Raw genomic sequence first — 115,343 nt, 5'->3', positions numbered from 1 at the left:
AGCACCTCAGTGCAGCCACTCACCATCACCCGGTCGTCCTGACTCACCATCTGCACAATATGCTTGCTTACCCGGCTTCCTCCCTGGTAAAACCGCCCTATCAGCAGCAGCAGCCCTTCCCTGCCCCTGTAAGTTCCCCCCAGTGGTTTATCCAGCATAAACAGTGTATCCTCTTCGATAAGGGTCATAATCTTCCCGATATTCCCCTGCTCCAGTGCCAGATAAATATCCTGGATCGACTTCCAAACATTGGACATAGTAAAATCATTTTCCTCTCTTATTCAACCGCTGTACCATAAATGATTCGGGCATCAAAGTATTGACTCTGCCATCTGAAAGCGGTACTTTCTTCCATTTCCATCACAACTCCGAACGCCATGCTCCGAAATTTTCGGAGTTATCCGAAAATTTATACGATTAAAGCCTACTTTTATCCCGGAAATGCAGGAATGACGGGGGATATCGATCCGGACCCTTTTTTGCAGACCCACCCTCACTATCCTCTCTGTAAACTAACTGACTAATATTTATCGGGAAATGGAAAAGAAGATACTAATTGTAGAAGACGAGTTTGTAGTGGCCAACGACCTGCGCAGCATCCTGATCAAAGCAGGATACCAGGTATGCGGCATTGCCGACTCCGTGGATGAAGCGCTGGAAATGATTCATAAATACCAGCCGCACCTGGTGTTGCTGGACATATACCTCAAAGGAAACAAAACAGGTATAGACCTCGCACCTTTACTTACAGAGAAAAACATAGCATTCGTATACCTGTCGGCCAACAACAACGACTCCGTACTGGAAGCCGCCAGGGCTACCCAGCCATACGGCTTCCTGGTAAAGCCTTTCCGGGAAAAAGATGTACTGGTTACGCTCGACATGGCCCACTACCGCCATGCACACAGCATGGAATCCAAACTCCGTAAGGAACAGTCGCTTCAACTGGCCATCACCAATATCATGACGGACGACATCTCCTGGGACGAACGCCTCCTGCAGGTAGCACAAACCCTACAACCAGCAGTGCCATTCGATTTCCTCACCATCGGCCTCCGCCACGATACCGCCGCACAGCTTACCTACGCCGCCTCGTATTTTCGTATAGGCTTCAACGATTACCAGACGATTCCGATTCAAAGCCTGTATAACATCCTCGGCACCGACGCTCCACAGTTTTACCGGATGTGCGTGTCCAAACCCGCCAACCAGAATATATTCAACGGAAAAAACTTCCAGCAGTTATTTTCCATCCAGCCACTTAAACAAATCCTCGCCAAAAAATACCAGCTGCAAAGCAACATGGCTATTCACCTGGACCTCGGCGCCGACAATATCTTCATTTTCTCCTTTTACAGCAAACTGCCGGACGTTTATACGCATGAACACCTGCAGGCAGTTAGCCAGCTGGAAGCCTCGCTGCGATTGGCGGTAGACAGACTCCTCGCGCACGAAGAAATACAGAAGCTCAGCGAGCGACTGAAAAATGAAAAAAATTACCTGCAGGAAGAACTGAAAACTAATTCCAACTTCGAAGAAATTATTGGTACCAGCCCGCTGCTCCTTAAAGTATTTGACCAGGTAACGCGGGTGGCGCCTGTCAATACCTCTGTTTTATTATTGGGAGAAAGCGGAACCGGCAAGGAACTGGTGGCCAGGGCTATCCACGGCCTCTCGCCGAGAAAAGATAAATTACTGGTGAAAGTAAACTGCGCAGCCCTCCCTCCCAACCTCATTGAGAGCGAGCTTTTCGGACATGAAAAAGGCGCATTTACCGGCGCCATGGACCGCCGCATCGGTAAGTTTGAACTGGCCCATGGTGGTACCATTTTCCTGGATGAAATCGGAGAAATGCCACTGGAAATGCAGACAAAGCTGCTCCGCGTTCTCCAGGAAAAAGAAATTGAACGCATAGGCGGCAAACAAACCATAAAAGTGGATGTACGCATTATCGCAGCCACCAACCGAAACCTGGAAAATGAAACTAACGCGGGCAGATTCCGGCTGGACCTCTATTACCGGCTCAACGTATTCCCGGTGATGCTGCCCCCGCTACGCGAAAGAAAGGGAGACATCCCCCTGCTCGCCAACTTTTTCGGACAAAAGTTCGCTAAAAAAACAGGCAAACATTTTCATGGCATCAAACCAGCCGCCATGGAAGAACTGCTTCAATACCACTGGCCAGGCAATATCCGTGAAATGGAAAACATCGTGGAGCAGGCCTTTGTCCTGAACGACGGTAAAAGTCCGCTGGAATGGGGCCGGGAGCTTAGGAATCCCTTCAGCATCCCCGCCACGGCCGATACCCCCGTTCCTGAAGCAGCTCCCAGATCTCTCCATGATGTAAAGGAATTACAGCAGGCTACCGAGCGGGAATACATCCTGTCCGTACTCAAAAAAACCAACGGCCGTATACGCGGCGCCGGTGGTGCTGCAGAAATCCTGCACCTCAAGCCTACCACCCTCGAATCAAGGATGGAAAAACTGGGCATTAAAAAAACATTCATCACCCATTCCGATAACCAGGCCTAGTTTCCAGTTCCATAAAGCATTCGTATGTCTGCCAGATACACACTTATTTTATTATCCCTGCTACTACCGTGCATGGCATTGGGCCAAAAGCCGACAGCAGTAAAACCCTACCTCGACTCCGTCAAACACTACCGCTACCTCGCACCGGAAAAAGCCAGGGTATTCGCCAGCCAGGGTATGGACATTGCCCTGAAAGTGAAAGACAGCAACGGTATTGGCCAACTGCTTTTGCAACAGGGCATGATCGATGACAACGATGGTAACTTTGAACAGTCCAAACAAAAGTATGAGCATGCCCTGGAAATATTCCGCAGCCTCGACTCCGCCAAAGGACAGGCCAGCACAGAAATTCGTATAGGCGTAGTGTATCTACGCAATGGCAACTATGATAAAGCCATCGCCGAATTCCTGAAGGCGCTGAAAATTTCCGAAGGGGTTAAAGACAAATTCGGTATCATGGAGGCTTATTACAATATCTCCTGGGTATACCTCGACCAGCTGAAAAATGAACAGGCACTCGAATACCTGAAGCTGGCAGAATCTTATAATGAACAACTCCCGTTCTCCAACATCTCACTCAATATTTACAACCATTTCGGTGTTGTATACAATCGATTGAACAAATACCAGGAAGGAAAATTTTACCTGGAAAAAGGATATGAACTGAGTAAAGACCGCCCCGAATACCAGGGCCTCAACATCAATATTCTCAACAATCTCGGAGGCATATACGCTAAACAGGGCAATAACCAAAAAGCCATCGCACTCAGCGAGGAAGCCCTGCATAGGTCACGCAATATCAACAACTACCTCCGCGAATTACAATCCCTGCTGGCGCTCAGTAAAATCTATGGAAAAGAACAACCACATAAAGCCATCTCTTACCTGAACCAGGCAGTACTCCTTGCCCGCAAACAAAAGGTACCGCGACAGGAAATCCGTTACCTGGAAGCACTTACGGAGCTGTATATAGCGGAGAAAGATTATAAATCCGCGCTGGAAACTAAAACCAGGCAGTATGTAGTAGCCGACAGCTTCTTCTACAAAACCATGTCCCAAAACATTGAAGCACTGAAGGCAGAATACGAACTCACCAAATCCAATGCGCGTATCAAAGAACTGAACCTCATCAACAATAAACATCAGATGGAACTGCGCCATGTGGCGCTGATACGTAACATCACCATAGTGGCTATTTTACTGCTGCTCATAATACTGGGACTATTGTATAATCAATACCGCATCAAACAGCAAAGCAACAAGGAAATCAACCTGAAAAATACTTCACTGCAACACCTGCTGGTAGAAAAAGAATGGCTGATGAAGGAAATTCATCACCGTGTAAAAAACAACCTGCAGATCGTTATCAGCCTGCTGAACACACAGTCCAAGTACCTCGATAACAAAGAAGCTATTGCCTCCATACAGGAAAGTATTCAGCGCATGCAGGCTATCTCGCTGATTCACCTCAAATTGTATCAAAGCAAAAACACCGCGTTTGTGCACATGCCAAATTACATCAATGAACTGATCGCTTACCTCGACACCGGCCTTACCGGTGAAAAACTGATCAGTTTCAACGTGCACTCCGACCCGGTGGACCTTGACATTTCACAAGCCATCCCTATCGGGCTGATATTAAATGAAACCATCACCAATGCCATAAAACATGCCTTTCTTAACAGTACAAACAACACTATCACTATTGAAATGAAAAAGGAAGAAGGAAACAATATTACGCTGGATATAAGCGATAATGGTCGCGGCATCCCTTCCGGTTTTGATATAGAGCATTCCGATACCATGGGCATCCGGCTGATCAGGGGTCTGGCCAAGCAAATCAATGGCAAGATCCGCTTCACCAGCAATGCAGGGCTGCATGTTCATATCCGCTTTGTGGCCGAAAGTAACCTGATGCTCCTCCATACTCACCCGGCTGATCACGCAGCCGCTATCTCCTAGTTATGAAAAAGAAAATTTTAATTGTAGAAGACGAATTTATAGTGGCAGAAGATATACAACTCACTTTGCAAAGAGCAGGTTATGAAGTAACGGATATCGCCATTTCTGTGCCGGCAGCAATACAGAGTATTAACGACCGTTTGCCGGAGCTGGTACTGCTGGACATATTTTTACAGGGCCCGGAAAGTGGCCTTGAGCTGGGCAAAGAGCTGGATTCACGGGCCATACCCTTTATCTACCTCACAGCAAACAACAATCCACAGATCCAGGCAGCAGCCCGGCGTACCAATCCGAAAGCATTTATGGCCAAGCCCTTCCGGGATAAGGATTTGCTTGCCAATGTGCAACGTGCACTATTGGCTCCGTAATTTCCGTAGCTCACTAAAAAACTCCGAAATTATCATAGCTATTCCTTATATCAGAAATACTCAAACCGCTAACAACCAAACAACCAAAACCTTTGCCGACAAGCCTTTCATAACAATCTCCTTCCACTTTAACGGGTTGGCATATTAATAGAACCACCCTCCCTGTCAATTTCCTTTCAGTAACTAACAGAGATAAATATGAATAGCAACCGCGCTGATATGAGCTTCGCCATCACCAATATACAAGCCTGGGAGCATGGCGAGGCGGCTGGTGATATGGGCCATCAGGCCGATTTCCGTATCATTTGGGTTACGGCAGGCCATGGCGTTGTTACGGTAGACCTGCAACAATTCGCCTATGCACCGCAACAGTTGTTTTTCGTACGTGCAGGACAGTTAATTACCTGGAAGCCCGGTGCGGAAGTGCATGGATTTGTGCTGAGCTTTTCGGCAGGTTTCATTCATAACAGTGAGCCTGAGTTCAATGAAACTTTTTATGGCTTCCTGCAACAGTTGCTCAATGAGGTGAAGATGAGTATCAGCGGCGCAGCTGAAACGGTGGAAATGCAGGATATCCTCCTTAAAATGGAAAAGGAATACCGGGCCAACAACTCCTGGAAAACTGAACTATTGAAACGCTATCTGAAAATATTCCTGATTTATTTATCGCGGCTCCTGGAGAGCCGGATGGACCTGCCACAGGTTAACAGGAACGGAGAAATCCTGCAAAAATTTATGGCCTTGCTGGAAAAACATTTCCTGACCGAAAAAATGGTAACCGCCTACGCAGATATGCTGGCAGTCACGCCTAATTATCTTAACATGGTGATCAAGCGCTGCACCGGCTATCCCGCCAGTTATCATATCCGCCAGCGGGTAGTACTGGAAGCCAAACGCAGGGCAGCACATTCGGACTCGAGAATGAAAGAAATTGCCTACTTCCTGGGCTTCTGTGATACCTCCCACTTTAGTAAGTTCTTCAAAAGTGCAACTGGTATGAACTTCACAGACTTTAAAAAAGAATTATTTTACTTCAATGCAACAGCCGTAGCCTAGTAATCAACCGGCTGGCCTCCGGCCAGCCGGTTTTATTATTTGGAGATGCGTACCAGCTTCATCTCAGAAAGGTCGCTGGAAGAAACATCTGCGGAAACACCACTAATGGTTAAAGTCTGATTAACTACCCAGTTGGCAGTAAGTATCAGGGTATCGCCAGAGAAGGCATAATGCTGCATCTTTGTAGCTGGCAAACTGGCGCCGGCTGCACCCAAAGCCTCTCCCACACCTGGCGGCATTACTAAGGCACAGGAAATAGAATCCTTACCTTTCAGTGTATAGGGGGCGCTGCTATTCTGTGCAGGAATGATTTCTGAGTGAGTTCCGGTTTCCGGAGGGCCCACTTCAACCCCACCCATATATTGCATTACCGTATAAGCCAGGTTAAAACTCATTCCCATATCTTTTGCGGTCATTTTCTGGGCATCAATGATTACTGTCCCTGTAAAATTATCACAAGTTACCTGGGTATTCATGACAGATAACATGGCTACGCCCATCATATTGGAACGCGTTTCACCACGACCGTTATCAGTACTGGCCACTACCTTGTAAGTGCCAATCAGCGGATTATCAGTGTTACCAGGATTGGTGCCGGTGGACTCATCCACAGGCCCCCTCATGCGGGGCTCGTTGATTACTTCTTTATTACAGGCGACTAACGCGGCTGCACATACGCCCAGGCACAGTGCTTTAAGGACAGGGTTTTTCATAGGCATTATTTAATGCCCAAATATACATACAAATAAACAATAATTTAAAGGAAGTACTAATTTCCTAAGGTTTTCAATGCCAGGTAAGTCATGAGCCCGGGACCAGTCAGCAGACTAAGCTCGTCTACGTCAAAGGTTGCCGTATGAAGTCCGGAAGTGATTTGGCGCTCTTCATTTCGTACCCCCAGCCGGTAGAAGCAGGAAGGCCCTGCCTGACTGTAATAGGCAAAATCTTCTGCGGCCATCCAGATATCCAGGTCAACTACATTTTCCGCCCCGAGGAATTCGATCGCATGCGCTTTGGAAGCGGCAGTCAGCTCGTCGTCGTTGATCAGCACCGGGTATCCCTGGTGGATTTCCACTACGCAACTGCCTTCCATGCCTTCGGCAATTGCTTCCGCCATTTTACGGATTTTATCATGTGCCTGCCTGCGCCAGGTTTCATCCATGCTGCGAAAAGTACCTTCCACCCGCACTTCATCCGGGATCACGTTGGTAGCGCCGTTTGCCAGCATTTTACCAAAGGAAAGCACAGATGGCAACCCGGGTTCGGCCCTGCGGGAAACAATTTGCTGGAGGCCCGTGATAATATGGCAGGCAATCAGCACCGGATCAATGCCCAGGTGAGGCATAGCGCCATGGCCGCCCCTTCCCTTAATGGTCAGGAATATTTCATCGTTGCTGGCCATATAACGGCCGCCACGGAAACCCACTTTCCCTGCAGGCAGCTCTGGCATGGTATGTTGACCCAGCATATAATCCGGCTTTGGGTGCTGCAGCACGCCTTCCCTGATCATCATGCTGGCGCCACCGGGAATGAGCTCCTCTGCAGGCTGAAAAATAAATTTTACCGTACCGGAAAATTCGTCCTTCAGTCGCATCAGTATCTCCGCGGTGGCAAGTAACGAAGACGTATGCACGTCATGACCGCAGGCATGCATTACACCCGGGTTTTGCGACTTATACGGCACTTCGTTCAGCTCCTGGATGGGCAGCGCATCAATGTCAGCCCGCAAAGCAACCACCGCACTGGATTCTGCCTTCCCGCCTTTCAGCAAAGCCACAATGCCTGTATTGGCCATGCGCTCAAATGGCAGTCCGATGGCTGTTAGTCGCTCTTCAATGAAAACGGCTGTTTCAAATTCTTTATAAGACAACTCAGGGTGAGCATGCAAATGCCTGCGATTCACCACTGTACTGGCATGCAGAGAAGCTGCCAGCTCCCTGATTTTTTCTTTCAACATAATTTTCCGGGTTGGACGACTCCGAAAATACACTATCTATCAGTTACCTGTGTCAATTTTTTTCACGAGCTCCTGGCGCACTTCTGCCGGCACGCGGCTCAGCAGCTTCAGATTGGTTGCCTGCTCTATTTCTTCGATAGAGGTAAGGTAGGCAGACCATTTCGTACTCACATCGTTTTTATTCGGCGTATTCACGGCAATGATGCGGGTATGTTTATTGATTCGCTTCAGGTCATTATTGCCTTCCGGAATTACTACAATCACTTTCCAGATGTGATCCGGCACCGTGATATTGTTGCGGTCGATTTTCTTTTTCAGCCCTTTTTCGCCGTAACCGCCTACCCCGTAGCTGCCCATGATCACGTATACTTCATTGCCGGCTTTCACCAGGTCGCGGGTATAGTTTTCGAGTCCGGACCACAGATGCTGATTATGATTAGGCGCCTGCGGGATCATGTTCGTCATCAGGAAGGTGGCGTCGTTGGCAGCTCTGCTGAAGGTGCGGTCGCCTGATGGGCAGTTATGTCCTCTGTCGAACCCGCTGCCGATGTAACTCGTTTGCGAAACCTGGTACCAGTTGTCCGGCACATCCACATCCGGTCTGAAATCGTTGGAGCGCGACATACTACCCAGGTCTTTAGACGATACATGCCAGCTTACCCAGTTGGGTGTACCACGGTCACGGTTATACGATAATTTGTAAAACCCTTTATCCATTAAATAATTATTGGGAGATACCAAGGCTGCTGTTGCATCACTCGGATTGCCCAGCAGCAGGTTATCGTCATCGCCGGCCACTGCATCAGCGGGAGTTACGGGAGTATTGTCTTTCGGCGTTTCGCTGCTACGCACCACTTTCAGCTCATCAAAATTGAGGCGGCCGTTTTCTTTATCGGCGTTTCGGATTTGGAGTCGCAGTGTTTTTTCTGTGGAGATAGTAAAGGTAGACGTGCGGAGCTCTCTCGCAGTGGTTTTAACTGCACTTCCTGCCCGGGTGAACCGCTGGCCTTTGTTTACGGAATACCAGAGCTCCCAGTCGCCACCAGCATCCGTACCATAGGCCGCATGTTTCAGGGTAACCGTTACCGTGCCTTTTACATTGATATCAAAATCCATGGTGGCACTACCGCCGCCGCGTATACGAAGTGCTTGTTTGCCTTGTTTGTGGTCTTCTGCTTTTCTGCCTACCACAGCGTCTTTCAGGGTCCAGTTACCTGACCTGAGCGTAATAGTTGCTGTGTTATAATTTTCTTTTACAGGAGATGAAGTCTCAAAGTTTTCTTTAAACAAATCAGACTTACTATTTTTCCCGGCAGCAGGAGGTTGCTTCTCCCGGGAAGTAGCCGGTACTTCTTTCCCCTTGTCTGTAGTAAATTTGCGGGTACAATAGGTTACTACAAACGTAATAATGGCCAGGATAATAACGATAGAAAAATTACCGTTTCGCTGCTTTTTTCTTTTTGGCATAGTCGTGGTACGAGCGCGCGAAGATAGAAAATTTTACACTCGGATCACTGCAGTTGTACGAAAAAGTTTTTGTGTAGGAACGAATGCTGCATTTCATGTAGAGACGCCTGGCAGGCGTCTATTCGCGAAAATCTACTACACATCCTACGCTAAAATAAACTCAATATTATCGATAATTTCCAAATAGATTTTGGAGGAGATTATGTTTGATAGACGCCTGCCAGGCGTCTCTACACGAATCATTTTTATCGATAATTTCCAAATAGATTTTGGAGGAGATTATGTTTGATAGACGCCTGCCAGTCTCTACACGAATCATTTTTATCGATAATTTCCAAATAGATTTTGGAGGGGATTATGTTTGATAGACGCCTGCCAGGCGTCTCTACACGAATCATTTTTATCGATAATTTCCAAATAGATTTTATCGGCAATTATGTTTGACAGACGCCTCAATATTGTCGCAAAATGCATGCTGATACAATTGTCCACAACTAAAAAAACAAAATATACAATATCGCCGCTGTTTCCGTAGGTCCCGGCTTTAATCCTAAAAACTTCGTGAATTGACGTATAGTCATGGCCGTTTTCATCTTCCCTAAAAAACTATTGTTGATTACTCCAAATTTTGAGTTGTAACTATCCGGGTTGGACGACTTCAACGAAATGATCCCGTTCCGTTCCAGCAAATAGGCAGAAACCAGTTTGGTGATGTTGGTAGTTTGTTTGGTGGAAAGGGATAATTTGGGCGTGAGCACCTTCATAATTTTAGTAGTGGTGGTAGCAGTGTTCACCACACCGTTTGCTGTAGAAGTTACGGATTGCGCCGATGTTTGCTGCAGGCGACCCAAACAAATCATCAATAAAAAAATAAAGAAATTTTTCATAAGCTTTAAGCATTAAATCGCTTCCTATTTAGTTCAATATCAATAAACACGCGCGATACACAATTGGTTTATATGCCGCTAAACTTAACTGGCCGGTTTAAGCATCATTTTGACCCATTATCACATTTTGGCCATATCAATGCTTCGTAATTTTAGGTGTTCCACAAACCTATCACTAAGATGTACGAAGAGAGAATTAAGAGATCCGGCATGCAGGGATTGATTACCAGTGCGGCCAATGCAGCGTCCTTTATTAAGGATGGCATGGTAGTGGCCAGCAGTGGTTTTACCAAGGCGGGAGATAGCAAAGCGGTGCTGAAGGCATTTGCAGCCCTGGCGACTACCTCTCCCCGCAAAATTACACTGCTTACCGGTGCCTCCTTAGGCCATGGTACCGATGGCACCCTTACCGAAGCAGGAGCAGTGCATAAGCGTATGCCCTTCCAGGTTGATCCCGTACTGCGCCATGCCATCAACGAAGGCAGTGTCTTATTCCTGGATCAGCACCTCGGCGAAAGCGCAGAACTGATCAATGAAAATATCATCCGCCCGGATGTTGCCATCATCGAAGCACTCCTGATCGAAGAAGACGGCAGCATTGTTCCCACCACCTCCGTTGGCAATACCGCTACCTTTGCCGCAAAAGCAGAAAAGATCATTGTAGAAATAAATGTTTCCGTGCCGCTGTCGCTCTACGGTGTACACGATATTTTCTCCACCGGCGTATGGCCCGACAGAAAAATTATTCCTATCACCGCAGCGGGTACGCGCATAGGCACATCCGCTATCCCCGTTGATCCGGAAAAAATTATTGCCATCGTAATCACCGAAACGATCGACAGTCCCGCAGCCATCAACGAACGTGATGACAAAACCCGCTCCATTGCCGGCCACCTGCTGCAGTTTTTCGAACACGAAGTAAAAAAGGGACGACTTACCAATCAGCTGCGCCCACTACAATCCGGTATCGGGAAAGTAGCCAATGCGGTGCTGGAAGGCTTTATCGACGGCGATTTCGAACATCTCACCATGTACTCGGAGGTATTGCAGGACAGCACCTTCAATCTCATTGATGCGGGTAAAATGGATTTCGCTTCTGCCAGCAGCATCACCGTGTCACAGCCCTGCTATACCAGGCTGATGACAAACTTTGAACGCTATAAACCGCACATCGTTTTACGCCCGCAGGATATCAGCAATGCGGCGGAAGTCATCCGACGGCTCGGCGTGATCAGTATAAATACAGCTATCGAATTTGATATTTATGGAAATGTAAACTCTACGCATATCGGCGGCACCAAAATGATGAATGGCATCGGTGGTTCCAACGACTTTGCCCGGAATGCTTACCTGAGCGTATTTGTAACGCAGGCATCGTCTAAAAACGGCGCTATCTCCCACGTAGTGCCAATGGCCTCGCACATTGACAATAGCGAACATGATGTGGACATTGTGGTAACGGATTTTGGCCTGGCCGATCTTCGTGGCCTGGCGCCACGCGAGCGTGCTAAAACAATTATCAGCAATTGCGCTGATCCGCTGTACAAAGACTTACTGAAAGATTATTTTCTTGCTGCCTCTCGCAAGGGTGGTCATACTCCGCACCTGCTGGAAGAAGCACTTAGCTGGCATGCAAGAATGGATATTACCGGCTCTATGCAAAAGGAAACCAATTCCTTTGCGTAATGCATTAGCGCCTTGCTTATGAGAAACAGGTGTGAAAGGCAGGAAGGTCGTTACTGAAAAGTAGCGGCCTTCTTTTTTGTTACAATTTATGGGCCTTCAATTGAGGGAAAACCGAAGGTTTTCCCTCAATCTTTTTCTGGGTCCGCCTTCGGCAGACCCAGAAAAAGATATTATCCAACAAAACACAGACCTTTGCTGCTTACCTGCCTGGCTGCTTAGCGTGCAAAAACGATCGTGCTAAGGGCGCCGAAGGCGCCTCAAGCCCAATAAGTCTTTGCGAGAAACAAAAAACGCCGCACATCGGCGGCGTTTCACAAATTTCTACTGAGGTTAATCAGGAACCCAGGCGCTTACGCATGCAAATGCTGCTGTCCATACCAATATAAGGTCCGTAGTTATCCATTACGGTAAAACCACTTTTTTGGTAAAGACTGATGGCCTCCGGCTGCCGCTTGCCCGTTTCCAGGATCGCATAGCTGTAATGTAATTCTTTCGCCCAGTTTTCCAGTTCATGGAGTATGCCCAACGCAATCCCCTTTCCCCGTAATTCCGGTTTTACAAACATGCGCTTGATTTCAATGGTATGGTCATTGAACTCACGGAAACATGCACATCCTACGGCCTCCTGCCCAATGTAAGCAATCACAACAGTGTTAATTGCTTCAATCACATTGTGTTCATCGTAAATTTCCTGCAATTCCTGGTAACGATCACGCAGGTCCTCGTCCAGCGCGTTGGTAAGCGCTTCAAAATCCTGCTGCTCGTTGTTGGTTCGGAGATAGGTTACCGTATTCATCGCTTTTCTGTTTTATGTGGGCTACGTTTCGCACCCCAATGATATAACCAAAAAAAGTATCTACAAAAAAAATAAAAATAGCTGGTTGAACACAACTTTTCGTTTATCCATTAACGTTAGAATTACAAACTTTATCCCGTTATTCATACGCAATAGAACAAAAAATATTAATTTATGGATAGTTATAACATATACTGATCGTTGTATAACTATTATCGATATCGTCTTTCAATGGTTCTGCGAAAAATACAGCGTAACTTTGGCCACTTCAGTTAAACGAAACCATAAATACGTACCCATTGACAACAACGATAACGCCCTCCCGGTTCTTTTTTTTAATTTTAATTTTAGGTGCCCTCACCGCCCTCGGTCCGTTTTCGATCGACATGTACCTGCCAGGATTCCCTGCCATAGCGAAGGACCTCGGTACAGACGTGACTACCATAGGGTTTTCGCTTACCAGCTTTTTTATTGGCATCTCCGCCGGTCAGCTCCTCTACGGTCCGCTGTTGGATAAATATGGTCGGAAAAAGCCACTTTATGCCGGCTTAGTGTTGTATATCATCGCATCCGTTGGATGCATGTATAGCCACACTATACAAAGTCTCATTATCCTGCGGTTTTTTCAGGCTATCGGCAGTTGCGCCGCCACTGTTGCGGCAGTTGCCATGGTGCGCGATATCTTCCCTGTAAAAGACAACGCCCGCGTATTTGCCCTCCTCATGCTGGTAGTAGGCGCCTCTCCAATGGTTGCACCCGCTGTGGGCGGTTATGTAACAACGGCGTTCGGCTGGAATGCCGTATTTCTCATCCTTACCATCCTGGGAGCCATCATTTTCCTGGCCTGCCTGCTCTGGTTACCGGAAAGTTATCAGCCGGATAAATCCTTATCTCTCAAACCCAAACCCATCATTACCAACTTTCTGGCTGTGCTCACCAACGCACAATTTACCACCTACGCCCTGGCAGGAGCCCTCAGCTTTGCCGGGATATTTACATACGTTTCCGGTTCACCCAAGGTGTTTATGGAAGTATACCAGGTAAGTGGTCAAGTATACGGCTGGATCTTCGCCGGTTTGTCTGTTGGCTTCATCGGCTGCAGCCAGGTAAACAGCATCCTGCTTCGCAGATTTCAGAGCCGGCAGATTATTCCCATAGCGCTGGCATTTCAGTCGGCATTCGGCATTCTCCTGCTCTTCGCTGCTATTACCAACCTATTAACGCTTACCCTCCTCCTGATATTACTTTTTGGATATCTCTGCTGCCTCGGGTTTGTAAACCCCAATACCGCAGCACTTTGCCTGGCGCCATTCTCTAAAAATGCCGGCAGTGCCTCTGCCGTAATGGGTGCATTGCAACTGGGTATCGGCGCCGTCACCTCCGCGGCCGTGAGCGCAGTTAAAACACCGGATGCCACCCCGATGACACTCACCCTCGCCTGCTGCGGCCTCAGTGCACTGGCTGTACTCCTGATCGGTCGCAAATTCATCAAAGAAGAAACACAAATGCACGGCGCACACGCCATACTCCACTAATAGGCCTGTCCGCTTCCGCAACGTCGTTGTCCGGAAGCGGACAATTTCCACAAATTCTCCGCCCCCAAATCCCCTGTTTTCAATACTTTCGTAAGGTGGCACCGTTCTGGCACACCCCCTACAAAGGATTTTTCTTATGATTACGAACTATCTGAAAACGGCACTCCGCAACCTGAATAAAAACAAAACCTATGGCGTTCTGAATATCTTCGGACTGAGCATAGGTATCGTTTGCACCTGCCTCATACTGCTCTGGGTAGAAGATGAAGTAAACTTCAATAGCTATATTCAACAAAAAGACAATACCTGGCTCACCAAAATCCACTGGAACCTCAACAACCAACTGCGTACCTATACTTCCACCTCAGGCCCCGTTGGCCCTGCCACCATGGCGGAAATACCAGGTATTAAATCATACGCGCGCAGCACAGAAGGTTATACCTCCGCACTATTCAACTACCGCAACAATCCTACGTATAGCTATGGCCGTTATGTAGATCCCGATTTCCTCAACATTTTTGAATGCCGGTTCATAGAAGGTTCTGCCGCAGAGGCCTTCACACAGGTACACTCCCTGGTAATCACAGAAAAAACCGCCAAAAAACTGTTTAATACCACCACCGGCATCGTAGGAAAAACAATTACGGTTGATAACACTAACGCCTATACGATAACTGGTGTGGTAAAAGATATTCCGCTCAATGCCTCCGTACGGTTCGACTGGCTCGCCCCATTGGCCGCGGCTTATCAGGGTACCAACGCACTCAACAACTGGGAAGCATTTCAGCTGGAAACCTATTTCCAAACCACTCCCGGTACCAACATTACCGCCATTACCAGCAAAATGAACCAGCTGGCAAAACAAAATATTCCCTCCTATGCTGTCACCTATTCGTTACTTAATATGAACGACTGGCGACTCCGCAGCGAATATGAAAACGGCATCCAGAGTGGCGGTAGGATTATATATGTTCGTCTGTTCCTCATCATTGCTGGTATCATCCTGCTGGTAGCCTGCATCAACTTTATGAACCTTGCCACCGCCCGCAGCGAACAACGCGCTAAAGAAGTAGGCGTGCGAAAGGCGCTCGGCGCCGGGAAAGGAAAACTGATCACCCAGTTTATCGGGGAAGCCATCGTGCAGGCAGTACTTGCAACACTCGTAGCGATACTGCTGCTGGCACTGGTACTACCGGCATTCAATACGTTAGTGAATAAATCATTGTCGCTGCAACTGCTGCAGCCTTCACACCTGCTCGCATTGCTTGCACTCACCTTATGCTGCGGACTCCTTGCAGGCTCCTACCCTGCCCTGTACCTCTCCAATTTCAACCCGGTAGCTATCCTGAAAGGCTTCAAGGTGAAATCCGGCGGCGCAGCATTTATTCGCAAAGGCCTGGTGGTAGCACAATTCAGCATATCGATTGTACTGATCATCGCTACGGTAATTATCTACCAGCAAATACAGCACGTAAAATCAAGGGACCTCGGATTTAATATCGAGCGACTCATTTCTATTGATGCCACCGGCGACGTCGTAAAAAATTTCGCCTCCATCCGCGATGCACTCTATAACACCGGCGCCGTAGAAAAGGCTGCCCTGGCAGATCACAACCCTTTGTATGATGGCAACAGTACCGACCGCATCACCTGGGATGGCAAACCGGCTGATGCCTCCACCATCACCTCCATGCGCTTCATCGGCCCCGGATTTCTGGAAACAACCGGTATGCAGCTGCTGGAAGGACAAAACTTTACCCGTGAAGCGGACGATAGTATCAACGTAATGGTAAACCAGGCATTTGCCAAACAAATAGGCGCCGGGAGCCCGCTGGGAAAAATGCTGTATGCCCGGGTATCCGACAGCGTTACCATGAAATTTCGTATAGCCGGCGTAGTGAAGGATTATGTGTATGGTGATATGTATGGCAGCCCCGACCCGGTGATGTTCCTCGGCATCCCCTCCCGTACCAACACCATCTATGCGCGACTAAACGCCAACATTGCGCCGGAAGTGGCCACCGCACGAATCGGAGAAGTGATGCGCCGGTTTAATCCTGCTTATCCTTTTACGTACGGCTTCACGGATAAGCAATTCAATGATATGTTTCAAAACGAGATGCTGATGCAGCAACTCAGCCGCATCTTCGCCTCCATCGCCATCATCATTAGCTGTCTGGGCCTGTTTGGCTTATCCGCCTACACAGCAGAACGCCGCACCAAAGAAATCGGCATCCGCAAAGTTCTCGGCGCCAGTACACAAAGTATTACTACTCTATTGTCGCTCGACTTCCTTAAACTCGTAGGCATCAGCATGCTGATTGCATTCCCCACCGCCTGGTGGATGATGGTGCAATGGCTGGAACAATACAAATACCATGTAAAGGTGAGTCCTGTTGTATTCGTGCTGGCAGGTATCACCGCCATCCTCATTACGATGCTTACCATAAGCTATCAATCCATAAGGGCCAGCATGGCGGATCCGGTTAAGAGTTTAAAAACAGAATAATTCATATCTCCCCAAAATGCAAAAGAGAGACAGCGCCAATGCCACTGTCTCTCTTTTTACATTAAAGTAGTTTTAATTTCCTTCAGCCACAGCCCACATATACCACGCCGCATGCGGCAGCCATTGCTCCGCCCAGCGCCAGTCATCATCCTTACCCGTGGTTTTATAGGACAAGTTAAAGGCAATGCCATGTTCATCGGTAAAGCCGGATGTGATCCCATTCACAATTCCTCCAGGCGCGTTGGTATATTCAAACGTACCGAAAAATCCATACGCCGGGTTGTTATGCCCTGTTCCCTGCATCATACAGGCATCATATGGATTGAGGCCCAGTATCCAGTTGAGCTGATTGGTGGCATAATTACGCAAACTGGCAGCCAGCTTAGGATCATCGGCAAAAAATCTGGCCGCCATACGCGCCGCTGTAGCAATGGAACCAAGTCGGGCATTCTCTCCCTGCCACCATGGAGCGGCTTCGCTGCCATGCGGAAAAAAGAAACTACTACGTCGCACACCAGCTGTATCCTGTACCAGCTGCCGGCTATAGCCAAATGGATTTACTACCTCCGCGGTAATCCCTGCTTCAAACGCAAAGGAGCGCTGTAAGGCAGCACGAATTTCCTTTTGCTGGGCAGCGGCTGCATATGGATAAAACTTCATTAGGGTTACTGCCGGCAAACCCGCGTCAGACGGATGAAAGAAAGGACGATCCTGGTCATCCGCGCGCCAGAAGTCTTTATATTGCTTCCAGTGTTGCAATCGCGCAGTGAGTTGCTTTGCCCTGGCGGCTGCATACTCCTGGTAATACTTTTCCTTAGTAGCTTCATACAACGCAGTAGCAGCGGCCAGTGCGCAATAATCATCCACGATATTTTCCTTACCATCATTAGTCATGGCAGGATTATTTTTTTCCAGGTAAGCAAATGCACGCTTTGCAGCGTCGAGGTATTGCGCATTCGTATATTCACCACTGGTATCATAGGTGGCAGCTTTTGCCAGCGCAGCAATAGCAATACCACCGCCAGAGCGGAAACTCACCTGATAGCTTTGCCACGCCGTATTATCTTTTCCGGAAGTAAAGCTCTGGTCTTTGTTTTCCTTGATGCGGTAGTTCTTTTCTTCAGGCCTGATCACCCTGTCTACTGCGCGCTTGCCGGGGCCTGGTGCACTTACACTTCTGAAAAACGAACCATCCTTTACCTGTACTCTGGCGAGGTAGTCGGCACCATACATGGCCTCATCCAGTACCCTGCGTTTGAACTGCCTGAAATCACTACCAGGCCTTGCATTCAGCAATTCATAGGTATTGAGTAAGCTCCATACCGTTAGTGAAATTTGTTGCGGGTTAAAATAAGTAGAAAAAGATAAATGAGAGAGATGTTTGCCGTAATCGCCGGTAGCATCGTACCAGCCGCCATGTGCATCCACCGTATCGCGGGTGTTGAGCAGGCCCACGTGGCGGTCAGCTGCATCCAGTAACCCACTGCTGCGCTGTCCCTTGAAATAGTAAATAACGTCTGACAACGTTTGCCGTTCCAGTACATCCGTACCAATTTCAAACAATTCGGAAGTATAATCCTGCTGGTCTAAGCTGGCGCGCAGCCTGTATTTGCCGGGCTTTACGAAAGCGGAGAAATCAATCTCCCGGAAGTAGAGCTGCCAGTTATCAACGGTTTGCGCCTGTGGTGCGAGTTTACCGGAAAAAACGACCTGGTTGTTGACGTCGAGGAGCTGGTAGCCACCGGCTGTGCCCCTTGACTGACTTTGCAGGATAGCTCGCTTGGGACCCTTTACTTCATAACCAACATGATTGATGAGTACCCGTACGGATTGGGAAAAGGCGGTGAAAGGCAATAACAGCCCTATACAAAATAGTAATCGAAAGGATAGAAAAGGCATAAAAAAACGGGAATGTTTCTATTAAGATAAACATTCCCGTTTTTTAAACTAATTATTTTATACTAAAGGAAGCGGCCAGTTTCGATTGCCGGGAATCGCCTCCTACGTGCACGGTATATTTACCCGGATATAGTTTCCACTTACCCTGCTGCAGGTCCCACTTCTGTAATTCAGTAACGGGTATGGCCAGTTGCAGTTCCTGCGCACCGCCTTTGGTGGTATGTACGCGGCCAAAGGCTTTCAGCTCTTTCAGCGGCATACGGTCCACGGCAGGATAGCTGATATAAGCCTGTACTACTTCGTCGGCATCGAAGTTACCGGTATTGCTAACCTTTACGGACATACGAATGGTATCGCCCTGCTTATACTTCTCCTGTGGCTTAGCTGCCCAGTCGTATTGAAAGGTAGTATAGCTCATTCCGAAGCCAAATGGCCATGCGGCCTTACCGGTGAAGTAGCGGTAGGTACGGTCTTTCATGCTATAGTTGTTATAGTCAGGCAGGTCTTTAACGGAATGATAGAAAGTAAGGGGAAGTCTTCCTGATGGGGAGTATTTACCATACACCAGGTCGGCCAGGGCATTACCACCCTGTTCGCCTGGGTACCAGGCCAGGATGATCGCATCGGCATAGGGTTCGATTTCGGTGATATCTACTGCACTGCCTGCGGTTACAACTGCAATGATTGGCTTTTTATGAGCGACCCTTAGCTTCTTCATAAATAAAACCTGTGAACGCGGTAAGCTCAGGGTGTTTTTATCACCACCCGCAGGGGATAGAAATGCATCGCCGTCTTCCCCTTCCAGCAGGGGTGTTAAGCCAATGACGGCCACGGTTACATCACAGTTTTCTGATGCCCAGATGCCACCAAAGTGCAGGGTATCGGTGAAGTCGCACCCCTGATCATATTGCATGGCTACCGCAGGCCCCGCAGCTTTGCTGAGGCCGGCCGCGAAGGTGACCATGTTGCCGGATACGCCGTGATAGTTGCCCATCAGCGCTTCCAGAGATACGGAGTTAGAACCGGTTACCAGCATGGAAGCATATTTATCATGCTGCAATGGCAGCACGCCATTGTTTTTTAACAGTACCATACTTTTTCTGGCGGCTTCCAGTGCCAGTTGCGTGTGCCAGGCGTTGTTCACGCTGTCGGCACCGTAGTTGGCGTAAGCACGATCCGCAGGGTTATCATACAATCCCAGCTTCATTTGCGTACGTAGGGATTTGATCAGCGCGGAATCCACATCTGCGGCACTGAGCCAGCCATTGTCGATCGCTTTCATCACATCATCCTGTAAGATATTGGCGCAGTCGAGGTTTACGCCTGCTTTAATGGCAGCGGCAGCCACTTCTTCCCTGGTGGGAATGGCTTTATGACGTTGCCAGATATCATCGAGTGCCCAGCAGTCGGTCACTACCTGTCCGCTGAATTTCCATTCTTTCCGAAGGATATCCTGGAGCAGGGTATTACCGGTGCAGCAGGGCTGACTATTCACACGGTTGTAGGCACACATGATGGATTCCACTTTTCCATCCACCATTTTTTTGAATGCATAGAGGTACGTTTCGCGCAGGTCCTTTTCATCCACGATCGCATTGAAGTGGTGGCGATCGGCTTCAGGGCCGCTGTGTACCGCAAAGTGTTTGGCACAGGCAGCTGTTTTGAGATGTTCGGGATCATCGCCTTGCAGGCCGTTTACGAAAGCGCCGGCCATGGTAGCAGTCAGATAGGGATCCTCACCGTATGTTTCCTGTCCTCTACCCCACCTTGGATCGCGAAAGATATTAACGTTAGGTGTCCAGAAGTTGAGTCCCATGTATTGCACATGCCTGTTTTTGGCAACAGACAAATTATACTTGGCACGTGCTTCGGTGGAAATGCTGTTGGCCACCGCCTTTGCCAGTTCCGGATCAAAGGTGGACGACAACCCTACAGCCTGTGGATAAACAGTGGCTTCTCCTCCTCTGGCAATGCCGTGCAGGGCTTCATTCCACCAGTTATACGCCGGGATACCCAGGCGTTCAATGGCCGGACTGTTATAGCCGAGGAGTGAGATTTTTTCTTGCAGGGTAAGCGTGTGCATCAGGTCCTGTACTCTGGTTTCTGTTGGCAGGTCGGCCCGTCGGAATGCCGGCTGCTGCTGAGCGTCCAGCTGCTGTACCGCAAAAATTCCGAGGGCGATAGCAAATAGTCTACGTTTCATCCCGTGCAAGATATTAATAAAATTTAAAAAGAGGAAAGTGCAGCCGTAGCTGTTCTTTCCTCTTTTTAAGCAATTACTGATACTATTTTTTTAGAAATTGAAATTAGCCGGATCAGGTCCTACGCGGGTGCCTTTATCCAGTGCATCAATCAGCGCAATATCTTCTGCTGCGATGTTAAAGCCAAATACGTTGGCGTTGTCTTCAATCCTCTTTTGCTGGATACTTTTTGGTATGGTAACAATGCCTTTCTGCAGGTCCCATCTCAGCACCAGTTGCGCCACGGATACGCCGTATTTCTGTGCCAGCTCTTTGAGTTCAGGAATATCGAAAATCTGTCCCTGCATGAGTGGGCTCCAGGCTTCGAACTGAATGTTATGTTGCTTTGCAAACTGCTGCAGGGCGGGCTGTTGCAGGCGTGGATGAAATTCCAGCTGATCAACCATCGGTACTACTTTAGCGGACTGCATCAGGTCTTCCAGCTGGTGTTGCAGGAAGTTACTCACTCCGATGGCTTTCACGCGGCCTTCTGCATACAAAGTTTCCAGTGCGCGCCAGGTTTCTTTGTATTTACCGGCTACCGGCCAGTGGATCAGGTAGAGATCCAGGTAATCGGTTTTCAGTTTTTCCAGGGAGGTCTCAAATGCTTTGATGGTAGTGTCATACCCCTGATCAGCATTCCAGACTTTAGTGGTGATGAATACGTCTTTCCTATCGGTGGCATGGTCAGCGATGGCTGTACCTACCCCTTCTTCGTTACCATATATAGCAGCAGTATCAATATGTCTGTAACCTGCGTCCAGCGCATACTTTACTGCGTCAATCACTTCCTGTCCTTCGTTCGTTCTCCATACGCCAAGTCCGAAATATGGCATCTGTACGCCGTTTGCCAGCTTTACTGTGCCTTTGATGTCTGTAATGTTCATAATTTAATCTTTTGCTTCGTTAATTAAAACCGCTAAGGGATCACAAAATTAGTTCCAATCCAATTAACTGAAACATCTTATAATTCATAACTGCTATCAGAATAATAATAGTTTATTTTTTCAGCAGGGAATCTTCCTGCTCTTTGTAGTAGCGTTCTACAAGGCGACTATCGGGCAATGAGTTTAGCACAGCGATCAGCCATTTGTCGGCTTTCTTCACCAGCTTTCCTTTGTAATAGCCAACGGCCATCAGTTGTATTTCCCCACTGGTGATGTCGGTCCAAACATTGGCGCAGTACATACTTACGCGTACCGTATCGCTGGGCAACATTTCAAACTGCATGTTACTGATCAGGTGGCGTTGCTGAAATTTTGCATTCTTCACGCTTTCTCCTAACTGCACCACCCTGGTGGCAAAGTTTTCCTTACCTCGTAGTTTCACGCCGTCGATTTCGCCACGGATACTGTCATCCATAAACTCCAGGCATTTCTCCAGGTTACCGTTATCAAAATTTTCTGCAAAGCCGTAGATGACTTTTTCGATCTGCTGCTGATCGCGGTAGCGTACGTCGTATTTAAGGGTAGTGTCGGGCAAGGCCGTACTGCTTTCTTTAAGGGGATCCCGTTGCGGTTGATTTTGACTGGTACACGCAAAGAGAGACATTACCATTGCCGCTGCGAATAGAGGTTTTAACATCAGGGGAAAGGAATTTAAAGGGTTATGCAAATCACACATGAACAACCTGCGTTACGAATATCATGAAAAAAATGGAGGGGGCAAAAAAAGAAGGCACGAATCAGGGCTGTCCAAAATCACATTACATGTTATTTTACTATAACACATATTTCACTTATTTGATTCCCTTTTATTGGTTTAAGTAAAATAAATTTACAAATTTGTAAATAGTTTACGAATATGTAAATTTATCTTCGTAATTTCATTGAAATACCAAAGCATGGCATTACCAGTAAAAATCAGGGAAATGGCGACAGGTTTACTTTTGGATGCAGTGATAGAGCCGGTGAAAATAAAGGATTTCAAAATTATAGAGAAAAGTAAGGACCGTTTCAACAAATTCGACTGGACGCTGTATAGAAAAGAAGAAGTATTCAAATTAACACTTAAAGGCAAGGATACAATTCTTGGACTGATTTGCCTGATTGATCATACTAAAGCAGATACGGATGCCATAGAAATAGAGTTAGTGGAAGTTGCTTGTGAAAATATCGGTGGAGCAAAACAATATGATTTTATCGGAGGCTGCCTTTTTGCCTTTGCATGCAGGGAATCTATCCGAAGAGGCCATAATGGATTTGTATTTTTGGTGCCAAAATCCGGCTTGGTAACCCACTATAAGGAGCATTATGGATTTGAACACTTTCCCTTAAAAACACCGCAAAGACCATGTGGACTGATGGTCCTACACGAACATGCATCAAAAGAATTGGTCACAAAATATCTAAGTGAATTTTAATGAAACCATTTATAAGTTGCAAAATAAAATTTGAAGGCATAAAACAGCAAAAATGAAAACGTACAAAGAGATAGAAAAGAAGCACACCAAGAAGGAAATAGCCGAGTCTCTCGTTTTCCCAGGCCCCAAAGACCCTGTAGAACGTGAAAATGTACTGACTGCTTTACGTGAAATCAGAAAGCAAAAAAAGCAGGAACAAACAGAAGAAAGTAAACTTATTTTTCAGCTGCTTCAGTTAAAATATGAAATAGAAGACTACCTGAACGCTGATACGCCTAGTAAGAACTACTATTTCGGCTATTTTTTGAAAGAATATATTATACGCCTTGAAAAAAAATATAAGGAATTTGCCAGTGAAATAGATGTAAATCCTACGGAGCTCAGTCAGATTATTAATCGGCATAGAAATCCAACCGATAAGATAATTTATCGCCTGGAAATTCATTCTAACAGAAATTTTCCCGCATTGCTGTGGTTTAGAATATTAGAAAAACAAAGAGAATATGAATTAATACACGATGCCTCTATCGTAAATAGTGAAAAAGGTCATGTGAAGAAACAATTGTCCTTTTCTCTTTAACCACGCTTGCTTATTGCCCGGGCGCCGAATATCCACAAATCTTTCAATTCTATCAAAAGATATCTTTCAAATAATTTGAAAGATATTTTTGTACGCTCATTTCCTTTTTCCCTGAAAAAAAAGCGACAGCCTTATCGTTAAACATAAAAAAAGCTGGCAACCTGCCAGCTTTTTTCTCTTCTATTCCTACAACGGGCAATTCTGATGATAATCTATCAGCTCAATCGGCGCCGCTGCCAGCTCTATTCCTTTATAATATTTTTCAATCTCATCCAGCACTTCCACTACTTCTTCCTCCGTTTTCAGCGTTACCAGTCGGGCCCTGAACTGCTTAATATCCGGCAGGCCTTTCAGGTAGCTGGCATAACAACCACGCATTTCATTAATCCCCTGCACCGGCCCTTTCCATTTCACGGATTCATGAAGGTGTTTTTTGCTCACGGCAATACGTTCCTCCAGCGTAGGACCGGCCATCAGTTCACCGGTTTCTACATAATGCCTGATTTCACGGAATATCCACGGATGCCCGATGGCCGCACGGCCAATCATAATACCATCCACTCCATAGCGGTTTTTGTATTCCACCGCTTTCTGCGGACTGTTAATATCACCGTTCCCGATAATCGGAATATGAATTCTTGGGTTATTTTTCACTTTCCCGATCAGCGTCCAGTCGGCCTCCCCTTTATACATCTGGCACCGCGTGCGGCCATGGATCGCCAGGGCCTTAATGCCCACATCCTGGAGCCGTTCCGCTACCTCTTCAATGTTTTTGGTATCATCGTCCCAGCCCAGGCGGGTTTTAACCGTAACGGGCAGGTTAGTGGCCTTTACGCAGGCCGCTGTTAAACGCACCATCAGATCCAGATCTTTCAGTACACCTGCACCCGCACCACGGCCAGCCACCTTCTTCACCGGACAACCAAAATTAATGTCCAGCAAATCGGGATTCGTTACGTCCACGATTTTAGCAGCCATTGCCAGACTATCCTCATCTCCCCCAAATATTTGAATCCCAATCGGACGCTCAAATTCAAAGAAATCCAGCTTCTTACGACATTTTATCGCATCCCTGATCAGTCCGTCACTGGAAATAAATTCCGTATACATCAGGTCCGCCCCGTTATCCTTGCAAACTACGCGGAACGGAGGATCACTTACGTCCTCCATAGGCGCCAGCAGCAAAGGAAAGTCAGGCAATGTGATGTTATCAATTTTTACCAATTGTAGTAGATTTTCAGCGGGCAAAGGTACGATTTTTCCATGAAAGCACGGCTCACCCCTGCTAAGCCGTATTTGCCTAAAAAAGGCCTACATTTAATACTGCTTTGCATGGTATAATTATTGGCCCCTCAATGTCAAACCCTTGAATATGGAAAAATTTGATGCTATCATTATCGGATCAGGACAAGGCGGAAACCCATTAGCACGGAAACTGGCAAAAAAAGGCCTTCGCACGGCTATCATCGAGAAACGCCTGATAGGTGGCACCTGCATCAACGATGGCTGCACCCCCACCAAATCCATGATCGCATGCGCTAAAGCGGCACAAACGGTTCGGGAAGCGGCACAATGGGGCATATACCTCGACCAGCACAGCGTTTCCATTGACCTCCCCTTCATCGTAGAAAGGAAAAACAAAATAGTAACGCAATTCAGAAACGGCACCATCCGCTCCCTGGAAAATGAACCTGATATCAGCATCTTTTACGGCACTGCAGCCTTCTCCGGCATCAGGCAGGTAAGCATCACACAGCCGGACGATAAGGTGATCACCATCGAAGCCACTAACATCTTCATCAACACCGGCGCAGCTACGATCATTCCGGAGATCCCCGGATTATCGGAGATCCCCTACCTCACCTCCACCTCCATACTCGATATCAAACAAATACCGCCGGAGCTGATTGTGCTGGGCGGCAGCTATATAGGCCTGGAAATGGGACAACTTTTCCAGCGCCTCGGCAGTCACGTCAGCATCATAGAACCAGGTCCACACCTGATGTCCAGAGAGGATGCCGACGTAGCCGCCGTGGTGAAAAATATGCTGGAAACAGAAGGCATGACCATTCATACTTCTTCTAAACCAGATAAAATTTCCGGTACTGACAATACCCTTTCATTGGATATTGTAAGCGGCACTTCCCGCAAAACTATCACTGGCACACATCTGCTGGTAGCCACCGGTCGCAGGCCGCAATCCGCGGAACTGCAACTGAGCAACACCAACGTCACCACAGATGAAAAAGGATTTATCCAGGTGAATGATCAACTGGAAACCACCTGCCCCGGCATCTATGCCATGGGCGACGTGAAACCCGGCCCCGCATTCACCCACATCTCCTATAATGATCACCTACTCCTTTATAAAAACCTGTTCGAAAACAAACAACTTTCCATAAAATCCAGGCAAGTCCCCTACTGCATGTTCACCGATCCGCAGCTGGGACGTATAGGCCTCTCCGAAAAAGAAGCGGCTGACAAAGGCTATCCGTTTAAAGTGGCCTGCCTCGGTATGGATAAAGTAGCAAGGGCCATCGAAACCGGACAAACCACCGGCTTCATGAAAGCAATCGTGCATGCTGCTACGGATAAAATCCTCGGCGCAGCCATCATCGGTGAACAGGGCGGAGAAATCATGTCGGTTCTGCAAATGGCCATGGCAGGAGATCTTACGGCTACACAGCTGAAAGAGATGGTCTTCGCACATCCGCTATATGCAGAATCTATCAATAACCTGTTTATGACTTTGGAGAAATAGGGCCATAAAATGTGTATATAATTCCTCATCCACATGATTCAACTTAGAAACGTCAGTAAATTTTTCGGGAACGGAAAAAATGCAGTAGATGATATTTCCTTCACCGTTAATGACGGAGAGATAATGGTGTTGCTGGGCACCAGCGGCTGCGGAAAAACCACTACCCTGCGACTCATCAATCGCCTGCTCGACGCCACCTCCGGCACCGTAGAAGTGAATGGAGAAAATGTAAAAAATATACCCGCCACCAGTTTGCGCAAAAGCATCGGCTACGTGCTGCAAAACAACGGATTATTTCCCCACTATACTGTAATGGAAAATATCAGTACCGTACCGCAACTGCTCAACTGGCCGAAAGATAAAACCATCGCACGCTGCCAAACGCTGCTGCATAAACTGAAGCTCGCACCGGAACAAGCCAACAGCTACCCACACCAGCTCAGTGGTGGCCAGCAACAACGCGTTGGGCTTGCACGCGCACTGGCTGCGGACCCACCTGTACTGCTGATGGATGAACCCTTCGGTGCCCTCGATCCGCTTACCCGCTATGCCGTGCGACAGGAATTTAAATCCCTCGATGAACTGCATACAAAAACAGTGGTACTGGTTACCCATGATATAGAAGAGGCCTTCCAGCTGGGCGACCGCATTTGCCTCATGAACGCCGGCCGTATCCAGCAAACAGGACGCCCGGCGGAACTATTGTTCCATCCCGCCAATGATTTTGTACGCAACTTCTTCGACAGCCAACGCACCCAGCTGGAACTCTCCACCCTCCACATCAGCGATATATGGGACAGCATCCCCGATGGGTATAACGACAACGGGCAAACGAAAATAACCGCTGATGCGAGCTGCTGGGAAGCCCTTTCCCTGCTCAGCTCCGGCAGGGTAATCGCCGGCCACAAAGCCAGTACAAAAGAAATTACCGGCACCGCCATTATGAACGGATTACAAACCTATAAAACCCGATAGCCCGTATGGAACCCAAAACAGGATTCTTTGATTTCATACAACAGGAGTCGGGCAAGCTGCTGCAGCAAACGATCACCCATACCGGCCTGACGTTCATCTCCGTGCTGATCGCCATTGCTATAGGACTGCCACTGGGCATCCTCATTACGAGGCGCCACAGGCTGTCCGGCATTGTACTCGGCATCGCCGGCGTATTGCAAACCATCCCCAGCATTGCCCTGCTGGGATTCATGATTCCATTACTCGGCATTGGCATAAAACCCGCCATTGTAGCCCTGTTTCTATATGCCTTGCTCCCCATCATCCGCAATACCTACACGGGTATACGCGGAGTGGACCCCACCATCACAGAAGCCGCTACCGGCATGGGTATGAGCGATCGACAGCTGCTCCTCAAAGTACAGCTGCCACTGGCGATGCCCGTGATACTGGCCGGCATCCGCACCGCTACGGTAATTAATGTAGGCGTGGCTACCCTAGCCGCCTATATCGCCGCCGGCGGTTTAGGGGAGTTTATTTTCGGCGGCATTGCCCTCAATAATACCAGCATGATCCTCGCAGGGGCTATCCCCGCGGCACTGCTGGCTATATTGTTCGACTGGCTGATTTCCCTGTTGCAAAAAAGGAAAACCAATCAGTCACGCCGCCGCTTATACGTACTGCCACTCATTCTCCTGCTGCTCTCCTCCTTTTACTTTTTGCCGATCGGTAACAAAGCGCCCCTGAAAGCCGGCTTCACACCGGAGTTTATGGGTCGCCGTGATGGTAACCTGGGCCTGCGCATAGTATACGGCATCCACGTAAACCCGCTTGTGATCAGTGATATGATCATGTATAAAGCGGCCTATGAAAAAAATATTGATATAATCAGCGGCAGCAGCACCGATGGCCGTGGAAAAGCCTTTGACCTGGTAGTGCTGCAGGACGACAAGCATATTTTTCCGCCCTATTATGCAGCTCCCATCGTCACTAATGCCGCCCTGGAAAAATATCCTGAGCTGGAACCTACCCTAAACCTCCTGGCTGGTACAATTAATGATAGCATTATGACGGCACTGAACTACCAGGTAGATTACCTGAAGTACAGCCCGGAAAAAGTAGCCCGGGAATTCCTGCAGCAACAAGGCCTGCTCAAATCTGACCGAAACGGCTCCAAAGGCACGATACGTATTGGTTGTAAGATATTTGGCGATGGGTACATCCTCGCCAATATGTACAAAATGCTGATCGAAGGACATACTGATCTCTCAGTAAGTACAAAACTGGGACTCGGTGGCACAAAAATTTGTTTCGATGCACTGAACAATAATCAACTTGATGTGTATCCCGAATATACCGGAACCGGATTGCTCGCCATCCTCCAAACACCGGCAAATATTACAGATACACTGATTGCAGACAAAGACAAGGTATACGCCTACGTTAGCCGGGAATTTGAACAACAATACGGCATCAAATGGCTCAAACCAATCGGGTTTAATAATACCTACGCGCTGATGATGCGCCGGCAACAAACAATTGACCTGCAAATTAAAAGCATCTCAGACCTGGCACTATATCTGAAAAATAAATGAGTATGAATATTCTGGAAAAATATAAGACCGTAAGATCCCGTTCTGAATACATTTGCGCACCATTGAAAACGGAAGACTATGTAGTACAACCCGTGGTGGATGTGAGTCCTCCCAAGTGGCACCTCGGCCATACTACCTGGTTTTTTGAAACGTTCATTCTCATGCCTAACGCACCTGGCTACACGGAGTTTGATCCGCAATATAACTTTGTGTTCAACAGCTACTACGAATCCGTAGGAGCCCGTGTGATCCGGACAGACAGAGGCAACCTGAGCCGCCCTTCCGTAGAAGAGGTGATGAAATACCGTCGCCATGTGGATACCGCCATGGAAAAATTCCTGTCCTCCCCAATGGAAGAGGACCTGGAAGCACTCATGATCCTCGGCCTCAACCATGAAGAACAACACCAGGAACTGCTGTATACCGATATCAAATATATTCTTGGTCATAACCCGCTGATGCCGCCTTATGATCCGGGCAGAAAAAGCGCTGTAACAGCAGCCTCCAAAGCACGCTGGGTATCCGTACCGGAAGGCATTTACAGTATTGGGCACCATGGCAAAGGATTTTGTTTTGATAATGAGTTAGGAAGACATCAGGTTTACCTGGCGCCATACGCCATCAGTTCCGCCCCGGTTTCCAACGCGGAATACCTGGAATTTATTAACGCGGGCGGCTATACGGACTTCCGTTACTGGCATGCCGAAGGTTGGGACTGGGTAAAAACAAATCACATAACCGCCCCCATGTACTGGTACCTCATAGACGATAACTGGCAACAATATACCTGGAGTGGCCTGCAGCCACTGGAGCAGGATGCACCGGTTTGCCATGTGAGCTATTACGAAGCGGCAGCATATGCTGCCTGGAAAGGATTGCGACTCCCCACCGAATTTGAATGGGAAGCCGCAGCAGATCATTTTCCATGGGGCCAGCGCTGGGAATGGACCGAAAGCGCCTATCTCCCCTACCCTGGCTTCCAGAAAGCACCAGGAGCCATCGGCGAATACAATGGTAAGTTTATGGTAAACCAGATGGTGCTGCGCGGCGGATCAGAAGTGACCCCGCCGGAGCATAGCCGCAAAACTTACCGAAACTTTTTCCATGCACCACTGCGATGGCAGTTCACCGGCATCAGGCTGGCTAAAAGCTAATCCATTTTTAACTGACGATACAATCATTGAGCTATGGCACATTCCACTGTAATTTCCACACCGGCAACGGTTTCCAGAAGCCGCCATACCAGCACTTTCTACAATGATGTAGTGCAGGGATTGCGGGCACAACAAAAATACCTGGACCCGAAATATTTTTACGACGCACCCGGCGATGTGCTCTTTCAACAGATCATGCAATGCCCGGAATACTACCTCACCGCCTGCGAAATGGAAATCATGCAGGAGCAATCGGCAGCTATCGCCGCCGCTTTTGATGAGCATGCCAGTGACTACGACATCGTAGAGCTGGGCGCCGGTGATGCCTCCAAATCCGTACACCTGCTCAAACAACTGCTGGATAACGGAGTGGACTATACGTATTTTCCGATAGATATATCCGGCAACGTTATACAACTACTGGAAGACTCCCTTCCGGAGTCCTTACCGGGCTTACAGTTTCAGGGTCTGCAGGGAGAATACTTTGAGATGCTCAAGGTCGCCAATGACATCTCCCCGAAAAGAAAAATAATACTGTTTATGGGTGCGAATATTGGCAATTTCACGCCATTTGCCGCCCGCAGCTTTTGCCAGCAGCTCAGGCGCCACATGCATCCCGGCGATCTGCTGCTCACCGGTTTTGACCTTAAAAAACATCCGCAGCTAATCCTCCACGCCTATAACGACGATGCCGGTATTACCCGCGAATTTAACTTCAACCTGCTTCGCAGGATTAATCGTGAACTGGATGGAAACTTTGATATATCACAGTTTGAACACTTCCCTACATACGATCCGCAAACAGGCAGTTGTAAAAGCTACCTGATCAGCTTATGTGACCAGCAGGTGCGTATAGGCGACAACGTAGTGATTAAGTTCAGAGAAAATGAACCGCTGTATATGGAAATTTCCCAGAAGTATGATCCGGTGGAAATCGATCAGCTGGCTTCTTTAGGCGGGTTTGCGCCAGTGGCACGGTTTAGTGATCACCGTAACTGGTTTAGTGATTATTTATGGCAGGCCATTTAATTTTATCGCTCCGTGGTTAAGTGTCGCCTTCGGCGACACTTAACCACGGAGTTTGCCCTCGCCAAAGGCGAGGGACAAACTCCGTGATGATCATTGGCTATGGCCAACAATTCAATATCCTCCTAACCGCCACGATCTCCCCCGTATGATAACTCGTATGATCCGCTATCAGCACGGCCTCGCGAAACAAATGCTGACCATCCCCATGCGGAAACGGCGCAAATAAATCAGCATCCGGCGCTTCCAACAGCTGAATAAATTCGTGCAATTCATCCTTGATCTGCTCCAACGTATCTTTCCATTGTTTTTCATTTTTAGGAGCGGTTTCCTTAGGCCAGTAATCGTGCGGCCAATTCATTTCCTTATAATCAGGATTCCTTGAAAAATCCAGGATATCCCACTGGGCAAGTCGTATATGCTCTACCAGTTGCCAGATACTGTAAGGCATATTCGGCGGCACTTCCCCCAGCTTATCCGCCGGTATATGCTTCACTGCATCCCAGAAGGTAACATGCGCATTGCCCTTTAGGAGTAAGTCTTTGAGCGACTGCACCGTTTGTTTCTTTATATCCATAATATCATCTTTTAGGGTGTTATTGAATGTAAGATTTTTTTCCCTAAGCGATCCGTTAACTTTGCATGTTTTACAAAAGCTATGGAGCAGGATTTCTGGAAAGTATACATCAGGGGAAGAAAATATTATAGTGACATACGCCGCATGCCGGTGGGCAACAGCACACAAACAGTGGCTAATATTTTTTCAATTGGCGGTACACGCGGCTGGTATTATGCCAACTGGCTCTGGAACCTCCGCGGCTGGGCTGATAAACTCGTGGGTGGCCCCGGCATGAGAGGCCGCAAACATCCTACTACGCTGCATCCTGGCGATAACATTGATTTTTGGAAAGTGGTAATTGCCAATCCCCAACAGGGCATATTATTACTGGAAGCAGAAATGAAAATTCCTGGTGAGGCCTGGTTATTATTTGTTTTGAGAGATAATAACCTTACGCAGACAGCTGTTTATGTACCAGACGGCATAGCCGGTGAATTATACTGGTGGAGTGTATGGCCATTTCATGGGTTTATTTTCCCTGGAATGATCCGTAGATTAATTTCGTTCAGCCCACGGCCTGCGGCCGTGGACTGAACGAAAAAGCCCTCGCCGAAGGCGAGGGCTTAAAATATTGCTGCAAAAATACAAATCTTAATTCGCTGGTTTTTCCAACAGCTTAAAGAACTGATCCAGCTGAGGCAGGATCACAATCCTCGTTCTGCGGTTAGCAGACTTACCCTCCGGCGTATCGTTACTAGCCACAGGCACATATTCAGAACGTCCGGCAGCAGTCATCCTTGCTGGAGGAATACCATATTGGTTCTGCAGAATACGAACCACGCTGGTAGCACGTTTCACACTCAGATCCCAGTTATCCAGCAATACGTTCGGACGGTAAGGAACATTATCCGTATGACCCTCCACCATGAACTCGATATCAGGCTGGTTCAGCAATACTTTCGCCACCTTACCCAACACATCTTTTGCTTTGTCCGTTACCTCATAGCTACCACTTTTAAACAGCAGTTTATCGGAAATGTCGATGTATACTACACCTTTCTCTACCTTAATATTGATGTCCTTATCATCCAGGTTGCCGATGGCACCTTTCAGATTGAGCACCAGCTGCATATTTAAGGAGTCCTTGCGGGCAATAGCACCTTGCAGGTCTTTAATATACGCATCTTTTGCACCGATGTTATCCAGCGATTTCTTGATGCTTTCCGCCTGACTGCTCGAGATGACAGACAGCTCTTTCAGATGATCCAGCATCTGCGTATTGTTTGTTTGCAGTTGCTGTTGCTTTTCGGTGAGGCTGGCTACGCGATCTTTATAAGCAGCGGCCGCACGTGCAGCATCCTCATCACAGCGTTGTAATTTGGCAGTAGCGTCTTTGTACAGGCTATCCAGTCGTGCGTTTCTTGCCTCTGATTCCCGCAGCTTACGTGGAGCTGAACAGGAAGCAAGTACGGTTGCTGCTGCAAGTACCGGCAAGACATATCGTTGTATTGTCATAAGATTGAGTATTTAATAATCTTAAAAAAATTTATGATGGGTTAACGGGCTGGACGTTGGCAATTTACTCCCCTAATTGCAAATAACAGGCCGAAGACACCTATTCTTAACAAAATCTTGTAAAAAGGTATTAAAATTTGATTAGTTACAAATAAATAGATATTATTGTACGTATATATCTGTTTATTGCATAATGATTCTAACCCGCCTGTGGCGGCCCCATATCTTTAATATAAACTACATATGTCAAGTTCTCCAAAGTATTATTACATTCGTATAGATTGTGTTCGCTAGCTTTAGATAGTTTTAAACGGGTTTCTAAGTATTAATAATTAACTTACCCGCCAGCTTGTTCACTGTATATATTCCATTAACGTCGAAATAGTATGAGAAAGGTGGTTTCTTCGGGTCAGCCAACAATAAAAGAAATTGCGAAACGACTCAACATATCCGTATCTACCGTATCACGTGCCCTGCATGACCACCATAGCATTGGTCTGAGAACAAAAGCACGTGTACAGCAGCTCGCGGCCGAACTGGGTTATGAACGTAACCAGACCGCCATTTTCTTTCAGCAGGGCAAAACCTTTACCATCGGCATCCTGCTGCCTGAATTATCAGAAGCATTCTTTTCCAGCGCCATCAGTGGTATTGAAGATACTGCCTACAGCAATAATTATACAGTGCTCCTGGGCCAGTCCCACGACGACGAAGCCCGCGAAAAGCAGATCATTCAAAGTATGAAGCAACACCGCGTGGATGGCTGCATTGTATCCATCGGAAAAAATACCCGCAACTACGAGCACTTCGAAATGTTGCGACAGGCAAAAATTCCGGTGGTATTTTTTGATCGTATTCCCGACTTACCAAATATTCATTCCGTATCCTGCAACCTGGAATCAGGTACCGTACAGGCAGTGGATTTCCTCCTCAAAAAAGGACACCGCGTAATCGGCATGATCAATGGCCCCGAACAGCTCGTGGCCAGCAAAGAACGCGCAGCAGGGTATATGCGTGCCCTGCACAAGCATCGCCTTAAATATGATCCTGAACTGATCGTAAGCGCAGACCTCACAGCCGCCGGTACCGCCGAAGCCATGAAACAACTGCTCTCTCTGAAAAGAAAGGTAACCGCCGTGGTCACATTTAATGATTATGTAGCGATGGATGCGGTGCAGTATGCACTCAAACAAAAATTGGAGATAAATAAAGATATTACTTTTGTATCTTACGCCAATACACCGGTCAGCAGCTATACGGCCTATCCGCCCGCTGCCTCGGTAGAGCAGTTTCCGTACGAACAGGGCCAGGCCGCTACCAATATGCTGTTGAGCATATTAAACGGCGATCACGACTTCAACGATTACCAGCAATTAATCATGGAATCGCAGCTGGTGTTACACACCTGATCCCCTGTCGTAAACCTTGCCATAGTTGCTCCCTATGGCAGGTTCCACGACGCTGTTCACTGTTCTTAATTAAAATTATTGTTCACTGTTGGCGTATTTATTACGCTTGCTCACTGTAACTTAAATAACGCATCTAGAAAAATGCGGACGTTGTTCACTGTTTGCTTGTTCACTGTTGTTGTGGCGCGTTAATTGTTCACTGTATTGCGCCTTATCGTTCACTGTCTAAATAAGCTGCTTTTCATGCGGGAAGAAATCTCTTTCTTCTCTTTCATACCACTAGTTTAAGCAAATGTTTTTAGAATTACACTACGCAAACGCTTGCGTTAACCACGCAAGCGTTTGCGTAATTGGCAAATTCCGGTATTTTTTCTTATCCTTACCTTCGGAAACTCTTTTAACAAATATGCCATCAATGAAAAAAAATCTACTCGGATACCTGAAGCCTTTACTGCCAGCTATTCTGCTATCTGCCACCGTGAATGCCCAAACCAAAACCACACCCGCCAAACCCGATCTGGTATACCACGATGCGATGGAATTTCCGGTAATAGATAAGTATCACAACGAACCGAATTATAACCGCATGCCTGAAAAATTCAAAGCCACCGTGCGACCCGTCATCTGGTCGCTCAGCCAGAACTCCGCAGGCATCGCTATCCGCTTCCGCTCTAATGCCAATACCATCGGCGCTAAATGGAAAGCGAAAAATAATGCTGCCCTCAACAACATGTCGCCCATCGGCGTAAAAGGCCTCGACCTGTACGCCCTCGTGGGTAACCAATGGCAGTTCGTCAACAGCGGCGTGCCCGATGGTAACGGCGGCAACTTCCAGCGCAACATCCTCACCAACGGTGAAAACGTTGCCCGCGAATACCTCCTCTTCCTCCCCCTCTACGATGGTGTGGATTCCTTATCTATCGGCGTAAATGCAGGCGCTGAAATCACCAAACCACAATCCACCACACTGCTCGACAAAAAACCGATTGCCTGGTACGGCAGCAGCATCGCACAAGGTGCCAGCGCCTCCCGTCCGGGTATGGCTTTTACCAATATCCTCGTGCGCAAACTGCAACGCCAGATCATCAACTTCGGCTTCAGCGGCAACGGCACCTTCGAAACTACTGTCGGCGAATCACTCTGCGAAATAGATGCAGCGCTCTTCGTGATCGATTGCAACCCTAACACCCAACCGGAAGAAATCTATGATCGCTCCGTAAAACTGGTGCAGCAGATCCGAAAATGCAGACCCAACGCACCTATCCTGCTCCTGGAGAATTTTGTATACGAAAGCGGCTTCTTCAACCCTGTCGTAAAACAAACCTCTCTTAAAAAACAGGCAGAACTGAAAAAGGCGTTCGCTGAACTGCAAAAACAAGGCATCAAAAATCTCTTTTACCAAACCGGCGAAGGCCTCATTGGCAACGACCACGAAGGCACCGTAGATGGCGTACACCCCAACGACGTAGGCATGGAACGCTTTGCCGCAAAAATGTTCCCGGTACTGGATAAACTCATCAAAGGCAAACCTTAAAATCTGTACAATAAATTCTATTGTTTTATGAAAAGCATCTATGCTTCCCTGTTAGTACTGGCCGCATGTTTCAGCACCACAGTCCAGGCTGCACCCGCTGACGACTCTGTACACATTGCCGGAATGCCGTCCGCAGGATACTGGCTCAACAAGCCAGCCTTGTCAGTCGCCTACGGCAACAGCCTTTCTATTACTGCCACTAAAGGCACCGACTTCTTTCATTACGGTGGAGGCGACTTTAAAGCCACCAACGCGCCTATCCTGCTGTTTCAGCCGGATGCCGACTTCACCGTTACCGCCAAAGTAAAAGTAGGGTTCAACGACACCTACGATGGCGGGGCCATCTTCGTGTATGCAGACAGTACACACTACATCAAGTTTCTCTTTGAAAAGAGCCACTATGGCTATCTGTCCGTTTGTTCCGGTGTAACCAACACCTTTACAGACGATGCTACCAACGCCGTATCCAGTACCAACGAAGTACTGATGCGACTGAGCAAAAGAGGCAACTTCTATGGCATGTTTTACTCCCTCGATGCCGGCAAAAGCTGGACTGCCGCCCGCATGGTCAACTTCAACCCGGGTGGAAAAATCAAGTTGGGATTCTCCTCGCAATCGCCTCTGGGCGCTGAATGCGAAAGTATTTTCTCTGATATCAAATACAAGCCCACCGGCTTTAAGGATAATAAAAACGGGGAATAAAAAAAGGGGAGCAATTGCTCCTCTTTTTTTATTCCTGTTGTACCTCCGCTATTTTCTCCAGATTGTAACATACGCTGATATACAAGTCGTCCCGACCGATCGAAGATCTTTACCTCATTATCAGGTATAATCCAGTTCCACTGCGATAAAGCCTTTGCTGTGAAGGTCCGGGTGATGTGCCCTGATTTTCTGGATCAGTTCTACAAAGAAATCCAGCCGCATTTTAGGATGTACGCCACCTACCAATGTGTACTTCTGTTACGGGTTGGTTATCATAACGATGAAGGTTCAAATTTTCCGGTGTCTCGTATTATTTAGTCGTTAAAAATTTCGGGGAGTTTAACTCTTCTATGTTTACGCGGATTGCCTGATCGACCAGGTCTTCCAGTTGCTCCATGGAAAGAGCGCCTGGTTGACAGTATATAATAGTTCTATTTTTGATTATCATGAGGGTGGGAATCTTCTTGACTTCGAATGCACTTGCTAGTTGACCTTCCTTCTCAGTGTCTACCCTACAGACCATTATTGTATCTGCATACTTTTCGGCTAGCTGCTCCATGAGTGGGTGGAATAAGTTGCAGGGGCCACACCATGCTGCCCAGAAGCTAATAAATACAGGTTTGTCTGCCTTTTCTACTTCCTCATCAAAATTTGATGTTGTTAATTCTATAAGCATTTGATCAGGTTTAAATTGTTTGTTAAAATAATAGGATTGTTTGTCAGATGTTAGCGTTTGTAGGGTGTAATGTTATTGTTCCCTTTCGCTGATAAGTTTGTCTGCTATTGGTTGGTAATACCCGATATTTTTGGCCAGTTCTGCTTTAGAGATAATGCCGGCATGTTCGAAGACAACCGAGCCGTTTATAAAAAACAGGACCCTGGGCAAGCTTTTGAAGTCAAAGGTGCTGGCAGTCTCGGGATTTTCATCCAAATTTAAATTACACACCTTTAGTTTACCTGCCTGAATGCTACCCTTATAATCATTTGCCAGCTCTTCAATGACCGAACTGAGTATTCTGCAAGGGCCACATTGTTCTTCCCAGAAGAAAATGATAACAAGTTGATTTGCTAATTCTACTTCACGGTCGTAATTAGCATCAGTGATTTTTAACGTCATAGCATATTTATGTAATGGTTATAAAGGATTATAGTGAATTAATAATCATCATTGGTATTTCTGCGACGTAACAGTAAATACCTAAGTTTTGTTGTTCACTGGATAATTTCTTAATTTTTTAGAATAGGATGCTAAGGGATTTTTGGCGGAAAGGTACCGGATGAGGGCTATTATTGGAGAATTAGTGTAAAAGAAAAGAGGGCGGGATTTTTTCTGACAATTAAAAGAGGCTGCCTCAAATTGCTTTTGAGACAGCCTCCAAATATTATCTACCTAAAAAATGGCTTATTTTAAATATTGATCAAAATAATCCGTAATCTTCTGCATCAGATGCACCCTGTCTTTCCCCAGCACATTATGTAAATGTCCCGGATATACGAAGTAATCCACCTGCGTTTGTGAATCCACACAGGCTCTCAGGAAATTAATGGAATGCTGCCATACCACTACATCATCATTAGTACCGTGAATCAGCATCAGATGCCCTTTCAGGTTCTTCGCTTTGGTAAGCAGGTTGTTATCTGCATATCCTTGCGGATTTTCCTGTGGCGTATCCATATACCTCTCTGTATACATCACCTCATACATACTCCAGTCGATCACCGGCCCGCCGGCTACTGCCGCTTTAAAAACCTCCGGATGACGCAGCATCAGCGAAGTAGTCATGAAACCACCGAAGCTCCAGCCATGTACGCCCATTTTATCGGCATTCACATATGGGAGTGATTTCAGGTAAGCAACTCCCTGCAGCTGATCATTCATTTCCACCGTGCCCAGCTGACGGAAAGTAGCCTGTTCAAAAGCCATTCCCCGGTTGAGGCTACCACGGCCATCCATGGTAAATACCACGTAGCCATGCTGTGCCATGTATTCATACCACAGGTTACCACTGGCAGGATAAGTATTTTTAATCAGCTGCACATTCGGACCATTATACAGGTACACGATGGTAGGATATTTACGGGTAGAGTCGAAGTCAGCAGGCAGGATCAGCTTACCATACAGCGGAGTACCATCGTCTGCTTTCAGCGTTACATTCCTGATTTCAGGGCGTTTGAATGCTTTCAGCGGATCTGCGCTCTGCACCAGCGTTTGCTGGAATTTCGATTTCACACCCAGCACCTGTGATACTGCCGGCACGGTAGCTGAACTATAGGCGTCCAGCACATAGCTACCATTGCTGCTCACCTGGCCTTCGTGCCAGCCTGCTGCATTGTCCAGCCGGCGAAGCGCTGCATTTTTCAGGCTTACCGCATATAAGTGCTTTTCCATCGGACTTTCTTTGGCAGATGTAAAGATCACTTCCGCGGTGTTGGTATTGTAACCGATAATATCGTTCACCACCCAGTTGCCTTTGGTCAGTTGTTTAACCAGTTGGCCATTGGTATTATAGAGATATAAATGCCGGTAACCATCGCGGTCCGAGTACCAGATAAACTGATCGTTTTTGCCGGGCACGAAGGAAAGCGCGTGCTCAGGATGAACATATTTGCTGTCTGTTTCCTCAAACAGGGTTTTCACCAGGTCGCCGGTAGTGGCGCTGTATTGATTGAGCCAGAGGTGATTTTGTTCCCTGTTTAAAATAGCGATATATACGGATTGCTGATCAGGCGCCCAGGTAACGCAGGTCAGGTAATGATCTGCCGGCAGGCCTGTTTTCAGAAATACTGTTTTTTGGGTAGATGGCTGGTATACCCCCAGGGTCACCTCATGGGATTTACCTCCTGCCATCGGGTATTTGATAAGGTTGGATTTTGCAGGTACGACCGACCAGTCGATGATCGGATAATCGTTGACCATCCGTTGATCCATGCGATAAAACGCGAGTTGATTTCCATCCGGGGAGAAGAAAATACCTCCGTTGATCCCAAACTCATCGCGGTGCACGCTTTTACCGTTTACGATATTGACGTCCGCATCGTTGGTGACTGCCTGTGTTTTACCATCGGCCGTGCGCAGGAATAAATTGTTGGCCACCGTCCAGGCAATCTGGCGGCTTTTATTATTTACGGTAATGTTCTCCGCGCCTTCCGGTAGTTCGCACCAGCTGGCGGCAGTCCATTTTCCATTTTCAAGTGTTACCGTATAAAGTTGATTACCGATGGAAAACCATGCACTGCTGTTGTTGATCCAGTGCATCATCGGCAGGCCGCGCAGTGGTTTGGCGGCAAAAAGTTGTGCATTCAGGGAATTGGTGGTGAGCAGGGTATCTGCTTTTGCTTGTGGCAGCGTATACTTTACCCAGGCGATGTTACCGTTTACGGTGACGGCTCTGGTGTAGGCATCTTCACCCGGAATCCATTCAAACATTTTTACGCGCTCAGGAGCGAGTTCCATCCGAAGTCCGTTGGTGGCTTCCGACATAGTGTAGAGGCGTTGCTGTGCATAGGCATGCTGCATGGTGCTCATCACACATCCAGTCAAAAGCACAAGGAACGTTTTTTTCATCCTTATAACTTTTTTAGGATGCGAATGTAACCAAATCAGGTATGCAAACCGCAAATTATCAGCTGATCGCCAGGTTGCGCTGCATCCACTCCCTTTCTTCCGGCAGCAGATATTCGGCTTTCTTTTCGGCAATCCAGGAGAAGGTTTTCTTCACTTCCGATTTGGCAGCCCGGAATTTCCATAAAAACTCCATGCCCAGCATCAGGTCAGTGAAGCCGTTTTTAAAACTTCCGAAATTTAAAGCAGTGCCCTGAGTTCTTTTTCTGGATAGTAACTCGGTGATACGGTTAATGACCGCCTGGACAGCATTTTCATCTGCATATTTATAGATAGCTTCCATGGCCTCAAATTTCAACTGCCCGCGCATGAGGCAACGTGCATAGAACATCACTTCTTTCTCCCTTTCAATATCCGCGATGGTGGCAAAGGCTATACTGCGTACATCCTGGCGGGAATGATCCAGCAAACGCTTTAAAGCCGTAAGGCTCTTGCGGGTGGCAATCTTACTGAGTAAAATAGTGATATAATATATATCTGATTCATTTACAGTGCGTTGCAAAACCTGCAACACCCATTCTTCTACGGCCGGGTTTTTAGTGCCTTTTAACGCCAGCAGTGCGGAGCGGCGGATATTTGAATTGGCGGAAAGGGTATTATTGAGCAGGGGCTGTACGTTGATGTAGGACGGAATAGGTAAGCCTCTTTCCAGGTCCTGCTGGATACCGGTGATCATATCTGCATCCTGTTCAAATTTCAGCCGGTCTATCAGGAAGCGGATTACTTCCGGATCATTTGTATTGCGGGAAAGCTGTGCAATAATGAAGATGGCAGCCCGTCTTTTTTCCTTGTCTGTTTCCTGATCGATGTATTGATACAGGGTGGGAATATAGGCGTGGTTGGCCAGCTGTTCTGCCTCGCGGAGGGCCTGCCAGCTGATCGTTTGCGTATCATGAAGCTGATCTGATCGGTCGCATATCCGGTTGATTAGGTTATTTATATACTCCATTGCTAGTGGTTTTTTGATCTGCTACCCCAGCATTTCCAAGAACCATACCAACATGGCTGTACCAGCTTAAATGTTAGTTAATCCCTCTCCGATTAACAGTTTTATATTACATTTGCGGCTGTATTTTTGGATCGGTTTCGACATATAAGAACAGAACGTACAGATGCACATATTACTCAAAAACGTAAAGATTTCAGCGCCTTCCTCTCCTTTCAACGGGCAGCAAAAAGACATTTCCATTCATAACGGGGTTATCCAGCAGATCGCAGATCACCTGGAAGATGAACATGCCACCGTCATCTCCGGCGAAAACCTCCATGTTTCCACCGGATGGATGGATATCTTCTCTCATTTCTGCGACCCGGGCCAGGAATATAAGGAAGACCTCAGCTCTGGTATCCAGGCGGCCGCCAAAGGTGGTTATACCAGCGTAATGGTAGTACCTAACACCCAGCCGGCACTCCATACCAAAGCGCAAATCGAATATGTGCTCAGCAGGTCCCGGCAGCACGTAGTAAATGTTTTGCCTATCGGTGCTGCCACCAAAAACCTGGAAGGTACCGGCCTCGCAGAAATGTACGAAATGCGACAGGCAGGCGCCATAGCCTTCTCCGATGGCTGGAAACCTGTGCAATCACCCGGTCTCCTGCTCAAAGCCCTCCAATATATCAAAGCATTTGATGGTACCTTCATCCAGCTGCCAGACGATCAGAGCATCTCTGCCCATGGCCTCATGAACGAAGGTATCTACAGCACCCAACTGGGTATGCCGGGCAAACCCGCACTGGCAGAGGAGCTGATTATTCAGCGCGACATAGAGCTGGCCAAATACACGGACTCCCGGCTCCATATCACCGGCATCACCACCCGTAAGTCGGTAGAACTGATCGCGGCCGCAAAAGCTCAGGGCATTAAAGTGACCTGCTCTGTAACGCCATACCACCTCTCCCTCACGGATGCAGCGCTGATCAATTACGACACCAGCCTGAAAGTAAATCCTCCCCTGCGCAGCGCCGACGACGTGAAAGCCCTGCAGCAGGCTGTGAAAGACGGAATTATCGACTGTTTTGCCACCCACCACCTGCCACAGGACTGGGATGCCAAAATACTCGAGTTTGAATATGCAAAAAATGGAATGATAGGCCTGGAAAGTACTTTCGGCGTACTCCGCAAATACCTGCCGGAACTACCACTGGAACAGTTGCTCGCCATGCTGTCGGACAACCCGCGGAAAATCTTCGGGATCAAACAGCCAGCCATAGCCGTGGGCGCCACAGCGGAATTGACCGTTTTCAACCCGGATCAACACTGGACTTTTACAGAAGCCGATATTGCCTCCAAGTCCAAAAATTCGGCGTATATTGGTGCTGCCCTGAAAGGAAAACCTGTAGCAGTTGTTAACAACGGGCAAGTCGCTAAACACTAAGTCTTTTATTCCTACATCTCATAAATTTGTTACTATGTCAAACAAAAACCATATTGCTTACGGTCTTACCGCCGCAATCATTCAGTTTGTAATGAATCTTGGATTCTATTTTGCAAAATTGAATACCGAGAAATGGACTTCCTTTCTGACTACAGGTGTATTAGTAGTGGCAGTTATACTTGCCTGCCTGGACTATGCAAAGAAAAATCCAGGTTCCACCTTCGGCAATATTTTTGCCAACGGTTTCAGAACCACTGCGGTAATAACCGTGATCGGTGTGCTGCTGGCCGTTGTTATGGTGCTCATCTTCCCGGATATTAAGGAAATATCCCTGGAAGCAGCCCGCAAACAAATGGAAGAAGGCGGAAAAGCTACCCCTGATCAGATTGAAACAGCCCTGGACCTGACCAAAAGAATGTACTACGCATTCCTCATCGGCGGCATCCTGGTTGGCAGTATGATCTTCGGTTTAATCGCTTCCCTGATCGGTGCCGCCGTATCACCGAAAGCAAAACAATAGTTACATAAGGAGACAACAATAGATGAGTTTAAACATATCCGTAATCGTTCCTTTAAAAAACGAAGAAGAATCACTTCCGGAGCTCGCCGCCTGGATCGATCGCGTTATGCGCGAAAATAAGTTCACCTACGAAGTGTGGATGATCGATGATGGCAGCACCGACAGCTCCTGGCAGGTAATCCAACAACTCGGCGCTGAAAACCCAGGTATCAAAGGCATCAAATTCCAAAGGAACTACGGTAAATCTGCCGCCCTCAACGAAGGCTTTGCCGCCGCCAAGGGCGATGTAGTCATCACCATGGACGCAGACCTGCAGGATAGCCCGGACGAAATCCCGGAACTATACCGCATGATCGTCGAAGATGGGTATGACCTCGTAAGCGGATGGAAGAAAAAACGCTACGATAACGCGTTTACCAAAAACCTTCCTTCCAAATTATACAACTACACCACCACCCGTATGAGCGGCGTTAAGCTGCACGACATGAACTGCGGCCTTAAATCATACCGCAGGAAAGTGGTGAAATCAATAGAAGTTTATGGCGAAATGCACCGCTACATCCCAGTGATAGCCAAATGGAACGGATTCCGTAACATCGGCGAAAAAGTAGTGGAACACCGCGCACGTAAATACGGTACCAGCAAGTTCGGCCTGGAACGCTTTATCAACGGCTTCCTCGACCTTGCCACCATTATGTTTATCGGAAAATTCGGCAAACGCCCGATGCACTTCTTTGGTGCCCTCGGCACGCTCTTCTTCCTCCTCGGTTTCATCATCGCTGGATACCTGAGCCTTGCCAAAATTTTCTATGATAAATACAATATGACTGACAGACCTATCTTCTTCCTGGCCCTGCTGGCAATGATTATAGGTTCCCAACTCTTCCTCACCGGGTTCATCGGCGAACTGGTTACCAGAAACGCCTCCGAAAGAAATACCTACCTGGTGGAAGCAAGATTGGACAACGCTCAATAATGCCACTGCCCCGCAACGCGGGATACAGCGACAACTACTTATGATGGCTCAAAAAAAGAAAATATTGATCATCGGCACAGCCTACCCCTTCCGGGGTGGGCTGGCTGCTTATAATGAACGACTGGCAGAAGAACTCCAACACGAAAACCATGACGTGGAAATCTTCACCTTTACCGTACAATACCCGGAATTCCTGTTCCCCGGTAAAAGCCAGTATTCCACCGATCCAGCCCCCGCACACCTGCGGATCAAAAGGCTCGTTAACTCAGTGAACCCGCTGAACTGGATCAAAATAGGCCGCACCATCCGCAAAATGAAACCAGATCTGATCCTCATCAAATTCTGGTTACCCATCATGGGCCCTGCCTTCGGCACATTACTGCGACTGGGAAAAAATAAAAATACCAAAGTCATCTCCATCCTCGATAACGTGGTACCACACGAAAAAAGACCCGGAGATGTACCCTTCACCAAATATTTCCTCAAACCCGTGGATGCATTTATCGCCATGAGTCAATCCGTACTCAACGACCTCCGCGTGTTTGAACCCAACAAACCTGCATCACTGATCCCACACCCGATCTACGACAACTACGGGGAGCATATCTCCAAAGAAGCCGCCAGAGCCAACCTGGGACTGCAACCAGGCAAAAAGTATATTCTCTTCTTCGGCTTTATCCGCGCCTATAAAGGGCTGGATCTGCTGCTAAAGGCCATGGCCGATGAACGCATGAAGCAACTGGATGTACATGCCATCGTAGCCGGTGAATTCTATGAAGACGCCACGCCCTACCAGCAACTGCTGCAGGAGCTGCACCTCGGCGACCGGGTACTGATGCACACCGACTTCATCCCCAACGAGGCAGTAAAAAATTATTTCTGCGCCGCCGACCTGGTAGTGCAGCCATATAAAAGCGCCACCCAAAGCGGTATTTCACAGATCGCCTACCACTTCGATAAACCAATGGTTGTCACCAACGTAGGCGGACTCACCGAAATGGTGCCCAATGGCGTTGTGGGCTTCCAGGCTGAACCTGAGCCCGCCAGCATCGCCGCCGCCATAGAAAAATATTTCACGGAAAACCGCGAAGCCGACATGGTGGCTGCACTCCAACAGGAAAAATTAAAGTACTCCTGGCACCGCCTCGCCACAGAAATTCATAAATTAGCGGATAACATTTCCTAAACAACAAACATCTAAACCAGCACAAAGGCGTGATTTACAGAAGTAAAGCTCCTCTACGTATAGGCCTCGCCGGTGGCGGCACCGATGTAAGTCCTTATTCCGACTTATACGGCGGCGCTATCCTCAATGCCACCATCTCTTTATATGCCCGTGCCTCCATAGAGCCACTGACAGAAAATAAAGTCATCTTTGAATCGGCCGACAGAAGAGAAAGCCTCTCCTATGACGCCGTATACCCATTGCCGTTAGACGGGAAATTAGATATCCTTAAAGGCGTGGTAAACCGTATTTTTAAAGATTATGGCGCATTCCCATCGGGTTTCCGCCTCACCACCTACGTGGATGCCCCTCCGGGCTCCGGCCTCGGCACCTCCTCCACCCTCGTGGTAGGCGTAGTAGGCGCCTTCGCCGAATGGCTTAAACTGCCCCTCGGAGAGTACGACCTGGCTCACCTCGCCTACTCTATCGAACGGGAAGACCTCCAACAGGCCGGGGGTAAACAAGACCAGTATGCAGCCACCTTTGGCGGCGTCAACTTCATGGAATTCTACGCCGGCGATAAAGTGATCGTAAACCCACTCCGCATCAAAGACGTATACCTCCATGAACTGGAAAACAACCTGGTATTGTTCTACACCTCTACCAGCCGGTTGTCGTCCAGCATCATCTCCGAACAACAAAAAAATGTGACGGATAAAAACGATGATTCCATCGCTGCCATGCACCACCTGAAAGAACAGGCGGTGATGATGAAAGAAGCTCTGCTCCGCGGTACCATCGATAAAATCGGTGAAATCCTCGACTATGGCTTCGAACAGAAAAAGAAAATGGCTAAAGGCATCTCCAACTCACAACTCGATGAAATCTATGAAGCTGCCCGAAAAGCCGGCGCCAGCGGAGGCAAAATCTCCGGTGCAGGCGGTGGCGGATTCATGATCTTCTATTGCCCTAAAAATACCCGCTTTGCCGTTGTTGACGCGCTCAACAAATTCGGCGGCGATGTAAAACGTTATCATTTTACCAACAACGGGGTTCAAACCTGGAGTATCTAACTTAACTTTATCTGATGAAGGAAGCAATAGCGAACAGACTGCAGGCAAGCATTGCCGTAAAGGAAGCCATCCTCCGGGACGAAACCCTGCTGCAAAAGATCAGCGACGTAGCAACCACTATCACCAACAGCCTCAAAGATGATCATAAGATCCTCTTCTGCGGCAACGGTGGCAGCGCCGCCGATGCACAACACCTGGCCGCCGAATTTTCCGGCCGCTTCTATAAAGACCGTACACCACTGTATGCAGAGGCGCTCCACTGCAACAGCTCTTATATGACTGCCGTAGGTAACGACTATGGCTACGACCAGGTATACGCGCGCATCCTGCGCGGTATCGGTCGCCCGGGCGATGTGCTCATCGGCATATCCACCTCCGGCAACTCCGCTAACATCCTTGAAGCCATGAAAGTGGCTAAAGAACAGGGAATGATCGTAGTTAGCATGACCGGACAAACCGGTGGTAAAATGGCCGCTGGCAGCGATTACCTGCTCAACATGCCTTCCACCGATACACCACGCATCCAGGAAGCACATATCACCGTAGGCCATATCATCTGCGAAATCGTTGAAAACAATCTTTTTCCGGGATGATGACTACTGAATGTATCGTGCTGGCAGGCGGCCTTGGCACCCGCCTGCGCAGCGTAGTAGCCGACAAGCCAAAATGTATGGCCCCCATCGGATCACAGCCCTTCCTGTACTACCTGCTCCACTATCTCCATAAACAAGGCATTACCCATGCCATCCTTTCTCTTGGATACAAATCCGAACAGGTGATCGAATGGTGTGAGCAAAACGAGCTGCCACTGCGTGTATCCTTTACCGTAGAACCGGAACCCCTGGGCACCGGCGGCGGTATCGTGTATGCCCTCAGCAAGGTAGAGAACGACGCTGTATTCATCGTAAACGGAGATACCTATTTTGATGTAGACCTGGCCGGCTTCAACGCCTTTCACCAGCAACACGGCAGTCAGTTGTCGCTCGCACTCAAGCCTATGCAGCGCTTCGACCGTTATGGCACCGTTACTCTCAATAACAACAGCGGCATCACCGCATTCCGGGAAAAACAATTCATGGAATCAGGGCTGATCAATGGTGGGATATACCTTACAGCGGCATCGTACCTCAAAGGTTTACATCTCCCTGAAAAATTCTCCTTTGAAAAAGAAGTACTGGAGCCAATGGCCGCCAATGGCCAACTGTACGGCTTTGTAAGCAATACCTATTTTATTGATATCGGTATTCCGGAAGACTACGAAGCCGCCTCCAACTACTTACCGTATAACCTTTAACGTTAGTATGCAATGACATTGTTCCTGGACAGAGATGGCGTTATCAACGACGAAATAAAAGATGGATATGTGCTCAGCTGGGATATGTTCCGCTTCAGCAATGGCGTACTACAGGCCCTTCCTATCTTCAACAATAAGTTTGACCGCATCGTGATCGTTACCAATCAACGCTGCATCGGTCGCGGCCTCCTCACCAACGAAGGCCTGGATGCCATCCACGCCCGCATGTTGCAGGAAATTACCGCTCACCACGGCCGTATTGATAAAATCTACTACTGCCCGGATGTCGACAACAGCTCCCCTTGCCGCAAACCACAAAACGGTATGGCCATGCAGGCAAAAAGCGACTTCCCGGAAATCGACTTTCAACAGGCAGTAATGGTAGGTAACACGCTGAGCGACATGCAATTTGGACGCAACCTGGGCATGAAAACCATTTTCATTACCAGCACCCATCCGGAAATTACGCTGCCTCATCCGCTGATCGATGAGCGTTACGCCAGTTTGATGGATTATGCTGCCACAATACAATAATTCGACGGTACAACCGTATTATAGATATGGTAAAAAAAATATTAATATCCATATTGCTCCTTTGCGCCGGCATTGCTGCCCACGCACAGCAACCTGATGCCGCTTCCAAAGCCAGCCTGGTCAAATACCAGGACACGCTGCAGCAACTCAGCAAGGATATTTTCGCCGGCCGCGGCGACGATGGCCGCCAGCAGGCATGCGATGCCTTCATACCCACCCTCGTGAAAGCGCTGAAAAACAAGTACTCTTTCAAATTCCCGTTCGATTCACTCAAAACGGTTTCTATTCAATATCCGAAAGACAGTACCTTCCGCATTTTTACCTGGGCCCTGGAACATGAAAATGGCTTCTACCGGCATTTCGGCGCCATACAGATGAATACCCCGGACGGCTCTCTGAAACTCTTTCCCCTGTTTGATGCCAGCGATTACATGGCCAATACCGATACCATTACGGATAATAAATACTGGTACGGTTGCCTCTACTACAACATCGAACATCGCCACTATTTTAACCAGGAATACTATACTCTCTTCGGCTGGGACGCTAACAATCCACGTAGCCAGAAGAAAATAGCTGAAATGCTCACCTTCAAAAACGGCCAGCCGGTATTTGGCGGACCGTTCTTCAGCTTCAGCGCCGACAGCGTGAAAAAGCCCACCCGCAACCGTTTTATCATGGAGTATAAAAAGGAAAGCAGCATCAGCCTCAATTACAATAAGGATGCGGACATGATTATCTTCGATCACCTCATCTCCGAAAGTAATGAGCCGGAAAAAAAGCATACCCTCGTATCCGATATGGATTATGAAGGTTTTAAATGGACCGCCGGCAAGTGGCTGCACGTCGAAAAAATCTTTAACGATGCCATACCACTGGGTAAAGGCGCCCCGGTGCCCCAGCCACTGGATGTGAAGAAGAAGAGTATGACCAATCCGAAGAGTGCGGAAGATTATATAAATGAGCAATCAGGCAAAAATCATAAATAAAAAAACCGTCGCTTTCGGCGACGGTTTTTTTATTTACAGCCGGCCAAAGGCCGGCTATAAATAAACGCTTTAAAATAACTCACCCTGGGTACCAGCATCCTCTTCTGGGCTCGGATCTTCATCCTCAGACAATAACTCCGCACTAATCAGGTCATCGCCTGCAATGCGCGTACCTACTGCCTTCCAGCCGGTCACTTCAATAAACTCAGCCAGGTTGATCTCTTCTTCTTCCGGATTGCGTTTCTTACCCGTTTTCAGTAGTACTACCGGTTGTGTATGGGTAGTAACCATTTCCAGGTAGTTGCCGTTGCCCTCTTTGATAAACAGAAACTTGTTATTCAGCGTCTGCGTTTCTACACGGAAACGTTTTACGTTAAACTGCTTCTTGTCGGCATCAAAGTAGATGGCAGTGACCACCTTATCAGGATTGAATTTTTCGATGTATACGATATCGTTGGACTCATAACGGTTGGTGAGGTCGTAGTTGGTGAGCTCGTAAGTACCATTTTTAAAGGCCGCGAAAATTTTATCTTCCCCTTCAAAGCTACCGATGTACACCCCTCTTTCTTCCGTATTGAGTCGGCCTGTTTCCGGATCAAACCAGATCTTCTGGCCTGCCAGGGTAGATACACCTTTCTCCTTGAACTTCACACTACGGATAGGATATTTCGTTACCTGGTTACCCATCGAAATACGTCCTTTAATAGCAATGGTTTCGAAGAACAGGTCGAACTCCTTGTTCCTGGCGGAGCAGTTCGGACTCAGCTTGATGGTTACCACTTCTGCTTCTCCATTAGGGTTAGCGCTGAAGTAGTGCACTTTAGAGTTTTTCTCTCCCTTGTGCGCGAGGTCGTACTCTTTATCCCTGGTAACACCCGTTACGTTAAAGCGTTTTGCATAGCTTACGCCGGTTTTTCCTTCTACATAAATCATGTTGTAGGTAGTACGCTCATCATTTTTGCGGAATACGTCCACATGTATAATGTCCTTACCTACAAAGGTTTTGTCCGCTACTTTGGTTACCAGCATTTTACCGTCGCGACGGAAAACAATGATATTATCAAGGTCGGAACAATCGGCTACAAATTCATCTTTCTTCAGGGAAGTACCAATGAAGCCATCTGCGCGGTTTACGTACAGTTTGGTGTTGGCAATAGCCACCTGCTGCACCTGGATGGTGTCGAAGGTTTTAATTTCGGTGTTACGTTCCCTGCCTTTACCATACTTCTTCAGCAGGTTTTCGTAGTAGGCGATCGTGAAATCAGTGAGGTTAGCGAGGTCGTGTTTTACCTGTTTGATATCTCCTTCAATGCCTTTGATCTGTTCGTTGAGCTCATTGATATCGAGGCGGTAAATTCTACGTACAGGCTTTTCCGTGAGTTTCACAATATCTTCACGGAGAATGGCACGTTTCAGGTTTTTCTTGTACGGAGCAAAAGCCTTGTCGATAGCTGTCAGCACCGCTTCCCAGTCCTTATGCTTCTGTTCAAGTTCCTTATAGATTCCCTTTTCGAAGAAGATTTTTTCGAGAGAGGTATAATGCCATTTATCTTCGAGTTCGCTTAGTTTGATTTCCAGTTCCTGGCGGAGCAGGTCTTTGGTATAATCAACGGACGACTTCAGTAAGTCGGACGCAGATATGAACTGTGGTTTGTCGGATACAATTACGCAGGCATTCGGGGAGATGGAAATTTCGCAATCGGTAAATGCGTACAGGGCATCGATAGTGATATCCGGGGAGATGCCGGGTGCCAGGTGCACCTCAATTTCCACGTTCGCAGCGGTGTTATCCACTACTTTACGGATTTTGATCTTGCCGCTGTCGTTTGCTTTTACGATGGATTCCATCAGCTGGGTGGTAGTAATACCATATGGTACGTCCTTGATCACCAGCGTTTTCTTGTCGCGCTCCTCAATATGTGCGCGTACCCTTACTTTACCACCACGTTTACCATCATTATAGTTGGCCACATCCACCATACCACCGGTAGCGAAATCCGGATACAATTCGAATTTCTTTCCTTTCAGGGATTTGATGGCGGCGTCTATGAGTTCACAGAAGTTGTGCGGTAATATTTTTGTGGAGAGACCTACGGCGATACCTTCGGCACCTTGCGCGAGCAGCAACGGGAACTTCATGGGCAGTGCCAGTGGTTCGTTTTTGCGACCATCGTAACTCAGCTGCCAGGTGGTTGTTTTAGCGTTGAAGGCAACTTCCAGTGCAAATTTAGAGAGGCGGGCCTCGATATACCTGGCTGCCGCTGCATCGTCGCCTGTTCTTACGTCACCCCAGTTACCCTGGGTTTCGATGAGCAGGTCTTTCTGACCGAGATTCACAATGGCATCGCTGATAGAGGCATCACCATGCGGGTGATACTGCATCGTTTGCCCGATCACGTTAGCAACTTTGTTGAAGCGACCGTCATCCATTTCTTTCATGGCATGCAGGATACGGCGCTGAACGGGCTTTAACCCGTCTTCTATGCTGGGAACCGCACGTTCCAGGATTACGTAAGAAGCATAATCCAGAAACCAGCTCTCATACATGCCGCCTACATGCGTGACATTATGCAGAGATTCGTCTGATGTTTGATTTTCCATGTCCATGTATAAACACTTACGATTTTACGTTTATCATTTTTTCAAAATCTTCTCTCCAGATGCGTACGCTGTCTTTCCGTACATCATCCACAGAGTTGAGCTCGATATAACAGCAATCCGTAATGGCTATCATCTGATGCCATATCATTGCTGGTATTTCCACCCTTACAGGTGCACTGATTTCGGTGACAATAATTTCATTTCCGTCCAGGGGACACCAGTGTAATTCAGCCTTTCCTGAAAACAACAATAATATCTCCGGATTTTTATTTGCACTATGACCTTCATGATAATGCTGTCCTCCACTGCTGCCTGCATTTCGATAGCACAACATAAAGTCACCTGTACGCTGGCAATTCCACAAATAGTTACTACCTCTTTCATCCTCCCCATGCAGGGATATAGGCGTTACCGTGATCATAATCGTTGTGTCTTTATAATTTGGTTATCAGCTTTCTGGCGCTGTTTCAGCAGCTGCTGGCTCACCACCCGGCTGTTTTACTTCAAAATCACGAAGCGTTTTCAGTTCTCCCCTGCTTTCCAGTTTACCTTCTTTTACCAGCTCTTTCAATCGCCAGGTAAGGAACTGATCCATTACCGGGTATTTCAGTTTTCCGGTAACCTGACCGGCTACACGCCATGCTTTGATAAAGTCCTTCCCTGTTTGTTGCAGCAGGTCTTTATCATAGAAAGTGGCAGGTTCTCCTTTCAGTTTCTTACCTCCTTCCAGTAGTCGCAGGCCAGCATTCTCATTCATCATGCGATGCCATTCATCCCCATCCAGCTCATACTCTGCCAGCGATATCGGCCTGGCCAGTTTCTTCGCTTTCAGGAATTCTTTAGGGAGAATCTGGTGCAGGTGGGTGGGATAAAATACCGCCCCCTTTTCATTCAGGAAAGGAAGATTGTTGAGATAGATGATATGTATACGACCTGCATAGTCATACAACTTACTCACCAGCCAGTAATAACCGGCTACATCTCTCGCATTTTGCCCTGCCCATATCCAGATTTCCAGTTCAGGATCTTCTTTCAGCATGGCTTTCAGCGCCAGAAAACGTTCCTCGTCAGCAGAGTGTTCCAATTCCGGCTCCGGTGCAGGTTCCTGATTTTCCGTTTCTTCGAACATATCCGGCGTTACGGGCGCGGGAGCGGGCGTAACCCCCTGCATCTGCTGCCACCATTGCTGGCGGCCGGCCTGGCCTTCTTTGGTGTCCAGTATGAACAGCGGGCCTACGGACAAGTCATCTTCGAAGGAAAGTACTTCCCCTTCCATTTTCTCGTCCATCCCGATGGCTTCCTTCAGTACAGCTACTGCAGGCTCGCCAAAAACAATATGCTTTAAGCTCATACAGTTGCGATATTACTTAACAGACTCTTGTACCTCTTCAATAACATCCTTTTCATGGCGCAGGTTGTTGATGATAAACTCCTGGCGTGCCTGTGTATTCTTACCCATATAGTATTCCAGCAGTTTCTGGATATGGATATCTTTGGACAGAATGATCGGATCGATACGCATATCTTCTCCGATGAAGCGGCCAAATTCATCCGGTGAAATTTCACCCAATCCTTTAAATCGGGTAATCTCCGGTTTACCGCCCAGTTTCTTCACTGCTTTCTGTTTCTCTTCCTCGCTGTAGCAGTAGATGGTTTCCTGTTTGTTACGCACGCGGAACAGCGGCGTTTCCAGGATATACACGTGCCCGTTTTTCACCAGGTCAGGGAAAAATTGCAGGAAGAAAGTCAGAATCAGCAAACGGATGTGCATACCGTCCACGTCGGCATCGGTGGCTACCACAATATTATTATAGCGTAAGCCTTCCAGTCCGTCTTCAATATTGAGTGCATGTTGCAGGAGGTTAAACTCCTCATTTTCGTACACAATCTTTTTGGTAAGACCAAAGCTGTTCAGCGGTTTACCACGTAAGCTAAACACCGCCTGTGTTTCCACGTTGCGGGATTTAGTGATGGAACCACTCGCGGAGTCACCCTCCGTGATAAAGATGGTGGTATCGAGTTTGCGGGCTTCGTTCTCTGCTTTTTCCTTACCGGTGTATTCCTCATTCATGTGAATGCGGCAATCACGCAGCTTCCGGTTATGGAGGTTCGCTTTTTTCGCCCGCTCGTTGGCCAGCTTTTTTACACCTGCCAGCTCCTTACGTTCGCGCTCACTCTGTTCGATACGTTTCTTCATCGCGTCGGCTACTGCCGGGTTGCGGTGCAGATAGTCGTCCAGGTGTTTGGACAGGAAGTCCAGCACAAACGCTTTCATGGATGGTCCGCCTTCATAAACGGTCAGGGAGCCCAGCTTGGTTTTGGTTTGTGATTCAAATACCGGCTCCTGCACACGCACGGAGATAGCCGCACAAATAGAAGCCCTGATATCGGTAGCATCGTAATCTTTCTTATAAAAATCACGTACTGTTTTTACAAATGCCTCACGGAAAGCACCCAGATGTGTACCGCCCTGTGTGGTATGCTGACCATTCACGAATGAATAATACTCTTCACCATACTGGTTTTCGTGCGTAATGGCCACCTCTATATCCTCCCCTCTCAGGTGAATAATTGGATAGCGCAGTTCCTCGTCGTTGGTTTTGCGTTGCAGCAGATCCAGCAGGCCGTTTTTAGACAGGTATTTTTTGCCGTTAAAGTTGATGGTTAATCCAGCATTCAGGAAGCAATAGTTCCAGATCTGGTTCTCCAGGAATTCAGGGATATAACGGAAGTTCTTAAATACAGTATCGTCCGGGGAAAAGGTCACCAACGTACCGTTTTCCTCGTTGGTAGCAGTTTCTTTATGCTCTTTGGTCAGTACCCCGCGTTCGAATTCCGCCACTTTCATTCTTCCATCACGTACGGATTGTACCCGGAAGTAACTGGAGAGCGCATTCACCGCTTTCGTACCCACACCGTTCAATCCCACTGATTTCTGAAAGGCTTTGCTATCATATTTAGCACCGGTGTTGATCTTGCTTACTACATCCACTACTTTTCCCAATGGAATGCCGCGGCCATAGTCACGCACCGTTACCATATGCTCCGTTACCTTAATATCTACCTGCTTACCAAAACCCATGGTATGCTCATCGATACAGTTATCCGTTACCTCCTTGAGCAGTATGTATATACCATCATCTGCGCTGGAGCCATCCCCTAACTTACCAATGTACATACCTGGCCTGAGCCGGATATGCTCCCGCCAGTCCAACGACCTGATGGAGTCTTCCGTATAGGAAGCAAATAGATCCTTTTTATCCGTTTTCTCCGTATTAGCCATAATTATATTAAAGTTTCCTATATACTTATGATGTTTTTTAACAGTTGCCGGCACCTGCTATACTAAATCTTTTAGCAAAACCGGATTATGGGCAAAAATAATGGTTTCAGCGAATCAACCCAAGTATAAGATAGATAAATAAAAAAATACATGCATCTTGGAATTATATTAACTTATTTACTATATTTACAAAAGACACCTATTTTTTGAAATCCTAACCTATGTCCTTATGAAAACACTATGCCTGATCATCTCATTATTACTTATTGCCGCCGCTGTCATCGCCACGCGCTATATTCGCAGGGAACAGGAAAACAACGTCGGTAACAAATTCCTTCGTCTGATCCGGAAATTCGACTCCTGGCAGATGATGCGTTAATTTTCAATATAATATATTTTCAGATTAAATAGCAAATCCGGCGCTAACACAATAATTCGGCTCAGGACTTCCAGCAGGGCAATAGCAGATTACATCATTGATAATCCCTATTCCTATGAAAACTGGTTTATTGTTCAGACTCGCATGTCTGTTGATCGCTACAATCGTTTTAACGGCTCATCTCGTTCGCAAACAGGTGAGAAGCTGAGGTTACCACAATAAAAAGAGGCTGTTCCAGTGATTGAGACAGCCTCTTTTCTAAATGCTTGCTATAACTTATCGGTTATAATATTTGTTTACAGCATCAGTTCTGCTGCGCACATGTAATTTTTCGTAAATGTTGTGCACGTGGCGGCGCACCGTTTCTATACTGATAAATAAATTACTGGCGATTTCCTTGTAAAGGAAACCCTTTGATAACTGATCCAGAATTTCTTTTTCACGAGTCGTCAACGCTTCCAGTGCAGGATTCGGTTTGGCCTGCTTCTGGAAAAATGCCACCACCCTCCTGGCAATCTGTGAGCTCATCGGACTTCCACCTTCGTGCAAATCACGGATCGCCTCCAGCAATTCTCCCGGAGAGGTCTTCTTCAGGATATAACCACTGGCACCCGCTTCCAACGCATTGAAAATTTTGTCATCATCCTCATAAACCGTGAGCATCATAAACTGCATGTCCTGATACTCTGCCTTCAGACGCGCAATACATTCAATACCATTCATGCCTCCCGGCAGATTGAAATCCATCAGTACCACATTTGGAAGTAAGTGAGGGATCTGTTCCACTGCGGTTTCTGCATTATTGAAAGTGCCAACACAGGCATATCCGTCAGAACCATTAATCAGCAATTCCATAGCCGTGCGTATATCATGGTTGTCCTCTACAATCGCTATAGAGATAATATCCATGTTATCCTGGGACTTCTTTTTTGAGTATACCGTCATGTCTTTATTTATTATAACACTTAGATGTTACTGCTAACAAATGTATGTTAATTTAGTGGGATATCGAGAAAAACTATTGTTCCGTTATCAGAGGTGATATCCGCATTACCACCCACTGCAATCATCCTCTTCTGGATGTTTTTAAGACCATTCCCAAACAAACGCACCTTCTCCTGATCAAACCCTTTTCCGTTGTCTTTTATCATGATGGTCATATTTCGGTTGTTCATCTTAATTTCAATGATCACTTCGGTTGCCTTCGCGTGTTTTACCACATTGTGCAGCGACTCTTTTACTGCCAGGTAAATGTTTCTCCTTGTTCCTCCGCTTAATTTAATATTAGGGATGGTATCCGGTATATAAAACTGATGTGTGATATGTGCATGCTCCAAAAAGTCGGCCGCAAAACTACGCATATATGCAATCAGATTCGCCAAACTGTCATTGGAAGAATTCATCGCCCAGATAATCTCACTCATCTTATCCACCATCTCCCCTGCCGTTTCCGAAATCCGCTCTATCTCCCTCGTTTGCGTCGGATCCTGGATCTTACGCTTTGCAATCTCACTCAACAAACGGATGGTAGATAATCCGGACCCCAGGTCGTCATGCATGTCACTGCTGATACGCGCACGTTCCTGATCCACCGCCTGCTCTTTCTCCAGCTTCAGCTTCTCATGCCTGATCTTATAATCCAGATACAAGGTAGAGAAATAATAAGCAATACCCAGCAAAAGCAACAATAACAGGAACCTGAACCAGAGCGATTGCCAGAACGGTATCCTGATAAGGATCTCCAGGGTGGTAGGTGTCGCATTCCAGATATCATCGTTATTGGAAGCTCTTACCTTAAAGGTATATTTTCCAGGATGCAGGTTCGTATACCTCGCCATTCGGAAGGTACCACCATCCACCCAGTCCTCATCAGCCCCTTCCAGTTTATACTGTATCCGGTTCTTTGTAGGGTTGGTATATTCCAGCGGCACAAACTCCAGTGCGATCGTGTTCTGGTTGTAAGGTAATTCTACTTTTTTCAGGAGAGATACCACCGTATCTGATTCATAAGGCTTATCCAATACTTCCATCCTGCGAATCACCACTTTCGGATAATATGGATTGTTCCTGAAATTTTTTGGGTAGAAACCATTCACCCCCCGGATACCACCAAAGAACAACTCGCCATCTACCGATTTGTAAAAGGCCCCGGTATTGAACTCATTGGACTGCAGCCCGTCTTCATGGTTGAAACTCGTTATCTCATTGGTGACCATGTTGATCTGCGACAAGCCTTTGTTATGACTCACCCAGATCTTGTCTTTATCATCCAGCAACACGCCGTACAAATAATCGTTGATCAGCTTGGGATTATCGTAGCTATTGAAATGCTGTACAATCTGATCCTGTTCATTTAGTATAAACAACCCTTTTGTACCCGCTACCAATACCTGCTTATGGGAATTTTTATTGATGGACTTCACCATCATTCCTTCCGGAAAAATCACCTTGTTCCAGCGGCTGCTTCCTGCATGACGTGCAAATAAGGAGGACTTGGTGCCGGCATACTGGTTCCCCATCATGTCCTCGTAGTAGGTAGTCAGCGTTTCATCTCCAAAGTCGTGCACCATGCTCACCTTGTACCCCGCCCCTTCATTGGTAAACATCAGCAGATAATGTCCGTAGTTAAAATACACCTCGCCGTTTGGCCGCTTAAATAAAAACGGAAAACGGTGCCGGTCGTCCGGCAGCCCCAGCTTACGCACCTGGGCCGTCAGATCTGTATAGGTTTTGGTGATCACATTAAACAACCCGATGTGCATGCCGGTAAAATGTAACCAGATATGCTCGTAATCTTCCCGGCAGATAGCCGCCAGATCACTGCCCGGAAACTTCCCGGGGTATAATTCATTGGAGAACCTTTCTAAAAAACGGCCGCCTTCTTCATAAACATTCAGTCCATCTCTCAATAACCCCACATACAACCTGCCGTCATCATGCTTGTACACAGACATTACCATGTTATGCGTGATGTATGGAGAACGATAAAGATTGAAAACCTTTTTATGCGGCGAATATTTTTTGATACCATCACCATCCGTACCAACCCACATATTATCGGAACCATCCCGGTACAGGAAAGTAACGTCATTGAAGGAATGAGTTTCGAAAGTATTGAAACTCACGATGTGCCGGATGATTTCATTTCTTGCTATGCTATATATCAATACACCGTCATTACCACCTATCCACGCATTGCCGTCATGATCCAACTCCACCACATTCGGCTCAAAGGCCTCATTACGCTCATTGCGCACATCATATGGCAGGTCACTGAACTTGTTCCTTTTTTTATTGAAGATGGTCACGTGCCCGGCACTAACGATGATCAGTGAATCCTGGTTCAACCGGCGGACCACAGGATTTTTCCCAATCCCCGGCAAACAGAAGATCTGTAATTGTAAAGTCCGGATGTTGAGCGCCAGCATTTCTCCCGGCTGATAATTCATCCATACCAGGTCGCCATCCTTATATGCCACCCCAGGCACCACCCCGGCCTGCTGGAACTGCCGTGGATAAGCAATCATCCGTTTGGTTCTGAATGAGTCCCTGTCCACAACGTAGATCCCTTTCATAGGCCGCCAGATCCAGATAGTACGGCTGGCTGTATCTTCTCCCAAAATTTTAAACTTATAACTGGCATCCCGCTCGGCCGTGTTCACATTCGCTTTCACGCTATCCGGAAAAACTTCGCGGAACCGGTTGCGGTACTTATCATATACACTCACACCATTATTATGTGTAAGCAGCAGGCGGTTGCGACTGTCCTTATAAAAAGAATAGCCTTTATAACCACTGAGATCAAACCGATTGATTACTGCGCGGTTACCGGTGATAGTACGCGGTACCAGTTCGCCTTTGCCATCACCGGGCCTGATCGGGGAATTAGGCTTATACCTGTATTCATTGAAAATGTATCCATCGAAACGATTGATACCGTCGCGGGTGGCAAACCACATAAACCCCTGGTCGTCCTGACAAATGTCCGAAACCGAACTCTGAGAAAGTCCTTCATTCACACTATAACCATCAAAAATATACGGCTTATCCTGAGCAAGGAGCAGAGATCCCCTTAAGATACACAGGCACAGCAGGAAGAGTATTTTGATTTTAGGCAATAAATGCACGATGGTTTTAGTGTTAATGACAGTGAGCAGCTTTAGGCTTTATGCAAATATATAAATCTGCTTCACACTTTATAGCAATTTTGTAATTTTCTTGCCGCTAACAGATTGGAAATAAATATTATAACTTATGCCTATTTCAAGGATACGATATTTAATGAATCGCTGTAACACTTTACTGTGGCCAGATACAACGGCCTCTGCTATTAAAGTTTTTGCACTTTCGGTGGTATTTATGTGGACGTCAACTGCTGCTAAAGCTCAGTTGCCCGTACCTGTACGCACCCTCTCGGCCGGTTTGCCTGCCAAAAGCCTCCGTGGACTTCAGGCGGTAACAGACGATATTGTGTGGGTGTCTGGTACCCAGGGAATGGTAGGCCGTACTGCCAATGGCGGTCAATCCTGGAAGTGGAGCAAGGTGGCCGACAGCTGCGATTTCCGCTCTATCTACGCATTTGACAGCCTGAAGGCAGTAGTACTGAGTATCGGGAGTCCTGCCCTGCTTTACATGACTACCAATGGCGGGCAGTCCTGGAAAAAAGTATATTCGAATGAAGACAAAGACATTTTCTTTGACGGGCTGGTATTTATGAACGAGCAGGAGGGCATTGCCATCGGCGACCCGCTGAAGGATAATAATGGTAAAGAAAAATTTACGGTGCTCCGCACGCATAACGGCGGCCTTTCCTGGGAACTGGATCCTATGGATGCCAGGCCGGCTGCACAGCCCGGCGAAGCGATATTTGCAGCCAGTAACACCAGTCTGATTGCACTTCCTAACGGGCAATCCCTGTTCGTGACCGGTGGTTCCGTATCAAGAATTTTTTTCAACAACGGTACCCGCAACCGTGTTATCCGGGATAATAACTATAGCGTTTACCCATTACCGTTAATTCAGGGACAAAATAGCACCGGCACTTTTTCCGTTGCCTTTCGGGATCAGCAAAACGGCATCATAGTTGGAGGCGATTATAAAAATGATACCCTGCGCGAACGCAACTGCTTTATTACCAGCGATGGTGGTAAAACCTGGACAGCACCAGCCATACCACCGTCGGGTTATCAGTCGGCCGTTACCTGGGTAAATAAAAACACCCTGTTAGCAACCGGTACCAGCGGCACACACCTTTCCTACGATGGTGGAAAAACCTGGGCAAAAATCGGAAGTGGCTACAATGCCATCATGAAAGCCCGGAATGGAAAACTGGTGTACCTTGCGGGCAAAGAAATTGCTGTGCTGCAAGCGGAGTAACTGCCTTATACCAAAAAGGTGCTCCTGGAAAGGCGCACCGCTGGAATAGGTTAAAGCAAAAAGTACATTTATTGCTTTGAAGTTAATAAGATATTATCTCTTTTTTTGCTCTTTTTTGCAAAGCAGATATTTTTGATCGTAAACGTAGAGATTACCATCATCAACGTTATTTCGCCGGCGCTAACCCACCGCGCGGAATGCGGAACGTAACCCGGCAACAGCGATGCTGACGCGGACCTTCCGCTACCATAAAGGGTATTTTTCTAACCTACAGGCAGGCAGGGAAAATTAACATCGGCCTCCTTTTTTTTGTAACTTAAAGCCGGGATAAGCCTGACATAGAAAAAGCTATTATGCAAGTTGAAACTTCCTCGAGCAAATACTCAGCGAAACATTACCCGGATGCCGTCCGGTCATGGAAAAAAGAAGGTAACATCTTCTACTTTTATACTACTGAAACCATTCTGGAAGTAAGGGTTATCTCCGACAAGATCATCCGGTTCAGATACGCCTCCGACGGTACTTTCCAGCGCGATTTCTCCTATGCCACCAGTGATACACTGGAAGAGTCTCCGATCTCTTTTGGTATCAGGGAGTTCGATGCCAACTTCGAAATATACACGAACTATATTAAGGTGCTGATCGCCAGGGATAACCTCCGCGTTACCATCACCGACCTGGAAGGCAAAATCATCAACCAGGATGAAATGGGCTTTCACTGGCAGCATTACCTCCTCAAAGGTGGTAAGATCGTTTACTGTAGTAAGCTGATCCAGGAAAATGAAGTATTCTACGGCCTGGGCGATAAACCCACGGACCTCAACCTCCGCGGCAAACGCCTGGAAAACTACGGCACAGATGCCTACGGCTACCAGAAAGATACCGACCCGCTGTACCGGAATATCCCCTTCTACTACGGCCTGCATAATGGTATAGGCTACGGACTGTTTTTTGATAATACCTTCCGCACCATCTTCGACTTCGGAAAGGAAAGAGACAATGTATGCAGCTTCTGGGCAAGAGGCGGTGAAATGAATTACTACTTCATCTACGGGCCTGACCTGATGGAAGTTGCCGAAACCTATACCCGCATTACCGGAACACCGGAGTTGCCGCCATTATGGGCACTTGGCTACCACCAATGCCGCTGGAGCTACTACCCGGAGCAAAAAGTGAGAGATATTGCCACGGAATTCCGCAAACGCCAGATCCCCTGCGATGTCATCTATCTCGACATCGACTATATGGACGGCTTCCGCTGCTTTACCTGGAATAAGGAATATTTCCCTGACCCGGTTAAAATGATCAGCGACCTTGCAAAAGAAGGTTTTAAAGTGGTGGTAATCATTGACCCAGGCATCAAAGTAGATCCGGAATACAGCATCTACCAGGATGGACTTAAAAATAATTACTTCTGTAAACGCGCGGATGGCGCGCTGATGGAAGGTGATGTATGGCCGGGCAAATGTGTGTTCCCCGACTTTACCAATCCGGAGGTGCGCGACTGGTGGGCCGGCCTTTTCAAAGGGCTTGCCGAAACAGGCGTGCGCGGCGTATGGAATGATATGAACGAACCTGCGGTGTTTGAAATGGGCACCTTCCCTGAAGATGTGCGCCACGATTACGACGGAGAAGAAGTGAGTCACCGCAAGGCACATAATGTATATGGCCACCTGATGAGTAAAGCCACTTCAGCAGGCCTGAAGCGCTACCTCATGCCTAACCGGCCATTTGTTATCACCCGCTCTGCATATGCGGGTGCACAGCGCTGGTCCTCTGTTTGGACCGGGGATAACGTTTCCAGTTGGGAACACCTCTGGCTGGCAGCCGTGCAGTGTCAGCGACTGGCCGTTTCCGGCTTATCGTTCTGCGGCAGTGATATTGGCGGCTTCATTGGTGAGCCGGACGGAGAATTGTATACCCGCTGGATTCAGCTGGCCTCCTTCCATCCGCTGATGCGTACCCATAGCGCCAGCAATGAAACCGGGTTCGACCAGGAGCCATGGAGTTTCGGTGAAAAATATGAGGCGATCGTAAAGAAATTTATATCACTCCGATACCAACTGCTTCCCTATTTCTACACCACCTTCTGGCAATATGCACAAAACGGTACCCCGATGATCCGGCCGCTGGCTTTTGTGGCGCAGCATGAGGCAGATACCTACAATTGCTCCCATGAATTTATGTTCGGCGATTCCCTGCTGATCAGTTTTGTAAACGAAGCAGGTATGCAGGAGAAAGATTTATATCTCCCTAAAGGCCAATGGTACAGCTACTGGGATAAAACACAACTGGCTGGTGGCGAACACCACACCGTGGCTACCCCGCTGGACCAGATGCCATTATTTGTGAAAGCAGGTGCTGTTATTCCGTTTTATCCGGAAATGCAGTATACCGGCGAAAAACAGGTGGAAGAAATGATCCTGGAAGCCTACTACAGCAACACGGTTGTAAAAAGTTCTTTGTATGAAGATGCCGGTGATCACTATGGATATAAAAACGGCCAGTTTAACGTGATCCGTTTCAAACAGGCATCGGACGACAAACAGTTCTGGTTGAAAAAACAATATTATATAAACTATCAGTCCACTTACAACCGCTTCCGCATTAAAGTGTATGGCATTCCTTTCACGCCTGCTGCTGTGCTGGTAAACGGAAAACAACTGGAGGCCGGTAGCTGGACCGCGGGAGATAATGTGATTGAGTTTGTTGCCGATAAAGGCTTCGAAGAAATTGTGATAAAATAAGGGCACACCAGATAGACATCTAACGTGCTTTGTCCTAACCTATGCCAACTTTAGTTGCGCAAAATTAACAGGACAAAGCATCACTTCAAAATATGCAACTGCAATGAACAAAATGAACAGGTATACCACTTATTCATTTTGTTCATTCCAAAAATTTACTGATCAGATGGCTGTTTCAGCGGTCATTCGATACTAAAAATAGAAAAGCCTTCCTGTTGGAAGGCTTTTCTATTTGATGAATTGTATATGCTTATTACTGATAGGAAATAATAATTACCTATTAATAATATATAGACAGGAAACAGATAGAAATCAATGCACAAAAAATCAGGAACACAAATACTGCCCGAAACAGGATTTCTATCTTATCCGTAGTCATTTCGTAGTTATTCATTTCTTGTCCAGGTTCTGCGTGGTTTAAACTTAGGCTTTTCATACAAACAAATTAATAGGATTTAAAAAATCTAAAAATATCTGAGGGAGATATCTCAGGGGGCCTCTACATACGTCAAACATCCTTCTTAAAATGAAAGTACAAAGAAAAAAGCTAAAATGGACAAATCTTTTTGTTCATTTTTCGCTAAAGCCTTGTTCATTTTTTGTTTACTGCTTTTTCTTGCCGCCTTTAACACCTTCATGGGGCAATTGCGTCTGCTGCGGCCTTGGAGCTGCTTTCACCGGGATGGAATCATTGTCCCCTATTTCGGCTGCAGTAACGACCTCGCCTAAACGATAATATTCCTTTACCATCTGGCCGGATTCTTCATCATATAATTTCCAAACGCCATGGCGTACGGGATTTCCTTCCCGGATGATTTCCATCGGCTTTTCCTGCTGGGTTTCCAGGTCGATCACCATTACCGTATCCTTTTGACCGGGGATTTCAGTGGATACATATTGTCCCTCGGCACTCTTCTTCCCATCAGGATAAAAATATTTGCAGTATCCATTAAGTACGTTGTTTTTGTAAGTTTCCTCAGCTAATATATGACCGGAAGCAGTAGTCTTCTTCCAAACCCCTTCCTTACGGTCATTTTTGTAATTGCCTTCCCAGGTGTAACCGGGTTCTCCTCTCAATTCTCCCACTTCCTCCATCCATAACCCCTGCTTTCTTCCTTTTTCATCCTTCTGGTTATGTTTCGGCACCTTATACACCAGTCGCTCCTGTGCGAAACCAGTTAACAAAAAAGCATTTAAAAGGCATAGTAGCAGTAATTGACGCATGATCTTTTTTTTACAAGTTAGGATTTCTTTTGCATTTTTTAAGCCAGCCTTCGGCTGGTTTAAAAAGTGCAGGAGTGAAGACCTGCGGTCTTCACTCCTGCACCAGCTTTATTGTTATCAGTTATTTTTTAGTCAGCTTTATGGTTCCAAGGCTGTTATCCTTACCTGCAGTGATAGTGACATTGGTAATAGTAGTATCCTTATATGCCGCATCCGGATTGATAAACACATTCCAGGTGCCTGGTTTCAGCCCTCTTACCTTAAAGAAACCATCTCTCCACGGCAGTGCATACAGCGTATCATTACTGTTGTTGTACACAGAAACCACCGGGTAAGCCTCGCTTGGGGTGATGCGACCGCTCAAACTTCCCATCTTCAGGATGGTAAATACATTGATGTAAGGGGTTAGGAAGAACTTGCCGTCCCTGGTTTTGATGATGGAGCGCTGTACGTCGAAATCAAGCCAGAGTCGGAGATTGTCGGCACTCAGCTGGTCCCACTCGGTGTGGCGCACGCGTACCACAATTTTGCTTTGGCCGGTCAGCGATTTCACGGGGTAACTAACGCCGTTCTTAACCAATGAGTTGTTGGAGCCAATTGTGATTCGGATACGCTCGATCGTACCCTTGCTGACCGTTCCACCTGCCAGCAACGTGTCGGTACCGTTTCGCAGGGTCAGCAAATCATACACCCCGGCCTTGATTCCCAGAGAATCCCAGACCTGGCAGCTGTCGTTCCGACGGCCAAATACATCATCCCAGCCGCAACGGTCCCTGTCGTTCCAGTTTCCATTGTCGATTTTGCCGCAGGTATCCACCAGGACTTCCACCTTGCGGATATCGAGCAATACCTGGTCAAAATACCCGGGATCATCGGAAAGATACAGACTTACTTTTTGCTTGTTGGCCGGAACCGGCTGGTCTGAAACGGAATTATCCTTATTGCAGGCACTGATTAAGACTGCCGCTCCTGTAATAATTACCGCCAACAACAATCCGGCATTACGGAGAGAGTTTTTCATAAATAACTGGTTTTAAATTCAATAAATGATGATGGTATATACCTTGGTTGAAAAATTTTCCTGTTTCTTTGGCTGAATCTGTTATAAGACTAAAATAACGTCTGAAAGTTTAGTCTTATTGCAGCAAAACACAGGCCTAAAAAAAATCGGACTGTTCCGCAGAACAGTCCGACTATAACATATTTAATCCCCCTGAGCTTACTTAACAGGGATATATTGTAAAATGCTGGCACCCAATGGCGGCAGCCTCAAAGTAATCGTATAATCTTTCCCGTTATAGGTCTGTTTCGTACCTTCCTGGATACCGGTATTTACCACACCGCTACCATAAAACTGTGCATCATCACTGTTTAACACTTCTTTCCACTTACCAGGTACAGGAACCCCCACTACATAACGCTCTCTCGGAACAGGTGTCATGTTAAGTGCTACGAGCAGCAGGTCATCCGGATGCACACCCTTGCGCATGTAAATCAGTACGCAATTGTCATAATCATTCACTGTAATCCATTCGAAACCGGCCCCGTCAAACTGTTGCTCATACAAGGCTGTGCTGGTGGTATACAGGGTATTGAGCGCCTTTACATATTTCTTCAGGCTCTCATGGGGTTTGTATTTAAGGAGATGCCAATCCAGCTCTGTTTTATAGTTCCATTCCGTTGTCTGCCCAAACTCATCACCCATAAACAGCAGCTTGGTACCGGGATGTGTAAACATATAACTGTACAACAGCCGGAGGTTGGCGAACTTCTGCCAGTCGTCGCCGGGCATTTTGTAGAGCATGGGAGATTTCCCGTGTACAACCTCGTCGTGACTGAAAGGCAGCATGAAGTTTTCACTGAATGCATACACCACGCTAAATGTGAGGTCGTTTTGGAACCACTTGCGATGCACCGGATCTTTTTTGAAGTAGTCCAGCGTATCGTTCATCCAGCCCATCATCCATTTCATACCAAAGCCAAGTCCACCAAGGAAGGTAGGGCGCGACACCCCATAGAACGAAGTAGATTCTTCCGCGATGGTTTGTACATCAGGGTACAGGGCATAGATGGTTTCGTTCATCTTTTTCACGAAACTGATGGCTTCCAGGTTTTCGTTACCGCCGAATTCATTCGGATCCCAGGCGCCTCTTTCCCTGCTGTAATCGAGGTGAATCATAGATGCCACCGCGTCTACCCTTAGCCCGTCAGCATGGTATTTATCCAGCCAGTAAACGGCGTTGCTGAGGAGGAAGGAACGTACTTCATTGCGGCCGTAATTAAATATATAGCTGTTCCAGTCCGGATGATAACCCTTACGCATATCCGCATATTCGTAGGTATGGGAACCATCAAACCGGAAGAGCCCGTGCGCATCGTATGGGAAATGGGATGGTACCCAATCCAGGATCACACCGATGCCGGCTTCATGGAAGGCATCCACCATTTCCATAAATTCCTGTGGTGTGCCGTAGCGGGAAGTTGGGGCATAATAACCTGTGAGCTGATAACCCCAGGAGCCATCGAAGGGATGCTCCATAATGGGCATGAGTTCTACGTGGGTAAAGCCCATTTCCTGCACGTATGGCACCAGCATTTTGGTGATTTCCGGGTAAGAATAGAATTTCTCCTCAGCCATAGGATCGGGTTTGCGCCACGATCCCAGGTGCACTTCATATACACTAAAAGGTTTTTTCAGCGAGTTGTGCTGGTGGCGTTTCTCCATCCAGGCTTTATCTTTCCATTTGTAATCGAGCGCATGAACGATGGAAGCCGTTTTAGGACGCACTTCCCAATGGGTGGCGTATGGATCTCCCTTAAACAATTCTTCGCCACTGTTGGAGCGGATAAAATATTTGTACAGACTGCCTTCGGCTACATCGGGGATAAATCCTTCCCAGATGCCGGAGCTGTCCCAACGGGGTAACAGGGTATGACTATAACGATCCCATTCGTTGAAGTCGCCGGTGACGGAAACATATGCTGCATCCGGCGCCCATACGGCGAAATACGTTCCTGCGATACCATCACAGTGGGTGGTTCTTGCACCGAATTTTTCGTATAGCCGATAGTGTGAGCCTGCCTGAAACAGGGCAATATCTGCGGATGTAAAAAGGGAAAAGGGTATAACGGACTGTTTAACGCTATAGGAATCTCCGGTCATAGCTCTGCTTGGTTGAATTGTCTGGATTAACAAGATAGTTTAATTTTCAAAGCAAAGAAAAAATTTTCGGATTCTCCGGAAAAAGAAAGAGGTTGTATTAAAAGTAGTTGTCTGTTTCTTTCCCATTCCTGTTATCGATCTTTTGACCGATTGTTAATGGCACCGCTGGTGTCATCAGTTCAGGTTCCGCTTTACGCGGTGGGATATTGTCAGAAAAATTACTTTTAATACAACCTCTTAGCTTATTATGCTAATTAGGCATTGAACTTACGTTTGAACGGAGGTCTGCTGCCACCGCCGGAGTACTCTCTTTTTTCTCCGCGGTTACCGCCACCACCTTCGGTGCTGTGCCAGCGTTTGCGTGGACCGCCATCTTCTCTGCGTCCGCCACCGCCGCCGCCACGACGTTTATCACCGTCCTGGGACATTTCGATCCTTACGGAGCGACCGTTGTATTCCACTTTCTTGAAGGATTGTGTTACTTTTTCAACGGCATCATTTTCTACTTCAAAGAAGGAGTAAACGCCTTTCAGGTCGATACGGCCGATTTTGTTACCACGTAAACCGGTGTTATCGCACAGGTAACGGAGCATATCGCCGCGGTTGAAATCGTCCACAGAGCCGAGGTTGATGAACAGGCGGGTAAACTTGCTGTTCTCACGGCGTCTGTCTTCGAAGCTGCGTTTTTCTTCTTTTACGTTCAGATCAGCTGCATCCTGGTAGTATTCCAGGAACTGGTTAAATTCCAGGGAAGCGAAACGCTTGATCAGCTCTTCTTTGCTCATGTTGGCAAATTCTTCGTTGATGCGTTCCAGGTATGGTTCGATCTGTTCTTCGTTTACAGTTACGTTATGCACTCTGTGTACCAGGCCGAAGAGTTGTTTTTCGCAAACGGCGAAACCGTCCGGAACATCACCTTTGGTAAATTTCTTACCGATTACTCTTTCGATCTGACGGATTTTACCGATGTCGCGGCTGCTGATGATGGCGATAGAAGTACCGGATTTACCAGCTCTGGCGGTACGGCCGGAACGGTGGGTGTAGTTTTCTACGTCATCAGGCAGTTCGTAGTTGATAACGTGCGTAACGTTGTCAACGTCGATACCACGTGCTGCCACGTCAGTAGCTACCAGTACCTGGAGGGCTCTTTCGCGGAAGCGTTTCATCACTTTATCACGCTGTTGCTGGGTCAGGTCACCGTGCAGGGCATCTGCATTGTAACCGTCTTTGATCAGTGATTCAGCGATTTCCTGTGATTCAATTTTAGTACGGGTAAAAACGATACCGAAGATATCCGGGTTGTAGTCAACCAGGCGTTTCAGTGCCGCATATTTTTCGCGTGGGCGTACCACGTAGTATTCGTGTTCGATATTGGCGTTACCGCTGTTTTTGTTACCTACAGTCAGTTCAAACGGATCTTCCATGTATTTCTGGGCGATTCGGCGTACTTCCTGTGGCATGGTAGCGGAAAACAACCACGTTGTTTTTTCTTCAGGGGTGTTGGAGAGGATGCTGTTGATGTCTTCCTGGAAGCCCATGTTCAGCATTTCATCCGCTTCATCCAGTACGGCGTAGCGTACGTTGTCGAAGTTGATTGCGCCACGGTCGATGATATCGAGCAGGCGGCCCGGTGTAGCAACAACAATGTGCACGCCTCTTTTCAGTTCGCGCAGTTGCTGTACAATGCTGGAGCCACCGTAAACGGCTACGATGCTCACGTCACCGAGGTGTTTGCTGAAGTTTTTCAGGTCATTGGTAATCTGCAGACAAAGCTCACGGGTAGGGCAAAGCACCAGTCCCTGTGGTTTATGCAGATTTACATCGATTTGCTGGAGTAAAGGCAGGCCAAAAGCTGCTGTTTTACCCGTGCCCGTCTGGGCAAGACCTACGAAGTCGCGGTCACCACTCAATAATACGGGAATTGCCTTTTCCTGAATAGGGGTTGGAGCAACAAAGCCCAAGTCTGTAATTCCCTTTAAGATGGACTCTTTTAAGCCCAGAGATTCAAATGTTGTCATTGATTTACATTGATCAAGCTCCGTCGGGAGCTGTTGTAATAGGCCCCTTTTTATTGAGGGGACTGTTGAAATATTTTTTCTGTTACCGGGCTTTTTGCCCGGACAAAGCCGCAACGCCTGCTGGGCTGCTTACACCAGTTCTCCTTCGAGGTCGTAGTCGAATGCTTTGGTGATGCGCACTTCCACGAAGTCGCCGGGTTTAAGGCGTTTGGTGGTATTGATGATCACTTCATTATCTACTTCCACAGAGTCAAATTCAGTGCGGGCAAGATACCTGCCGGACTCTTTTTTGTCTACGATTACTTTGAAAACCTTCCCTACCATTTCCTGGTTTTTCTCCAGGGAGATTTCCTGTTGCACGGCCATAATGTCCTGTGCTCTTCTTTCTTTTTCCTCAGCCGGGATATTGTCTTCCAGCTCGTAGGCGCTGGTACCTTCTTCATGGCTGTAGGTGAATACGCCTACACGGTCGAAGCGCATTCTTTCGAGGAATCCTTTCAGTTCCTCCACATCATCTTCGGTTTCACCAGGGAAGCCGGCGATGAGGGTGGTACGTAAAGCGATACCAGGCACTTTTTCACGAATGGCATGTACCAGGTCTTCGATTTCCTCGCGGGTGATCTGGCGTTTCATGGCTTTGAGCATACCATTGGCGGCGTGCTGCAAAGGCATATCCAGGTACTTGCAGATGTTCGGAAACTCGTTCATCACATCCAGGATTTCCATCGGAAACTTGGTAGGATAAGCGTAGTGAAGGCGAATCCATTGCAGGCCTTCTACCTGTGCGAGGGCTCTCATCAGGTCGCCAAGGCGACGTTGTTTGTAGAGATCCAGGCCGTAGTAGGTGAGTTCCTGTGCAATGAGCATGATCTCTTTCACACCGGATTTTACCAGCTTTTCTGCTTCTGCCACCAGTTCTTCAATTGGTTTGGAAACGTGCTGACCACGCATAAGCGGGATGGCACAGAAAGCGCAGGTACGGTTACACCCTTCTGCAATTTTCAGATAGGCATAGTGAGAAGGAGTCGCTAACAGTCGTTCTCCGATCAGTTCTGCCTTATAGTCTGCATCAAATTTTTTAAGGATAAGCGGGAGCTCCATGGTTCCAAACCAGGCATCCACGCCTGCGATCTCTGATTCCAGATCGCCACGGTAGCGTTCGCTCAGGCAGCCTGTGACATAAACTTTGTCCAGTTTGCCGCGTTCTTTGAGTTCTACCTGTTCGAGGATGGTGTTGATGGATTCTTCCTTGGCTTTGTCAATAAAACCGCAGGTGTTTACAACTACGATGTTATGATCTCTCTTTGTGCTTTCGTGCACTACGTCAATTTCGTTAGCAGCGAGCTGACCGCTCAATACTTCCGAATCAACCATGTTCTTGGAACAACCAAGTGTAATAATATTAACCTTGTCTTTCTTTAAAGTTTTCGTCTTCAATGCGAATGTTTTAGCGCTTGCGGTGCAGACTACCTGCCGGACCGCTTACCGCCACGAAGACACACAGACACTAACATGATAAAACAGCAGACTTACTGTACGTGACTTTGAGCCTTAGTGGGGGTTGAGTAAGGAAGGTGCAAAGGTAACAAAAAGAATTGATAATTATGAAATTAAAGATAAACAGCTGCAAATAAACTATTTACAGCTGCTAAACCGATTTATGCTGAGATTGCTTTGATCAACTTATCTGCCCTGGATTTGGCCAGTTCCCGTTTTTTGTGGTACCACCACTGGGGCGCCATTTTGATGAGCAGGTTGTTCATACCGCGGAGTCCTACTATATGATAGAGTCCGTTGAGTTTACCTGCCAGGGAATGATCGAGTGCGCGCAGGCTCATGGCAAAACCGCTGTCGAGGTACTCCATATGGTGCCAGTAGCCGCCGGGCATAAACAGTGTATCCCCGTGCTCGAGGATGGTGGTGAGGCCGGTGGCGTAGTTCAGCGCCGGGAAGTCGGCCGTATTCAGCTGCTGGTGCCAGTTGACAAAATCAGCAGCGCTCTCTACCGTAAATGGCATGCGGTAAATGTAGGGCGATTGTTTATTTTCCAGCAACAGCACTCTTTTGCGGCCTACGAACTGGGTATGGAAAATATGGGAAAGGTCGATATCGTAATGCATATGTGCAACGGAGCCTGCTCCGCCTACAAACAGCATGGGATATTTTTTAAGGAGACCTTTGGAGAATTTGTCGGGCCAGGTGAAATCTTCCGTGAGTTGCGGTGCGTGCTGGAAGATATTAAACAGGAAGATGCGAAGCGCTACCGGGCCTTTCTGGATGAGGTCGAGATAGTCGCCAAACCGGATGTAATCATCCGCGCCGTTTACGGGCGTGTTGGCATCTGCCCTGGTATTGTTGTAGACGCCTACCGTTTTATCGCCTACGATGGATTTGAAATAATCCCATGTCCACTTCTCTTTAGCTGGCCATTGTTTACTGAGAGCTGTAATTACTACCGGTTTACGTGGCAGGTAATAGTTTCTTTTGAATTCCTCCGGTGTAATATTATCAACTCGGTCTATGCTTGAAATATTCATAACTACGAATTGTTATTAAAAAGGGTACCAAAAAACAACTACTCTAATTTAGCGAAGGCTCGGTTATGTGGCAACAAAAAACTGGTCAGATACGGAAAGCCAAACAAAAAGCTGACCAATAAGCGTTTTTGATATAATGCAAATGTAAATGCATTTGTTCGCTCGTTGGTCAGCTCCGTTTTATTTAAAGTAAAATTTTAAACAAAAGTGATTTAAAATTCTAACTAGGAATTACATTTAATTCAAAATCAATCATTTACACTAAACAGAGAATCAACGAAGGCATGCTTATCGAATACCTGCAGGTCTTCCATTTTTTCGCCAATGCCGATGTATTTAACCGGGATTTTGAACTGATTGGCAATGGCGAGCACTACCCCACCTTTTGCGGTACCATCCAGTTTGGTGATGGCGAGGGAAGTCACTTCGGTTGCGGCGGTAAACTGCTTAGCCTGTTCTACCGCATTCTGGCCGGTGGAACCGTCGAGTACGAGTAATACTTCATGTGGTGCGTCGGGGATTACCTTTTTCATCACACGTTTGATTTTGCTTAGCTCGTCCATCAGGTGGATTTTATTGTGGAGGCGGCCGGCGGTATCGATGATGATCACATCTACATCGCGGGCAACGCCACTTTGTACGGTATCGAAGGCAACGGCGCCCGGGTCGGAGCCCATGGCCTGTTTTACGATAGGCACGCCTACCCTGTCGCTCCAGATGGTGAGTTGATCTACGGCTGCTGCGCGGAAAGTATCGGCAGCACCGAGCAATACGCTTTTACCCGCTTTTTTGAAGTTATAGGCGAGTTTTCCGATGGTGGTGGTTTTACCTACGCCGTTCACACCTACGACCATGATTACGTAAGGCTTTTTATCGGCAGGGACGTCAAAATCGCGGAAGCCGCTATCCGGGGCGTCCACCAGGAGTGCTGCAATTTCTTCTTGCAGTAACCTGTTCAACTCGCTCGTTCCCAAGTACTTATCTTTCGCAACGCGTTGTTCGATTTTATCGATGATTTTCACAGTGGTTTCCACACCTACATCGGCAGACACCAATGCTTCTTCGAGGTTATCCAGTACTTCGGTGTCGACGGTGGACTTACCGGCGATGGCGCGTCCGATCCTGGAGAGGAAACTTTCCTTTGTTTTTTGGAGTCCCTGATCCAGGCTTTCCTTTTTCTCTCTGGAGAATAGATTTTTGAAAAAGCTCATATTAGTAATAGTGGGCCAACGATGGCGGCCGGGTTCATTTTTCAATTCAGGTCGCTAAAATACGGCTTTTCTTGGAAAGAAGGGCTGTTATCGCGATGGCTTGCGTTTTGATGGTTGCTATCCCGGTTTTACCGGCACCTGCGGTGCCGGTAAAGCCGGGGAGAGCGGACCGGGTGGTCCCCTCTCCCCGGCATCGGGAGTTCGTTATTTATGGTTAACTGCTGCGTTGAATTGCGCCGCGTGGGGGACCGGGTGATCCGCTCTACCCGCCAGCGGGAGTTGTTATTTCCCTTAACTGCTACGGCGAATGCAACACGTGTGGATTAGGTAGTTCGCTGTATCCAGACAGTGAGCGTCGTTAATTATCTTAAATACTCCGGAGGATTACGCCGCGTGTGGACCGGATGGGTCCCCTCTTCCATGAGTTGGAGGATCGCAGGGAGCCATATATGCAAACACAAAAAGCTGTCCTGTTAAGGGACAGCTTTTAAGTATAATATTAGTAAAGCCGAATTACTTAGCGTTGATATGCTCCTGCACTTTGTCTTTGTGCACGATAGCTTCTTTGAAAGTATAGGCACCAGTTTTAGGAGAGCGTACTGCTTTCACAACTTTAGTCCACACCTTTGCATCAGCTGCTGCTTTAGCGTCTTTTACCTTCGAGTTCTTTGAAACTGCTTTTGCCATTGTATTGCATTTGTTTTATGGTCGATGGCTATATGGCCGTGTATTGCATTACAGCCATTAACCACTAACAATTAACTATTTAATTTCTTTGTGTACAGTCACCTTTCTCATGATAGGGTTGTACTTCTTCAGCTCCAGACGCTCTGGAGTATTTTTCTTATTCTTTGTAGAGATGTAACGGGAAGTTCCAGCCAGACCTGAGGTTTTATGCTCAGTGCATTCCAGAATTACCTGCACTCTGTTACCTTTTTTTGCCATTTTGTATACAAATTAAGTGAGTCCTAGAATTAAATTTCCTGACCAGCTGCACGCAATTCCTTCACTACTGCATACAAACCTCTCTTATTGATGGTTCTCAAACCGTCAGCAGATACCTTTAAAGATATCCATTTGTCTTCTTCCGCCAGGAAAAAACGTTTTTTCTGCAGGTTAGGCAGAAACCTTCTCTTTGTCTTAATGTTGGAGAAGGAAACATGGTGACCTGTAATCGGCTTCTTTCCTGTCACCTGACATACTCTTGCCATGATCTAAAAATTTTAGGAATGCAAAAGTCAGTTTTTTTTGTGGACTTAGCAAATATTATTGCATGAATTTATTCACAAATTTGAAATTTGTCATGTATAATAGGTGTCCACAACTAATACCTGATCTTACATCAGTTTAATAATCAATTGTTTACAGCAGTAATCGGTATGATTTCTACTTTTTATATATTTTTTATAACAATACAATAAGGCTCTTCAGTACAGCACCCAGTCTCACCGCTTCCAGCACACGCTGCGGCTCAGTTCCGTGCTTTACTACCGCTTCTTCATGGGAGGTAACACACATTTCACAACCATTCAGCGCAGAGATAACCAGGCTCAATAGTTCGAAAAACTCTTTGCCCAGCACCGGATTTGCCATAATGCTCATTCGGACACCTGCAGCTGTGGTGGTATAGAACTCCTTATTTACAAAATGTCTGAATCTATAGTAGATGTTATTGGCATTCATCAGGGAAGTGCAGCTCAGAATCTCGGCTACCTCTTTCTCATTGGCTCCTTCCTGTTTAGCCAGTTTCTCAAAGGATGACTGCAGTGCAGCATGCTTCTCGTTAACCGCAACAGACAGTCCTATCAGATAGGCTTCCTTCTTGCTGAGGGTACTTGCACCCAGTGCATTTGTAACGTTAATTTTCAGATCTTTCAGGTAACGTGCATCTGCATTTACCAGCGCCTGTAACTTTTCAGATACCGGCTGCTCTGCCAAACCAACAACTTCTAACAATTGTACAGCGGTATCCTGATTGGTTGTTGCAAACATATGCTATTCTTGATTTAAAACCCCGGGAAACAGCAGGCTGCCTCCCGGGTATGTAAAGTAGTATTGGAAATAAATTAAGCAGTCAGGGTAGCTTCACCTTTCTGCCAGTTGCAAGGGCACAGCTCATCTGTTTGCAGGGCATCCAGCACGCGCAGTACTTCTTTCACGCTACGACCTACAGACAGATCATACAGGGATACCCAACGTACAATACCCTGAGGATCTACAATGTAAGTAGCACGGTAAGCCACTTTCTCATTGGATTCCAGGATACCCAGCTCTTCAGCCAGAGATTTGGACGTATCAGCCAGCATTGGGAACTGCAGGCCACGCAGATCTTCGTGGTCTCTTCTCCATGCAGCGTGTACGAACTCACTGTCAGTAGAAGCACCGATCAGTACCGCATCACGGTCAGCGAAATCCTGTGCATGTTTGTTGAATTCAGCAATCTCGGTTGGACATACAAACGTAAAGTCTTTAGGCCACCAGAACATCACCATCCATTTACCGGAGTTTTTCAGCTCTTCAGAAGACAGTTCGTAGAACTCTTTACCTTTTTCGATAGATACTACAGCCGTTTTTTTGAATTCAGGAAACTCAGATCCTACGGATAAGATAACATTTTTCATATTCTATACTCGATTTTTGATTTGTTGCTAAGCTAATGTCGTTTTTGCAGGCGCAAAGATCACTTTACATTCATTATTAATCAAATAGATTTTTAAAATGTGATATTGAGTTTCTCTATATATAGGAAAAAATACCGCAGTGAAGCACTATAGCACACCATCCTCCTTCCATATATAAAAATTTAATGCCGGCACTCACATTTTTATGGGATTTCCGTAACATTTTGGCACGGTAATTAGTTATATAGGTGAAGCTTTTATATCTGGAACTAACAAAATTAGCATGGAAATGAAAAAGAAATACTTACTACTTGTGATCGTTACGATTGGACTTGCTCTGATTCCGTTTATTAAAAACAGCATCATCAAACAGGATGAATTTGACGCTACCAAAGATCTGTTCATCTAGTGTTTAGCGGGTCCTAATTTGCCGTTCAAAACTTCCCCACAGCGGGGTCAGGACTCTTATTGCCGTTAGGTTCATAGTGCTGCCAGATAGCAGAACCCACCTTCCGCATTAGCCGCCAGGCCTCATTCTCTGGTTTCCAGCTTTGATCTGCAATATTTTTCGTGGTGATACAATACACGTAATCGCCATGTGGCCCGTTTACCATAATCACCTCCGATCTGGCATCATCCACAGCGCCGTTTTTTGATGCGGTCCTGATATTCGCAGGAACCTGCAGTAAACCCTGGGCATCCCAATGATTACACGTCAGGTTCCTGTACATTCGCTCACTGCTCGCTTTATCTATCACCTCCCCCTTATATACCATTTCCATCAGTTGCGCCATCTCCCGCGGACTCGTTTGCCCCCACCCATATACCTTCCTGATCTCTTCCCTGCCAGGCGTCCTGGAATTGACCCGTAACACTTTAAAACCATGCTGTTCCAGCCAGCTGTTGATCGTTGCACCACCACCAGCCAGCGACTGCAGCCAGAGACTGGCGGTGTTATCGCTCATGGTCAGCATCAGCATCACTACTTTGTCCAAATCAATCTGCTGACTATCCTTAAACGACCCCAGTATATCCACACCGGCATACAACAAAGAATCACGGTATATCAACGGCTGCCGATACTGTAGTTCCCCTTTTGCAATCTTGTCAAAAATTCCTACCTGAATGGTTGTTTTGATCATACTGGCAGTCGGGAAAATCGTGTCGGCATTAATCTCTACTACCTTATCATTTTTGAGGTGATGGACGTAGATGCCCACCTGCCCATGGAAATCCTTCAGCAGGTGTGTCAGTGTTTCTTGTAATTTTTTATCCGTGCGCTGGGCAAACGCAGGTATGGCCAGTAAGGTGGCGGCAAGAAAGGCAAATAGTGTTTTCATCTCCTTAAATTAATAAGGATGTATTAAAAGTAAAAGCGCAGGAAATATTTCCTGCGCTTTCAATGTGTTTTGAACCGATGCCTTCGGCATCGGTTGGTGGGGCGGGCGCTGCCCACGGCCCGTTGTCGGTCCGTGGATGAATCACAACCCGATCAGGTAGTCACATTAATCAGATCCGAGAAATTCCGGATACCGATTTTCTTAGCAGTGGTATACCCTTCGGCATATTCCACCCCTACCATTTTACCGAGCATTTTAGCCCGATACACCACGCTATCAAAGAAATTAGCACCAGAGATGTAAGTTTGCGGCTCGTGGTCCTTTGCCGCCAGAAACTGCGAAGAAAACGCTTTGATAGATTCCAGCTTACGGTCCATTACCGGGGTAATATCCAGCACGAAATCAGGTTCGTGGTAACGGTCCTGCAGGAAATGAAACACCTGTTTAGGACGCCATGCTTCCTGTTCCTGGCCGTCTACCTGTGTAGCAATCTTTCTGAGTCCCGACAAAAAGCAACTGTCAGCAATCAACCTGGCTGCACGCCCGTGATCCGGGTGGCGGTCGTCGATGGCATTAGCCAATACTATTTCAGGACGATATTTTCTGATGGCGGTGATAATCGCCAATTGTTCCATAGTATCATTACGGAAAAATCCATCGGCCAGGCCAAGGTTTTCACGTACTTCCAGGCCCATAATCTTTGCTGCTGCCTGCGCTTCCTGCTCACGCAGCTCAGGGGTACCCCTGGTACCCAGTTCTCCGCGGGTGAGATCCACCACTCCTACCTTCATGCCTGATGCCGCGTGCATCATCAATGTGCCGGAACATCCCAGCTCCACATCATCGGGGTGCACGGCTATTGCGAGTAAATCCAGTTTCATACGCTAAAAAATTGAGGTGCAAAGATACGGATCAATCTTCTGAGCTGGTGATGCGTACCCCTGCTTTCTTACCCGTAAGCTGGTATTTTTGCTCCAGTTCCTTTGCCGGCACTAACTCCAGCGTCCGGAACGTCTTTTCGTCCACCGTAAACAGCAGTGCTTCATTCTTTTCACCCACTAACTGGTCGTTTACCACGAAAGCTATGGTACTGTCTGCAATACCGGTTTTGCGCAAACTGTCGTAGGCCGGGGCCACCGACTTCAGAAAATTATTGACTCTTTTGCGTGCAAAAGCCTTGGTTTCCATGTAAATCACTCCATTTTCGGCCTGTGCCCCATACAACAGCACGGCCTTACGGCCTTTGGCGATCGTAATGAGCCCGATCTGATCCGGGGTAATCTGGTTGGCAGCACCGGGCGTTACCAGCACACTGTCCACCACATACACAGGATCCCCCTCCTCTTCTGTTTGGGCGAATACGGCGGCGGGTAACAACAATAATGATAATAGAAAACGATTAAATCTCATGTAACGAAGGTAGGCATTCTTAGTTATAGGCACGGTACCGCTGGTACATCTCCAGTTCCTGGACGATCACCTCTATATCCTTATCTTCCTGGAGGTCGTAATCACTTTTAAGATTGCCTCCGAAGAAGAAGGCCACCGTTTGCCATACGCGGGCATTGAAGCCGCCTTTGAGTTCCTTGATGATTTCGAAGCAGTTCTGGCCGGTTTCACGGTCGATCAGCTTCATCAGCACCTTCCCCTGGTAAACGGACAGGTTGGTCAGTTTATCGCCAAACTGGGCCTTTAATTCTTTTTCCTTGCTGGCCAGGTAGGCTTTTCTGGCGCGGCCGTTAGGCAACTTTGCCAGTTCAGCCCCAACGTCTTTCAGAATACGGGCAGCCGACTTGGCATAGGGATATGTTACATACACCGCATTGCGCAACCTTGAATATCGCTCCCGCTCCTTTCTCAGGCGCCTGGGCAATTTATCTACCACATCAAAAATCGCGAGGGTAATAACGGGGATGGTATCCGTTCCAACCACGATGGCATGCAGCGGTATTTTGTCAGCACCATGCGCTTCCTGGGCCGCAGCAGGCTTGCTGCAAGCTAATATGCCTGCTACCAGGGATAAAAAAAAGATGGACTTTTTAAGCGGATGCATAACCATTAAACGCAACTTACTATTTGATTGTTACCACAAGTTAACTAAAGATTTGACATTTAGTATACCTGTTTTATGGGCTTCATTTTCAATACGCCGGTGGCAAAACTGTTGATAGTTTTGATTACTTCCGGTACCGCCTTGCTGGTCAGTGAGGAGCCCAGCACATGTGCACCGGCACCCGGGATCGCAATGGCAGCCTTTTGCCCGGCGGGTGTGCCCAGCTCCTTTTCCATAGCCAGGATGGCGGAAACTTTCACTGTTGGGTCCTGGTGCTGCTCGTCCCTGTAATAGTACAGATTCAGCACCGGTTGCTTCACCTTTGCAAAGGTTTCCCTGGTCATGGTGGTTTCCAGCAATTCCTCCAGCTGCACCACCGCCTCCAGGCGGTAACGGTTATTCCAGTACTGGTTACGGATGGTATTGGTATCATGCCCTTCGCGATAGTCGCCTTTGCTGATTAGTCGCGCCAGCTGCAGCCCCCAGTGGTCATTGGCGAGGAAAGCGTATTTATCATTAATGGCAATATTGGGCGACATATTCACCAGTGCATACACATCATCAGGAAATTCGGCTGCCAGCTTCAGGGCCAGGGTGCCACCGGTGGAAGTGCCCATCACAATTACTTTGTTGCCGATGGCCCTGCCGATCGCCAGCGCCTTTTTAGCATCTGCCCACAGCCCTTCGGCAGTCATGGTCAGGAGGGGACTATCGGAGCGGAGGCCGTGCGCATCCAGGCGCGACAAATACAGGTTACATCCGAATGTACGTGCAATTGCCCGGTGCACCGGGTTGCCTTCTTCCTGACTGGCAGAAAACCCATGTAAATAAACTATGGAATAAGCAGTTTTTTGACGGGTACTGTCGGCCCATATGATCCGTGCTTCATTATCCGGCTTCACAGGAAGTGCCGCCTCACTGTTACGGATATACGCATCCAGACTGTCTGCCTGCTGCGGAACGGCAGGTACCTGGTTGTCGTACACGGGCGTTGCGGGTTTGGGACCCAACATGTATACCACCAGCAGGGAGGATATAACGATCAGGAATATACGAAACGGGCGTCGTTTCATGGTCAGGGTTTTATGGTATAAAAGTAAGGATTAAAATTGGGTCGGAAATGGGGAGATCGAAGCGGGTGGATACAACTGCCACCAAAGGTGGCAGTTGGGGGATGCTGCGCTGCGCGCAGCATCGCTTGTAATTAGCGGCATTGGCCTAATGATACAATGGCGGTGCTGCATTACGATGTCTGCCGCTGCCATGGGGAAACGGCTTTCACTGTAGCAGTGCGCACTCACTCGTACTTTACCCAAACAGCGCTGACATCTGCCGAAGGCAAAATAAAAAAACTGCGGGGAGCAAATGAAACCGAAGGTTTCATTTGCTCCCCGCTTATAAAAAGATAATATTAATTTAAACTTTTTCCTTCACCCGTGCAGCAGTTGCTTTCACACTGCCCTTGTTCAGTTTCACGCGGTAAACAACGGCGATCAGGGTACCTACAATCATCACGATCACACCCAGCCACAGTACATTAATGTAAGGGAAAACGATGGCTTTCATGATGATATAATCACTGTTGGCATCAGCTTCTTTCACCTTGATCTCAATCTTGTTTTCTGCCGGCAGAATTTTGCTGAAGCGTACCTGCAGGGCCAGTGGTGCCAGGGTATCTTCAATGCTGTACTGATAAGCGCTGTCGCGGATCAGGTACACCGGTTGCAGATTAAAATGATCATCCGTCTGCGTATATACTTCCAGGTTAGCTCCTACTGCCAGGTCACCCTGGCGAGCCTGGTAATTCCTGTTTTTAGGATCCTTTTCAATACCACGCATAATCATGAAGCCTTTGGAGAAGAAGATGGAATCACCTTCTGCAACCAGGTGGCTGGTATAATTAGCAGTATCGTTTGCCGGCGCCGTTTTATCCTTTAAAGGAGGCGTTGCCGTGATATACGTGAAGATATCTTTATGCAGATAGTGCCTGGACGCCGGGTTGGAAGTCAGGGCATTTTCCTTGCTGTTTACAAACGCGTTAGGATACAGGCGGAAACGTTCTACGATGTTACCCGCTTTATCTTTGCGCTCGTAATCCACTTTGAAATACACCTTTGCATCACCAGGGGCGATAGAATCACCCACAAAAGTGGCGTGATATGCACCCATTTCCACCGGTACGCCCAGTGGCAGCATAATGTTTTCGCGGGCATTCTGTTTACTTTCCTTGCGGAAGATGTCCTGGCTCAGCATTTTCATTTTGTCCAGCGAGATTACTTCCTTACGGGAAGATGACAGGAGTGCGCCCAGCAGCACCATACCAAAACCAACGTGTGCGATAGAAGCACCGGCAGCCTTGATTTTTCCTTTCTGGTCAGAAATGATATAGAGCACGTTGGCCACAACAGCGTAAACGGTTGCAAACAACATCAGGTAAATAGCTCCGAGGAAGCCAGCACCATAATCGGTATAGTTTACGCCACCGGCGAAAATGATAGCGAGTGTGATCACCAGGGAAAGTACGGTAGGCACCAGCAGCTTTTTACCCAGCACACGGCGCGGCGTGTCCTTATAGCGCATGTATTGCACCACGGCGGTCAGTAAACCGAGGATCACTGCCAGCCAGATCTGGATTTTGTTATAGTGGAACATGGCATCTGAAGGAGGTGCCATTTCGTCCAGGTTGAAGAGTTTTTTCAGTCCAAACAGGTCCAGCAGTTTATTCCACACCGGAATAGAGGTGGTGAAGGTGATCTGGATTGCTGAAATCAGCAGCACCAGGGAACCTACAAACAACCAGAATTCGCGGGAGTAAGTACTTTCTTCTTTGTGAAGGACCGGGATTTCTTTTCTGCGGGCGATCATCAGCCAGATAGCAGGAATCGTAAAGGCTCCCATGAAGATCAGCAGCTGTCCGCTCATACCGAGGTCGGTAAAGGAGTGTACAGAAGAATCACCCAGAACGCCGCTCCTGGTAAGGAAGGTGGAGTAAAGAATGGTGATAAACGCCAGGAAGAAGAAGAATACGGTAGATTTCAGGGCGTGACCGGTAGACTTATAGGCCAGGCAGGTATGTACACCGGCTACCATCAGGAGCCAAGGTACGAGCGAGGCGTTTTCTACAGGGTCCCAGGCCCAGTAGCCACCAAAGTTAAGGGATTCGTATGCCCAGGCGGCGCCCATCATTATACCAAGGCCAAGAATGGCAATGGCGAAGAGGCCCCATGGCAGTACTGGTTTCGTCCAGCCGGTATAGTCGCGGGTCCAGATGCCGGCAAATGCGAAGGCAAAAGGCACTATCATGGAAGCGAATCCCAGGAACAGCACCGGCGGGTGAATAACCATCCAGTAGTTCTGGAGGGTGAGATTCAGGCCGTTACCATCATGAATGAAGGAGAGATAGTCTGGCGACTGGAAAATCGGCGCTACCTGGTTTTCTTCGGCCTGGCGCAGGAGCATAAATGGATTGCTGCCTACTTTATAACCGAGGATGAAGATACCGAGGAGCATGCTGCTCATCATCAGCTGTGACAGGGAGATGACGGTCATTACCGGGCTTTCCCATTTGCGGCTGGTGCGGATCAGGATGATACCGAGTACGCTGTTCCAGATGCTCCATAGCAGGAAGCTGCCTTCCTGGTCGGACCAGAGGCTGGACAGCAGGTATTGTATAGGCAGGTCGCGGGAGGTATTACGCCACGCGTACTTGTATTCAAAGAAGTGATTATACAGAATATAGTAAAGACAGCTGAAAACGGCCAGAACGGCGATGGATTGGATAAAGAATCCCCAACGTGCTATCTTTTTCCAGGACTCGCGCACCGGCTCTTCTTTGTTCACCACAGCGCAATAGTAAGCCACGGTGGCTACTAAAGATGCTACAAACGCTAAAATGGCGGCAAAGTGGCCGATCTGGCCTGGTAATAAATGTTCCCCTACAAAATTCATGATGCTTCAGATAAAGATTAAAGTGGCTTGTTTGCCGGCTCGGTTTTTCCCAGCACAACCTGATCGTTCTTATACTTTGACGGACATTTCATCAGGATTTTGCTGCAATGAAAGTCGTTGCCATCCATCATACCGGTGAGTACAACAGATTCGGCTTTCTCAAAGTCGGTAGGCTTGGCGCCATTAAACACCACTTTACGGGTTTCCCCTTTTTTATCTTTTACGTAGAAACTGAAAAAATTGGCATCCTTCAGCGGATCGTAGGTCATTGTCTGGAGTGTGTCCAATGTGCCAATCACATGAAACTCCTTCCCTTCCTTCTGACGGGCGGTCGCGAATGTTTCATAGGTACTGAAATCACCAACCATTGTGATAATCACCCCTATTGCTACTGCAATAACCACCAGCAGGATAATATTTGTTTTTTTCATATAAAAATTATCTTCCTATTCTTATGATACAAGCTGCAACAAATCCTTACCCAGTCAGTGTTTCAACCCCAATGCAAAAAACCTGTATTTATCTACTCCAGATTAACTGCGCAAAATTAACGCAAAATGACCTTGAAACGACAAAATTTATATAAAAGGCAATTCTTTTTTCAGGAAACGGGGCTGTAAGTAAACATAATAGTATCTTTGCGCGGAATTTTGAATTTAGATTTTTATCATGGCTGATTTAACTCAATTTGACCCTAACTCAGTGGGCCTGCTTTCGAACAACATTTTCGGGCTCCCATTTCAGGAAGATGACGCTAAGCTGGTATTGTTTCCAGTACCCTGGGAGGTAACCGTTTCCTATAGTAATGGTACTGCCAGAGGTCCAGAGCATATCTTCAGGGCTTCCCTGCAGGTAGACCTCTACGATGCCGACGTGAAAGACGGCTGGAAAGAAGGTTTCTACATGCGTGAACCGGATAAGCACCTGCTGCTGCGCAGTGATTACCTGCGTAAGGAAGCAGAACTCTACCTGAAATTCCTGATGGAAGGCGGTGATATTGAGGAAAATGAGTTCCTGAAAAAGACCCTGGTAGACGTTAACAACGGTACCAAGGCCATGAATGAATGGGTATACAACCAAACCCGCGATCTGCTGGCAAAAGGTAAGCTGGTAGGCCTCGTAGGTGGTGATCATAGCACGCCGCTGGGCTTTTTCAAAGCCATCGGTGAGCACAAGGGGGACTTCGGTATCCTGCAGATCGATGCACACTGCGACCTGCGCGACAGCTACGAAGGATTCCAGTACTCCCACGCCTCTATCATGTTCAACGCACTGAAAGAAGTGCCTCAGCTGCAGAAACTGGTACAGGTAGGTATCCGTGATTATTGCGAAGAAGAGGTGAATTATATCAATGATAGCAACGGTCGCGTAGTTACCTTCTTCGATAAAGACATCAAAGAAAGACAGTTCGAAGGTGAAAACTGGAAATCTATCTGCGACAGCATCGTTGAGCAGCTGCCACAGCAGGTGTACATCAGCTTCGACATTGACGGGCTGGACCCTAAATTATGCCCGCATACCGGCACTCCGGTAAGTGGCGGTTTTGAAACAGAGCAGGTATATTACCTGTTTAAGCGCGTTATTGCCAGCGGCCGCCAGCTGATTGGCTTTGACCTCAATGAGGTGGCTGCCTCCCACGACGAATGGGATGCTAACGTAGGCGCCCGTGTACTGTTCAAACTTTGCAACCTGTTGGTAAGCGCCAACAAATAAACCACGCTGCATGTACAAACTGCGCATTATACATCCCAATGCCACCGGCAGGTTGAAATTATTACCTGTGATGCACGGCATCGTGGGCGTACTGTTCCTGGTAAATGCCATCGGTATTTACCGGGGAGCAGCCAATCCCAACTGGTTCCTTGCCCTCTTTTTTGTAGCGGTAGGATTGGCCAGCATGGTGTTCCCGTTTATGTCCAAAAAGTTTAAAAACTTTGCGGCTGCCAATACCATGGTGCGACTGGTACAGATATTTGTATGCCTCACGGGCAGCCTTTACTTTTTGTCGCACATGCAGCCGCTGGCTGCCATGTTCCTGGTACTGGCAGGCTTCGGTCTGGGCTACATTGCCTGGTCGGAATATACCGTATTCCAGCCGGCAATGATTGTACTGGATCAAACGGGCATTACGGTGCCTACGGCCTTCAAAAGCCGGCAGATTGGCTGGAACGAACTGAATAACGTAATTTTGCGTAACGACCTGCTGACCCTTGATTTCAAAACCAATAAAGTGGTGCAGATAGAAATCATCGATGAACCAGGCAGGGAAGAAAGGGAAGCAATCAACAACTACTGCAAAAGCAGGTTGTAATCTGATAAGGAATACTGATTAATCATCAAATATATTTATGGCGGTATTAAAGCAAACACCTTACATACTTTATTCCGACGGGAATGGTAATATCTTCGAAGATACGTCCATGCTTGTAACCGGCCGTAGTGGCTGGGATGCGTGGCCTATTGAGGCGGATGAATGGATTGAATTACCGGAAGGCGGAAACTTGTATGAACTGCCCGGACGCAGAGGGATCGGTATCAATGCCGAAACCGGCGATATGCAGCTTTGTGAAAAAGGCTGGGCAGTAGCGGCTTTTATCCCGCCTGCACATACTGGTTTTTACCTGGCAGCATACGAAACCATGCCGGATGCGCCTACCCTCCCACTTTTCTGCTATACGGCAGTGGGTTGGCTGGATGGTAAATTCTATGTGCCTGCTACCCGCATCGAAGCGGATATCCGCCAGGAATGCGAAGGTTTCGATGACAAAAAAGTTAAACAGGGAGTCAACCAACTCCTGCAGGCATATCCGCACAACAGGCTGGTACAGCATCTGGCAGAAAACTGCGCGCTGACTTATCATTGTCCTGCTGCCCGTAATTATTTTATGGGGAGATGGGAATGTCCCATTCCTTCTTCACCTGCGTGTAATGCCAACTGCGTAGGCTGTATATCTTTCCAGCCGGAAGAAGAATCAATTGTATCTACACAGGATCGTTTGAAGTTCAAACCTACTGCTCACGAAATTGTGGAATACACGGTACCTCACCTGGAAACCGCTCCGTTCCCGATTGTGAGCTTTGGACAGGGTTGTGAAGGCGAACCGCTGCTGATGTGGGAAACCTTGCGTGAGTCCATCATTGAAATACGCAAGCACACACAAAAAGGCAGCATTAACATCAATACCAACGGTAGTAAACCGGATGCGGTAAGAGCGCTTTGCGAAGCAGGGCTGAATAGTATCCGTGTAAGTATGAACTCCTGCCAGGAGAAATACTATACGCCATATTACCGTCCTAATAACTATGTGTTTGATGATATCGTGGAGAGCCTGAAAGTGGTACGCGAATTTGGTGGCTGGACCAGCATCAACTATTTCGTTTTCCCTGGTATTACCGATAGTGCGGATGAATATGAAGCGCTGCGTAAACTGATTCGTGAAACAGACCTGCAAATGATCCAGTGGCGCAACTTCAACATTGATCCTGACTGGTACATGGGCCGCATGAATATTACCGATCCGGGCGAATGCCTGGGCATGAAACAATTACTGGAACTGATTCACGAGGAATTCCCTCACCTGAAATTCGGTTACTTTAATCCGCCAATGGAACGCATCAAAGGCGATTACATGCAGGATTTTGCACACTAACTAAGTTCTTCTAAAGTCAATAAAAGTCCATCCCTGTGCGCGTTTTCAGACCCAAAGCGGTACTGACGCGCATAGGTGCTGGGCGACATACCGGTTACTTTTCTGAATACACGATTGAACGTAATCGGGTTATTATACCCCGTTGCATAAGCCACTGAGGCGATGCTATCATACTCCCCACTGATTATTTTCTTACAGGCAGCGTTGATCCTGATTTCATTTAAAAACTCCAGGTAGGTTTTGCGGGTGTGCTTTTTGAAGTATTTGCAAAATGCATAGGTGGTAAGGTGCGCCACTTGCGCAATTTTGCCGAGCGTAATATTTTCTGCATAATGTTCCAGGGTATACTGGTAAATATCATTCATGCGCAATCCTTCTGACTCGCTGTAGGCATGGCGGGAGAAGCCCGTGGAGAGCGACTTCCAGTCTTTCACCTGTCGGGTCATCTGCAGCAGCAGGTGCATAAATGCCAGCAGTCTTTCTGCCCCTGTTGTTTTGGAGATGCGAATGATATCAGGTGCAAAACGCTCCTCGTATTGGGCCGGCAGTTGCAGGCTGCTGCGTGCCTGTGTAAGAAACTTACGGACGGCTTCCATTTCCGGCAAGGCCAGCAATCCCATCAGGGCGTGCTCATGGTCGAAGAAGATATGAATGGCATGGATATTCTTTTCCTGCTGGTTTTCGAAGTATTTGGCGTCGCCTTTAAACATATGCGGCTGGTTAGCACCAATCACATATACCTCCCCGGCTTTAAACGGCTGGGTATAGTTACCGGCAATCAGTGTACCCTCCCCTTTCAGGATCAGGGTGATCTGTGCTTCTTTATGGCGGTGGAGATAATGATAGAAATAAGGTAAAATGTCCTCCTGTACTACTACGGAGCCCTCGTCAGCCACCGGAACGGTAAATTGGATTACTTTCATTTACCAATTTTACTCATTTTCGGGCAAATTTGGATAATCGGGGACAATATTTGTATATCGTTTAACAATTTTTGTTGCGATTAGGGTTTTCTTGCAAAGATTTATGGAGTTTTAGGCGCCTTCGGCGCCCGAAAAGCGATCTATTTTGCACACAAAGCAGCAAAGCAGGTAAGCAGCAAAGAATTGTGTTATGTTAGATAAGGTCGTTTTGTGTCCGCCTTCGGCAGACACAAAACTCTTGAGTGAGACCGAAGGTCTCACTCAAAAAAACAAATAAGAACAAAATGCAGGCCTTAGCTGCTTACCTGCTTTGCTGCTTGGCGAGAAAAAAAGTCCGCAAGGGCCGAAGGCCCTATATGCGATATTTCTTCGGAAAATCAATCCGTTGCTGCAACAGGTAAAACCCGGTAGCAGCAATAAGACAAACGGACCCGGTAATAATCCACCAGTACGTAAAACCCAAATGCCCTACCACAAAAGCCCCGGCCGTAGGCGAAACGATATTGGCAACAGAATAAGAGATCGTGTACAATGCTGCATACTGCCCGCGGTTATGCGTTTGACTCCTGGCAATCCAGAAGCTGTTCATAAAAGGCAGGCATAACATCTCCCCGAAAGTGATAATCACCATAAACACCGGTGCCACTACCCACCAGGCGGGCAGCCCGGCAATCACATAATAAGCCACCGCCACCAGGATACTTCCCCGCACAATGAACAGCAAGTCCGGAAAACGGCCTTCCAGCCTGTAAATCATCACCATTTCAATCACCGCGATCATAATACCGTTTATGGACATCGTAAGCCCGATGGCCCACTCCTGCATACGGAGTACCTCCTTGAAATACAGCGGTACTATGCTGGAAAACTGGAACAGGCAGATGGCATTGATCATAGCGAATACCAAAAAGGTAATATAGATATGATCTTTCCAGATACTTTCTTTGGGAACAGTATGATCGGCATGACTTTTGGCGGGTGCAGGCACCGGTGGCAGCAGGATGCGCATCATGATGGCGGCAAACATACAGGTGGCTCCATCCACCCAGAACAGGAGATCGTAGCTGAAACTGGCAAGTAAACCGCCGATAGCGGGCCCGACGGACCATCCTAAGTTAACGGCTAAACGATTCAGCGCGTAGGACCGGGTTCTGTTTTCGGGTTTGCTATAGGCCGCAATCGCCATACTGTTGGCCGGCCGGAAGGCATCGCCAACAGAACTTAAGGCAAATACGCAGATGCAGAGTTGCGGAAATGTATGCATCTGACCCAATAAAATGAATAATAAACCGTTAGAGAAGAGGCTCCAGAACTGCACCTGGTAAAATCCGATGCGGTCTGCCAGCCAACCTCCTGCGGTAGCGCCAACGATGGCACCCGTTCCAAAACAGGCCATTACAATACCGGCCTGGGTAATGGTAAAATGCAGGTGTTGGGTCATGTACACGGTGAGAAAAGGTATCACCATGGTGCCGCTCCGGTTGATCAGAAGAATGAGGGATAACCACCATGTGGCCGGCGCAAGTCCGGCATAGGCATTGCGGTAAAGGTCGAGCGTTTTCTTTAGTGGGTTCATATATACGAGGCCGTAAAGATAAAATTAATGCAAACATTAGCGTAACTTATAAGGTAATTATTAACTTTGGCCGAAAGATCAAGCAGCAACAATATGCAGGAAAACAAAGGAAAAAAGAACTTACAGGCGTTGGGTGTAACTGTCGGCGTACATGCGTTGCTGTTAGTAGCCCTGTTATTTGCCGGTTTTTCTGCCCCACCGCCATTACCCAACCAGGACCTTGGCATGGAAGTGAATTTAGGTACTTCTGATGATGGTATGGGAGATGTACAGCCACTTGATCCGAATCCTCCCGCAGCGGAAACGCCTGCACCGGCACCACAACCGGAGGTGCAACAACCGGCCCCTGATGCCGACGCGCCCCAGGACATTGCAACGGACAATGACGCCGATGCGCCGGAAGTAAAGAAACCGGAAAAACCGGTAACAAAACCTCCGAAGGAATTACCTAAAAAACTGGAACCAAAACCTGAAAAGCCTGTAAAAAAGCCTGCAGCTGAAACACCGGCCAAGCCAGCTCCTGCTGCGCCTGCGCCCAAGCCTAAAGCCGTTTTCGGCGGAGTAGCCAGCAATAACAGCGCGCACAGCGGAAATGGGGCCAACGGCTCCAACAACTCCACCGGTGAGGGTAATACCGGCAAACCGGGCGACCGCGGCCAGATCAATGGCGATCCTAACGCCAAAGGATATACGGGCGGTGGTGGCCTCGGCGGCGGCAGATCCGACTTTCAGCTCAAAGGCCGCAGCCTCGTAGGACGCCCCAGCGTTACCTACGACAGTAACGAATCCGGATACGTAGCCATCAATATCAAAGTAGATAAACAGGGGAATGTAATTGCCGCCAATTACAGTATGAGCGGCTCCACTATCAGTAATGATAACCTGATCAGTATCGCCAAACGTGCAGCTTTGCAGATTAAATACAATGCCAGCCAGGATGCTCCTGAAGTTCAGTTCGGGCTCATCCGGTTCTATTTTAAAGCCGAATAAACCAAAATTCAGATAATAACTTTTCAGAAAGACCAGCATGCTCCTGATCTTCCTGTGATTTATTGGTCCTTAAACTCTACTGCACCTATGAAGACCATGAGTACGTCATGCACAGTGAGACTGTGCCATCTGAAAAACCTGTTTCAATTTACTTATCGCCAGCAATGACTATCTTCAGAAGAATTCTGTCAGGGACCATCATCTTTTTAGCCTGCGCCAACAGCGCAGCAGCTCAAACATTTTCGGGTATCCATCAAAGCAATTATGCCGGTGTTTACGGCATCCTGTACAATCCGGCCAGCGCGGCTTCCACCCGTTACAAGTGGGACCTCAACATTGCCGGTGCCGACGCCAAAGCCGGCAACACCTACATGACGATTACCAAAAAAGCATTGCTGCACCGTTATGATACCATCACCAGGAATGTAGATTACTTCCTCGATACAGCCGCCAACAGACGACAAAACGGCTGGGAAATGGCCGAAATAATGATGCCTTCCATCATGTACTCCATCGATGAAAAGCAAACCGTTTCCTTTATCTGGCGTATCCGCAGCAGCAGCAACGGCGGTAACATTCCTACGGAACAAGCTAACTTTTTCGGTAACAGCTTTCCAAACAGAGCCTATCTCAATACCAATTACACCGTACAACACGCAGCCGCTTCCTCCAACGTATGGCACGAATTCGGGCTCAGCTATGCCCGTATCATCGCTAATACCTACGGTGGCGTATGGAAGGGAGGCGTTACGGTTAAATATCTCAGCGGAATCGCCGCCGGCTATGCCTCGGTAGATAACGCCACCTTCAGAATGAACACCACCCGCAATGCGTCCGTTAGCAGCGGTACTATGCGCTATGGCTATTCTGATAACCTGGATCACTGGGACAAACCCTACATCAATAACTTCAAACCCAATGGCAACTCCGGATTTTCTGCGGACCTCGGGGTGATCTATGAATACCGCCCCGACAATGATGGCTTCGGCGATTATGAAGGCGACCACTGGAACCCTGCTGCCGACTTTTACCAATGGCGTATAGGCGCTTCCATTACCGATATCGGCAGCATCGGCTACAATAAAGCGCCCGGTAATACAGACCTGGACCTCACTACTGAGAGCATTGATCCTTACAGCATCACCTACAAGAAAAATCAGAGCCTGCGTCAGTTTGCAAGGCAACTCAATAACGCATTTACGCCTATCGCCTCCGATTCAGTATTTCGCATGGCCTTACCCGCCACATTGCATCTGATGGCGGATTACAACATTGACGGCCGGTTTTATGTGTCCGCCAACGCCGACATTGCGCTAAACGGCGGCCCTAACAATATTTACAAAACTTACGGCATGACGCAGGTTCAGGTAACACCCCGCTATGATGTAGACCTCTTTGGTGCTTACATGCCTATCATCGTGAATAAAAACGGGATGGCCGATGTGGGTGCCGGCTTCAGAATAGGGCCGTTGATTGTAGGTTCCAATACGTTGTTCACAAACCTCTTCCGCAAAACGGTGAACCGCGCGGATGCGTATGTGGCTTTACGTTGGGTACCTATCAAAAGGAGCGATCCAAATGGTGGTGGCATCTTCCATATGCGTAAGCGACAACTGCGTTGCCCGGTCAACAATAACTAAGTGCCGGCGCGCGTGAAAATGGCAGGAATATTTATCTTCGCCGTGAAGATTTTAAGCCATGCAGACATATCAAGAAACACTGGACTTCCTGTATCAGCAGCTGCCCATGTTTAGCAGAGTAGGCGCCAGCGCCATCAAGAAAGATCTTGACAACACCCTGGCCCTGTTGGAGATCAGTGGTCATCCACAACATAAATTCAAATCCATTCACGTTGCCGGCACCAATGGTAAAGGTTCCACCAGCCATATGCTGGCAGCCATCTTTCAGCAGGCCGGGTATAAAACCGGCCTGTACACCTCTCCTCACCTGCTTGATTTCAGGGAACGTATCAGAATAAACGGGCAAATGGTCAGTGAGGATTTTGTTATCTCTTTTACAGAGAAGATGAAACCGCATATTGCGGCCATTCAGCCTTCCTTCTTTGAGCTGACCGTGGCCATGGCGTTCCAGCATTTTGCTGAAGAGCAGGTGGACATCGCCATTATAGAAGTTGGGCTGGGCGGGCGTTTGGACAGCACCAACGTTATCACACCGGAACTCTCCCTGATCACCAATATCAGCTACGATCATAAAAACCTGCTGGGTGATACCCTCACCCAAATTGCCGGAGAAAAAGCCGGCATCATCAAACCGGGTGTACCTGTAATAATCAGCGAACGACAGGAAGAAACGAAAGAAGTATTTATGGTGAAGGCCGCTGAAACCGGCTCGCCTATTCGTTTTGCAGATGAAGAATGGATAGGTGCCGCCAATGGCACCAACATTACCAACACCCATTTGGAACTAACGTTACTGCATATACGCCAGCAACAAACACACCATTACAAACTGGATCTCAACGGCCAGTACCAGGAAAAAAATGTGATGGGGGTATTGTCCGCCGTACATCAGCTGATAGCAGATGGCTGGAAAATTACCGAAGAAGATATTACCGCTGCGCTGAGTCATGTAAAGAAACTCACGGGGCTGCGCGGCAGATGGGAAGTCGTAAACCAGCATCCGCTCACCGTGCTGGACGTAGGCCACAATGAAGCAGGGATCACCGAAATTGTGCAGCAGCTGCGCCATGTCACCTACACCTCCCTGCATATTGTTACCGGCTTTGTGAAGGATAAAGAAGTAGAAAAAGTGCTTCCGCTGTTTCCCAAAACAGCTAAATATTATTTCTGTAAAGCACAGATACCCCGCGCACTTGATGAGATTAGTCTTGCTGAAATGGCCGCACCACACGGCCTCCAGGGCCAGGCATATCCTTCTGTGCAGCATGCCTTACAGGCTGCCAAACAACATGCCCAGCCTGATGATATGATACTGGTATGTGGTAGCTTCTTTATTGTGTCAGAAGCGATGTAAAACTATTTAAACTGTAACCGGCCCATATGCTGCAAGGCATAGAACACACAGGTTACGTGCAAACTTTGCAGCAGCTTATTCTCCAGGATGAGTTGCTGCAAGGCTTCAATCGACATCAGTTCAATTTCGATCTGCTCATTATCATCCAGTTCCTGCTCCTTTACTTTCACACCACCGGTAGCAAGAAACATATGTGTGAGGTTATTGGTAGAACCTGGATTAGCTGAAACAGCGCCCAGTGGAATGATTTCCCTGAAAGCATACCCCGTTTCCTCCATCAGCTCCCGTTCCATGGCAAATGCCGGGGAAGGATCGGTATCATCCATGGTACCGGCGGGAATTTCGATCAGCGTTTGCTTCAGACCATGACGGTACTGCCTGATCATGATAGCCTGGCCGTCTTCCGTTAATGCCAGTCCGTTTACCCAGTCGTTATATTCCAACACATAATAGGGGTCTACAATACGGCCATCCGGTGTTTCACATTTATCTCTTCTGGCTGTCAGCCACGTATCCCTGTGCAGGTATTCGGACGACAATAATTTCCAATCCATGTTATTCATAAGTGCTGCTTTTAGTCCCAGTTCATGCGCTCTTTCAACCCTGTAACATGTGCCAGGTGATGTAATCCGTGCCAGGAATAGGTGGCGGCGAGTGTTTTCAGGTTAATTTCCTTTTTGCTTTCCGGATGGAAAACAGTGCGTTCCCACTGCTCCCCTTCTATGCTTTTGAGCAGGGCTGTCCACCGTGTATGCAGAGCATGCAGCAGTGTGATAGATACATTGATAGGCGTGGTTTTCACATCTTCCAGTTCCGCCCATGCAGCCTCGTCGTAAGGCTTAATGGTAGGATTATCTTCCGTGAGCGCAAGTTTAAAACGCGTATAGGCGTTGAGGTGAGAGTCCGCCACGTGATGCACCAATTGCGTAACAGTCCATCCTTCCGGGCGATAAGGTGTATCCAGTTGGGCCTGATCCAGTGTTTGCACGGTAATTTCCAGCAGTGACGGCAGGTACCTGATATCGTTGATAAAGCGTTGCAGTTCTTCAGGGGTATAATCAGCCTTTGCCTGAAAACGGCCGATCGGGTATTTCAATGCTTCCATTATAAACGGTGTTAGTTAGTCTTCTCTTAATTCCTTTCCGGTAAGGTGAATAAACACATCTTCCAGGTTGGCTTTTTTCACTTCTTTTTTGCGCTCAAAACCTTGTGATACCAGCTGGTCTATCAGGTTATCGGGAGATGCCAGTGCAATTATTTGTCCGCTGTCCACTATTGCGCAGCGGTCGCACAGGAACTCGGCTTCATCCATATAATGCGTAGTGATCACCACGGTGGTACCCTGCGCTCTTACCTGCAGGATCAGGTCCCAGAGGCTTCTGCGCGCCTGCGGATCAAGCCCGGTGGTGGGTTCATCCAGGAAGATAATCCTGGGTTTATTGATCAGCGTGGTAGCGATGGAAAAACGTTGTTTCTGGCCACCGGAGAGCTCTTTGTACTTGTTTTTGGCCTTATCGGTGAGGTTGAATTTCTCCAGGAGTTCCAGGGGTTTTACTTCCTGGTTATAGAGGCCGCCGAACATTTCAATCAGCTCTGTAAGTGTCAGGTTTGGGTAGTAGCCGGAGCTTTGTAGCTGTACGCCGATAATCTTTTTTATTTCGTTGGGTTGCTGGTCCAGGTCATATCCATCTACGTTGATGGTGCCGCTGGTTTTATCCCGCAACGTTTCTATGATTTCGAGTGTGGTGGACTTTCCAGCGCCGTTTGGGCCCAGGAGGCCGAATATTTCCCCTTCATACACATCGAAGCTGATGCCTTTCACTGCGGTAAAATCACCGTACTTCTTCACCAGGTTATTTACCTCGATGATCTTTTTCTTTTCCATGCTGCCAAATTAGACATTAATTGCCAAAAGATAAAGGCAAGTCCTGGTGGGGACTTGCCTTTATTTATCTGATGTAAGCCGAATTGTGCGCTACACTATTTTTTGATAAACACCTGTGTGAAGAAGGTGATACGGCCGTTGCCCTTGGCGGCGCCGATGCCGATGGTATTGTAGTCGCCCAGCATGTTGCGGCGGTGGCCCGGACTTTTAATCCAGCCATTTACTACTTCTTCTGCGTCGAGCGTACCATAGGCCACATTTTCAGCGGCGGCATTTACTCTTCCTAATTTTTTGGAGATGTTAGCCACGCGTTCTTCAAAGCCTTCATGTCCGAAGCCGGTGCTGCCGTTTGCCATATCCCGGCTATGACGTTGCGCCTGCTGGCTGCAGTAGGAATCCAGCTGTAATGGCTTTAAGCCTTTGGAAGCCCTGAATTTGTTGGTATAAAAAAGGATTTGCTCCTCCAAGGTGCCGCCCGCGTCAGTAGTATGACGGGTGGTAGCGCTGGAGCATGCACTCACTTGAAATGCACTGAAGATGGCTACCAGTAAAGCAAGGATGCTGCGGCTTTTCAAAACGAACATAAAAATAATGGTTAATAATAAAAAATGATTAATGTGTATGTATAGAGACTAAAAAATTGTGCCAGAGTTTAGTTTTTAGGGAGAGATTGGATGAGATTGTTTGCAAAAGCCCGCTCATGGCAGGTTTCCACCTACAGGGATTACAGCACTGGTATAGGGGCGGATCACTTGCCAGCCCATGGTTTCATAGAGGCTGCGGCCCATCGGGGTGGCTACGAGCACGCCATTGGGAATCCCCATCTGGTAGCCTTTCTCGGCAAGGGCAGTGATGATACAGGTGCCCAGGCCTTTGCGACGGTGGTTATCATCTACCATAATACGGTCGAATATCAGCTGATCGCTCACAGGTATTAGCCGGCCATTACCGGCGGTATCGCCTTCGGGGGATTTGATGACGACCAGGAGGCCGCCGGGAACGATGGTAAAATCAAGTGTATAACCGGCGGGCAATGGTGCGGCAACAGGTGCCTGCTGCCATTGGCAGGTCATCATAAAGGCGGGTTCCAGGATTTTCCAGTGTGCAGGTAACAGTGGCTGTACGGCTTCGGCTGCGGCGCATACTTTGATAAATACCAGAGGTCGGGTAATGGAACTGGCCACAGTAGCTATTTCCGGGCAGATATCCGGAAACAGGTAGCGGGCTGCCTGGTCCGGCATGTTTACATCAATGCGCAACGCGCCCTGATCCGTCACCGGTGAGGGTACTTCGCGGGAAATGGCCCAGCCTCGTGCCCATTTTTCGAGTAAGGAATGGGAAAAACGTGTTGGCATTAGTAGTTTGTTTAAGCTGAAGAGCCGGAGTGCCTTCGGCACTCCGGCTCTTCAGCATTTGCCCACCGCCAACGGCGGCGAGCCAGTGCTAAATTAATTCTTATTTACAATATCTTTCCAGGTTTCCATCATATTTTTGGAACCGATGAAGATAGGCACGCGCTGGTGCAGTTGCGCCGGCTTGAGCTCCAGCAATCGCTGGCGGCCATTTGCCATTGCCACTCCTCCTGCCTTTTCCATCAGGAAAGACATTGGGTTACATTCATAGCACAAACGCAGTCTCCCTGATTTATACTTACCAAATGCAGGATACATGAAAATACCTCCCTGGATCAGCGTACGATGGATTTCAGCCACCATGCAGCCAACGAAGCGGTGGCGGTAAATGCGGTCGTTTTCATCGCGGGCCATGAAATGATCGATGGAGTCGCGGATATTTTTCTCGTAGAGGTGGTAGTAGCCAACGTTTACAGAGAAGATATCGCTTTCCGGCGGACATTTCAGGTTAGGGTGCGACAGGCAGAATTCGCCGATGGAAGGGTCGAGCGTGAAGCCCTGCACACTTCTGCGGGTAGCGTACACCATCATGGTAGAAGAACCGTAGATAATATACCCTGCTGCAATCTGCTGGGTACCGGGCTGCAGGAAGTCTTCTAGGTTACACTCCTCTCCTTCCGGCGACAGGCGGCGGTATACGGAGAAGATGGTACCGATGGATACGTTCACATCGATATTGCTGGAACCATCCAGCGGATCGATCAACACCACATATTTTGACTTTTTGGAATGCTCATCGTTGAAGGCAATGAAGTTTTCATTTTCTTCGGAGGCAAGCCCACAGCAGTAAATGCTGGATTGGAGGGAGGCAATGAACTGATCATTTGCAAACACGTCCAGTTTCTTAACAGATTCACCCTGAACGTTGGTGGTACCGGCTTCGCCAAGGATGTCGGCAATACCGGCCTTGTTAACTTCCACGTTTACTCTTTTCGCTGCGAGACCAATATCCCGCAAAAGGCCAGACAGCTGACCAGTAGCACCCGGATAGTTACGTAACTCCTGGATGGTGAACTCATCCAGTGTCATTACTCTTTGCTTGTGATTCATAACGTTAACTATAAGTTTCGCCAACGAAAGTACGGCAATTGGATTTTATTTTAATGAAACTGTCATTTATCTGTAATTCGATTTTAAAACAATTCTAAACTTGCCTTACTTTGCCAAATATTTTTTTAATAGAAGCCAAAATATCATATGAAGGTTTTTAAGTTCGGAGGCGCAAGTTTAGAAAGTGTTGAACGCATCCGCCAGGTAGGTCAAATTATCCAGTCTTTCCCGGAAGACAAGCTGCTGATTGTTATATCGGCGATGGGCAAAACCACCAATGAGCTGGAAAAGGTAGCACAGAACTACTATCTGCGCAAGCGCGAAATCGCCGCCCAGTTGCTGTATAATGTAGAGCAGCAGCACATGCAGGTGGCAGAAGCCCTGCTGGGTAACCGGGAAAATCCGCTGTTTACACAACTGCAGCAGTTCTTTACGGAAGCGGAATGGACACTGGGCGAAAAACCAATGCGGGCATATGATTACTATTACGACCAGCTGGTGAGCCTCGGGGAACTGCTGAGCACCGCTATCGTTAGCGCGTACTTCAACAGTGTTGGTATCCATAACACCTGGCTGGATGTTCGGGACGTATTCCGTACCGATGATAACTTCCGGGATGCAAATATCGACTGGGACATTACCCAGCGCCAGGTCACTGAAAAAGTACTGCCGCTCTTCAACAACACCAGCATTGTCATCTCCCAGGGCTTCATTGGTAGTACCGACCAAAATGAAAGTGTGACCCTGGGCCGCGAAGGCAGCGACTACTCCGCCGCCGTATTTGCCAACATGCTGGATGCCGAAAGCCAAACCATCTGGAAAGATGTGGAAGGCCTGAAAAATGCCGATCCGAAACTTTTTCCCAATACCGTCAATATCCCGGAGATCACTTACGGGGAGGTAATTGAAATGGCATTTTATGGTGCACAGGTGATTCACCCGAAAACCATTAAACCACTGCAAAACAAACAGATACCCCTGTATGTAAAATGCTTCCTGGATAAGAATCTGCCTGGTACGGTGATTAAAGAAGTGGCAGATATCAAGCAGCTGCCACCGATTATTGTGCTGAAAAAAAATCAGGTGTTGCTACATATAACTTCCAAAGACTACTCTTTCATCACGGAAGAGAAGATCAGTGGTATTTATGAAATCTTCCATGGCCTGAAAATCAAGATCAACCTGATGCAGAATGGCGCAATCAGCTTCTCCTGCTGTATTGACAATAACCCGGAAAAGATTGAGCTGCTGATCAAAACCTTACACAACGACTTCAAGATCAACTACAACGAAGGACTGGAACTACTGACCGTTCGTTACTACCAGGACAGCCTGCTGGAAGAACTCAGTAACGGCCATCCTGTATTGCTGGAACAGCGCTCCCCTACTACGATACAGCGGTTGTGGAAGAAATAAACTTATCAGTAAATTATTAATTTTGACAGGCGGTGCAACTTTTTTCATACAAAGGCGTCTTTAGAAAAACAGCCTTATGAAAAAAGTTGCTTTTTTATTGATTGGAATAACGGCGGCCGTGGCCTGCGGGGGCAGCATGGTAGCAAGCCACGGGCCTCATTTGTCCCCCGATGTTTTACCTTTCTACTTATTTTCAGCAGGCAACATCATCAAGCCTGCCGAAACAGCTGACCCGGAACCAGAGAAGAAATATTGCAATTCAAACACGGAAACCAAGGAATCACCCTGTAAAGTGTTGTTGGGTAGCTTTTCAATTTTAAACATCAGATAGTCCATAAGGTTTTTAGCCTGAATTTTTGCTTGGAGAAAAATTAATAACCGCCTCGATAGTATGAGAAAACTAATGATTGCGTTGGGAATGCTTATGCACCTAATGTTAACCGCCAATGCTCAAAAGTCTGCCGCCGTAAACGGTACCATTTCTGTAAAAGTCAGTGATAAAGCAGGAAAACCCTTGCCTTTCGCCAGTATTTTGTTACGCAAAACACAAGACTCTTCCCTGGTTAAGGGGGAATTATCCACTGAAAACGGCACCTGTAATTTCAGTAACATCCCGGAGGGCGAATACTTCATCCAGGCCTCCCAAATGGGCTTTAGCACCCATTTTATTCCCAACTTCCAGATAGATGCCTCCCATAAGAAATTCAGCTTCGACAGCATTGCACTGGAGCCGCTTACTAAAAGTTTGCAGGCCGTAAACGTAACCGCCCAGAAGCCTTATATAGAAAGAGAACCCGGCAAAACCATCCTGAACGTGGAAAGCAGCCCTACCGCTGCCGGTAACACAGCCCTGGATTTACTGCGTAAGGCGCCGGGCGTTAACCTCGACAACAACGAAAACGTAATCCTCCAGGGCAAGTCCGTACAGGTAATGGTAGACGGTAAGCTCACCTATCTCTCCGGAGAACAGCTGACGAACCTCCTCAAAAGTACACCCGCCGAAAACATTGCGCAAATAGAGCTGATGACTACTCCTCCCGCCAAATACGATGCTTCCGGAAACGGTGGTATCATCAACATCAAAACCAAGAAGGGTAAAATGACCGGCATCAACGGGTCTGTGAATGGTACCTTCACGCAAGGCTGGTACCCACAGATCAATGGTGGCGGTAACTTCAACTGGCGTACGGAAAAGTTTAACCTGTACGGGAATGGTAGCCTCGGGGAATACCGCAACTATGTGCAGCGCGACTTCCGGCGCACCTTCCGGGATGTGAACGACACGTCGATGCTCTCCCAGGATATCAAACAAAAAAATAAGTTTAACGACAGAAGCTACAAAGCAGGACTGGATTACTTCATCAACGACAAACACACCGTAGGCGTACTGGTAAATGGTTATAACAACTCCTTTTCTTCCAGGATACCCAGTACTACCAACCTGTTCAAACCAGGCATGGCACCGGATTCCATTCTCTCATCCTATACTACGAACGACAATAACTTCGACAACATCGCCGTAAACCTGAACTACAAAGGCGTACTGGATACGATGGGTAAAGAAATAAGCGTAGATGCCGATTATGCCAACTTCCGCAACCAGCGGCATATGATCCTCAACGATAGTATGCTGGATAATCACACCCACCAATACCGTAACATGAATGGAGTGCAGAACAATGCAGCAACTAACATTACGATCAAGAGTCTGAAAACGGATATGGTGTTTCCATGGGGCAAACAGGGTAAACTCGAAACGGGTGCCAAGGTGAGCTTTGTATCTACCAATAATGTGATGCTATATGACTCCCTGCAAAGCGGCAAATATGTGAGAGCATATTCCCAGAGTGATGAATTTGATTACCAGGAAGATGTATACGCAGCGTATGCCAGCTACAAAAAGTCGATTAACAAAACCAGCTTTAACCTGGGCGGGCGACTGGAATATACCCGCTCTAACGGTTACTCCCACACGATGGACAGTACGGTAGTAAATAACTACCTTAATTTCTTCCCGAATATTAGTGTGGAACAAAAGATCAACGATAAAAACAAACTCAGTTTGAGTTACACCAGGAGAATTGACCGACCTGAATACGGGCAGCTGAACCCTTTCATTTTTTACCTGGACCGTTATACCTACCGCCAGGGAAATCCTTTCCTGAAGCCGCAGTATACCAGTACCGGGGAACTGAGTTATGTACTAAAGGACAAGTATATTTTTACGTTTAACGCCAGCCGGATCAATCATATCATCGAAGAATTCCTGACGCAGGATAATGATACGAAGATTACGACCAGTACTGATGTAAACTACAACCATGCTGATTTCATGAACCTGAATGTGACGGTGCCGATTGACGTTACCAAGTGGTGGCATATGGATAACAACGTGAATCTTTCTTACGCCAGTTACCTGGTACAGGTGGGCAGCGGACCGCTGGAAACGCGTACCAACTATAGCTACAGCGCTAATACTACGCAGTCATTCAGTCTGCCGAAAGACTACAAGATTGAGCTAACAGGTTTCTATCAGTCGCCGTTTATTTTCGGTATATTCAAGGGTGATCCGCAGTATAACGCAAACCTTGGTATCCAGAAAACTTTCCTGGAAAAAAAGGCAACGGTAAAATTGAATGTAAACAACCTGTTATCTGTACAGTATTTCCGTGGGAGAGCGCAGTATGGCTCATTGGATATGAGTATTTATAACATCTGGCAATACAGAACAGTAGGAATTTACTTTAGTTATAAATTCGGCAGTAACACCATTAAAGCCGCACGTGACCGTCAAACTGGTGCCAGTGCAGAGGCGAAACGCGCTGGTTGATTCCGTCTTTATCAGTTTCAAAGGGCTGGTTGTTCGGTGGAGCAACCGGCCCTTTTTCGTTTAGCCGTGCGAGCCATTGATATACAACTCCAGGTTGGAGATGATATGTTTTTGGTCGTTAATAATATACTTCACAACATCGCCGATAGAAATAATTCCGATCAATTGATTTTGGTCGTTTACAACAGGCAGGTGGCGGATATGTTTGTCCGTCATTTTCACCATACAGTCTTCAATAGAGCTTTCTACTGTAACCGTGTAAGGATCTGCTGTCATAATTTCGCTGATAAGTGTGTCTTTGGATGCCCGTCCCTTGAGGATGACACGTCGGGCGTAGTCGCGTTCGGAGAAGATTCCAAGGCAATGGTCATTTTCATCTACAACCGTCAATGCCCCAACGTTTCGATCTACCAGCATTTGAATTCCTTCGTACACGGTGTTGTCAGGACGAATAGCGTAAACTGCGTGACCCTTGGCCTCCAGGATGTTGCGTACTGTTCCCATGGTAAGCCTAATTTGGTGTTAAGAAATGAAAAACCGACTCTAACCTAAGATAACGAATTTTCCTGAAAATTTAAAGGCGGTGCTCCTGGAAACGACACAGGCCGGAAAACGACAAAAAATGCTGTTTTCCGGCCTGAAATCAATTATTATGTACTATTCGAGTGTTTTCTCACCTTTCACGGTGGCGGCTTCCTGCTGGTGCAGGTCGAATACGATGATGTCGTTGCTGCCTTTTTTCAGCCATGGGGCCGGGCAGTACAGACGTTTTTGCGGGCCTATTTCCCAGTAGCGGCCCAGGTTATGTCCGTTTACCCATACGATGCCTTTTTTGAAGGCAGACAGGTCGATATAAGTATCATTGGCGGCTGCCAGTTCGAAGCTGCCTTTGAAGAATTTACCCTCGCGGCTATCCGTGGTAGCATGGCCTTTTGCCAGGTCCTGCACAAACTGCTCCGTCATTGGCAGGCGGTACTGTTCCCAGTTCATGAGGGTCATGCCGTTGAGGATCACGCGGTCGGTGATGCCTTTGCGGTCGATCATGGCTTCGGCAAAGTTGATGCGGCCCATGCCTTCCACCAGTATTTCCAGCACCGGGTCTTTGACATCAGATTTAGGTAAAGAGATGCTGTTTTCACCGAGTCGGCGGTCAATCTTACCCACATATTTTCCATTGAGAAATACGGTGGCATAATCATGCAGTTCCTTTATGGTTAATTTGCCGCTTTTGTGGCCGATGAGCGTGGTTTTATACACCATAAATCCATAGTCCTGCCCTACTGCCTCAAACGGTACCGGCTGCACTTTTTTAACGGGTGCCGGCAGGTGTTCCCATACGGTGGTAAATGGTTGCAGGGTTACCGGCGCAAAAGTGGTAGTAGGTATGGCTTTAGGTATGGCTGGTAATTTTTTTCCCTTCGGGAGATAGGAAGCCATCAGCTTACGGAGTGCCATGTATTTGGCAGTGGTGTCCCCCTGTTCATTAATCGGGGCATCATAGTCGTAGCTGGTAACATCCGGTTCATAGCCCTTTCCGCCGGAGTTGGCGCCGGCCATATAGCCGAAGTTGGTGCCGCCGTGGATCACGTATAAGTTAAAGGATCGTTTGGTGTCCATCAAAAACTTCACTTCCTTCACGATGCCATCAGCACCCGGGCGCTGCCATTTTTCGCCCCAGTGGGTTAGCCATCCCGGGTAGGATTCGCTGCTGAAGGCCGGCACGTTAGGGTTTTGTTTTTTTGCCTGTTCAAAATCTGCTTCAGAGCCGCCGGAATCGAGGCCGATGGCGGCGCCTTCCACCGATCCGGCTTCCAACATAAACGGCGTAGGGCCATCTGCGGTATAGAATGGTACATTAATGCCATTCTTCACCCACATATCTTTTAAGGTGTAAAGGTATTGTTTATCGTTACCATAGCTGCCGTACTCATTTTCCACCTGCACCATTACGATAGGTCCGCCGTTGGTGACCAGCAGGGGTTTTACTTCGGCAGCGAGCGCATCTACGTAACGTTGTACATTTTCAATGTAACGGGGATCCATGCAGCGCACCTTGATGTCAGGTGTTTGCAGCAGGTAGGATGGCAGTCCGCCGAACTCCCACTCTGCACATACATAGGGGCCGGGGCGCAGCATCACCCACATGCCTTCTTCCTGCGCTATTTTCACGAATTCAGCAATGTTGTGATTGGTGGTGGTGAAGTCGAATTTGCCTTTTTCTGTTTCATGGTAGTTCCAGAAAACGTAGGCGGCGATAGTGTTGCAACCCATGGCTTTGGCCATCTGAATTCTGTGACGCCAGTATTGGTGCGGGATGCGGGCAGGGTGCATTTCTCCGCTGATAATCTGGTATGGTTTGCCATCCAGGAGGAACTCAGATTTTCCAAGGGCAAAGGTATGTTTGCTTTGCGCGTTTACGCCCTGGCACAACCAGCAGGATAAGGCTAGCATCCCGCTCAGAATCACTTTTTTCATTGCTCTAAGTTGTAGTTGAAGTTAGGATAAGTGTACAAAATACGGCTTTTTGTGGATGTATGATTTTTTTTGTGGCCCTAAATTATCCGCTGCCTTCGGCAGCGGATAATTTAGGGAGGGGCGCCGGTGGCGCCCCTCTCCTGCGTGTGGGTTGAAAGATGATACGGCGCCCCATGGAAAAGCTGTAACTTAGATTACATGGACCCCTACAAAGAAACTTTTTCTACCTGGGATAAGATAGCGCAGTTGTACAAGAACAGGTTTATGGACCTGGACTTATATAACGATACGTATGATCGTTTTTGTGAGCTGGTGCCCATGCGGCATGCCGCGATTCTGGAGCTGGGTTGCGGTCCGGGAAATATTACCCGGTATCTGCTGGCAGTGAGGCCCGATTTTCGTATAGTCGGCACTGATATCTCCCAAAACATGATTATGATTGCGCAGGAAATGGCCCCTGGCGCTAACTTCCAAGTATTGGACAGCCGGGATCTTCATTTACTGACACCTGGTTTCCACGGAATCATTGCGGGCTTTTGTGCGCCATATTTGTCCGCCACTGATATGTCAAAGTTATGCAGGGATTGCTATGCATTACTGGCACCGGCTGGTATTTTCTATTGCAGCTTTGTGGCAGGAGATCCGGCACAGTCGGGCTTTATAGCTGGCAGCAGTGGCGACCGCACCTACTTTTATTATCATGACATGGAAGTGATACAGCAGGAATTGACGGCCAATCAATTCAAAATATTGGAGGTGATGTATAAAACTTTTCATCGCGGGAATGCAGCGGAGATACACACCATTGTAATAGCGCAAAAATAAAGAGCCCGGGACCAACGGCCCGGGCTCCATATAATCGTATGCCTTTGACTACGATTATAGGTGGTATTAAATATTGCCTTTTTTCAATTCACTTACTGCGTGATCCGCTGCTCTGGCGGTAAGCGCCATATAGGTGATACTTGGATTTACGCAGGAAGAGGAAGTCATGCAGGCGCCATCGGTCACAAACACGTTCTGTGCCGCATGTACCTGGTTGAAGCCATTGAGTACGGAAGTTTTAGGATCGCGGCCCATACGCGCGGTACCCATTTCGTGGATACAGTGGCCCGGAGGCGGTGCGCCATCGTAGCCGTGTACGTTTTTCAGACCCGCTTTTTCCAGCATTTCAATGGCACTTTCCTTCATGTCTTTACGCATCGCCATCTCGTTCTCCTTGAATTCACAATCGATATCGAGGGTTGGCAGTCCGTACTTATCTTTCTTCTCTTTGTTGAGTGTTACCTTGTTTTCGAAGTAAGGCAGGTGCTCACCCCAGGAGCCAATGCCCATGCTCCATTTACCCGGATAGAGCTGCGACTCTTTCAGTGCCACTCCAATACCTTCCGAGCCGGTGCCTCTGCCACGGCCTGCACCACCCTGGTAACCGAAGCCGCGTACATAGTCTTTCTGCATCGTAGCTGCGTTCACGTTACGGAAGCGGGGAATGTAGATACCGTTAGGACGGCGGCCCGCGTTAGAGTATTGATCTTCGTAACCTTCAAAATCTCCACCGGCACCTACGCCATAATGGTGGTCCATCAGGTTGTGGCCGAGTTGACCGCTGTCGTTACCAAATCCGTTCGGGAAGCGGTCGGACACGGAGTTAAGCATCACCTGGGTGGTACCCAGTGTAGAACCATTCATGAAGATCACTTTTGCGAAGTAATCAACGGTCTGGTTCGTGTGTGCATCGAGGATACGTACGCCGGTAGCCTTTGCGGTGTCTTTATCGTACAATACTTCCATTACGATTGAGTCAGGGCGCAGGGTAAGGTTGCCGGTAGCTGCGGCAGCTGGCAGGGTAACACCGTTGCTGCTGAAGTAGCCGGTATAAGGGCATCCGCGTGCACAGAGGTTCCTGGACTGACAAGGTCCGCGACCGTTATGCTTTTGTGTGACGTGTGCCACACGGCCGATGGTGATGATACGATCTTTATACTGCTCTTTTACGCGGGAGGCCACGTGTTTTTCGAGGCAGTTCATTTCCATGGCAGGCATGAAGATACCATCCGGCAGCTGCGGCAGGCCTTCCGCCTGTCCACTCACGCCGATGTAGCGTTCTACATACTCGTACCAGGGCGCAATGTCTTTATATCTGATAGGCCAGTCTACCCCATGGCCATCTTTTGCATTGGCTTCGAAATCGAGGTCGCTCCAGCGGTATACCTGACGGCCCCACATGAGGGAGCGGCCACCTACGTGGTAGCCACGCAGCCAGTTGAAAGGTTTTACCTGGTTGTAAGGATTTTCCAGGTCGTTTACCCAGAACTGCTGGGTACCTTCGTCGAAGGCGTAGCATTGGCTCTGGATCGGGTGTTTCTCCCGCATTTCATTGGTCTGACGGAGGCGGTGTGGGAACTCCCATGGGTCCATCATGGCGGTGGTGTAGTCCTTGATGTGTTCTACATTACGGCCTCTTTCCAGTACCAGTGTTTTCAGGCCTTTTTCGCAAAGTTCTTTTGCGGCCCATCCACCACTGATGCCGGAGCCTACCACGATGGCATCGTAGGTATTTTCTTTTTCAGCTTTTATATTCAGGTTCATGTTGGCAGAAATTGGAAAAGGGTGAGCTGCCAGCAGATAACGGTAATGGATATACGTTTTCACAAACGTTCATTCATTATGCTGCTGTCAGTCACCCTTCGGTCAAATGAATTATATGTTTCCTTTCTTCAGCTCTTTCACTGCAAAGTCAGCTGCGCGGGCAGTCATGGCCATGTAGGTGAGAGAAGGATTCACGCAGGCTGCGGAGGTCATGGAAGCACCATCGGTAACGAATACGTTAGGTACTGCATGCAGCTGGTTGTTTCCGTTGAGCATAGAAGTTTTAGGATCGCGGCCCATACGTGCGGTACCCATTTCGTGGATAGCCATACCAGGGTAAGAGCCGTTATCGTAAGTTTTGATATTTTTCAGGCCAGCGGCTTCGAGCATTTCTGCGGCGTCGTTCATCATATCCACGCGCATTTTCTTTTCGTTCTCTTTGAACTCCACGTCGAATTTCAGCACTGGCTGTCCCCATGCATCCTTCACGGAGTTGTCGAGGGTTACCTGGTTGTCTTCGTAAGGTAAGCATTCGCCGAAACCACCGAGGCCCATGGACCATTGTCCCGGTTCTACGAGGGAGTCTTTAAAGTCTTTACCCACGCCCATTTCAGCGATACCTTTGCTCCACATGGCACCGCGGCTGGCACCACCCTGGTAGCCGAAGCCACGGAGGTAATCGCGCTTATCGCTGCCTACGTTGCGGTAGCGTGGGATGTAGATACCGTTTGCACGGCGGCCAAAGGTGTATTTATCATCATAGCCTTCAGCGGTACCGGAGGCGCCGGTGCGGAAGTGGTGATCCATGAGATATTTACCCAGTGTACCGCTGTCGTTACCCAAACCGTTCGGGAAACGTTTGGAGATGGAGTTGAGCAGTACGAAGGTGGTACCAAGAGTAGAACCGTTTACGAAGAAGATCTTCGCGTAGTATTCGGTCATTTGCTTGGTATTTTTATCGATTACGCGAACGCCGGTAGCTTTACCTTTTTGTTCATCGTAGATGATAGAGTTCACGATAGAGTCCGGACGCAGGGTGAGGTTACCGGTAGCCATGGCAGCAGGCAATGTGGATGACTGTGTGCTGAAGTAGGCACCGAAAGGACAACCACGGCTGCAGAGGTTACGGAACTGGCATTTTTCGCGGCCAGGTAATGGTTCGGTGATGTTGGCCACGCGTCCCATGGTGATGATACGGCCTTTAAAGGCTGATTCCACTTTTTTCTTTACGTCGATTTCCACGCAGTTCATTGGCATTGCCGGCATAAACTGGCCATCAGGCAGTTGCGGTAAACCTTCGCGGGTACCGGAGATACCGGCAAATTTTTCAACGTAATCGTACCATGGCGCCAGGTCCTTATAGCGGATAGGCCAGTCAACAGCGATACCATCTTTCAGGTTGGCTTCGAAATCAAGGTCGGACCAGCGGTAAGACTGGCGGCCCCACATAATTGACTTACCACCTACGATATCCGGGCGGTACCAGTCGAAGCGTTTTACTTCGTTGTATGGAGATTGTGAATCGTTGATCCAGAATTTTTCGTTGTGTTCAGAGTAAGGGTAGTCGCGGCTCAGCTTAGGATGTGTTTCGCGCTGATCTACGGTGAGGCGGCCACGGTGAGGGAATTCCCATGGATCTTTCATCGCAGTGTCGTAATCCTTCACGTGTTCGAGTTGTTTACCACGATCCAGCATTAAAACTTTCAGTCCTTTTTCAGTGAGCTCTTTAGCAGCCCATCCACCGCTCACACCGGAGCCGATTACGATTGCATCGTAGGTATTCTGCTCCTGTGCTTTTGTATTTAAGTTCATTGTCTACGGATTTAATAAATAAGAAAGAATCAGTTTGGCGCGAGGGGCCATACTACATCAACCAATTGAGCTGTATAACCGGAGGTTATCAGGTTGCCCATGCTTTATCACCTTTTTTATAAGGCACACATCCTTCGTATTTGCCTGGAACGCGCACATAGCGTAAAGCCTGTGTTGCGCCTGGTTCAGAAGTGAAGTAACCTACCAGGGTCAGGTCTTTCATTGCCTGGAAGTAATGGGCAGCATCACCGTCTTTCTTATTATCCCGTTTATTATACGCTACACGTTCCTTATCGATTTCGGTAAGTACTTCGGTGCGTTGTTCTGGAGTCAGCTCCAGGAATGCTTTCTGGAATTTCTTTTTGCTGGCTTCATCAATTTTTTTCAGGCCAGAGAGGAACAGTTCCTGGTCTTCTTTCTTATAGCAGTCGTTCATCATGGTGATGATGAACTCATCTACCTTCGCCGCCTTGGCTCCCGGAGTATCGGTGGTAGGAATGATGGTATCCGCTACTTCAGCCACCATAGCTTTGGTCTGTGGTGTGTGAAGGTCATAATTTTTCGGAGCGGACCCTGTGCAGCTCTCTAAAGCTGATAACGTGGAAGCGGAAATGGCTGTACCCAACAAAATCGCCACATTCCTTATTGCGTCTCTTCTGTGCATAATAATGAATTGATTTGACCGGCTGGTAAGTTTAGAAAAAATTTAATAAAAACCAAATTAACATGGATGAAAGCGAAGGATTTCTTGCGAAGCGGTATAAGAATGGTTAAGACGGAAGATTTTTGTTATTAAGCCCGCAGTTTTCGTTTGCCTTCGGCAAACGAAAACTGCGGTGGGAGGTGGGCCGGTGGCCCGCCTCCCACCGGAGAGCCGGGATAAATTCCAACGACGGTAAAATCAGCGCGTAATTTTGCCATCTTTTTGAAAAGAACGAGGGGCGGCTGGTGCCCCGCCTCCCACCGGAGAGCCGGGATAAATTCCAACGACGGAAAAATCAGCGCGTAATTTTGCCATATTTTCTAAAAAGAACGAGGGGCGGCCGGTGCCCCGCCCCCCAACCGGAGAGCCGGGATAAATTCCAACAACAGAAAGATCAGCGCGTAATTTTGCCATCTTTTTGAAAAGAACGAGGGGCGGCTGGTGCCCCGCCTCCAATCGGAGAGCCGGGATAAATTCCAACGACGGAAAGATCAGCGCGTAATTTTGCCATATTTTCTAAAAAGTACGAGGGGCGGCTGGTGGCCCGCCCCCCAACCGGAGAGCCGGTATAAATTCCAACGACGCAAAAATCAGCGCGTAATTTTGCCATATTTTCTAAAAAGAACGAGGGCGGCTGGTGGCCCGCCTCCCACCGGAGAGCCGGGATAAATTCCAACGACGGAAAGATCAGCGCGTAATTTTGCCATCTTCTCTAAAAAGAACGAGGGGTGGCTGGTGCCCCGATTACCCTGGAGATTTGGGAACGATTGCAGCGACAGCAGTGCAGCGGAGCGATTTAATGTACTTTTAGGGGACCGTAGGTCCCCCTAAAAGAAACGAGGTGCCAGACTACTGATCCGGCACCTCGTTTCGAAAAGTATAATAGCTATTACAGCGTGTATTTTCCTTTATCATCGATCATCACCACTGGCAATTTGTGGTGTTTTTCGAAATAGTCGTAAGCTGTGCGGAGGTCCGCCCAGAAAGGACGACTGATTGAATCTGTTACCGGTACACCGGAGAGATAATCTACTGACCTGCTATTGCTGAATTTGACAGGAAACACATGCACGGGGATAAAGTCCTGACCTGCGTTTTTGGCATTTACAGCAAGGATGTATACCTCATCGATAAACTCATCGGTAAGGGGGATACAGCCAACGGTAATACAGTTACCATGGATATAAATCTCACTGCCCGGACGTTTGGGATCGCTCAGGAGGCGGTCGGAAAAGTTCGGGTAATTGATACCGAGCGACAGGTGATAGTTGCTGTTAGGGTTGAAATCGTTGATGTAATAGAACCCTTCGGGAACCTGGCGATCGCCTTCCCTGCGTTTTGGTCCCATTTTACCGGACAATGTACACACCCTGTAGGATTTGAAAAGGCGGAAAGTATCCTGGGGATTGTTTTTCACCCAGATTTCCATTTCGCTGTCCAGTTTAAATGAACGGATAAAGATATACCTGGCAGGGTACGCCAGTCCTTTCTTTTCAAATTCTTTACGGATCAGTTCTTCCTTCTGGCGGTACGCCTCTCCTACTTTAGGGTACATCTTCTGGTTTTCAAGAAAAGATTGCTGGGCATATAAACTGCCCCCTGCCAACAACATCAATGCGAGTGCTAAAATTCGCTTCATACTATTTCAACAAAATTTTAAGTTAAGCCAGGTTAATATACGCCAGGAAAAATAAGAAAAAGGCAATAAGGGAATAGAGTACCATCGCCACATTCCTGCTTATAAACCGTAAAACATAGCTTTTGTGTCCAAGATAAATCAAAATGACTGTGATAGCCTGAAAAATCCCGGCCAGCAAAAACAAAATCCCGAACAGCGTCTGTATACTCATAGACAACGAAACAATTACAAATTATATTGCATGTAAAGTTAAGTTATTGTCCGGGTACTTACAACCTTGTAAATTCCATTTTAACAATTTCGCGATCAGCATCGGAGGTATAGGTAGCTTTCAACGGAAATTTGCCGCCTGTATACGTATAGGTGCAGGTGGAGGTCACTGCCCGTGAAGATCTGCTGCTGGTCAGCGTTTCAGACACCACATTATGCGCAGAAAGGTTCGCCGGCTGCAGTTCCAGTATCCAGCGGAGGCCTGGATGCTGCTGACGGGAATTTACCTTGTTGTCATAACGGTAACTGATACTGGAAAGGCGCAGAAACTTTGAAAACCCGGGCTGTTTTCCATAATTATCCTGGCGGGTAATATCACCTGCCCCATCCCAGGTAAATTCCTGGTAGCCGCTGTAGTCAAAAATTCCTTTCGAAGGCTGCAACTGGTATTGATAACGGGTGGTGAGCTGCCCTGCCTCGTTGTAAGCCAGTGAATCGTAGGCATACGACGCGCCATTGCGGAAATAGCTGATACGGGTTACCTGGCCTTGCGGGTTATAATCCAGGCTGGTATTTACCTCGTCGGCAGATTCGCCATCGGAAGCCATGGTTTTAACGAGGCGGCCGTTGTCATATACCGGCTTTATCACCTCATTATAATCCCCACTTTCGCCTTTGTGCACCTGCACCAGTCGGCTGATGGATTTGTCGGCATTATACTCTACGGTAGTACGGCCTCCTGACGAGCTGATGCTGGTCAGATAAGTGGGTTGTGGTTCTCCGGGCACTGTAAAAGCGGAGCTAAGGCCTAAAGCGGCCAGCAGCAAGGCATTGGAGGCCTTGCGGGTCAAGTTATTGTTGGACATAGGTTATCAATTTGAAATATATGATTTATATATTCGGGTTCATATACGGAAAAATGGCTGAGTCGGATTGGCCCGGAGGAATATTTATATATTAAGAAAATGCTAATGGGTGGAAGGTATTGATAAGGAGTGCTATCGGGTTGCAGTTTCGCAAGAATACATCAGTGGGCACAGGTATTCCGGTATTATCCGCAGCCTTCGGCTGCGGATAATACCGGGCGCCCGGCAGGTTCGCACCCCGGAACTGGCTGAAAGCGGATAAATTATGGGCAAAATAAATCCGGGACTGCTCAAGGCAGCCCCGGATGCAGGCTCTATTTTGTTGTTGTGATAAGCAGTTATTACAGGTTACCTCTGAGCGCCTGTTCTCTTTCGATGGACTCAAACAGGGCTTTAAAGTTTCCTTTACCGAAGGACTGTGCACCTTTACGTTGAATAATTTCAAAGAAAACGGTAGGACGGTCCTGGATTGGCTTGGTAAAGATTTGCAGTAAGTATCCTTCATCATCGCGATCTACAAGGATACCGAGCTTCTGCAGTGGAGCAATCTCTTCATCAATTTTGCCTACTCTCTCCAGCAATGTTTCGTAGTAAGAGGCAGGCACGGTGAGGAATTCAACGCCGCGGGCCTGCAGTTCAGATACCGTTTTCACGATATCATTGGTAGCGATGGCTACGTGCTGTACGCCAGGGCCACCGTAAAAATCCAGGTACTCTTCGATCTGGGATTTCTTTTTACCTTCTGCCGGCTCGTTGATCGGGAATTTCACACGGCCATTACCGTTACTCATCACTTTACTCATCAGTGCGGAGTATTCAGTAGAGATATCGCTGTCATCGAAGGAGATCAGGTTTCTGAAGCCCATCACTTTTTCGTAGAAGTCAACCCAGGTGTTCATTTCATTCCAGCCTACGTTACCCACGCAATGGTCTACATACTGCAAACCGGTATCGGCAGGATTATAGGATGTTTTCCATTCTTTATAACCTGGTAAGAAAGCGCCTTTATAATTTTTACGTTCTACGAATACGTGTACGGTGTCGCCATAGGTATGGATACCGCTGCGTACCACTTCGCCGAACTCATCTTTTTCCACTGTAGGTTCCATGTAAGGTTTTGCACCACGTTTCACTGTTTCCTCGAAAGCGGAGCGGGCATCATCTACCCAGAGGGCCAGGACCTTTACCCCGTCACCATGCGCGTTTACATGGTCCGCCATGGGATTGTTCGGCTGTAATGGCGAAGTCAGCACGAAGCGCAGTTTGTTTTGCACCAGTACGTAAGAAACGCGGTCTCTGACGCCGGTTTCAGGGCCTGCGTAAGCTACAGACTGGAAGCCAAAAGCAGTTTTATAGTAATGTGCGGCCTGTTTGGCGTTGCCGACATAAAATTCTACGTAGTCAGTTCCGTTCAACGGCAGGAAGTCCTGCTGGTTTTTTACTGTGGAAGCATTTGCAGTTGCTGTTTCCATAACTTTCAATTGAGTGGTTTAAAGATTTTGTTGTTGTATTAAGTAAGGTTGGTTTTGTGCAGGTGTTATTCTGCCCAGCTCATGGTGTAGGATGCATCTTCTATTCCCAGTGCAGCTTCCGTAATCTGCAACGGATGGAAGGTATCCACCATTACTGCCAGTTCTTTTGTTTCCTTTGCGCCTATGCTCTTTTCTACTGCGCCCGGATGCGGCCCGTGAGGGATGCCAGCCGGATGGAGGGTAATCATACCTCTCGTTACATGTTTCCGGCTCATGAAATCCCCATCTACATAATATAATACCTCATCACTATCAATATTGCTGTGATTGTAAGGCGCAGGTATGGCCTGCGGATGATAATCAAACAGCCGCGGGCAGAAAGAGCAGACTACGAAGTTGGTGCCTTCGAATGTCTGGTGTACCGGAGGTGGCTGATGCACGCGGCCGGTGATTGGTTCAAAATCGTGGATGGAAAAGGCAAACGGGTATTCGCAACCATCCCAGCCTACTACATCGAATGGGTGGTGTTTATAATGAATGGGGTACATCACCCCTTTCTTTTTTATATTGATGAGAAAGTCGCCTTCCTGGTCAATTGTTTCCAGGTGCTCCGGCTGACGGATATCCCGCTCACAATATGGAGCATGCTCCAGCAGTTGACCATATTTGCTGAGGTAGCGCTTAGGATAACGGATAGGGCTGAACGACTCTACAATAAACAGGCGGTTATCCGCTGTATCAAAGCTGATCTGGTGAA

100 protein-coding genes (2 of these 100 cut by a window edge) are annotated in these 115,343 nt (G+C 47.7%); 40 read left to right on the top strand and 60 right to left on the bottom strand.

Translation table 11 applies throughout. The features are described from left to right. A protein-coding gene (locus tag BUB18_RS24865; protein ID WP_073086318.1) for a nuclear transport factor 2 family protein crosses the window boundary here: on the bottom strand, positions 1–257 show its 5' portion. The gene continues 124 nt to the left of window position 1, outside the view; only the first 257 of its 381 coding nucleotides appear in the window; its start codon is at positions 255–257; the stop codon falls past the left edge of the window. Between the two features lie 280 nt (positions 258–537). Between BUB18_RS24865 and BUB18_RS24860 the strand changes: the two genes are divergently transcribed. The 4 genes from BUB18_RS24860 (at position 538) to BUB18_RS24845 (ending at position 5,918) form a co-directional block, all read left to right on the top strand. Next, positions 538–2,532, top strand: a complete 1,995-nt coding sequence (locus BUB18_RS24860; RefSeq protein WP_073086316.1) for a sigma 54-interacting transcriptional regulator — start codon at positions 538–540, stop codon at positions 2,530–2,532. Between the two features lie 24 nt (positions 2,533–2,556). Further along, positions 2,557–4,494, top strand: coding sequence for a tetratricopeptide repeat-containing sensor histidine kinase (locus BUB18_RS24855; RefSeq protein WP_083550742.1), 1,938 nt, complete (start codon positions 2,557–2,559; stop codon positions 4,492–4,494). Between the two features lie 2 nt (positions 4,495–4,496). After that, complete coding sequence (locus tag BUB18_RS24850) at positions 4,497–4,862, top strand: response regulator (protein WP_073086312.1); 366 nt, start codon at positions 4,497–4,499, stop codon at positions 4,860–4,862. A gap of 198 nt (positions 4,863–5,060) precedes the next feature. Then, positions 5,061–5,918, top strand: a complete 858-nt coding sequence (locus BUB18_RS24845; protein WP_073086310.1) for a helix-turn-helix domain-containing protein — start codon at positions 5,061–5,063, stop codon at positions 5,916–5,918. A gap of 35 nt (positions 5,919–5,953) precedes the next feature. Here the strand turns inward: BUB18_RS24845 and BUB18_RS24840 are convergent, their stop codons facing one another. The 4 genes from BUB18_RS24840 to BUB18_RS24825 form a co-directional block, all read right to left on the bottom strand. Continuing rightward, on the bottom strand, positions 5,954–6,631 hold the full coding sequence (locus BUB18_RS24840) for a hypothetical protein (protein WP_073086308.1): 678 nt from the start codon (positions 6,629–6,631) through the stop codon (positions 5,954–5,956). 56 nt (positions 6,632–6,687) lie between these two features. After that, on the bottom strand, positions 6,688–7,875 hold the full coding sequence (locus BUB18_RS24835) for a M20 metallopeptidase family protein (protein WP_073086306.1): 1,188 nt from the start codon (positions 7,873–7,875) through the stop codon (positions 6,688–6,690). Between the two features lie 39 nt (positions 7,876–7,914). Next, complete coding sequence (locus tag BUB18_RS24830) at positions 7,915–9,342, bottom strand: DNA/RNA non-specific endonuclease (RefSeq protein WP_073086304.1); 1,428 nt, start codon at positions 9,340–9,342, stop codon at positions 7,915–7,917. 494 nt (positions 9,343–9,836) lie between these two features. Next, positions 9,837–10,229 (bottom strand): hypothetical protein, encoded by a 393-nt coding sequence (locus BUB18_RS24825; RefSeq protein ID WP_073086301.1) that lies wholly within the window; start codon positions 10,227–10,229, stop codon positions 9,837–9,839. 180 nt (positions 10,230–10,409) lie between these two features. Between BUB18_RS24825 and BUB18_RS24820 the strand changes: the two genes are divergently transcribed. After that, positions 10,410–11,915 carry a succinate CoA transferase gene (locus BUB18_RS24820; protein WP_073086299.1) on the top strand — a complete coding sequence of 502 codons (1,506 nt, stop codon included), beginning with the start codon at positions 10,410–10,412 and terminating at the stop codon, positions 11,913–11,915. 334 nt (positions 11,916–12,249) lie between these two features. Here the strand turns inward: BUB18_RS24820 and BUB18_RS24815 are convergent, their stop codons facing one another. Beyond that, positions 12,250–12,711: a GNAT family N-acetyltransferase gene (locus BUB18_RS24815; protein WP_073086297.1), complete on the bottom strand. Its 462-nt coding sequence runs from the start codon at positions 12,709–12,711 to the stop codon at positions 12,250–12,252. 299 nt (positions 12,712–13,010) lie between these two features. On the opposite strand from BUB18_RS24815, the gene BUB18_RS24810 reads away from it, so the two are divergent. Together BUB18_RS24810 and BUB18_RS24805 are read left to right on the top strand one after the other, a co-directional pair. Beyond that, the gene (locus tag BUB18_RS24810; RefSeq protein WP_245805733.1) at positions 13,011–14,246 is read left to right on the top strand and encodes a multidrug effflux MFS transporter; all 1,236 of its coding nucleotides are present in this window, start codon (positions 13,011–13,013) and stop codon (positions 14,244–14,246) included. Positions 14,247–14,382: 136 nt separating this feature from the next. After that, positions 14,383–16,755, top strand: coding sequence for an ABC transporter permease (locus BUB18_RS24805; protein WP_073086295.1), 2,373 nt, complete (start codon positions 14,383–14,385; stop codon positions 16,753–16,755). 72 nt (positions 16,756–16,827) lie between these two features. Here BUB18_RS24805 and BUB18_RS24800 read toward each other — a convergent pair whose 3' ends face one another. The 4 genes from BUB18_RS24800 to BUB18_RS24785 all read right to left on the bottom strand — a co-directional run bounded on the left by BUB18_RS24800 (position 16,828) and on the right by BUB18_RS24785 (position 22,478). Next, a complete protein-coding gene (locus tag BUB18_RS24800) occupies positions 16,828–18,654 on the bottom strand; it encodes a glycoside hydrolase family 9 protein (protein WP_073086293.1) in 1,827 nt (608 codons plus the stop codon). A gap of 52 nt (positions 18,655–18,706) precedes the next feature. Next, positions 18,707–20,857 carry a glycoside hydrolase family 3 N-terminal domain-containing protein gene (locus BUB18_RS24795; RefSeq protein WP_083550735.1) on the bottom strand — a complete coding sequence of 717 codons (2,151 nt, stop codon included), beginning with the start codon at positions 20,855–20,857 and terminating at the stop codon, positions 18,707–18,709. A 90-nt stretch (positions 20,858–20,947) separates the two neighbouring features. Next, the gene (locus BUB18_RS24790) at positions 20,948–21,781 is read right to left on the bottom strand and encodes an aldo/keto reductase (RefSeq protein ID WP_073086291.1); all 834 of its coding nucleotides are present in this window, start codon (positions 21,779–21,781) and stop codon (positions 20,948–20,950) included. Between the two features lie 112 nt (positions 21,782–21,893). Next, the gene (locus BUB18_RS24785; protein ID WP_178372204.1) at positions 21,894–22,478 is read right to left on the bottom strand and encodes a nuclear transport factor 2 family protein; all 585 of its coding nucleotides are present in this window, start codon (positions 22,476–22,478) and stop codon (positions 21,894–21,896) included. A gap of 259 nt (positions 22,479–22,737) precedes the next feature. Here BUB18_RS24785 and BUB18_RS24780 point away from each other — a divergent pair, with 259 nt between their 5' ends. Both BUB18_RS24780 and BUB18_RS24775 read left to right on the top strand, forming a co-directional pair. After that, entirely contained in the window at positions 22,738–23,256 is a 519-nt protein-coding gene (locus BUB18_RS24780) for a hypothetical protein (RefSeq protein WP_073086287.1), read from the top strand. Between the two features lie 52 nt (positions 23,257–23,308). Further along, on the top strand, positions 23,309–23,836 hold the full coding sequence (locus BUB18_RS24775; protein WP_073086285.1) for a hypothetical protein: 528 nt from the start codon (positions 23,309–23,311) through the stop codon (positions 23,834–23,836). Between the two features lie 186 nt (positions 23,837–24,022). Here BUB18_RS24775 and dusB read toward each other — a convergent pair whose 3' ends face one another. Then, the gene (dusB, locus tag BUB18_RS24770; RefSeq protein ID WP_073086283.1) at positions 24,023–25,060 is read right to left on the bottom strand and encodes a tRNA dihydrouridine synthase DusB; all 1,038 of its coding nucleotides are present in this window, start codon (positions 25,058–25,060) and stop codon (positions 24,023–24,025) included. 148 nt (positions 25,061–25,208) lie between these two features. Between dusB and BUB18_RS24765 the strand changes: the two genes are divergently transcribed. The 5 genes from BUB18_RS24765 to BUB18_RS24745 are packed head-to-tail and all read left to right on the top strand — an operon-like array spanning position 25,209 to position 31,329. Next, positions 25,209–26,597 carry a mercuric reductase gene (locus tag BUB18_RS24765; protein WP_073086281.1) on the top strand — a complete coding sequence of 463 codons (1,389 nt, stop codon included), beginning with the start codon at positions 25,209–25,211 and terminating at the stop codon, positions 26,595–26,597. A gap of 33 nt (positions 26,598–26,630) precedes the next feature. Further along, the gene (locus tag BUB18_RS24760; RefSeq protein ID WP_073086279.1) at positions 26,631–27,572 is read left to right on the top strand and encodes an ABC transporter ATP-binding protein; all 942 of its coding nucleotides are present in this window, start codon (positions 26,631–26,633) and stop codon (positions 27,570–27,572) included. A 5-nt stretch (positions 27,573–27,577) separates the two neighbouring features. Continuing rightward, positions 27,578–29,146 (top strand): ABC transporter permease/substrate-binding protein, encoded by a 1,569-nt coding sequence (locus BUB18_RS24755; RefSeq protein WP_073086277.1) that lies wholly within the window; start codon positions 27,578–27,580, stop codon positions 29,144–29,146. A gap of 2 nt (positions 29,147–29,148) precedes the next feature. After that, on the top strand, positions 29,149–30,300 hold the full coding sequence (gene egtB, locus BUB18_RS24750; protein WP_073086275.1) for an ergothioneine biosynthesis protein EgtB: 1,152 nt from the start codon (positions 29,149–29,151) through the stop codon (positions 30,298–30,300). 33 nt (positions 30,301–30,333) lie between these two features. Next, the gene (locus tag BUB18_RS24745) at positions 30,334–31,329 is read left to right on the top strand and encodes an L-histidine N(alpha)-methyltransferase (protein ID WP_073086273.1); all 996 of its coding nucleotides are present in this window, start codon (positions 30,334–30,336) and stop codon (positions 31,327–31,329) included. Positions 31,330–31,426: 97 nt separating this feature from the next. Here BUB18_RS24745 and BUB18_RS24740 read toward each other — a convergent pair whose 3' ends face one another. Beyond that, positions 31,427–31,903 (bottom strand): DinB family protein, encoded by a 477-nt coding sequence (locus BUB18_RS24740; protein ID WP_073086271.1) that lies wholly within the window; start codon positions 31,901–31,903, stop codon positions 31,427–31,429. Between the two features lie 81 nt (positions 31,904–31,984). Here BUB18_RS24740 and BUB18_RS24735 point away from each other — a divergent pair, with 81 nt between their 5' ends. Further along, complete coding sequence (locus tag BUB18_RS24735; protein WP_073086269.1) at positions 31,985–32,479, top strand: DUF2867 domain-containing protein; 495 nt, start codon at positions 31,985–31,987, stop codon at positions 32,477–32,479. Positions 32,480–32,536: 57 nt separating this feature from the next. Here the strand turns inward: BUB18_RS24735 and BUB18_RS24730 are convergent, their stop codons facing one another. Next, a complete protein-coding gene (locus BUB18_RS24730) occupies positions 32,537–33,400 on the bottom strand; it encodes an OmpA/MotB family protein (RefSeq protein WP_073086267.1) in 864 nt (287 codons plus the stop codon). A gap of 386 nt (positions 33,401–33,786) precedes the next feature. On the opposite strand from BUB18_RS24730, the gene BUB18_RS24725 reads away from it, so the two are divergent. The 3 genes from BUB18_RS24725 to BUB18_RS24715 all read left to right on the top strand — a co-directional run bounded on the left by BUB18_RS24725 (position 33,787) and on the right by BUB18_RS24715 (position 37,045). Next, positions 33,787–34,809: a LacI family DNA-binding transcriptional regulator gene (locus BUB18_RS24725; protein ID WP_073086265.1), complete on the top strand. Its 1,023-nt coding sequence runs from the start codon at positions 33,787–33,789 to the stop codon at positions 34,807–34,809. Positions 34,810–35,224: 415 nt separating this feature from the next. Beyond that, a complete protein-coding gene (locus BUB18_RS24720; protein ID WP_178372203.1) occupies positions 35,225–36,343 on the top strand; it encodes an SGNH/GDSL hydrolase family protein in 1,119 nt (372 codons plus the stop codon). 27 nt (positions 36,344–36,370) lie between these two features. Next, positions 36,371–37,045, top strand: a complete 675-nt coding sequence (locus BUB18_RS24715; protein ID WP_073086263.1) for a DUF1349 domain-containing protein — start codon at positions 36,371–36,373, stop codon at positions 37,043–37,045. A 310-nt stretch (positions 37,046–37,355) separates the two neighbouring features. On the opposite strand, the gene BUB18_RS24710 is transcribed toward BUB18_RS24715, so the two are convergent. From BUB18_RS24710 to BUB18_RS24695, 4 genes are all read right to left on the bottom strand, one after another. Next, complete coding sequence (locus tag BUB18_RS24710) at positions 37,356–37,721, bottom strand: thioredoxin family protein (RefSeq protein WP_073086261.1); 366 nt, start codon at positions 37,719–37,721, stop codon at positions 37,356–37,358. A gap of 72 nt (positions 37,722–37,793) precedes the next feature. Beyond that, positions 37,794–38,162 carry a thioredoxin family protein gene (locus BUB18_RS24705; protein ID WP_073086259.1) on the bottom strand — a complete coding sequence of 123 codons (369 nt, stop codon included), beginning with the start codon at positions 38,160–38,162 and terminating at the stop codon, positions 37,794–37,796. Between the two features lie 285 nt (positions 38,163–38,447). Next, a complete protein-coding gene (locus BUB18_RS24700) occupies positions 38,448–40,610 on the bottom strand; it encodes a S9 family peptidase (protein WP_073086257.1) in 2,163 nt (720 codons plus the stop codon). Between the two features lie 58 nt (positions 40,611–40,668). Beyond that, a complete protein-coding gene (locus BUB18_RS24695) occupies positions 40,669–41,616 on the bottom strand; it encodes a HEAT repeat domain-containing protein (protein WP_073086255.1) in 948 nt (315 codons plus the stop codon). Positions 41,617–41,779: 163 nt separating this feature from the next. Here BUB18_RS24695 and BUB18_RS24690 point away from each other — a divergent pair, with 163 nt between their 5' ends. The 9 genes from BUB18_RS24690 to BUB18_RS24650 are packed head-to-tail and all read left to right on the top strand — an operon-like array spanning position 41,780 to position 49,593. Next, on the top strand, positions 41,780–43,042 hold the full coding sequence (locus BUB18_RS24690; RefSeq protein WP_073086253.1) for a dihydroorotase: 1,263 nt from the start codon (positions 41,780–41,782) through the stop codon (positions 43,040–43,042). A 34-nt stretch (positions 43,043–43,076) separates the two neighbouring features. After that, on the top strand, positions 43,077–43,562 hold the full coding sequence (locus tag BUB18_RS24685; protein WP_073086251.1) for a DUF4199 domain-containing protein: 486 nt from the start codon (positions 43,077–43,079) through the stop codon (positions 43,560–43,562). Between the two features lie 22 nt (positions 43,563–43,584). Then, a complete protein-coding gene (locus BUB18_RS24680; RefSeq protein WP_073086249.1) occupies positions 43,585–44,538 on the top strand; it encodes a glycosyltransferase family 2 protein in 954 nt (317 codons plus the stop codon). A 40-nt stretch (positions 44,539–44,578) separates the two neighbouring features. Continuing rightward, positions 44,579–45,724 carry a glycosyltransferase gene (locus BUB18_RS24675; RefSeq protein WP_073086247.1) on the top strand — a complete coding sequence of 382 codons (1,146 nt, stop codon included), beginning with the start codon at positions 44,579–44,581 and terminating at the stop codon, positions 45,722–45,724. A 29-nt stretch (positions 45,725–45,753) separates the two neighbouring features. Then, complete coding sequence (locus tag BUB18_RS24670; protein WP_073086245.1) at positions 45,754–46,776, top strand: GHMP family kinase ATP-binding protein; 1,023 nt, start codon at positions 45,754–45,756, stop codon at positions 46,774–46,776. Positions 46,777–46,790: 14 nt separating this feature from the next. Beyond that, positions 46,791–47,369, top strand: coding sequence for a D-sedoheptulose-7-phosphate isomerase (locus BUB18_RS24665; protein ID WP_073086243.1), 579 nt, complete (start codon positions 46,791–46,793; stop codon positions 47,367–47,369). Further along, positions 47,366–48,070 (top strand): nucleotidyltransferase family protein, encoded by a 705-nt coding sequence (locus tag BUB18_RS24660; RefSeq protein WP_245805732.1) that lies wholly within the window; start codon positions 47,366–47,368, stop codon positions 48,068–48,070. Before BUB18_RS24665 ends, BUB18_RS24660 begins: the two co-directional genes overlap by 4 nt. A gap of 12 nt (positions 48,071–48,082) precedes the next feature. Next, positions 48,083–48,604: a D-glycero-alpha-D-manno-heptose-1,7-bisphosphate 7-phosphatase gene (locus tag BUB18_RS24655; RefSeq protein WP_073086239.1), complete on the top strand. Its 522-nt coding sequence runs from the start codon at positions 48,083–48,085 to the stop codon at positions 48,602–48,604. A 26-nt stretch (positions 48,605–48,630) separates the two neighbouring features. Next, positions 48,631–49,593 carry a hypothetical protein gene (locus BUB18_RS24650; protein WP_073086238.1) on the top strand — a complete coding sequence of 321 codons (963 nt, stop codon included), beginning with the start codon at positions 48,631–48,633 and terminating at the stop codon, positions 49,591–49,593. A gap of 69 nt (positions 49,594–49,662) precedes the next feature. Here BUB18_RS24650 and BUB18_RS24645 read toward each other — a convergent pair whose 3' ends face one another. From BUB18_RS24645 to BUB18_RS24630, 4 genes are read right to left on the bottom strand one after another with little or no spacing between them, the layout of a single operon-like run. Further along, the gene (locus BUB18_RS24645; protein ID WP_143160093.1) at positions 49,663–52,194 is read right to left on the bottom strand and encodes a DNA gyrase/topoisomerase IV subunit A; all 2,532 of its coding nucleotides are present in this window, start codon (positions 52,192–52,194) and stop codon (positions 49,663–49,665) included. A 16-nt stretch (positions 52,195–52,210) separates the two neighbouring features. Then, positions 52,211–52,615, bottom strand: a complete 405-nt coding sequence (locus tag BUB18_RS24640; protein ID WP_073086234.1) for a cupin domain-containing protein — start codon at positions 52,613–52,615, stop codon at positions 52,211–52,213. Between the two features lie 27 nt (positions 52,616–52,642). Continuing rightward, the gene (locus BUB18_RS24635) at positions 52,643–53,545 is read right to left on the bottom strand and encodes a DUF1835 domain-containing protein (RefSeq protein ID WP_073086232.1); all 903 of its coding nucleotides are present in this window, start codon (positions 53,543–53,545) and stop codon (positions 52,643–52,645) included. A 12-nt stretch (positions 53,546–53,557) separates the two neighbouring features. Then, positions 53,558–55,477 (bottom strand): DNA topoisomerase IV subunit B, encoded by a 1,920-nt coding sequence (locus BUB18_RS24630; RefSeq protein ID WP_073086230.1) that lies wholly within the window; start codon positions 55,475–55,477, stop codon positions 53,558–53,560. A gap of 229 nt (positions 55,478–55,706) precedes the next feature. On the opposite strand from BUB18_RS24630, the gene BUB18_RS29745 reads away from it, so the two are divergent. Next, on the top strand, positions 55,707–55,856 hold the full coding sequence (locus BUB18_RS29745) for a hypothetical protein (protein WP_178372202.1): 150 nt from the start codon (positions 55,707–55,709) through the stop codon (positions 55,854–55,856). A 276-nt stretch (positions 55,857–56,132) separates the two neighbouring features. Here the strand turns inward: BUB18_RS29745 and BUB18_RS24625 are convergent, their stop codons facing one another. Both BUB18_RS24625 and BUB18_RS24620 read right to left on the bottom strand, forming a co-directional pair. Then, entirely contained in the window at positions 56,133–56,801 is a 669-nt protein-coding gene (locus tag BUB18_RS24625; RefSeq protein ID WP_083550725.1) for a response regulator, read from the bottom strand. Between the two features lie 47 nt (positions 56,802–56,848). Then, positions 56,849–59,974, bottom strand: coding sequence for a sensor histidine kinase (locus BUB18_RS24620; RefSeq protein ID WP_073086228.1), 3,126 nt, complete (start codon positions 59,972–59,974; stop codon positions 56,849–56,851). Between the two features lie 241 nt (positions 59,975–60,215). On the opposite strand from BUB18_RS24620, the gene BUB18_RS24615 reads away from it, so the two are divergent. Together BUB18_RS24615 and BUB18_RS24610 are read left to right on the top strand one after the other, a co-directional pair. Then, positions 60,216–61,232 carry a WD40/YVTN/BNR-like repeat-containing protein gene (locus tag BUB18_RS24615; RefSeq protein WP_143160092.1) on the top strand — a complete coding sequence of 339 codons (1,017 nt, stop codon included), beginning with the start codon at positions 60,216–60,218 and terminating at the stop codon, positions 61,230–61,232. Between the two features lie 353 nt (positions 61,233–61,585). Beyond that, on the top strand, positions 61,586–63,979 hold the full coding sequence (locus BUB18_RS24610; RefSeq protein WP_073086226.1) for a glycoside hydrolase family 31 protein: 2,394 nt from the start codon (positions 61,586–61,588) through the stop codon (positions 63,977–63,979). A gap of 603 nt (positions 63,980–64,582) precedes the next feature. Here the strand turns inward: BUB18_RS24610 and BUB18_RS24605 are convergent. From BUB18_RS24605 to BUB18_RS24515, 19 genes are all read right to left on the bottom strand, one after another. Continuing rightward, positions 64,583–65,203 carry a toxin-antitoxin system YwqK family antitoxin gene (locus tag BUB18_RS24605; RefSeq protein WP_073086224.1) on the bottom strand — a complete coding sequence of 207 codons (621 nt, stop codon included), beginning with the start codon at positions 65,201–65,203 and terminating at the stop codon, positions 64,583–64,585. A gap of 121 nt (positions 65,204–65,324) precedes the next feature. Beyond that, a complete protein-coding gene (locus BUB18_RS24600) occupies positions 65,325–66,224 on the bottom strand; it encodes a DUF4382 domain-containing protein (RefSeq protein ID WP_073086222.1) in 900 nt (299 codons plus the stop codon). A 198-nt stretch (positions 66,225–66,422) separates the two neighbouring features. Continuing rightward, positions 66,423–68,366 (bottom strand): 1,4-alpha-glucan branching protein GlgB, encoded by a 1,944-nt coding sequence (glgB, locus tag BUB18_RS24595; RefSeq protein ID WP_073086220.1) that lies wholly within the window; start codon positions 68,364–68,366, stop codon positions 66,423–66,425. 254 nt (positions 68,367–68,620) lie between these two features. Beyond that, positions 68,621–70,384 carry a DEAD/DEAH box helicase gene (locus BUB18_RS24590; RefSeq protein ID WP_073086218.1) on the bottom strand — a complete coding sequence of 588 codons (1,764 nt, stop codon included), beginning with the start codon at positions 70,382–70,384 and terminating at the stop codon, positions 68,621–68,623. Between the two features lie 129 nt (positions 70,385–70,513). Beyond that, entirely contained in the window at positions 70,514–71,821 is a 1,308-nt protein-coding gene (rimO, locus tag BUB18_RS24585) for a 30S ribosomal protein S12 methylthiotransferase RimO (protein ID WP_073086216.1), read from the bottom strand. Positions 71,822–72,042: 221 nt separating this feature from the next. Beyond that, positions 72,043–72,921, bottom strand: a complete 879-nt coding sequence (locus tag BUB18_RS24580) for a cupin-like domain-containing protein (RefSeq protein ID WP_073086214.1) — start codon at positions 72,919–72,921, stop codon at positions 72,043–72,045. Positions 72,922–73,169: 248 nt separating this feature from the next. Further along, positions 73,170–74,132 (bottom strand): signal recognition particle-docking protein FtsY, encoded by a 963-nt coding sequence (gene ftsY / locus BUB18_RS24575; RefSeq protein ID WP_073086212.1) that lies wholly within the window; start codon positions 74,130–74,132, stop codon positions 73,170–73,172. A 513-nt stretch (positions 74,133–74,645) separates the two neighbouring features. Then, positions 74,646–74,819, bottom strand: a complete 174-nt coding sequence (locus BUB18_RS24570; protein ID WP_073086210.1) for a DUF4295 family protein — start codon at positions 74,817–74,819, stop codon at positions 74,646–74,648. A gap of 75 nt (positions 74,820–74,894) precedes the next feature. Beyond that, complete coding sequence (gene rpmG / locus BUB18_RS24565) at positions 74,895–75,077, bottom strand: 50S ribosomal protein L33 (protein ID WP_073086208.1); 183 nt, start codon at positions 75,075–75,077, stop codon at positions 74,895–74,897. A 29-nt stretch (positions 75,078–75,106) separates the two neighbouring features. After that, positions 75,107–75,343, bottom strand: coding sequence for a 50S ribosomal protein L28 (rpmB, locus tag BUB18_RS24560; protein ID WP_073086206.1), 237 nt, complete (start codon positions 75,341–75,343; stop codon positions 75,107–75,109). Between the two features lie 193 nt (positions 75,344–75,536). Continuing rightward, positions 75,537–76,124 carry a carboxymuconolactone decarboxylase family protein gene (locus BUB18_RS24555; protein ID WP_073086205.1) on the bottom strand — a complete coding sequence of 196 codons (588 nt, stop codon included), beginning with the start codon at positions 76,122–76,124 and terminating at the stop codon, positions 75,537–75,539. Between the two features lie 74 nt (positions 76,125–76,198). Then, positions 76,199–76,753 carry a peroxiredoxin gene (locus tag BUB18_RS24550; RefSeq protein WP_073086202.1) on the bottom strand — a complete coding sequence of 185 codons (555 nt, stop codon included), beginning with the start codon at positions 76,751–76,753 and terminating at the stop codon, positions 76,199–76,201. Positions 76,754–77,187: 434 nt separating this feature from the next. Beyond that, entirely contained in the window at positions 77,188–78,093 is a 906-nt protein-coding gene (locus tag BUB18_RS24545; protein ID WP_073086200.1) for a serine hydrolase, read from the bottom strand. A gap of 152 nt (positions 78,094–78,245) precedes the next feature. Next, complete coding sequence (gene bshB1, locus BUB18_RS24540; protein ID WP_073086198.1) at positions 78,246–78,974, bottom strand: bacillithiol biosynthesis deacetylase BshB1; 729 nt, start codon at positions 78,972–78,974, stop codon at positions 78,246–78,248. Between the two features lie 31 nt (positions 78,975–79,005). Then, a complete protein-coding gene (locus tag BUB18_RS24535) occupies positions 79,006–79,503 on the bottom strand; it encodes a hypothetical protein (protein WP_143160091.1) in 498 nt (165 codons plus the stop codon). A 19-nt stretch (positions 79,504–79,522) separates the two neighbouring features. Continuing rightward, complete coding sequence (locus BUB18_RS24530) at positions 79,523–80,146, bottom strand: DUF4294 domain-containing protein (RefSeq protein ID WP_073086508.1); 624 nt, start codon at positions 80,144–80,146, stop codon at positions 79,523–79,525. Positions 80,147–80,205: 59 nt separating this feature from the next. Further along, positions 80,206–81,219: an alpha/beta hydrolase gene (locus tag BUB18_RS24525; protein WP_073086194.1), complete on the bottom strand. Its 1,014-nt coding sequence runs from the start codon at positions 81,217–81,219 to the stop codon at positions 80,206–80,208. Positions 81,220–81,562: 343 nt separating this feature from the next. Continuing rightward, positions 81,563–84,094 (bottom strand): cytochrome c biogenesis protein CcsA, encoded by a 2,532-nt coding sequence (ccsA, locus tag BUB18_RS24520; protein WP_073086191.1) that lies wholly within the window; start codon positions 84,092–84,094, stop codon positions 81,563–81,565. Positions 84,095–84,111: 17 nt separating this feature from the next. Continuing rightward, the gene (locus BUB18_RS24515; protein ID WP_073086189.1) at positions 84,112–84,525 is read right to left on the bottom strand and encodes a cytochrome c maturation protein CcmE domain-containing protein; all 414 of its coding nucleotides are present in this window, start codon (positions 84,523–84,525) and stop codon (positions 84,112–84,114) included. 238 nt (positions 84,526–84,763) lie between these two features. Here BUB18_RS24515 and BUB18_RS24510 point away from each other — a divergent pair, with 238 nt between their 5' ends. Genes BUB18_RS24510 through BUB18_RS24500 form a run of 3 tightly spaced genes read left to right on the top strand, consistent with a single transcriptional unit; the run spans position 84,764 to position 87,744 of the window. Then, entirely contained in the window at positions 84,764–85,807 is a 1,044-nt protein-coding gene (locus BUB18_RS24510) for an agmatinase family protein (protein ID WP_073086187.1), read from the top strand. Between the two features lie 10 nt (positions 85,808–85,817). Next, a complete protein-coding gene (locus BUB18_RS24505) occupies positions 85,818–86,405 on the top strand; it encodes a hypothetical protein (protein ID WP_073086185.1) in 588 nt (195 codons plus the stop codon). 37 nt (positions 86,406–86,442) lie between these two features. Then, the gene (locus BUB18_RS24500; RefSeq protein ID WP_073086183.1) at positions 86,443–87,744 is read left to right on the top strand and encodes a radical SAM family protein; all 1,302 of its coding nucleotides are present in this window, start codon (positions 86,443–86,445) and stop codon (positions 87,742–87,744) included. Here BUB18_RS24500 and BUB18_RS24495 read toward each other — a convergent pair. Together BUB18_RS24495 and BUB18_RS24490 are read right to left on the bottom strand one after the other, a co-directional pair. Further along, a complete protein-coding gene (locus BUB18_RS24495; RefSeq protein WP_073086181.1) occupies positions 87,741–88,667 on the bottom strand; it encodes an AraC family transcriptional regulator in 927 nt (308 codons plus the stop codon). The two genes, BUB18_RS24500 and BUB18_RS24495, sit on opposite strands and share 4 nt — an antisense overlap. A gap of 352 nt (positions 88,668–89,019) precedes the next feature. Next, positions 89,020–90,243: an MDR family MFS transporter gene (locus BUB18_RS24490; RefSeq protein ID WP_073086179.1), complete on the bottom strand. Its 1,224-nt coding sequence runs from the start codon at positions 90,241–90,243 to the stop codon at positions 89,020–89,022. A gap of 66 nt (positions 90,244–90,309) precedes the next feature. Here BUB18_RS24490 and BUB18_RS24485 point away from each other — a divergent pair, with 66 nt between their 5' ends. The 3 genes from BUB18_RS24485 to BUB18_RS24475 all read left to right on the top strand — a co-directional run bounded on the left by BUB18_RS24485 (position 90,310) and on the right by BUB18_RS24475 (position 94,227). Then, on the top strand, positions 90,310–91,233 hold the full coding sequence (locus BUB18_RS24485; protein WP_143160090.1) for a hypothetical protein: 924 nt from the start codon (positions 90,310–90,312) through the stop codon (positions 91,231–91,233). Positions 91,234–91,397: 164 nt separating this feature from the next. Further along, positions 91,398–92,873, top strand: a complete 1,476-nt coding sequence (locus BUB18_RS24480; RefSeq protein ID WP_073086175.1) for a DUF5723 family protein — start codon at positions 91,398–91,400, stop codon at positions 92,871–92,873. A gap of 58 nt (positions 92,874–92,931) precedes the next feature. Beyond that, on the top strand, positions 92,932–94,227 hold the full coding sequence (locus tag BUB18_RS24475) for a bifunctional folylpolyglutamate synthase/dihydrofolate synthase (RefSeq protein WP_073086173.1): 1,296 nt from the start codon (positions 92,932–92,934) through the stop codon (positions 94,225–94,227). Between the two features lie 2 nt (positions 94,228–94,229). Here BUB18_RS24475 and BUB18_RS24470 read toward each other — a convergent pair whose 3' ends face one another. From BUB18_RS24470 to fbp, 6 genes are all read right to left on the bottom strand, one after another. After that, complete coding sequence (locus BUB18_RS24470; RefSeq protein ID WP_073086171.1) at positions 94,230–94,790, bottom strand: NUDIX hydrolase; 561 nt, start codon at positions 94,788–94,790, stop codon at positions 94,230–94,232. An 11-nt stretch (positions 94,791–94,801) separates the two neighbouring features. Continuing rightward, the gene (locus tag BUB18_RS24465) at positions 94,802–95,332 is read right to left on the bottom strand and encodes a YfiT family bacillithiol transferase (protein ID WP_073086169.1); all 531 of its coding nucleotides are present in this window, start codon (positions 95,330–95,332) and stop codon (positions 94,802–94,804) included. A gap of 15 nt (positions 95,333–95,347) precedes the next feature. Continuing rightward, entirely contained in the window at positions 95,348–96,112 is a 765-nt protein-coding gene (locus BUB18_RS24460; protein ID WP_073086167.1) for an ABC transporter ATP-binding protein, read from the bottom strand. A 95-nt stretch (positions 96,113–96,207) separates the two neighbouring features. Beyond that, entirely contained in the window at positions 96,208–96,696 is a 489-nt protein-coding gene (locus BUB18_RS24455) for a CAP domain-containing protein (protein WP_143160089.1), read from the bottom strand. Between the two features lie 114 nt (positions 96,697–96,810). After that, positions 96,811–97,467, bottom strand: a complete 657-nt coding sequence (locus BUB18_RS24450) for a GNAT family N-acetyltransferase (RefSeq protein ID WP_073086165.1) — start codon at positions 97,465–97,467, stop codon at positions 96,811–96,813. 93 nt (positions 97,468–97,560) lie between these two features. Beyond that, positions 97,561–98,574: a class 1 fructose-bisphosphatase gene (fbp, locus tag BUB18_RS24445; RefSeq protein WP_073086163.1), complete on the bottom strand. Its 1,014-nt coding sequence runs from the start codon at positions 98,572–98,574 to the stop codon at positions 97,561–97,563. A 147-nt stretch (positions 98,575–98,721) separates the two neighbouring features. Between fbp and BUB18_RS24440 the strand changes: the two genes are divergently transcribed. From BUB18_RS24440 to BUB18_RS24430, 3 genes are all read left to right on the top strand, one after another. Further along, positions 98,722–99,990 carry an aspartate kinase gene (locus BUB18_RS24440; protein WP_073086161.1) on the top strand — a complete coding sequence of 423 codons (1,269 nt, stop codon included), beginning with the start codon at positions 98,722–98,724 and terminating at the stop codon, positions 99,988–99,990. Between the two features lie 76 nt (positions 99,991–100,066). Beyond that, the gene (locus tag BUB18_RS29505) at positions 100,067–100,321 is read left to right on the top strand and encodes a hypothetical protein (RefSeq protein ID WP_143160088.1); all 255 of its coding nucleotides are present in this window, start codon (positions 100,067–100,069) and stop codon (positions 100,319–100,321) included. Positions 100,322–100,381: 60 nt separating this feature from the next. After that, on the top strand, positions 100,382–102,820 hold the full coding sequence (locus tag BUB18_RS24430) for an outer membrane beta-barrel protein (RefSeq protein WP_083550715.1): 2,439 nt from the start codon (positions 100,382–100,384) through the stop codon (positions 102,818–102,820). A gap of 60 nt (positions 102,821–102,880) precedes the next feature. Here BUB18_RS24430 and BUB18_RS24425 read toward each other — a convergent pair whose 3' ends face one another. Together BUB18_RS24425 and BUB18_RS24420 are read right to left on the bottom strand one after the other, a co-directional pair. Continuing rightward, positions 102,881–103,324: a CBS domain-containing protein gene (locus BUB18_RS24425; RefSeq protein WP_073086155.1), complete on the bottom strand. Its 444-nt coding sequence runs from the start codon at positions 103,322–103,324 to the stop codon at positions 102,881–102,883. A 153-nt stretch (positions 103,325–103,477) separates the two neighbouring features. Beyond that, positions 103,478–105,295, bottom strand: a complete 1,818-nt coding sequence (locus BUB18_RS24420; RefSeq protein ID WP_073086153.1) for a glycoside hydrolase family 35 protein — start codon at positions 105,293–105,295, stop codon at positions 103,478–103,480. A 198-nt stretch (positions 105,296–105,493) separates the two neighbouring features. Here BUB18_RS24420 and BUB18_RS24415 point away from each other — a divergent pair, with 198 nt between their 5' ends. Then, entirely contained in the window at positions 105,494–106,120 is a 627-nt protein-coding gene (locus BUB18_RS24415) for a class I SAM-dependent methyltransferase (RefSeq protein WP_073086151.1), read from the top strand. A gap of 66 nt (positions 106,121–106,186) precedes the next feature. Here BUB18_RS24415 and BUB18_RS24410 read toward each other — a convergent pair whose 3' ends face one another. The 8 genes from BUB18_RS24410 to BUB18_RS24370 form a co-directional block, all read right to left on the bottom strand. Further along, a complete protein-coding gene (locus tag BUB18_RS24410; protein ID WP_073086504.1) occupies positions 106,187–107,884 on the bottom strand; it encodes a GMC oxidoreductase in 1,698 nt (565 codons plus the stop codon). Between the two features lie 111 nt (positions 107,885–107,995). Further along, on the bottom strand, positions 107,996–109,696 hold the full coding sequence (locus BUB18_RS24405) for a GMC oxidoreductase (protein WP_073086149.1): 1,701 nt from the start codon (positions 109,694–109,696) through the stop codon (positions 107,996–107,998). 88 nt (positions 109,697–109,784) lie between these two features. After that, positions 109,785–110,360, bottom strand: coding sequence for a gluconate 2-dehydrogenase subunit 3 family protein (locus tag BUB18_RS24400; protein WP_073086147.1), 576 nt, complete (start codon positions 110,358–110,360; stop codon positions 109,785–109,787). 237 nt (positions 110,361–110,597) lie between these two features. Beyond that, entirely contained in the window at positions 110,598–110,813 is a 216-nt protein-coding gene (locus BUB18_RS24395; RefSeq protein ID WP_143160087.1) for a hypothetical protein, read from the bottom strand. 475 nt (positions 110,814–111,288) lie between these two features. Beyond that, positions 111,289–112,038 carry a L,D-transpeptidase family protein gene (locus BUB18_RS24390; RefSeq protein WP_073086143.1) on the bottom strand — a complete coding sequence of 250 codons (750 nt, stop codon included), beginning with the start codon at positions 112,036–112,038 and terminating at the stop codon, positions 111,289–111,291. Between the two features lie 269 nt (positions 112,039–112,307). Beyond that, positions 112,308–113,114, bottom strand: coding sequence for a hypothetical protein (locus BUB18_RS24380; protein ID WP_073086139.1), 807 nt, complete (start codon positions 113,112–113,114; stop codon positions 112,308–112,310). Positions 113,115–113,455: 341 nt separating this feature from the next. After that, on the bottom strand, positions 113,456–114,586 hold the full coding sequence (hppD, locus tag BUB18_RS24375; protein ID WP_073086137.1) for a 4-hydroxyphenylpyruvate dioxygenase: 1,131 nt from the start codon (positions 114,584–114,586) through the stop codon (positions 113,456–113,458). 65 nt (positions 114,587–114,651) lie between these two features. Further along, positions 114,652–115,343, bottom strand: partial view of a homogentisate 1,2-dioxygenase gene (locus BUB18_RS24370; protein WP_073086135.1) — the 3' portion only. It continues 466 nt past the right edge of the window; the window shows 692 of its 1,158 coding nt (coding positions 467–1,158); its start codon lies beyond the right edge, outside the window — the gene reads right to left on this strand; it ends in the stop codon at positions 114,652–114,654.

This window comes from Chitinophaga jiangningensis (assembly GCF_900142605.1).
Lineage (GTDB): Bacteria > Bacteroidota > Bacteroidia > Chitinophagales > Chitinophagaceae > Chitinophaga > Chitinophaga jiangningensis.
The sequence above is the reverse complement of the archived record's forward strand: the minus strand, read 5'-3'. Positions and strand labels throughout refer to the sequence as shown.

Bases quoted from the DNA above. Each gene is read 5' to 3' on its own strand.
- BUB18_RS24640 (WP_073086234.1), bottom strand. From the start codon at position 52,615: ATGATCACGGTAACGCCTATATCCCTGCATGGGGAGGATGAAAGAGGT.
- BUB18_RS24400 (WP_073086147.1), bottom strand. From the start codon at position 110,360: ATGCACAGAAGAGACGCAATAAGGAATGTGGCGATTTTGTTGGGTACA.
- BUB18_RS24825 (WP_073086301.1), bottom strand. From the start codon at position 10,229: ATGAAAAATTTCTTTATTTTTTTATTGATGATTTGTTTGGGTCGCCTG.
- BUB18_RS24510 (WP_073086187.1), top strand. From the start codon at position 84,764: ATGGCTGATTTAACTCAATTTGACCCTAACTCAGTGGGCCTGCTTTCG.
- BUB18_RS24450 (WP_073086165.1), bottom strand. From the start codon at position 97,467: ATGCCAACACGTTTTTCCCATTCCTTACTCGAAAAATGGGCACGAGGC.
- BUB18_RS24545 (WP_073086200.1), bottom strand. From the start codon at position 78,093: ATGAAAACACTATTTGCCTTTCTTGCCGCCACCTTACTGGCCATACCT.
- BUB18_RS24515 (WP_073086189.1), bottom strand. From the start codon at position 84,525: ATGAAAAAAACAAATATTATCCTGCTGGTGGTTATTGCAGTAGCAATA.
- BUB18_RS24610 (WP_073086226.1), top strand. From the start codon at position 61,586: ATGCAAGTTGAAACTTCCTCGAGCAAATACTCAGCGAAACATTACCCG.
- BUB18_RS24650 (WP_073086238.1), top strand. From the start codon at position 48,631: ATGGTAAAAAAAATATTAATATCCATATTGCTCCTTTGCGCCGGCATT.
- BUB18_RS24815 (WP_073086297.1), bottom strand. From the start codon at position 12,711: ATGAATACGGTAACCTATCTCCGAACCAACAACGAGCAGCAGGATTTT.
- BUB18_RS24860 (WP_073086316.1), top strand. From the start codon at position 538: ATGGAAAAGAAGATACTAATTGTAGAAGACGAGTTTGTAGTGGCCAAC.
- BUB18_RS24480 (WP_073086175.1), top strand. From the start codon at position 91,398: ATGACTATCTTCAGAAGAATTCTGTCAGGGACCATCATCTTTTTAGCC.
- egtB (WP_073086275.1), top strand. From the start codon at position 29,149: ATGAATATTCTGGAAAAATATAAGACCGTAAGATCCCGTTCTGAATAC.
- BUB18_RS24475 (WP_073086173.1), top strand. From the start codon at position 92,932: ATGCAGACATATCAAGAAACACTGGACTTCCTGTATCAGCAGCTGCCC.
- fbp (WP_073086163.1), bottom strand. From the start codon at position 98,574: ATGAATCACAAGCAAAGAGTAATGACACTGGATGAGTTCACCATCCAG.
- BUB18_RS24710 (WP_073086261.1), bottom strand. From the start codon at position 37,721: ATGCTTATAGAATTAACAACATCAAATTTTGATGAGGAAGTAGAAAAG.
- BUB18_RS24775 (WP_073086285.1), top strand. From the start codon at position 23,309: ATGAAAACGTACAAAGAGATAGAAAAGAAGCACACCAAGAAGGAAATA.
- BUB18_RS24765 (WP_073086281.1), top strand. From the start codon at position 25,209: ATGGAAAAATTTGATGCTATCATTATCGGATCAGGACAAGGCGGAAAC.
- rpmG (WP_073086208.1), bottom strand. From the start codon at position 75,077: ATGGCAAAAAAAGGTAACAGAGTGCAGGTAATTCTGGAATGCACTGAG.
- BUB18_RS24685 (WP_073086251.1), top strand. From the start codon at position 43,077: ATGTCAAACAAAAACCATATTGCTTACGGTCTTACCGCCGCAATCATT.
- BUB18_RS24845 (WP_073086310.1), top strand. From the start codon at position 5,061: ATGAATAGCAACCGCGCTGATATGAGCTTCGCCATCACCAATATACAA.
- BUB18_RS24470 (WP_073086171.1), bottom strand. From the start codon at position 94,790: ATGAATAACATGGATTGGAAATTATTGTCGTCCGAATACCTGCACAGG.
- BUB18_RS24490 (WP_073086179.1), bottom strand. From the start codon at position 90,243: ATGAACCCACTAAAGAAAACGCTCGACCTTTACCGCAATGCCTATGCC.
- BUB18_RS24530 (WP_073086508.1), bottom strand. From the start codon at position 80,146: ATGCATCCGCTTAAAAAGTCCATCTTTTTTTTATCCCTGGTAGCAGGC.
- BUB18_RS24395 (WP_143160087.1), bottom strand. From the start codon at position 110,813: ATGGCAAAATTACGCGCTGATCTTTCTGTTGTTGGAATTTATCCCGGC.
- BUB18_RS24830 (WP_073086304.1), bottom strand. From the start codon at position 9,342: ATGCCAAAAAGAAAAAAGCAGCGAAACGGTAATTTTTCTATCGTTATT.
- BUB18_RS24460 (WP_073086167.1), bottom strand. From the start codon at position 96,112: ATGGAAAAGAAAAAGATCATCGAGGTAAATAACCTGGTGAAGAAGTAC.
- BUB18_RS24555 (WP_073086205.1), bottom strand. From the start codon at position 76,124: ATGTTTGCAACAACCAATCAGGATACCGCTGTACAATTGTTAGAAGTT.
- hppD (WP_073086137.1), bottom strand. From the start codon at position 114,586: ATGGAAACAGCAACTGCAAATGCTTCCACAGTAAAAAACCAGCAGGAC.
- BUB18_RS24420 (WP_073086153.1), bottom strand. From the start codon at position 105,295: ATGAAAAAAGTGATTCTGAGCGGGATGCTAGCCTTATCCTGCTGGTTG.
- BUB18_RS24800 (WP_073086293.1), bottom strand. From the start codon at position 18,654: ATGCCTTTTCTATCCTTTCGATTACTATTTTGTATAGGGCTGTTATTG.
- BUB18_RS24380 (WP_073086139.1), bottom strand. From the start codon at position 113,114: ATGTCCAACAATAACTTGACCCGCAAGGCCTCCAATGCCTTGCTGCTG.
- BUB18_RS24760 (WP_073086279.1), top strand. From the start codon at position 26,631: ATGATTCAACTTAGAAACGTCAGTAAATTTTTCGGGAACGGAAAAAAT.
- BUB18_RS24580 (WP_073086214.1), bottom strand. From the start codon at position 72,921: ATGAATATTTCAAGCATAGACCGAGTTGATAATATTACACCGGAGGAA.
- BUB18_RS24625 (WP_083550725.1), bottom strand. From the start codon at position 56,801: ATGACGGTATACTCAAAAAAGAAGTCCCAGGATAACATGGATATTATC.
- BUB18_RS24680 (WP_073086249.1), top strand. From the start codon at position 43,585: ATGAGTTTAAACATATCCGTAATCGTTCCTTTAAAAAACGAAGAAGAA.
- glgB (WP_073086220.1), bottom strand. From the start codon at position 68,366: ATGACCGGAGATTCCTATAGCGTTAAACAGTCCGTTATACCCTTTTCC.
- BUB18_RS24500 (WP_073086183.1), top strand. From the start codon at position 86,443: ATGGCGGTATTAAAGCAAACACCTTACATACTTTATTCCGACGGGAAT.
- BUB18_RS24780 (WP_073086287.1), top strand. From the start codon at position 22,738: ATGGCATTACCAGTAAAAATCAGGGAAATGGCGACAGGTTTACTTTTG.
- BUB18_RS24505 (WP_073086185.1), top strand. From the start codon at position 85,818: ATGTACAAACTGCGCATTATACATCCCAATGCCACCGGCAGGTTGAAA.
- BUB18_RS24725 (WP_073086265.1), top strand. From the start codon at position 33,787: ATGAGAAAGGTGGTTTCTTCGGGTCAGCCAACAATAAAAGAAATTGCG.
- BUB18_RS24740 (WP_073086271.1), bottom strand. From the start codon at position 31,903: ATGGATATAAAGAAACAAACGGTGCAGTCGCTCAAAGACTTACTCCTA.
- BUB18_RS24840 (WP_073086308.1), bottom strand. From the start codon at position 6,631: ATGAAAAACCCTGTCCTTAAAGCACTGTGCCTGGGCGTATGTGCAGCC.
- BUB18_RS24615 (WP_143160092.1), top strand. From the start codon at position 60,216: ATGTGGACGTCAACTGCTGCTAAAGCTCAGTTGCCCGTACCTGTACGC.
- BUB18_RS29745 (WP_178372202.1), top strand. From the start codon at position 55,707: ATGAAAACACTATGCCTGATCATCTCATTATTACTTATTGCCGCCGCT.
- BUB18_RS24715 (WP_073086263.1), top strand. From the start codon at position 36,371: ATGAAAAGCATCTATGCTTCCCTGTTAGTACTGGCCGCATGTTTCAGC.
- BUB18_RS24660 (WP_245805732.1), top strand. From the start codon at position 47,366: ATGATGACTACTGAATGTATCGTGCTGGCAGGCGGCCTTGGCACCCGC.
- BUB18_RS24675 (WP_073086247.1), top strand. From the start codon at position 44,579: ATGATGGCTCAAAAAAAGAAAATATTGATCATCGGCACAGCCTACCCC.
- BUB18_RS24820 (WP_073086299.1), top strand. From the start codon at position 10,410: ATGTACGAAGAGAGAATTAAGAGATCCGGCATGCAGGGATTGATTACC.
- BUB18_RS24455 (WP_143160089.1), bottom strand. From the start codon at position 96,696: ATGTTCGTTTTGAAAAGCCGCAGCATCCTTGCTTTACTGGTAGCCATC.
- BUB18_RS24590 (WP_073086218.1), bottom strand. From the start codon at position 70,384: ATGACAACATTTGAATCTCTGGGCTTAAAAGAGTCCATCTTAAAGGGA.
- BUB18_RS24535 (WP_143160091.1), bottom strand. From the start codon at position 79,503: ATGAGATTTAATCGTTTTCTATTATCATTATTGTTGTTACCCGCCGCC.
- BUB18_RS24430 (WP_083550715.1), top strand. From the start codon at position 100,382: ATGAGAAAACTAATGATTGCGTTGGGAATGCTTATGCACCTAATGTTA.
- BUB18_RS24735 (WP_073086269.1), top strand. From the start codon at position 31,985: ATGGAGCAGGATTTCTGGAAAGTATACATCAGGGGAAGAAAATATTAT.
- BUB18_RS24630 (WP_073086230.1), bottom strand. From the start codon at position 55,477: ATGGCTAATACGGAGAAAACGGATAAAAAGGATCTATTTGCTTCCTAT.
- BUB18_RS24850 (WP_073086312.1), top strand. From the start codon at position 4,497: ATGAAAAAGAAAATTTTAATTGTAGAAGACGAATTTATAGTGGCAGAA.
- BUB18_RS24665 (WP_073086243.1), top strand. From the start codon at position 46,791: ATGAAGGAAGCAATAGCGAACAGACTGCAGGCAAGCATTGCCGTAAAG.
- BUB18_RS24525 (WP_073086194.1), bottom strand. From the start codon at position 81,219: ATGAAACGACGCCCGTTTCGTATATTCCTGATCGTTATATCCTCCCTG.
- BUB18_RS24755 (WP_073086277.1), top strand. From the start codon at position 27,578: ATGGAACCCAAAACAGGATTCTTTGATTTCATACAACAGGAGTCGGGC.
- BUB18_RS24695 (WP_073086255.1), bottom strand. From the start codon at position 41,616: ATGGAGTATATAAATAACCTAATCAACCGGATATGCGACCGATCAGAT.
- BUB18_RS24495 (WP_073086181.1), bottom strand. From the start codon at position 88,667: ATGAAAGTAATCCAATTTACCGTTCCGGTGGCTGACGAGGGCTCCGTA.
- BUB18_RS24440 (WP_073086161.1), top strand. From the start codon at position 98,722: ATGAAGGTTTTTAAGTTCGGAGGCGCAAGTTTAGAAAGTGTTGAACGC.
- ccsA (WP_073086191.1), bottom strand. From the start codon at position 84,094: ATGAATTTTGTAGGGGAACATTTATTACCAGGCCAGATCGGCCACTTT.
- BUB18_RS24690 (WP_073086253.1), top strand. From the start codon at position 41,780: ATGCACATATTACTCAAAAACGTAAAGATTTCAGCGCCTTCCTCTCCT.
- BUB18_RS24835 (WP_073086306.1), bottom strand. From the start codon at position 7,875: ATGTTGAAAGAAAAAATCAGGGAGCTGGCAGCTTCTCTGCATGCCAGT.
- BUB18_RS24790 (WP_073086291.1), bottom strand. From the start codon at position 21,781: ATGAACATTACAGACATCAAAGGCACAGTAAAGCTGGCAAACGGCGTA.
- BUB18_RS24730 (WP_073086267.1), bottom strand. From the start codon at position 33,400: ATGACAATACAACGATATGTCTTGCCGGTACTTGCAGCAGCAACCGTA.
- BUB18_RS24745 (WP_073086273.1), top strand. From the start codon at position 30,334: ATGGCACATTCCACTGTAATTTCCACACCGGCAACGGTTTCCAGAAGC.
- BUB18_RS24720 (WP_178372203.1), top strand. From the start codon at position 35,225: ATGAAAAAAAATCTACTCGGATACCTGAAGCCTTTACTGCCAGCTATT.
- BUB18_RS24645 (WP_143160093.1), bottom strand. From the start codon at position 52,194: ATGGAAAATCAAACATCAGACGAATCTCTGCATAATGTCACGCATGTA.
- BUB18_RS24705 (WP_073086259.1), bottom strand. From the start codon at position 38,162: ATGACGTTAAAAATCACTGATGCTAATTACGACCGTGAAGTAGAATTA.
- BUB18_RS24700 (WP_073086257.1), bottom strand. From the start codon at position 40,610: ATGAAAAAAACGTTCCTTGTGCTTTTGACTGGATGTGTGATGAGCACC.
- ftsY (WP_073086212.1), bottom strand. From the start codon at position 74,132: ATGAGCTTTTTCAAAAATCTATTCTCCAGAGAGAAAAAGGAAAGCCTG.
- BUB18_RS24635 (WP_073086232.1), bottom strand. From the start codon at position 53,545: ATGAGCTTAAAGCATATTGTTTTTGGCGAGCCTGCAGTAGCTGTACTG.
- BUB18_RS24405 (WP_073086149.1), bottom strand. From the start codon at position 109,696: ATGAACTTAAATACAAAAGCACAGGAGCAGAATACCTACGATGCAATC.
- BUB18_RS24425 (WP_073086155.1), bottom strand. From the start codon at position 103,324: ATGGGAACAGTACGCAACATCCTGGAGGCCAAGGGTCACGCAGTTTAC.
- BUB18_RS24465 (WP_073086169.1), bottom strand. From the start codon at position 95,332: ATGGAAGCATTGAAATACCCGATCGGCCGTTTTCAGGCAAAGGCTGAT.
- BUB18_RS29505 (WP_143160088.1), top strand. From the start codon at position 100,067: ATGAAAAAAGTTGCTTTTTTATTGATTGGAATAACGGCGGCCGTGGCC.
- BUB18_RS24410 (WP_073086504.1), bottom strand. From the start codon at position 107,884: ATGAACCTGAATATAAAAGCTGAAAAAGAAAATACCTACGATGCCATC.
- BUB18_RS24550 (WP_073086202.1), bottom strand. From the start codon at position 76,753: ATGAAAAATGTTATCTTATCCGTAGGATCTGAGTTTCCTGAATTCAAA.
- rpmB (WP_073086206.1), bottom strand. From the start codon at position 75,343: ATGGCAAGAGTATGTCAGGTGACAGGAAAGAAGCCGATTACAGGTCAC.
- BUB18_RS24570 (WP_073086210.1), bottom strand. From the start codon at position 74,819: ATGGCAAAAGCAGTTTCAAAGAACTCGAAGGTAAAAGACGCTAAAGCA.
- bshB1 (WP_073086198.1), bottom strand. From the start codon at position 78,974: ATGAAACTGGATTTACTCGCAATAGCCGTGCACCCCGATGATGTGGAG.
- BUB18_RS24605 (WP_073086224.1), bottom strand. From the start codon at position 65,203: ATGCGTCAATTACTGCTACTATGCCTTTTAAATGCTTTTTTGTTAACT.
- BUB18_RS24600 (WP_073086222.1), bottom strand. From the start codon at position 66,224: ATGAAAAACTCTCTCCGTAATGCCGGATTGTTGTTGGCGGTAATTATT.
- BUB18_RS24805 (WP_073086295.1), top strand. From the start codon at position 14,383: ATGATTACGAACTATCTGAAAACGGCACTCCGCAACCTGAATAAAAAC.
- BUB18_RS24655 (WP_073086239.1), top strand. From the start codon at position 48,083: ATGACATTGTTCCTGGACAGAGATGGCGTTATCAACGACGAAATAAAA.
- BUB18_RS24795 (WP_083550735.1), bottom strand. From the start codon at position 20,857: ATGAAACGTAGACTATTTGCTATCGCCCTCGGAATTTTTGCGGTACAG.
- BUB18_RS24390 (WP_073086143.1), bottom strand. From the start codon at position 112,038: ATGAAGCGAATTTTAGCACTCGCATTGATGTTGTTGGCAGGGGGCAGT.
- BUB18_RS24785 (WP_178372204.1), bottom strand. From the start codon at position 22,478: ATGTTAAAACCTCTATTCGCAGCGGCAATGGTAATGTCTCTCTTTGCG.
- BUB18_RS24415 (WP_073086151.1), top strand. From the start codon at position 105,494: ATGGACCCCTACAAAGAAACTTTTTCTACCTGGGATAAGATAGCGCAG.
- BUB18_RS24855 (WP_083550742.1), top strand. From the start codon at position 2,557: ATGTCTGCCAGATACACACTTATTTTATTATCCCTGCTACTACCGTGC.